Origin of the sequence: Cereibacter sediminicola (assembly GCF_007668225.1) — a bacterium.
In the GTDB taxonomy this organism is placed as follows: domain Bacteria; phylum Pseudomonadota; class Alphaproteobacteria; order Rhodobacterales; family Rhodobacteraceae; genus Cereibacter_A; species Cereibacter_A azotoformans.
This window is the reverse complement of sequence record NZ_VDEK01000009.1, coordinates 1-108,495: the sequence shown is the minus strand read 5'-3', so window position 1 is coordinate 108,495 and position 108,495 is coordinate 1. Positions and strand designations below refer to the sequence as shown.

General features: G+C 68.6%; 117 protein-coding genes, 1 tRNA gene and 3 pseudogenes (1 of these 121 only partly in view). 56 read left to right on the top strand and 65 right to left on the bottom strand.

Going from position 1 to position 108,495, the window contains the following annotated elements; all coding sequences use genetic code 11:
• Positions 1–137, bottom strand: the start of a protein-coding gene (locus FG154_RS08690; protein WP_145106627.1) for a sugar ABC transporter substrate-binding protein. 886 nt of this gene lie to the left of the window's left edge; 137 of the gene's 1,023 nt are visible here — the first part of the coding sequence; its start codon is at positions 135–137; its stop codon lies beyond the left edge, outside the window.
• Positions 138–338: 201 nt separating this feature from the next.
• On the opposite strand from FG154_RS08690, the gene FG154_RS08685 reads away from it, so the two are divergent.
• The 7 genes from FG154_RS08685 to FG154_RS08655 all read left to right on the top strand — a co-directional run bounded on the left by FG154_RS08685 (position 339) and on the right by FG154_RS08655 (position 7,527).
• The gene (locus FG154_RS08685) at positions 339–1,562 is read left to right on the top strand and encodes an ROK family transcriptional regulator (RefSeq protein WP_145106625.1); all 1,224 of its coding nucleotides are present in this window, start codon (positions 339–341) and stop codon (positions 1,560–1,562) included.
• A gap of 126 nt (positions 1,563–1,688) precedes the next feature.
• Positions 1,689–4,538 carry a monovalent cation/H+ antiporter subunit A gene (locus FG154_RS08680; protein ID WP_145106623.1) on the top strand — a complete coding sequence of 950 codons (2,850 nt, stop codon included), beginning with the start codon at positions 1,689–1,691 and terminating at the stop codon, positions 4,536–4,538.
• On the top strand, positions 4,538–4,873 hold the full coding sequence (locus tag FG154_RS08675) for a Na+/H+ antiporter subunit C (protein ID WP_011907296.1): 336 nt from the start codon (positions 4,538–4,540) through the stop codon (positions 4,871–4,873). Before FG154_RS08680 ends, FG154_RS08675 begins: the two co-directional genes overlap by 1 nt.
• On the top strand, positions 4,870–6,381 hold the full coding sequence (locus tag FG154_RS08670) for a monovalent cation/H+ antiporter subunit D (protein WP_145106620.1): 1,512 nt from the start codon (positions 4,870–4,872) through the stop codon (positions 6,379–6,381). The genes FG154_RS08675 and FG154_RS08670 overlap by 4 nt, the downstream gene beginning before the upstream one ends.
• Positions 6,378–6,869, top strand: a complete 492-nt coding sequence (locus FG154_RS08665) for a Na+/H+ antiporter subunit E (protein WP_145106618.1) — start codon at positions 6,378–6,380, stop codon at positions 6,867–6,869. Before FG154_RS08670 ends, FG154_RS08665 begins: the two co-directional genes overlap by 4 nt.
• Complete coding sequence (locus FG154_RS08660) at positions 6,866–7,135, top strand: K+/H+ antiporter subunit F (RefSeq protein ID WP_145106616.1); 270 nt, start codon at positions 6,866–6,868, stop codon at positions 7,133–7,135. Before FG154_RS08665 ends, FG154_RS08660 begins: the two co-directional genes overlap by 4 nt.
• Before the next feature lie 5 nt (positions 7,136–7,140).
• On the top strand, positions 7,141–7,527 hold the full coding sequence (locus FG154_RS08655) for a Na+/H+ antiporter subunit G (RefSeq protein WP_145106614.1): 387 nt from the start codon (positions 7,141–7,143) through the stop codon (positions 7,525–7,527).
• A gap of 36 nt (positions 7,528–7,563) precedes the next feature.
• On the opposite strand, the gene FG154_RS08650 is transcribed toward FG154_RS08655, so the two are convergent.
• Positions 7,564–8,118, bottom strand: coding sequence for a YqgE/AlgH family protein (locus FG154_RS08650; RefSeq protein ID WP_145106611.1), 555 nt, complete (start codon positions 8,116–8,118; stop codon positions 7,564–7,566).
• 138 nt (positions 8,119–8,256) lie between these two features.
• On the opposite strand from FG154_RS08650, the gene FG154_RS08645 reads away from it, so the two are divergent.
• A complete protein-coding gene (locus tag FG154_RS08645; RefSeq protein WP_145106609.1) occupies positions 8,257–9,054 on the top strand; it encodes a protein-disulfide reductase DsbD domain-containing protein in 798 nt (265 codons plus the stop codon).
• Between the two features lie 104 nt (positions 9,055–9,158).
• Here FG154_RS08645 and FG154_RS08640 read toward each other — a convergent pair whose 3' ends face one another.
• Entirely contained in the window at positions 9,159–9,938 is a 780-nt protein-coding gene (locus FG154_RS08640) for a uracil-DNA glycosylase (RefSeq protein ID WP_145106607.1), read from the bottom strand.
• Positions 9,939–10,073: 135 nt separating this feature from the next.
• Between FG154_RS08640 and FG154_RS08635 the strand changes: the two genes are divergently transcribed.
• From FG154_RS08635 to FG154_RS08620, 4 genes are all read left to right on the top strand, one after another.
• Positions 10,074–11,036, top strand: a complete 963-nt coding sequence (locus tag FG154_RS08635; RefSeq protein WP_145106605.1) for an aspartate carbamoyltransferase catalytic subunit — start codon at positions 10,074–10,076, stop codon at positions 11,034–11,036.
• The gene (gene pyrC / locus FG154_RS08630) at positions 11,033–12,307 is read left to right on the top strand and encodes a dihydroorotase (RefSeq protein WP_145106603.1); all 1,275 of its coding nucleotides are present in this window, start codon (positions 11,033–11,035) and stop codon (positions 12,305–12,307) included. Before FG154_RS08635 ends, pyrC begins: the two co-directional genes overlap by 4 nt.
• Positions 12,308–12,460: 153 nt before the next feature.
• Positions 12,461–13,093: a glycerol-3-phosphate 1-O-acyltransferase PlsY gene (gene plsY / locus FG154_RS08625; RefSeq protein WP_145106600.1), complete on the top strand. Its 633-nt coding sequence runs from the start codon at positions 12,461–12,463 to the stop codon at positions 13,091–13,093.
• Between the two features lie 23 nt (positions 13,094–13,116).
• Entirely contained in the window at positions 13,117–13,896 is a 780-nt protein-coding gene (locus tag FG154_RS08620) for an alpha/beta hydrolase (protein ID WP_145106676.1), read from the top strand.
• Positions 13,897–13,909: 13 nt separating this feature from the next.
• Here FG154_RS08620 and FG154_RS08615 read toward each other — a convergent pair whose 3' ends face one another.
• From FG154_RS08615 to ubiA, 3 genes are all read right to left on the bottom strand, one after another.
• Complete coding sequence (locus tag FG154_RS08615; protein ID WP_101340110.1) at positions 13,910–14,233, bottom strand: hypothetical protein; 324 nt, start codon at positions 14,231–14,233, stop codon at positions 13,910–13,912.
• 51 nt (positions 14,234–14,284) lie between these two features.
• Positions 14,285–16,213, bottom strand: coding sequence for an OmpA family protein (locus tag FG154_RS08610; protein WP_145106598.1), 1,929 nt, complete (start codon positions 16,211–16,213; stop codon positions 14,285–14,287).
• Between the two features lie 67 nt (positions 16,214–16,280).
• On the bottom strand, positions 16,281–17,273 hold the full coding sequence (gene ubiA / locus FG154_RS08605) for a 4-hydroxybenzoate octaprenyltransferase (RefSeq protein ID WP_145106596.1): 993 nt from the start codon (positions 17,271–17,273) through the stop codon (positions 16,281–16,283).
• Positions 17,274–17,284: 11 nt separating this feature from the next.
• Between ubiA and FG154_RS08600 the strand changes: the two genes are divergently transcribed.
• From FG154_RS08600 to FG154_RS08575, 6 genes are all read left to right on the top strand, one after another.
• On the top strand, positions 17,285–18,058 hold the full coding sequence (locus tag FG154_RS08600) for a 16S rRNA (uracil(1498)-N(3))-methyltransferase (RefSeq protein WP_145106594.1): 774 nt from the start codon (positions 17,285–17,287) through the stop codon (positions 18,056–18,058).
• Positions 18,055–18,621, top strand: a complete 567-nt coding sequence (locus FG154_RS08595; RefSeq protein WP_145106592.1) for a hypothetical protein — start codon at positions 18,055–18,057, stop codon at positions 18,619–18,621. Before FG154_RS08600 ends, FG154_RS08595 begins: the two co-directional genes overlap by 4 nt.
• 52 nt (positions 18,622–18,673) lie before the next feature.
• Entirely contained in the window at positions 18,674–20,038 is a 1,365-nt protein-coding gene (locus FG154_RS08590) for a glutamate--cysteine ligase (RefSeq protein ID WP_145106589.1), read from the top strand.
• Between the two features lie 132 nt (positions 20,039–20,170).
• Positions 20,171–21,649 carry an NAD-dependent succinate-semialdehyde dehydrogenase gene (locus tag FG154_RS08585; RefSeq protein ID WP_145106587.1) on the top strand — a complete coding sequence of 493 codons (1,479 nt, stop codon included), beginning with the start codon at positions 20,171–20,173 and terminating at the stop codon, positions 21,647–21,649.
• 142 nt (positions 21,650–21,791) lie between these two features.
• Positions 21,792–22,331 carry an RNA polymerase sigma factor gene (locus tag FG154_RS08580; RefSeq protein WP_145106585.1) on the top strand — a complete coding sequence of 180 codons (540 nt, stop codon included), beginning with the start codon at positions 21,792–21,794 and terminating at the stop codon, positions 22,329–22,331.
• Positions 22,328–24,202 carry a vWA domain-containing protein gene (locus tag FG154_RS08575; RefSeq protein WP_145106583.1) on the top strand — a complete coding sequence of 625 codons (1,875 nt, stop codon included), beginning with the start codon at positions 22,328–22,330 and terminating at the stop codon, positions 24,200–24,202. Before FG154_RS08580 ends, FG154_RS08575 begins: the two co-directional genes overlap by 4 nt.
• A gap of 89 nt (positions 24,203–24,291) precedes the next feature.
• On the opposite strand, the gene FG154_RS08570 is transcribed toward FG154_RS08575, so the two are convergent.
• From FG154_RS08570 to FG154_RS08550, 5 genes are all read right to left on the bottom strand, one after another.
• Positions 24,292–24,768 (bottom strand): Hsp20 family protein, encoded by a 477-nt coding sequence (locus FG154_RS08570; protein ID WP_145106581.1) that lies wholly within the window; start codon positions 24,766–24,768, stop codon positions 24,292–24,294.
• Positions 24,769–24,926: 158 nt separating this feature from the next.
• On the bottom strand, positions 24,927–25,736 hold the full coding sequence (locus tag FG154_RS08565; protein WP_145106578.1) for a trypsin-like serine peptidase: 810 nt from the start codon (positions 25,734–25,736) through the stop codon (positions 24,927–24,929).
• 51 nt (positions 25,737–25,787) lie between these two features.
• Positions 25,788–27,089: a glycolate oxidase subunit GlcF gene (gene glcF / locus FG154_RS08560; protein WP_145106576.1), complete on the bottom strand. Its 1,302-nt coding sequence runs from the start codon at positions 27,087–27,089 to the stop codon at positions 25,788–25,790.
• 12 nt (positions 27,090–27,101) lie between these two features.
• Positions 27,102–28,178, bottom strand: a complete 1,077-nt coding sequence (locus tag FG154_RS08555) for an FAD-binding protein (protein WP_145106574.1) — start codon at positions 28,176–28,178, stop codon at positions 27,102–27,104.
• A gap of 64 nt (positions 28,179–28,242) precedes the next feature.
• Positions 28,243–29,676, bottom strand: a complete 1,434-nt coding sequence (locus tag FG154_RS08550; protein WP_145106572.1) for an FAD-linked oxidase C-terminal domain-containing protein — start codon at positions 29,674–29,676, stop codon at positions 28,243–28,245.
• An 81-nt stretch (positions 29,677–29,757) separates the two neighbouring features.
• Here FG154_RS08550 and FG154_RS08545 point away from each other — a divergent pair, with 81 nt between their 5' ends.
• A complete protein-coding gene (locus tag FG154_RS08545) occupies positions 29,758–30,510 on the top strand; it encodes a DUF599 domain-containing protein (RefSeq protein WP_145106673.1) in 753 nt (250 codons plus the stop codon).
• A gap of 20 nt (positions 30,511–30,530) precedes the next feature.
• On the opposite strand, the gene FG154_RS08540 is transcribed toward FG154_RS08545, so the two are convergent.
• The 4 genes from FG154_RS08540 to FG154_RS08525 are packed head-to-tail and all read right to left on the bottom strand — an operon-like array spanning position 30,531 to position 37,244.
• Positions 30,531–32,597, bottom strand: coding sequence for a DUF7408 domain-containing protein (locus tag FG154_RS08540; RefSeq protein WP_145106569.1), 2,067 nt, complete (start codon positions 32,595–32,597; stop codon positions 30,531–30,533).
• Positions 32,594–35,359 (bottom strand): DUF4159 domain-containing protein, encoded by a 2,766-nt coding sequence (locus FG154_RS08535; protein WP_145106567.1) that lies wholly within the window; start codon positions 35,357–35,359, stop codon positions 32,594–32,596. Before FG154_RS08535 ends, FG154_RS08540 begins: the two co-directional genes overlap by 4 nt.
• Entirely contained in the window at positions 35,359–36,231 is an 873-nt protein-coding gene (locus FG154_RS08530; RefSeq protein WP_145106565.1) for a DUF58 domain-containing protein, read from the bottom strand. Before FG154_RS08530 ends, FG154_RS08535 begins: the two co-directional genes overlap by 1 nt.
• Complete coding sequence (locus FG154_RS08525) at positions 36,228–37,244, bottom strand: AAA family ATPase (protein ID WP_145106562.1); 1,017 nt, start codon at positions 37,242–37,244, stop codon at positions 36,228–36,230. The genes FG154_RS08530 and FG154_RS08525 overlap by 4 nt, the downstream gene beginning before the upstream one ends.
• Before the next feature lie 82 nt (positions 37,245–37,326).
• Here FG154_RS08525 and FG154_RS08520 point away from each other — a divergent pair, with 82 nt between their 5' ends.
• From FG154_RS08520 to polA, 4 genes are all read left to right on the top strand, one after another.
• Positions 37,327–37,890 carry a DUF1285 domain-containing protein gene (locus tag FG154_RS08520; protein ID WP_145106560.1) on the top strand — a complete coding sequence of 188 codons (564 nt, stop codon included), beginning with the start codon at positions 37,327–37,329 and terminating at the stop codon, positions 37,888–37,890.
• Positions 37,887–38,111: a DUF2798 domain-containing protein gene (locus FG154_RS08515; RefSeq protein ID WP_145106558.1), complete on the top strand. Its 225-nt coding sequence runs from the start codon at positions 37,887–37,889 to the stop codon at positions 38,109–38,111. The genes FG154_RS08520 and FG154_RS08515 overlap by 4 nt, the downstream gene beginning before the upstream one ends.
• Positions 38,112–38,180: 69 nt before the next feature.
• A complete protein-coding gene (locus FG154_RS08510) occupies positions 38,181–38,360 on the top strand; it encodes a zinc-finger domain-containing protein (RefSeq protein WP_145106556.1) in 180 nt (59 codons plus the stop codon).
• Between the two features lie 47 nt (positions 38,361–38,407).
• Positions 38,408–41,221 (top strand): DNA polymerase I, encoded by a 2,814-nt coding sequence (gene polA / locus FG154_RS08505; protein ID WP_145106554.1) that lies wholly within the window; start codon positions 38,408–38,410, stop codon positions 41,219–41,221.
• 69 nt (positions 41,222–41,290) lie between these two features.
• Here the strand turns inward: polA and FG154_RS08500 are convergent, their stop codons facing one another.
• The 3 genes from FG154_RS08500 to nth form a co-directional block, all read right to left on the bottom strand.
• Positions 41,291–41,674, bottom strand: coding sequence for an HIT domain-containing protein (locus FG154_RS08500; RefSeq protein WP_145106552.1), 384 nt, complete (start codon positions 41,672–41,674; stop codon positions 41,291–41,293).
• 367 nt (positions 41,675–42,041) lie between these two features.
• Complete coding sequence (locus FG154_RS08495) at positions 42,042–43,034, bottom strand: adenosine kinase (protein WP_145106550.1); 993 nt, start codon at positions 43,032–43,034, stop codon at positions 42,042–42,044.
• Entirely contained in the window at positions 43,031–43,675 is a 645-nt protein-coding gene (gene nth / locus FG154_RS08490; protein WP_145106548.1) for an endonuclease III, read from the bottom strand. Before nth ends, FG154_RS08495 begins: the two co-directional genes overlap by 4 nt.
• A 112-nt stretch (positions 43,676–43,787) precedes the next feature.
• On the opposite strand from nth, the gene FG154_RS08485 reads away from it, so the two are divergent.
• The 3 genes from FG154_RS08485 to FG154_RS08475 all read left to right on the top strand — a co-directional run bounded on the left by FG154_RS08485 (position 43,788) and on the right by FG154_RS08475 (position 46,307).
• The gene (locus FG154_RS08485; protein ID WP_145106546.1) at positions 43,788–44,636 is read left to right on the top strand and encodes a methylated-DNA--[protein]-cysteine S-methyltransferase; all 849 of its coding nucleotides are present in this window, start codon (positions 43,788–43,790) and stop codon (positions 44,634–44,636) included.
• 114 nt (positions 44,637–44,750) lie between these two features.
• Positions 44,751–45,437 (top strand): YiaD family glycine zipper/OmpA-like lipoprotein, encoded by a 687-nt coding sequence (locus tag FG154_RS08480; protein ID WP_145106545.1) that lies wholly within the window; start codon positions 44,751–44,753, stop codon positions 45,435–45,437.
• Between the two features lie 102 nt (positions 45,438–45,539).
• A complete protein-coding gene (locus FG154_RS08475) occupies positions 45,540–46,307 on the top strand; it encodes a FadR/GntR family transcriptional regulator (protein WP_145106543.1) in 768 nt (255 codons plus the stop codon).
• Between the two features lie 110 nt (positions 46,308–46,417).
• On the opposite strand, the gene FG154_RS08470 is transcribed toward FG154_RS08475, so the two are convergent.
• From FG154_RS08470 to FG154_RS08450, 5 genes are all read right to left on the bottom strand, one after another.
• Complete coding sequence (locus FG154_RS08470) at positions 46,418–46,972, bottom strand: F0F1 ATP synthase subunit B (RefSeq protein WP_145106671.1); 555 nt, start codon at positions 46,970–46,972, stop codon at positions 46,418–46,420.
• 5 nt (positions 46,973–46,977) lie between these two features.
• On the bottom strand, positions 46,978–47,520 hold the full coding sequence (locus FG154_RS08465; protein WP_145106541.1) for a F0F1 ATP synthase subunit B': 543 nt from the start codon (positions 47,518–47,520) through the stop codon (positions 46,978–46,980).
• A 69-nt stretch (positions 47,521–47,589) separates the two neighbouring features.
• Positions 47,590–47,826 (bottom strand): F0F1 ATP synthase subunit C, encoded by a 237-nt coding sequence (locus FG154_RS08460; protein WP_002721372.1) that lies wholly within the window; start codon positions 47,824–47,826, stop codon positions 47,590–47,592.
• A 51-nt stretch (positions 47,827–47,877) separates the two neighbouring features.
• Complete coding sequence (locus FG154_RS08455) at positions 47,878–48,663, bottom strand: F0F1 ATP synthase subunit A (protein ID WP_145106539.1); 786 nt, start codon at positions 48,661–48,663, stop codon at positions 47,878–47,880.
• A gap of 3 nt (positions 48,664–48,666) precedes the next feature.
• Entirely contained in the window at positions 48,667–49,002 is a 336-nt protein-coding gene (locus FG154_RS08450; RefSeq protein WP_145106537.1) for an AtpZ/AtpI family protein, read from the bottom strand.
• A gap of 207 nt (positions 49,003–49,209) precedes the next feature.
• Here FG154_RS08450 and FG154_RS08445 point away from each other — a divergent pair, with 207 nt between their 5' ends.
• Positions 49,210–49,563 (top strand): ArsR/SmtB family transcription factor, encoded by a 354-nt coding sequence (locus tag FG154_RS08445; protein WP_145106535.1) that lies wholly within the window; start codon positions 49,210–49,212, stop codon positions 49,561–49,563.
• A gap of 5 nt (positions 49,564–49,568) precedes the next feature.
• Here the strand turns inward: FG154_RS08445 and FG154_RS08440 are convergent, their stop codons facing one another.
• The 13 genes from FG154_RS08440 to FG154_RS08380 form a co-directional block, all read right to left on the bottom strand.
• Complete coding sequence (locus FG154_RS08440; RefSeq protein ID WP_145106533.1) at positions 49,569–50,378, bottom strand: division plane positioning ATPase MipZ; 810 nt, start codon at positions 50,376–50,378, stop codon at positions 49,569–49,571.
• A 258-nt stretch (positions 50,379–50,636) separates the two neighbouring features.
• Positions 50,637–50,858 carry a 50S ribosomal protein L31 gene (gene rpmE / locus FG154_RS08435; protein ID WP_011907252.1) on the bottom strand — a complete coding sequence of 74 codons (222 nt, stop codon included), beginning with the start codon at positions 50,856–50,858 and terminating at the stop codon, positions 50,637–50,639.
• Positions 50,859–50,870: 12 nt separating this feature from the next.
• On the bottom strand, positions 50,871–51,245 hold the full coding sequence (rplS, locus tag FG154_RS08430; RefSeq protein ID WP_145106532.1) for a 50S ribosomal protein L19: 375 nt from the start codon (positions 51,243–51,245) through the stop codon (positions 50,871–50,873).
• 48 nt (positions 51,246–51,293) lie between these two features.
• A complete protein-coding gene (gene trmD / locus FG154_RS08425) occupies positions 51,294–52,130 on the bottom strand; it encodes a tRNA (guanosine(37)-N1)-methyltransferase TrmD (RefSeq protein ID WP_145106530.1) in 837 nt (278 codons plus the stop codon).
• Between the two features lie 57 nt (positions 52,131–52,187).
• Positions 52,188–53,039 carry a hypothetical protein gene (locus FG154_RS08420; RefSeq protein WP_145106527.1) on the bottom strand — a complete coding sequence of 284 codons (852 nt, stop codon included), beginning with the start codon at positions 53,037–53,039 and terminating at the stop codon, positions 52,188–52,190.
• 95 nt (positions 53,040–53,134) lie between these two features.
• Complete coding sequence (gene rimM, locus FG154_RS08415) at positions 53,135–53,644, bottom strand: ribosome maturation factor RimM (RefSeq protein WP_145106525.1); 510 nt, start codon at positions 53,642–53,644, stop codon at positions 53,135–53,137.
• A gap of 97 nt (positions 53,645–53,741) precedes the next feature.
• Entirely contained in the window at positions 53,742–54,092 is a 351-nt protein-coding gene (gene rpsP / locus FG154_RS08410) for a 30S ribosomal protein S16 (protein ID WP_011907248.1), read from the bottom strand.
• Between the two features lie 40 nt (positions 54,093–54,132).
• The gene (locus tag FG154_RS08405; protein ID WP_011907247.1) at positions 54,133–54,429 is read right to left on the bottom strand and encodes a chorismate mutase; all 297 of its coding nucleotides are present in this window, start codon (positions 54,427–54,429) and stop codon (positions 54,133–54,135) included.
• Between the two features lie 38 nt (positions 54,430–54,467).
• On the bottom strand, positions 54,468–55,028 hold the full coding sequence (locus FG154_RS08400) for a GNAT family N-acetyltransferase (RefSeq protein ID WP_145106523.1): 561 nt from the start codon (positions 55,026–55,028) through the stop codon (positions 54,468–54,470).
• Positions 55,025–55,555 (bottom strand): GNAT family N-acetyltransferase, encoded by a 531-nt coding sequence (locus FG154_RS08395; protein WP_145106521.1) that lies wholly within the window; start codon positions 55,553–55,555, stop codon positions 55,025–55,027. Before FG154_RS08395 ends, FG154_RS08400 begins: the two co-directional genes overlap by 4 nt.
• Positions 55,552–56,088: a GNAT family N-acetyltransferase gene (locus FG154_RS08390; protein ID WP_145106518.1), complete on the bottom strand. Its 537-nt coding sequence runs from the start codon at positions 56,086–56,088 to the stop codon at positions 55,552–55,554. The genes FG154_RS08395 and FG154_RS08390 overlap by 4 nt, the downstream gene beginning before the upstream one ends.
• Before the next feature lie 76 nt (positions 56,089–56,164).
• Positions 56,165–57,670 carry a signal recognition particle protein gene (gene ffh / locus FG154_RS08385; protein ID WP_145106516.1) on the bottom strand — a complete coding sequence of 502 codons (1,506 nt, stop codon included), beginning with the start codon at positions 57,668–57,670 and terminating at the stop codon, positions 56,165–56,167.
• Positions 57,671–57,990: 320 nt separating this feature from the next.
• Positions 57,991–59,214, bottom strand: coding sequence for a glycosyltransferase (locus FG154_RS08380; protein ID WP_145106514.1), 1,224 nt, complete (start codon positions 59,212–59,214; stop codon positions 57,991–57,993).
• Between the two features lie 220 nt (positions 59,215–59,434).
• Here FG154_RS08380 and FG154_RS08375 point away from each other — a divergent pair, with 220 nt between their 5' ends.
• Positions 59,435–59,641: a hypothetical protein gene (locus FG154_RS08375; RefSeq protein WP_145106512.1), complete on the top strand. Its 207-nt coding sequence runs from the start codon at positions 59,435–59,437 to the stop codon at positions 59,639–59,641.
• Between the two features lie 4 nt (positions 59,642–59,645).
• Here the strand turns inward: FG154_RS08375 and FG154_RS08370 are convergent, their stop codons facing one another.
• From FG154_RS08370 to FG154_RS08345, 6 genes are all read right to left on the bottom strand, one after another.
• Positions 59,646–59,867: a formate dehydrogenase subunit delta gene (locus FG154_RS08370; RefSeq protein WP_145106510.1), complete on the bottom strand. Its 222-nt coding sequence runs from the start codon at positions 59,865–59,867 to the stop codon at positions 59,646–59,648.
• A complete protein-coding gene (gene fdhD / locus FG154_RS08365; protein WP_145106507.1) occupies positions 59,857–60,672 on the bottom strand; it encodes a formate dehydrogenase accessory sulfurtransferase FdhD in 816 nt (271 codons plus the stop codon). The genes FG154_RS08370 and fdhD overlap by 11 nt, the downstream gene beginning before the upstream one ends.
• Positions 60,669–63,551, bottom strand: coding sequence for a formate dehydrogenase subunit alpha (fdhF, locus tag FG154_RS08360; RefSeq protein WP_145106505.1), 2,883 nt, complete (start codon positions 63,549–63,551; stop codon positions 60,669–60,671). The genes fdhD and fdhF overlap by 4 nt, the downstream gene beginning before the upstream one ends.
• On the bottom strand, positions 63,548–65,077 hold the full coding sequence (locus tag FG154_RS08355) for a formate dehydrogenase beta subunit (protein ID WP_145106503.1): 1,530 nt from the start codon (positions 65,075–65,077) through the stop codon (positions 63,548–63,550). The genes fdhF and FG154_RS08355 overlap by 4 nt, the downstream gene beginning before the upstream one ends.
• The gene (locus FG154_RS08350; protein ID WP_145106501.1) at positions 65,074–65,547 is read right to left on the bottom strand and encodes a formate dehydrogenase subunit gamma; all 474 of its coding nucleotides are present in this window, start codon (positions 65,545–65,547) and stop codon (positions 65,074–65,076) included. The genes FG154_RS08355 and FG154_RS08350 overlap by 4 nt, the downstream gene beginning before the upstream one ends.
• Before the next feature lie 92 nt (positions 65,548–65,639).
• The gene (locus tag FG154_RS08345; RefSeq protein WP_145106498.1) at positions 65,640–66,524 is read right to left on the bottom strand and encodes a LysR family transcriptional regulator; all 885 of its coding nucleotides are present in this window, start codon (positions 66,522–66,524) and stop codon (positions 65,640–65,642) included.
• Between the two features lie 122 nt (positions 66,525–66,646).
• Here FG154_RS08345 and FG154_RS08340 point away from each other — a divergent pair, with 122 nt between their 5' ends.
• The 7 genes from FG154_RS08340 (at position 66,647) to FG154_RS08305 (ending at position 72,009) form a co-directional block, all read left to right on the top strand.
• Positions 66,647–67,444 (top strand): S49 family peptidase, encoded by a 798-nt coding sequence (locus FG154_RS08340; RefSeq protein ID WP_145106496.1) that lies wholly within the window; start codon positions 66,647–66,649, stop codon positions 67,442–67,444.
• Positions 67,444–67,626 (top strand): hypothetical protein, encoded by a 183-nt coding sequence (locus FG154_RS08335; protein ID WP_145106494.1) that lies wholly within the window; start codon positions 67,444–67,446, stop codon positions 67,624–67,626. The genes FG154_RS08340 and FG154_RS08335 overlap by 1 nt, the downstream gene beginning before the upstream one ends.
• A complete protein-coding gene (locus FG154_RS08330; protein WP_145106491.1) occupies positions 67,626–68,399 on the top strand; it encodes an SDR family oxidoreductase in 774 nt (257 codons plus the stop codon). Before FG154_RS08335 ends, FG154_RS08330 begins: the two co-directional genes overlap by 1 nt.
• Before the next feature lie 304 nt (positions 68,400–68,703).
• Positions 68,704–70,575, top strand: a complete 1,872-nt coding sequence (gene uvrC, locus FG154_RS08320; RefSeq protein ID WP_145106489.1) for an excinuclease ABC subunit UvrC — start codon at positions 68,704–68,706, stop codon at positions 70,573–70,575.
• Between the two features lie 81 nt (positions 70,576–70,656).
• Positions 70,657–71,322 (top strand): CDP-diacylglycerol--glycerol-3-phosphate 3-phosphatidyltransferase, encoded by a 666-nt coding sequence (pgsA, locus tag FG154_RS08315; RefSeq protein ID WP_145106487.1) that lies wholly within the window; start codon positions 70,657–70,659, stop codon positions 71,320–71,322.
• Positions 71,319–71,567, top strand: coding sequence for a molybdopterin converting factor subunit 1 (gene moaD, locus FG154_RS08310; protein WP_145106485.1), 249 nt, complete (start codon positions 71,319–71,321; stop codon positions 71,565–71,567). Before pgsA ends, moaD begins: the two co-directional genes overlap by 4 nt.
• Position 71,568: 1 nt before the next feature.
• Complete coding sequence (locus tag FG154_RS08305; protein WP_145106483.1) at positions 71,569–72,009, top strand: molybdenum cofactor biosynthesis protein MoaE; 441 nt, start codon at positions 71,569–71,571, stop codon at positions 72,007–72,009.
• A gap of 119 nt (positions 72,010–72,128) precedes the next feature.
• Here the strand turns inward: FG154_RS08305 and FG154_RS08300 are convergent, their stop codons facing one another.
• The 3 genes from FG154_RS08300 to argB are packed head-to-tail and all read right to left on the bottom strand — an operon-like array spanning position 72,129 to position 74,154.
• Positions 72,129–72,635 carry a SixA phosphatase family protein gene (locus tag FG154_RS08300; protein WP_145106480.1) on the bottom strand — a complete coding sequence of 169 codons (507 nt, stop codon included), beginning with the start codon at positions 72,633–72,635 and terminating at the stop codon, positions 72,129–72,131.
• Positions 72,632–73,276: a ferredoxin gene (locus FG154_RS08295; RefSeq protein WP_145106478.1), complete on the bottom strand. Its 645-nt coding sequence runs from the start codon at positions 73,274–73,276 to the stop codon at positions 72,632–72,634. The genes FG154_RS08300 and FG154_RS08295 overlap by 4 nt, the downstream gene beginning before the upstream one ends.
• Positions 73,276–74,154 (bottom strand): acetylglutamate kinase, encoded by an 879-nt coding sequence (gene argB, locus FG154_RS08290; RefSeq protein WP_145106476.1) that lies wholly within the window; start codon positions 74,152–74,154, stop codon positions 73,276–73,278. The genes FG154_RS08295 and argB overlap by 1 nt, the downstream gene beginning before the upstream one ends.
• A 130-nt stretch (positions 74,155–74,284) precedes the next feature.
• Between argB and FG154_RS08285 the strand changes: the two genes are divergently transcribed.
• Entirely contained in the window at positions 74,285–75,016 is a 732-nt protein-coding gene (locus FG154_RS08285; protein ID WP_145106474.1) for an SDR family oxidoreductase, read from the top strand.
• A 3-nt stretch (positions 75,017–75,019) separates the two neighbouring features.
• Here the strand turns inward: FG154_RS08285 and yihA are convergent, their stop codons facing one another.
• The 8 genes from yihA to rpmH form a co-directional block, all read right to left on the bottom strand.
• Positions 75,020–75,673 (bottom strand): ribosome biogenesis GTP-binding protein YihA/YsxC, encoded by a 654-nt coding sequence (gene yihA / locus FG154_RS08280; protein ID WP_145106472.1) that lies wholly within the window; start codon positions 75,671–75,673, stop codon positions 75,020–75,022.
• Positions 75,670–76,413, bottom strand: a complete 744-nt coding sequence (locus FG154_RS08275) for an MOSC domain-containing protein (protein WP_145106469.1) — start codon at positions 76,411–76,413, stop codon at positions 75,670–75,672. Before FG154_RS08275 ends, yihA begins: the two co-directional genes overlap by 4 nt.
• On the bottom strand, positions 76,410–78,284 hold the full coding sequence (yidC, locus tag FG154_RS08270; protein ID WP_145106467.1) for a membrane protein insertase YidC: 1,875 nt from the start codon (positions 78,282–78,284) through the stop codon (positions 76,410–76,412). Before yidC ends, FG154_RS08275 begins: the two co-directional genes overlap by 4 nt.
• A gap of 128 nt (positions 78,285–78,412) precedes the next feature.
• On the bottom strand, positions 78,413–79,927 hold the full coding sequence (locus tag FG154_RS08265) for a putative bifunctional diguanylate cyclase/phosphodiesterase (protein WP_145106668.1): 1,515 nt from the start codon (positions 79,925–79,927) through the stop codon (positions 78,413–78,415).
• 73 nt (positions 79,928–80,000) lie between these two features.
• Positions 80,001–80,876 carry a tRNA 2-thiocytidine(32) synthetase TtcA gene (ttcA, locus tag FG154_RS08260; RefSeq protein WP_145106464.1) on the bottom strand — a complete coding sequence of 292 codons (876 nt, stop codon included), beginning with the start codon at positions 80,874–80,876 and terminating at the stop codon, positions 80,001–80,003.
• Positions 80,877–80,902: 26 nt separating this feature from the next.
• The gene (gene yidD / locus FG154_RS08255; protein WP_145106462.1) at positions 80,903–81,157 is read right to left on the bottom strand and encodes a membrane protein insertion efficiency factor YidD; all 255 of its coding nucleotides are present in this window, start codon (positions 81,155–81,157) and stop codon (positions 80,903–80,905) included.
• A complete protein-coding gene (rnpA, locus tag FG154_RS08250; protein WP_145106460.1) occupies positions 81,154–81,567 on the bottom strand; it encodes a ribonuclease P protein component in 414 nt (137 codons plus the stop codon). Before rnpA ends, yidD begins: the two co-directional genes overlap by 4 nt.
• A gap of 22 nt (positions 81,568–81,589) precedes the next feature.
• On the bottom strand, positions 81,590–81,724 hold the full coding sequence (gene rpmH, locus FG154_RS08245; RefSeq protein ID WP_002721419.1) for a 50S ribosomal protein L34: 135 nt from the start codon (positions 81,722–81,724) through the stop codon (positions 81,590–81,592).
• Between the two features lie 240 nt (positions 81,725–81,964).
• On the opposite strand from rpmH, the gene FG154_RS08240 reads away from it, so the two are divergent.
• The 3 genes from FG154_RS08240 to FG154_RS08230 are packed head-to-tail and all read left to right on the top strand — an operon-like array spanning position 81,965 to position 85,499.
• Positions 81,965–82,633 carry a TVP38/TMEM64 family protein gene (locus tag FG154_RS08240; RefSeq protein WP_145106666.1) on the top strand — a complete coding sequence of 223 codons (669 nt, stop codon included), beginning with the start codon at positions 81,965–81,967 and terminating at the stop codon, positions 82,631–82,633.
• The gene (locus FG154_RS08235) at positions 82,633–84,045 is read left to right on the top strand and encodes a dihydrolipoyl dehydrogenase family protein (RefSeq protein WP_145106458.1); all 1,413 of its coding nucleotides are present in this window, start codon (positions 82,633–82,635) and stop codon (positions 84,043–84,045) included. Before FG154_RS08240 ends, FG154_RS08235 begins: the two co-directional genes overlap by 1 nt.
• Positions 84,046–84,101: 56 nt before the next feature.
• The gene (locus FG154_RS08230) at positions 84,102–85,499 is read left to right on the top strand and encodes a sensor histidine kinase (RefSeq protein ID WP_145106455.1); all 1,398 of its coding nucleotides are present in this window, start codon (positions 84,102–84,104) and stop codon (positions 85,497–85,499) included.
• Between the two features lie 59 nt (positions 85,500–85,558).
• Here FG154_RS08230 and lpdA read toward each other — a convergent pair whose 3' ends face one another.
• The 7 genes from lpdA to mdh form a co-directional block, all read right to left on the bottom strand.
• Positions 85,559–86,947 (bottom strand): dihydrolipoyl dehydrogenase, encoded by a 1,389-nt coding sequence (gene lpdA, locus FG154_RS08225; RefSeq protein ID WP_145106453.1) that lies wholly within the window; start codon positions 86,945–86,947, stop codon positions 85,559–85,561.
• Between the two features lie 113 nt (positions 86,948–87,060).
• Positions 87,061–87,456, bottom strand: a complete 396-nt coding sequence (locus FG154_RS08220) for an MAPEG family protein (RefSeq protein WP_145106451.1) — start codon at positions 87,454–87,456, stop codon at positions 87,061–87,063.
• A gap of 54 nt (positions 87,457–87,510) precedes the next feature.
• Positions 87,511–89,031: a 2-oxoglutarate dehydrogenase complex dihydrolipoyllysine-residue succinyltransferase gene (gene odhB, locus FG154_RS08215; RefSeq protein ID WP_145106449.1), complete on the bottom strand. Its 1,521-nt coding sequence runs from the start codon at positions 89,029–89,031 to the stop codon at positions 87,511–87,513.
• A gap of 2 nt (positions 89,032–89,033) precedes the next feature.
• On the bottom strand, positions 89,034–91,997 hold the full coding sequence (locus tag FG154_RS08210) for a 2-oxoglutarate dehydrogenase E1 component (protein ID WP_186312316.1): 2,964 nt from the start codon (positions 91,995–91,997) through the stop codon (positions 89,034–89,036).
• 55 nt (positions 91,998–92,052) lie between these two features.
• Positions 92,053–92,937: a succinate--CoA ligase subunit alpha gene (sucD, locus tag FG154_RS08205; RefSeq protein ID WP_145106443.1), complete on the bottom strand. Its 885-nt coding sequence runs from the start codon at positions 92,935–92,937 to the stop codon at positions 92,053–92,055.
• 4 nt (positions 92,938–92,941) lie between these two features.
• Positions 92,942–94,135: an ADP-forming succinate--CoA ligase subunit beta gene (gene sucC / locus FG154_RS08200; RefSeq protein ID WP_145106441.1), complete on the bottom strand. Its 1,194-nt coding sequence runs from the start codon at positions 94,133–94,135 to the stop codon at positions 92,942–92,944.
• A gap of 230 nt (positions 94,136–94,365) precedes the next feature.
• Positions 94,366–95,328 (bottom strand): malate dehydrogenase, encoded by a 963-nt coding sequence (mdh, locus tag FG154_RS08195; protein ID WP_145106439.1) that lies wholly within the window; start codon positions 95,326–95,328, stop codon positions 94,366–94,368.
• 202 nt (positions 95,329–95,530) lie between these two features.
• Between mdh and FG154_RS08190 the strand changes: the two are divergent.
• From FG154_RS08190 to FG154_RS08140, 11 genes and pseudogenes are all read left to right on the top strand, one after another.
• A pseudogene (locus FG154_RS08190) lies at positions 95,531–96,265 on the top strand (sulfite exporter TauE/SafE family protein); the annotation flags it as partial.
• A gap of 89 nt (positions 96,266–96,354) precedes the next feature.
• Positions 96,355–97,212 (top strand): (3S)-malyl-CoA thioesterase, encoded by an 858-nt coding sequence (locus FG154_RS08185; RefSeq protein ID WP_145106436.1) that lies wholly within the window; start codon positions 96,355–96,357, stop codon positions 97,210–97,212.
• A gap of 8 nt (positions 97,213–97,220) precedes the next feature.
• Positions 97,221–97,775, top strand: a complete 555-nt coding sequence (locus FG154_RS08180) for an NnrU family protein (protein ID WP_145106434.1) — start codon at positions 97,221–97,223, stop codon at positions 97,773–97,775.
• On the top strand, positions 97,772–97,975 hold the full coding sequence (locus FG154_RS08175) for a DUF1737 domain-containing protein (protein WP_145106432.1): 204 nt from the start codon (positions 97,772–97,774) through the stop codon (positions 97,973–97,975). Before FG154_RS08180 ends, FG154_RS08175 begins: the two co-directional genes overlap by 4 nt.
• Entirely contained in the window at positions 97,976–99,007 is a 1,032-nt protein-coding gene (locus tag FG154_RS08170) for a MaoC family dehydratase (RefSeq protein WP_145106429.1), read from the top strand.
• 214 nt (positions 99,008–99,221) lie between these two features.
• Entirely contained in the window at positions 99,222–99,605 is a 384-nt protein-coding gene (gene sdhC, locus FG154_RS08165) for a succinate dehydrogenase, cytochrome b556 subunit (RefSeq protein WP_145106427.1), read from the top strand.
• An 11-nt stretch (positions 99,606–99,616) separates the two neighbouring features.
• Positions 99,617–99,988: a succinate dehydrogenase, hydrophobic membrane anchor protein gene (locus FG154_RS08160; RefSeq protein WP_145106425.1), complete on the top strand. Its 372-nt coding sequence runs from the start codon at positions 99,617–99,619 to the stop codon at positions 99,986–99,988.
• An 11-nt stretch (positions 99,989–99,999) separates the two neighbouring features.
• The gene (gene sdhA / locus FG154_RS08155) at positions 100,000–101,802 is read left to right on the top strand and encodes a succinate dehydrogenase flavoprotein subunit (RefSeq protein ID WP_145106423.1); all 1,803 of its coding nucleotides are present in this window, start codon (positions 100,000–100,002) and stop codon (positions 101,800–101,802) included.
• Positions 101,802–102,122, top strand: a complete 321-nt coding sequence (locus tag FG154_RS08150; protein WP_145106420.1) for a hypothetical protein — start codon at positions 101,802–101,804, stop codon at positions 102,120–102,122. Before sdhA ends, FG154_RS08150 begins: the two co-directional genes overlap by 1 nt.
• Positions 102,123–102,125: 3 nt before the next feature.
• Positions 102,126–102,398, top strand: coding sequence for a hypothetical protein (locus FG154_RS08145; RefSeq protein ID WP_145106417.1), 273 nt, complete (start codon positions 102,126–102,128; stop codon positions 102,396–102,398).
• Positions 102,399–102,416: 18 nt separating this feature from the next.
• Positions 102,417–103,193, top strand: a complete 777-nt coding sequence (locus tag FG154_RS08140) for a succinate dehydrogenase iron-sulfur subunit (RefSeq protein WP_145106415.1) — start codon at positions 102,417–102,419, stop codon at positions 103,191–103,193.
• 51 nt (positions 103,194–103,244) lie between these two features.
• Here the strand turns inward: FG154_RS08140 and FG154_RS08135 are convergent, their stop codons facing one another.
• The 3 genes from FG154_RS08135 to FG154_RS08125 form a co-directional block, all read right to left on the bottom strand.
• Positions 103,245–103,547: a hypothetical protein gene (locus FG154_RS08135; protein ID WP_246100173.1), complete on the bottom strand. Its 303-nt coding sequence runs from the start codon at positions 103,545–103,547 to the stop codon at positions 103,245–103,247.
• Positions 103,548–103,701: 154 nt separating this feature from the next.
• Positions 103,702–104,352, bottom strand: coding sequence for a GntR family transcriptional regulator (locus tag FG154_RS08130; RefSeq protein ID WP_011907161.1), 651 nt, complete (start codon positions 104,350–104,352; stop codon positions 103,702–103,704).
• Positions 104,353–104,384: 32 nt separating this feature from the next.
• The gene (locus FG154_RS08125; RefSeq protein WP_145106411.1) at positions 104,385–105,071 is read right to left on the bottom strand and encodes a M48 family metallopeptidase; all 687 of its coding nucleotides are present in this window, start codon (positions 105,069–105,071) and stop codon (positions 104,385–104,387) included.
• 157 nt (positions 105,072–105,228) lie between these two features.
• On the opposite strand from FG154_RS08125, the gene FG154_RS08120 reads away from it, so the two are divergent.
• Together FG154_RS08120 and FG154_RS08115 are read left to right on the top strand one after the other, a co-directional pair.
• Positions 105,229–105,564: a TIGR02300 family protein gene (locus FG154_RS08120; RefSeq protein ID WP_145106409.1), complete on the top strand. Its 336-nt coding sequence runs from the start codon at positions 105,229–105,231 to the stop codon at positions 105,562–105,564.
• 118 nt (positions 105,565–105,682) lie between these two features.
• Positions 105,683–105,758 (top strand) — tRNA-Ala (locus FG154_RS08115).
• A gap of 70 nt (positions 105,759–105,828) precedes the next feature.
• On the opposite strand, the pseudogene FG154_RS08110 reads toward FG154_RS08115, so the two are convergent.
• Positions 105,829–106,447, bottom strand: a pseudogene (locus FG154_RS08110) (integrase core domain-containing protein); the annotation flags it as partial.
• An 84-nt stretch (positions 106,448–106,531) separates the two neighbouring features.
• Here FG154_RS08110 and FG154_RS08105 point away from each other — a divergent pair.
• The 4 genes and pseudogenes from FG154_RS08105 to FG154_RS08090 form a co-directional block, all read left to right on the top strand.
• Positions 106,532–106,834 (top strand): annotated as a pseudogene (locus FG154_RS08105) (IS110 family transposase); the annotation flags it as partial.
• Positions 106,835–106,971: 137 nt separating this feature from the next.
• Complete coding sequence (locus FG154_RS08100) at positions 106,972–107,238, top strand: DUF2190 family protein (RefSeq protein WP_342779059.1); 267 nt, start codon at positions 106,972–106,974, stop codon at positions 107,236–107,238.
• Positions 107,239–107,445: 207 nt separating this feature from the next.
• A complete protein-coding gene (locus FG154_RS08095) occupies positions 107,446–107,703 on the top strand; it encodes a type II toxin-antitoxin system Phd/YefM family antitoxin (RefSeq protein ID WP_145106406.1) in 258 nt (85 codons plus the stop codon).
• Complete coding sequence (locus FG154_RS08090; protein ID WP_145106404.1) at positions 107,700–108,101, top strand: type II toxin-antitoxin system VapC family toxin; 402 nt, start codon at positions 107,700–107,702, stop codon at positions 108,099–108,101. Before FG154_RS08095 ends, FG154_RS08090 begins: the two co-directional genes overlap by 4 nt.
• On the opposite strand, the gene FG154_RS08085 is transcribed toward FG154_RS08090, so the two are convergent.
• Positions 108,098–108,418, bottom strand: coding sequence for a DUF6998 domain-containing protein (locus FG154_RS08085; protein ID WP_145106402.1), 321 nt, complete (start codon positions 108,416–108,418; stop codon positions 108,098–108,100). The genes FG154_RS08090 and FG154_RS08085 overlap by 4 nt on opposite strands.
• Between the last annotated feature and the right edge of the window lie 77 nt (positions 108,419–108,495).

Genomic DNA, 108,495 nt, shown 5'->3' with positions numbered 1-108,495 from the left:
TCCTTCATCTTCACGAAGAACGGGTTGGTGTCGGTCTTGGTGATCAGGCAGGCGCCGACCTCCTGGGCCAGGGCCGGAGCGGCCGACAGGGCAAGCGCCCCCGCACACCCCATCAGGGCGATCTTGAGTCGTGTCACGATGTCTCCTCCCACTGGCGGGCCTCTCCCTGCCCGCCGATCTTGCGCTGCGCAGGCACCCGCCCGCCGCGACGCCTTTCATGGAAGCCGATTCCCGGCGCTGCGTCAATAAATAAATCACTCTGATTTAGTATTGACAGCCGAGGCCGCCGGGGGCCCAATGACAGGTGGAGGCCCGCGGTGCCGGGCAGGGAGATGACCGTGAGACAGGGACAGGAGACGGCGGAGCGCCCGGCCGCAGCCGAACCGGGGCTGCGCGGCTCGAACCAGAGCGGGATGCGCGCCCGCAACGAGCGCCTCGTGCTCTCGCTCGTGCGGCGCGAGGGGGCGCTGGCCAAGTCGGACATCGCACGGATGACGGGGCTGTCGGCCCAGACGGTCTCTGTCATCATGCGCGAGCTTGAGCGCGACGGCCTCCTGTGCCGGGGAGAGCCGATCCGCGGCCGCATCGGCCAGCCCTCGGTTCCCATGTCGCTCGCGGCCGAGGGCGCCTACTTTCTCGGCCTCAAGATCGGGCGGCGGTCGGCGGAACTGGTGCTGATCGACTTCCTCGGCCGGCCGGTCGCGGCGCGGCGCCGGATCTATTCCTATCCGACGCCGGATGTGGTGGTGGGCTTCACCGCCGAGGCGCTGCCCCTGCTGACCGGAAGCCTGCCACCCGAGGGGCGGGCGCGCGTGGGCGGCATGGGCATCGCCATGCCCTTCCAGCTCTGGAACTGGGTGCAATATGTGGGCGCCCCCCAGTCCGAGATGGACGCATGGCGTGAGCGCGACATCCAGGCCGAACTGGCCGCCCTCACCGGGCTGCCGGTCCATGTGCGCAACGATGCCACGGCCGCCTGCGGGGCCGAACTGGTCTTCGGCACCGGCGAGCGTCCGAAGGACTTCCTCTATTTCTACTTTGCCTATTTCATCGGCGGCGGGCTGGTCCTGAACGGGCATCTCTATGCCGGCCGCACCGGCAACGCGGCCGGCGTCGGGCCGATGCCGGTGCCGGACCGCTCGGGCCGGATGCGTCGGCTGCTGAACGTGGCCTCCATGTCCGTCCTTGCCGAGGCGATGGAACATGCGGGCGAAGACCCGGCCGCCCTTTGGGAGAACCCCGACCGCTGGGAGGTGAGCGCGCCCGTCCTGTCCGACTGGCTCGACGGCGCGGCGGCGGGGCTTGCCTCGGCGATTCTCTCGGCCTCGGCCCTGGTCGAGATGGAGACGGTGATGATTGACGGCTGGATGCCGCCGGAGATCCGGGCCGAGATGGTGCGCCGGACCCACGCCGCGCTGCACCGGCTGGACCTGTCGGGAATCGAGCCCCCGCAGATCCGTGAGGGCACCGTCGGAGCCCAGGCGCGGGCCCTCGGGGCGGCCGCCATCCCGCTCTCGCAGCGTTACCTTGTCGAGGCCTGGGGCGCGGCCGCCGAAGGCTGAGGATTTCGGTCCGTCCGCAGTTGACTTGTGAAGGCCAGAACACCAGTTTGGCCCGAACCGAACCCGAATGTGAAAGAAATTCATGAGAGCGCGACGTTTCGCATCTGGAATGGAGGCGCCGGCGGCATGTCCCTCGCGCTGATAGCCGCCCTCCCGTTCCTCGGGGCCCTGCTGCCGGGCCTCATGATCCGATCCAGCCGCACAGCCTGCGCCTTCGTCACGGGCAGCGTCACGGCCCTCGCCCTGCTGATGCTGGGGCTGCATGCCCCGGCCGTTCTGCGCGGCGAGACCGTGCAGACGCGCATCGAGTGGATGCCCGGGCTGGGTCTGAACGCCAACTTCTTCCTCGACGGGCTCGGCCTCCTGTTTGCGGGGCTGATCCTCGGGATCGGCCTGCTGATCATCCTCTACGCCCGCTTCTACCTGTCGAAGCAGGACTCGATGGGGCAGTTCTACAGCTACCTCCTGCTCTTCCAGGGGGCGATGGTGGGGATTGTCCTGTCGGACAATATCCTGCTCCTGCTGGTCTTCTGGGAGCTGACCTCGCTCTCCTCCTTCCTGCTCATCGGCTACTGGAAGCACCTGCCCGCCGGACGCCAGGGCGCGCGTATGGCGCTGGCGGTCACCGGCATGGGCGGGCTCGCGATGATCGCGGGGATGCTGATCCTCGGCCAGATCGCGGGAAGCTACGATCTGACCGTGATCCTTCAGGCGCGCGAGGCGATCCAGGCCTCGGAATGGTATCTGCCGGCGCTGGTGCTGATCCTGATCGGCTGCTTCACCAAGTCGGCTCAGTTCCCGTTCCATTTCTGGCTGCCGCACGCGATGGCGGCGCCGACGCCGGTCTCGGCCTACCTCCATTCGGCGACGATGGTGAAGGCGGGCCTCTTCCTCATGGCGCGGATGTGGCCGGCGCTGGCCGGAACGCCCGAGTGGTTCTACCTGGTGGCGACCACCGGCCTCGTGACCATGGTCGTGGCCGCCAAGATCGCGCTCTTCAAGGACGACCTCAAGGCGCTGCTGGCCTTCTCGACCGTCTCGCACCTTGGCCTCGTGACGATGCTGCTGGGCTTCGGCACCCAGTCCGCCGCCATTGCCGCGATCTTCCACATCATCAACCACGCCACCTTCAAGGCCGCCCTCTTCATGACCGCGGGCATCGTGGACCACGAGACCCACACCCGCGACCTCAAGCGCCTCGGCGGCCTGCGCAAGCTGATGCCGATCACCTTCACCATCGGCACCCTCGCCGCGCTGTCGATGGCGGGCATCCCGCCGCTGAACGGCTTCCTCTCCAAGGAGATGATGCTGGAAGAGGCCACCCATACGGCCTGGGCCGGGCAGGCGTGGCTGATGCCGGCCTTCGCGACGCTGGGTGCGGTCTTCTCTGTGGCCTATTCGCTGCGGTTCGTGGCGCACACGTTCCTCGGGCCGGTGCGCAACGATTATCCGCACAATACGCACGATCCGGGCTTTGGCTTGTGGGCGGCCCCGGCCTTCCTCGCGCTGCTCGTGGTGGCGATCGGGATTGCGCCGATGCCGGTTGCAGGCTGGCTCGTCGATGCCGCGGCGGGCGCCACGACCGGCGAGGCCCTCCATGCCCACATCTACCACTGGCACGGACTGACGCCGGCGCTCTGGATGTCGATCGCGGCCGTCGGCGGCGGCCTCGTGCTGCTCGGCCTTCACGCGGCGCTGATGCGCGGCTGGCTTGCCACGCCGCGGCCCGAGGCCAAGCGGATCTTCGACGGCATCGTGGAACCGCTGGCGGACTTCTCGCGCAGGTTCTCGGCAGGGCTGCACGACGGGGCGCTGAGCCGCTACTTCGCCATCGCCACCTTCGCCATGGTCGCCGCCGGAGGCTACGCCTTCTTCTCGGGGGGCCATACGCCCGGCACGCGAGAGCTGACGCCGGTCCATGTCGTGCCGGTCATCGGCTGGCTTCTGCTGATCGTGTCGACCTGCACGCTGGTGATCGTCCATCACAACCGCATCCTCGCGCTGGTCGTGCTGGGGGTGGTCGGCCTCGTCGTCTCGATGGGCTTTGCCTATCTCTCGGCGCCGGACCTCGCGCTGACGCAGATCCTCGTCGAGGTGGCGACGGTGATGCTCCTCCTGCTCGCGCTGAATTTCCTGCCCAAGCGGACACCGATGGAGAGCAAGGCCCCGCGCCGCATCCGCGACGCCATCCTGTCGGGCGCCGCGGGACTGGGCGTCGGCAGCCTGATCTACATGATGATGACGCGCGACTTCGCCTTCCCGAGCATCGCCGGCTATCACCTCGAGAATGCCAAGACCGGAGGCGGCGGAACGAACGTCGTCAACGTCATCCTCGTGGACTTCCGCGGATATGACACGTTCGGCGAGATCACCGTTCTGGGCATCGCGGCTCTGGTTATCTTTGCCGTGACCGAGACGATCCTGCGGCCGGGCCCAGCCAACAACCGGCTGCTCTCCTGGGCGCAGGAGCATCGCCACGCGGGCGATCGCCATCCGCTGATGCTGGTGGTGGCGACGCGGATGATGCTGCCTGTGGCGATCGTGGTCGGGGTCTACATCTTCCTGCGCGGCCACAACCTGCCCGGCGGGGGCTTCATCGCCGGTCTGGTCGTCGCCATCGCGGCGCTGATGCAATACATGGCCTCGGGCTTTGGCTGGACGGCGGCCCGCAAGCGGGTCGAGTATCATGCGCTGATCGCCATGGGCGTGCTGATCGCGGGCGCGGCCGGCGTCGGCGCCTGGTTCGCCGGGCGGCCGTTCCTGACCTCGGACTACGGCTATGTCCACCTGCCCCCGCTCGAAGAGTTCGAACTGGCGACCGCAATGGTCTTCGACACCGGCGTGTTCCTCGCGGTTCTGGGGGCTGTGCTGCTGGCGCTTGCCTCGATCTCCCGCATCGCCGTGCGTGCGGGAGAGGAGGTCTCGTCCACCCCTTACGACATCGACCTGCCGCGCGACGGCTTCGGAGACCGCTGATGGAGATCCTCGTCGCTTCCGCCGTGGGCACGCTGACCGCCGCAGGCATCTACCTGATCCTGCGCATGCGCACCTTTCCCGTGATCGTGGGCCTCGCCCTCCTGAGCTATGCCGTGAACGTGTTCATCTTCGCCTCGGGGCGTCTGGCCGTGGGCCTGCCGCCCGTCCTGTCCTACACCGCCGAGGGCTACACCGACCCGCTGACCCAGGCGCTGGTTCTGACGGCGATCGTGATCTCGTTCGGCATGACGGCCGTCATCGTGATGGTGGCTCTCGGCGCCTTCCTTGAGGCCGGCACCGACCGGATGGACAGCGACGACGAGGCCGGACGATGAACCACTGGATCATTGCCCCGGTCGTGCTTCCGGCGGTGCTTGCGCCGCTGATCGTGCTGTTCATGCGCCATGACCTCGTGTTGCAGCGGGTCTTCTCGCTGGCGGGCACCATCGCCCTTTGCGGCGTGTCCGGGGTGCTGCTGGTCAGCGCCTCGACCAACCCGCCCGAGGCCTATTTCCTCGGCAACTGGCCCGCGCCCTTCGGGATCGCGCTGGTCCTCGACCGGCTGGCCGCGATCATGGTGGCCCTGACGGCGTTCCTTGCGCTGATGGTGCAGCTTTATGCCATCGGCACCGGCTGGGACCGGCGCGGCCAGCATTTCCACGCCCTCTACCAGTTCCAGCTCATGGGGATCTGCGGCGCCTTCCTGACGGGGGACGCCTTCAACCTCTTCGTCTTCTTCGAGGTGCTGCTGATCGCGAGCTACGGCCTGATGATCCACGGCGGCGGGCGGGCGCGCCTGCGCTCGGGCGTGCAGTATGTGGCTTACAACCTGATGGGTTCGACCCTGTTCCTGTTCGCGCTGGCCACGATCTATTCGGTCGCGGGCACGCTCAACCTGGCCGATCTGGCCGAGCGGGTGGCGGCCATGCCCGAGGCCGAGACGGCGATCCTGCGCGTCGCGGGCGTGCTGCTGCTGATCGTCTTTGCCATCAAGGGCGCGCTGGTGCCGTTCCAGTTCTGGCTGCCCGGCACCTATGCCGCGGCGCCGGGCCCGGTGGCGGCGCTCTTCGCGGTGATGACCAAGGTCGGCGCCTATGCCGTGATCCGCGTCTTCAACCTGATCTTCCCGCCCGACACCCCGGCCACCGGCGGCTTCTTCGCCGAGCTTCTGCTGCCCGCGGCGCTCGTGACGCTCGCCATCGGCGCGATGGGCGTGCTGGGGGCCGCCAGCATCGGGCGGCTCGTGGCCTTCGGCGCGATCGCCTCGATGGGCACGCTGTTCACCGCCGTCTCGGGCTTCACCCCCGCGAGCACCTCGGCCGCGCTGTTCTACCTTCTCCATTCGACGCTTGCGACGGCGGCGCTGTTCCTCGTGGCCGATCTGGTGCTGGCGCGGCGCGGCAGCGAGGATCTGACCCAGCGTCAGCCCCCCGTGGCGCAGGAGGGGCTGATCGCGGCGCTCTTCTTCGTGGGGGCGATCGCGCTGGCGGGGATGCCCCCGCTGTCGGGTTTCCTCGGCAAGCTGCTGATCCTTGACGCGCTGCGCGGACCGGGCATGGCCCTGATCTGGGGCACGGTGCTCGTCACTTCGCTCCTGATGATCGTGGGCTTTGCCCGCGCGGGCAGCCTCCTCTTCTGGAAGTCGCACGAGACGCTGGCCGAGCCAGAGCCCCACCGCCCCGACATTCTCGCCTTCGTCGCGGTGGGCGGACTGGTGGCCGGGCTGGTGGCGCTGACCCTCGCCGCAGGCCCGGTATCGGCCACGCTCGGCTCCATTGCCGATGAACTGGCAGAGCGGACACCCTACATTGCCTCCAACCGCCTGACGGAGCCCGCCCGATGATCCGAAGGCTCTTTCCCCACCCTTGGCTGAGCGCCACGCTGATCGTCACCTGGATGCTGCTCGTCAACCAGCCGGCGCTCGGCAGCCTCGTGTTTGCGGTCATCCTGGGGATCGTGATCCCGCTGCTGGTCGCGCCCTACTGGCCGGGACAGACCCAGCTCCGCAGTCCGCTGCGGCTTGCCGCCTATGTGCTGCTGGTGATCGGTGATATCGTCAGGGCCAACGTGGCGGTGGCCAAGATCGTGCTCTTCTACCGCACCGACGACATCCACTCTGCCTGGATCGCCGTCCCGATCGAGCTCACCTCGCCCGAGGCGATCTCGATGCTGGCCGGCACCATCACGCTGACGCCGGGCACGGTCGTCACCGACGTCTCGGCCTGCGGCCGCGTGCTGCTCGTCCATTGCCTCCACGCGCCCGACCCGGATGCGGTGCGCGACGAGATCAAGGCCCGCTACGAAGCCCGCCTCAAGAGGATCTTCGCATGATCGCACTTGCCCTGACCTACGCGCTCGGCTGCTTCGGCGTGGCGCTTCTGTTCAACCTCGCTCGGCTCCTGCAGGGGCCGACGATTGCCGACCGCATCCTCGCGCTCGACACGATGGTGATCAACATGATCGCGCTGATCGTGCTCTTCGGCATCCGCGGCACGGGCACGATGACCTTCGAGGCGGCCCTGCTGTTCGCCATGACCGGCTTCGTCTCGACCGTGGCCTATGCCAAGTTCGTCCTGCGCGGCAACATCATCGAGTGATGGCAATGGATCTGGCCCTGGAAATCCTCGTCTCCGCCCTTCTCGTCGTCGCCGGCACCTTCGGGCTGGTCGGCAGCTTCGGCCTGCTGCGCCTGCGCGACGCGGTGCAGCGCCTCCATGCGCCGACGAAGGCCACAACCGTCGGTGTCGGTGCGGCGCTCATCGCCTCGATCGTGGATCTCTACCACTTTCGCGCCACCCTGACGTGGCAGGAGCTGCTGGTCGCGGCCTTCCTGTTCATCACGGCGCCCATCACGGCCCTGTTCCTCGGCAAGATCCACATGCACCACTCGATCCCGCGAAGCGCCCTGCCCAACACCGGGACGGATCGTGACTGGGCCACGTTCGACCCCACCTTCAAGGGGCCGGAACCGAAGTTTCCCGGAGAGTGATCCGCGGCTCCCGGTCGCCGGCGACCGGGGCGGCCGTCAGGCGTGACCGGCGGTCGAGGACAGGGTCAGCGGATCGATGCCCATGTGGCGCAGCATCCCGCTCCACTTTCCCGTATCGTCGTCCGAGAAGACCAGTTCTGCCGGGGCCTCGGCCGTCAGCCAGTCGTTGCGCTGCACCTCGGCCTCGAGCTGTCCCGGCCCCCAGCCCGAATAGCCGAGCGCCATGAGGGCCGAGCTCGGCCCCTGCCCACGGGCCAGCGCCTCGAGGATATCGACGGTCGCCGTCATGCCGAACTTGCCCGAGACGAGCATCGTGGCGCCCGCGCTCATGTAGTCGGGGGTATGGAGCACGAATCCCCTCCCCCGCTCCATCGGCCCGCCGAGATGCACCCGGATGTCGCGTCCGTTGGGCGCGCGCGGAATGTTGAGCTGCTCGAGCATGCCCGCAAAGCTCAGGTCGTTCACGGGCTTGTTGATGACAAGCCCCATCGCGCCATCCGTGGAATGGGCGCAGATCAGCACGAGGCTGCGCTCGAACCGCGGGTCGGCCATGCTGGGCATGGCGATGAGCAGGTTGCCAGAAAGATCCATGAGCGTTTCCTTTTCCCGACTATGGGGCGGCGGACGCATCGGCTCAAGGGGGTCGCGGCGGCACAGGTGCCCGGTCACGCGGTCGTTTGGCGGGATTGTGACTTCCCAATCGCGGCCTGCTGCGGAATTGTGCGGCTCATGCTGATACGCTCGCTTCTCGCCTCATGCCTCGTCCTGTCGGCCCTCCCCGCGGCCGCGACTCCGCCCGACCAGATCTTCAGGGCTGAGCTTCTGCCCGGCTGGCGCGAAGGCGGCCGCCACATCGCCGCCTTCCGGCTGCGGCTGGCGCCCGAGTGGAAGACCTACTGGCGCAGCCCCGGCGAGGCGGGCATCCCTCCCGAATTCGACTGGAGCGGCTCGGAGAATGTGGCGCGCGTGCACATGCACTGGCCGGTGCCGCGCGTCTTCAACCTGAACGGTATGCAGACGATCGGCTACCGGGATGAACTCGTGCTGCCCTTCGAGATCGAGACCCGCGACCCGACGCGACCCGTGCATCTGAAGGCGCGGGTGGATCTCGGCGTCTGCCGCGACATCTGCGTGCCGGCCGAGTTCGAGCTGCAGGCCGAGCTTCCGCCGGCCGGCGCACCGGACTCCGTCATCTCCACCGCGATGCGATCCCGGCCCGAATCGGGCCGCGAAGCCGGTGTCGGCCGCATCGCCTGCCGGGTCGAGCCGATCAGCGACGGGTTGCGCCTCACGGCCGAGCTCGATCTGCCTGCGATGGGCGCCTCCGAGGTGGTCGTGCTCGAACCCGGAACATCGGCGATCTGGACCTCCGAGGCGGTGACCTCGCGGCAGGGCGCGCGCCTCACCGCCGTCTCCGATCTGGTCGGGCCCGGCGGGGCGCCCTTCGCCCTCGACCGCTCCGCCCTGACGGTAACCGTGCTGGGCGACCGCCGCGCGGTCGAGATCCGGGGCTGCCCGGCGCCCTGAGGCGGGCGCGCCGCGCCTGCGGCCGCCGGGGCGGGGGCTCGATGCCCCCGTCCCGGCGCCCCCCCGCTCCGGTCGCTTCCCGGCACGGGGCGATCCGAGCCCGGTCAGGCCGACAGCCGCGCCTTCAGCTCCAGCAGGTCCGCCCAGGCCTCGCGCTTGGCCTCGGGATTGCGCAAGAGGTAGGCCGGATGGCACATCGGCATCACCGGCCGCCCCCAGGCCTCGGCCCAGCGCCCCCGCAGCCGGGTGATTCCCGTCCGCCCCAGCACCGCCGAACAGGCCGTGTTGCCCATCACCACGATCAGGTCCGGCGCCGCCAGCTCCACATGCCGCTCGAGGAACGGCGTCATCATCGCCACCTCCTCGGCCGAGGGATCGCGGTTCTGCGGCGGCCGCCAGGGCATGACGTTGGTGATGTAGAGGGCCCCCGCCGGGTCCGGGCTCGTGCGGGCGATGCCGATCGCCGCGAACATCCGGTCCAGCAGCTGCCCCGCCCGCCCCACGAAAGGCCGGCCCGCCGCATCCTCCTCGCGCCCCGGAGCCTCGCCGATCAGCATCACGCGCGCCGAGGCGTTCCCGTCGCAGAAGACCGTGTTCCGCGCCCCCCGCTTGAGGTCGCAATGCTCGTAGGCGGCCATCGCGTCGCGCAGCGATCCGAGGTCAGTCGCGGCGGCGGCCGCCCGGCGCGCCTCCTCAACCGGGTCGGCCGCCGCGGCCGGATCGAGCGCGGCCGTCGCCGCCGCCACCGCGGCGGCCTTCGGCACCGGCTGCGCCGCCTCCAGCTCGTAGCGGTTCACCGGCGCATCGCAGATCGCCTCGGTCGCGCCAAGATCCACCTGCCAGGCCAGCGCCGCCAGCGCCGCGTTCCAGTCGAGCCCGTCCATCGCCCCTCCGACTCAAGGCAGAGACCCTAGGCCGCGCCCGCCCCTCCGGCAACCGCCTTGCCCCGCACGAGCGGCCTTCCTATAAGCGGCCCGAGCCGAGCCCGCGCCCTGCCTGAGCCCTCGACGGAGACGCCCATGACCTTCCGTGCCCGCCACCTTCTCGGCATCGAGCAACTGGCCCCAGACGAGATCCGATCCGTCCTCGACCTTGCCGACAGCTACGTGGACCTGAACCGCCGCACGATGAAGCAGTCGGACGCGCTGGCGGGGATGACCCAGATCAACATGTTCTTCGAGAATTCCACCCGCACCCAGTCGAGCTTCGAGCTGGCGGGCAAGCGGCTCGGGGCCGACGTGATGAACATGGCCGTGGCGCAAAGCTCGGTGAAGAAGGGCGAGACGCTGCTCGACACCGCCATGACGCTGAACGCGATGCATCCCGATCTCCTCGTGGTGCGCCACCCGGCCTCCGGGGCGGTCAACCTCCTGGCCTCCAAGGTGAACTGCGCGGTTCTGAACGCAGGCGACGGGCGGCACGAACATCCGACGCAGGCGCTGCTCGATGCGCTCACCATCCGCCGCGCCAAGGGCCGCATCCAGCGCTTGACCGTGGCCATCTGCGGCGACATCGCCCACAGCCGCGTGGCGCGCTCGAACCTGATCCTGCTCGGCAAGATGGAGAACCGGGTGCGGCTGATCGCGCCCCCCACCCTGATGCCGCCGGGCGTGGGAGAGTTCGGCTGCGAGCTTTACGACGACATGAAGAAGGGCCTCGAGGGGGCCGACGTGGTGATGATGCTGCGCCTTCAGAAAGAGCGGATGGACGGCGCCTTCATCCCCTCCGAGCGCGAATATTACCACCGCTTCGGGCTCGACGCCGACAAGCTCGCCTTCGCGAAGGAGGATGCGATCGTCATGCATCCGGGCCCGATGAACCGCGGCGTCGAGATCGACGGCACGCTCGCCGACGACATCAACCGCTCGGTCATCCAGGATCAGGTCGAGATGGGGGTGGCGGTGCGCATGGCCTGCATGGATCTTCTGGCGCGGAACCTGCGCGCCGAACGGGGCCGCGCCGCGGTGGGGGTGATGGTATGAGCCTGTTCCTGACCAACGCCCGCCTGATCGACCCCGAGGCCGGCACCGAGACCGAGGGCGACCTGCTGATCGAGGGCGGCCTCATCGCCGCAGTGGGCGCGCTCGAGCCGCCACCCGGCGCCGAGGTGATCGACTGCAACGGCAAATGCCTCGCCCCCGGCATCGTCGATCTCGGCGTGAAGGTGGGCGAACCCGGCGAGCGTCACCGCGAAAGCTTTCGCTCGGCGGGCCTCGCCGCGGCGGCGGGCGGCGTCACCACGATCATCGCCCGCCCCGACACGATGCCCGCCATCGACACGCCCGAAGTGCTGGAGTTCGTCACCCGCCGCGCCGCCGAGGCGAGCCCGGTCCGCATCCGCCACATGGCGGCGCTGACCAAGGGCCGCGAGGGGCGCGAGATGGTCGAGCTGGGCTTCCTGCTCGACACGGGCGCCGTGGCCTTCACCGACTGCGACCATGTGATCGAGACCACCAAGGTCGCGGCGCGCTGCATGACCTATGCCCGCAGCCTCGGCGCGCTCGTGATCGGCCATCCGCAGGACCCGGGCCTTTCGGCGGGCGCCTCGGCCACCAACGGCAAGTTCGCCAGCCTGCGCGGCATCCCCGCCGTTCACCCGATGGCCGAGCGCATGGGCTTCGACCGCGACATGGCGCTGGTCGAGATGTCGGGCGTGCGCTACCACGCCGACCAGATCACCACCGCCCGCACCCTGCCCGCGCTCGAGCGGGCCAAGCGCAACGGTCTTGATGTGACGGCCGGCATCGGCATCCACCACCTGACGCTGAACGAGTTCGACGTCGGCGACTACCGCACCTTCTTCAAGCTGAAACCGCCGCTGCGCTCGGAAGAGGACCGGCTTGCGATGGTCGAGGCGGTGGGCTCGGGGCTGATCGACATCATCTCCTCGATGCACACGCCGCAGGACGAGGAGTCGAAGCGCCTGCCCTTCGAGGAAGCCGCCTGGGGCGCCGTGGCGCTCGAGACCTTCCTGCCCGCGGCCCTCCGGCTCTACCATGCGGGCCTCCTGACCCTGCCGCAGCTCTTCCGGGCCATGGCGCTCAACCCCGCACGGCGGCTCGGCCTGCCGCAGGGGCGGCTCTCCGAGGGGGCGCCGGCCGATCTCGTGCTGTTCGACCCCGACGCGCCCTTCGTGCTCGACCGCTTCACCCTGCGCTCGAAATCGAAGAACACGCCCTTCGACGGGCAGCGGATGGAGGGGCGCGTGCTGGCGACCTTCGTCGGCGGCCGGCAGGTCTTTGCCGTCGAGTGACGATGTGCGCCCCTGTCATTCACGCTTCGCGAACGGCAGGCACGTCTTCAGGCGGCCCCTGCGGCGGCGCGCCCTCTTCCCTCGGGCGCACCGGCGGGACCAGACCGGAGCAGATCCGTCCCGGCATTCGGGACCAGAGCGGGAGAGACTGACATGCCGGCCATCGAGAGCGGCCTTCTGGCGCTGATCCTGACGGGGGTGCTGGGCTACCTGCTCGGCTCGATCCCCTTCGGCATCGTCATCACCCGTGCCCTGGGGCTGGGCGACCTGCGCAAGATCGGCTCGGGCAACATCGGCGCCACGAACGTGCTGCGCACCGGGAACAGGCCGGCGGCGCTGGCGACGCTGCTGCTCGATTCGGGCAAGGGCGCCATCGCCGTCCTCATCGCCCGCGCGGCGGTGGGCGAGGATGCGGCGCAGCTTGCGGCCTTCACCTCGTTCCTGGGGCACCTCTATCCGGTCTGGCTCGGCTTCCAGGGCGGCAAGGGGGTGGCCACCTTCCTCGGCACGCTGCTTGCGCTTGCCTGGCCGGTGGGGCTGGCCTGCTGCCTCACCTGGCTCGCCACGGCCGCGGTGAGCCGCATCTCGTCGCTGTCGGCTTTGGTGGCGGCGGCGAGCGGCGTGGTCTGGATGCTGCTGCTCGGCCAGGGGCAGATGGCGGCGCTCGGGCTGGTGCTGGCGGTGCTGATCTTCGTCCGGCACCACGAGAACATCCGGCGCATCGCCAACGGGACCGAGCCGAGAATCGGCAAGAAGGCCAGCCGGGACCAAGGCGCAGGTCAGTGACGCACGATCCCGACGACGCGGACATGGCCTATGCCAACGGGGCCTTCATCCCGGACGCAGAGGCCTATCCCCCGCGCTGGGACGCCACCGCCGCCGCCTTCCGCACGAGCCTCGGCGAGTGCGCCCGCCTTGACCTCCCCTATGGCCCGGACCCGCGCCACCGCCTGGATCTCTTCCTTCCCGACGGGCCGGTCCGTGGCCTCGTGGTCTTCCTCCATGGCGGCTACTGGATGGCCTTCGGCCGCGAGAACTGGTCTCATCTGGCCACGGGCCCACTTGCACGGGGCTTCGCCGTCGCAATGCCGTCCTACCGGCTGGCCCCCGCGGCCCGCATCCGGGAGATGGTCGAGGATGCCGCGAAGGCCGTGGGCCACGCCGCCGCACGGGTGCCGGGGCCCGTCGCGGTGACGGGCCATTCGGCCGGAGGCCATCTGGCCGCCCGGCTGGCCTGCGCGAACGCTCCGCTGCCGGCCGCGGTGGCGGAACGGCTGGTCCGCAGCGTCCCGATCTCTCCGCTGGCCGAACTGGGGCCGCTGATGCGCACGCGGATGAACGAGACCCTCGGGCTTGATCCGCAGGAGGCCGCGGCCGAAAGCCCGGCCCGCTTGGCACGGCGCGCCTCGACCGAGGTCATCGTCCATGTGGGCGGCCAGGAACGTCCCGCCTTTCTCTGGCAGGCCCGCCTCCTGTCCGAGGCCTGGTCCTGCCCGTGGCATGTCGCGCCGGGCTGCCACCATTTCGACGTCATCGACGCGCTGGCCGACCCGTCCTCGCGCCTCGTGGCCGACCTGACCGGGAGCTGACCCTCCGGCCGCGTCAGCCTGCGCTGATCCGTTCGATATAGGCGCGCATCTGCTCGGCTTCGGCGCGGGCCTCGCGCAGGCCGTCCATCGCGGCGCGCAGCTCGGCCTCGGTCTGCGCCAGCTGGGCGCCCAGCTCGGCCTCGCGGCTTTCCAGATAGAGCACGGCCTGATCGCGCTGTTCCTCGGCCTCGTGCAGATGCTGCGCGAGCCGGTCCACCTCGGACATGTCGCCCGTCACGCGCGAGAAGCGGCTGACGAGCCAGTGGGCAAGCCATCCCATGCCAAAGGCGAGGAACAGGATGACGGCGGTCGCGATGATGAATTCTGTTCGGTTCATGCTCTTCTCGGTCGCTCGAGCCACCCGCGTCGGGCAGCGGCAGCCCCGCCCTCAGCCGTCCTGCGGGCGGCGCTTGGGGCGGAGCGTCATCTCGGCCGGGGCCGCCGAAGGCCCCTCGGATGCCTCCGCCGTTTCCTCCACGACCGGGGCCGCCTCGTCAACCGGATTGCCGTCCTCGCCCAGCAACGTGAACTCGATCCGGCGGTTGGCCTCGCGCCCCGCCTCGTCGCGGTTGTCGGCGATCGGGCGCTCTTCGCCGTAGCCCACGGCCTTCATGCGTCCCACATCCACGCGGCGTCCCTGAAGCGCCATCATCACCGCCTCGGCCCGCGCCTGGCTAAGGGCCTTGTTTCCGCTCTCGCTGCCCTGGCTGTCGGTGTGCCCCGAGATCTCGAGCGGCATTCCCTTGCAGTCCCTGAACACCTCGGCCAACCCGTCGAGCGTGCCACGCGCGCTCTGGTCGATCTCGGCCGATCCGGGTTCGAAGGTGATCTTCTGCCCGGCCAGGACACGACGGATGCGGGTCATGCATTCCTGCGGCGTGGGCAGCGCGGCCTCGGGATCGAACTTTTCATCATAGACGACGTCCACCTTGAAGCTGCGCCCCTGCCCCAGCCGTGCCGACAGAACCTGCGAGATCCGCGCGCTCGCCTGTTTCGAGCCGGTGACGCCGTTCACCTCGACCGTGTCGGCCCGCACCAGCAGTTCGCCATGCTGAAGCTGCGCCAGAGACTCGAGCCCGGCGAGGACGCGCACGGGCCAGCCTTCGGGCAGCTCGCCGTCGAGCCGCGTGGTGCTGCGCACCTTCGAGGCGCCGAACTGCGCACGGGCAAAGCTGTCCACCGCCTTGCGGGTCAGCTCGTCCGTGACGCGGCCGGCCAGCTCCACCCGCCCCGCTTCGGACAGGGTGGCGCGGAACTCGGCCGGCCCCTCCGGCACCGCTTGCGGGGCTGGCGGCAGCGTCGCCTGAAGCGAGAAGACCGGCGGCAGCGCGGCCTCGAGCGCGCCCACCGCGCGGTCGAAGGTGGCGCGCAGGGTGCCCGGCTTGCCCTCGAGGGTCACATCGGCGTCCGAGAAGGTCACGCTGCCCGCCCCCAGTTCGGCCACGGCGCGCAGGCCCGCCTCGGCGGCCTCGGCCCAGCGGGGCGACGGCACGCCGAGGCCGATGGTGCAGGTCGTCTCGCCCGCCACACCCGCGGCACGCCCGGCGGCCAGGATACGGTCGCGCGCGCGGGCCGTGTCGGCGGAACAGGCGTCGAACCGCGCCCCCTCCTCGTCCATGACGAAGCGCAGGGTGAAGGGCGTCAGGACCGGGCGCGGCGCGCTGATGTTCATCACCAGCTCCAGCCCCTCGGGCGCAAGGCGCAGGATCTGCCCTTCGAGCCTGCGCTTTTCCTGCTCGCTGTTCGAGATGGCGGTAATCGACACGCGATCCGCCGAGACCGAAATCTTGGATTGCGGCAGCAGGCGCAGCGTCTTGAGGCCGAAGTCAACGGCGGCCGACCAGCCTTCGGGCGCGGGGAAGTCGGCGGTCTCGAGCATGTCGGCCACCTGCAAGCCGGTCGCGAGGCCCCGCGCGGCTTCGGCAAGATCCTCGGTCCCGGCGGTCTCGGGCAGGAGGCCGATCAGCGACACGCCATCGTCGTTGCGCAGCATCTCGACCGAGAAGCGCGGCGCCTCGATCTCGCGCACGGGCGTCACCTCGAGCGCATCGCGCAGGCGGGCCGCATCGACCACGCTTCCGGCGACATTGACGGCGCGGAAGCGGGCGGCCTCGTTCGGGGCCGTTCCGGTCAGCCAGACCTGCAATCCGTCGGCCCGGACATCGACGAAGGTGAGGCCCGCCGTGGTCAGGCGCGACCGGACCGCCTCGGCCGAGCGGTCCTCGATCATGGTCGCGGCCCATGAGGCACCCACCACGGCCAGCGCCGCGGCCGTGGCGAAGGCGGCAGATGCGAGGAGGCTCGATCTCAGGGGCATGGCAGGGAATCTCCCGTCGGACAGGCGTCGGTCGCCCGTGCTTAGGCCCTGCGCCGCGGCCCTTCAATCAAAGGAGCGCCGCCACGGCAAGAAACAGCGCAGGGATCAGGCCCGCATCGCGGTTCGAGCGGAAGAGCCGGAGGCAGCGCCCCGTGTCCTCGGTGTCGAGCTGCGCCAGTTGCCAGGTCATGTGCGCTCCGAAGCCCCAGACGCCCGCCAGCGCGATCATCAGTTGCAGGATCGAGCCCTGCGGCAGCACCGCGAGCAGGACGGCCAGCGTCATCAGCAGGGTCGCGATCACCATGAAGGCCACGAGCCACTTGCCCGTGTTCTGCCCGAAGAGACGGGCGGTGGAGCGGACCCCGATCAGCGCATCGTCCTCCTTGTCCTGGTGGGCGTAGATCGTGTCGTAGAAGAGCGTCCAGGCGATGCCGGCCCCATAGAGAGCGACGGGCGGCCAGCCAAGGCTGCCCGTGTGCGCGGCCCAGAGCAGGAGCGCCCCCCAGTTGAAGGCCAGCCCGAGGAAGGCCTGCGGCCACCAGGTGAAGCGCTTGGCAAAGGGGTAGATGGCGACCAGCGCCAGCGAGGCGATGCCGAGCAGGATTGCCGCCGCGTTGAAGCTGAACAGGATGAGCGAGGCCACCAGCGCCTGCACCACCATCCAGACCACCGCGCCCTTGGTGCTCACCTGTCCCGACGGGATCGGGCGCGAGCGGGTGCGCGCCACCGCGGCGTCGAAGTCGCGGTCGGTGATGTCGTTCCAGGTGCAGCCCGCCCCGCGCATGAGGAAGGCGCCGACCGCGCTGCCGATCACGAGCCACAGGTCGAGCGGGCGGTAGCCGTCGGGATCGGCCAGCGCCGCCAGCGCCACGGCCCAGAGGCAGGGGATCAGCAGCAGCCAGGTTCCGATCGGACGGTCGGCCCGCGACAGCCGCAGATAGGGCCGCGTGACGCCCGGCGCGTGCCGGTCAACCCAGTTGTCCGGCGGCGCGTCGGCCACCTTTCCCTGCGACGCTGCCACCGACGTGGGAGCCTCTGGCGCTTGGCTCGGCTGCTGCATAAGGTGCCCCCATGTCGGATGCGAAAGTCAGGCTCTATGTAGATCAGCCCCTCGGACCCGGGCAACCCGTTCGTCTGACGCAGGATCAGGCGCATTACCTCTTCGGGGTGATGCGACTGGCGCGCGGCGCCGCGGTGCTGCTGTTCAACGGGCGGGATGGCGAATGGCGCGCCGAGGTGACAGAGGCGGGCAAGCGCGGCGGCACGCTCACCTGCGCGGCGCAGACGGCCCCGCTGCGTCGGCCGCCGGACCTCTGGCTGATGTTCGCGCCGATCAAGAAGGCCCGCACCGATTTCATCGTCGAGAAGGCGGCCGAAATGGGCGCCGCCCGCATCCTGCCCGTGCAGACGCGCTTCACCAACTCCGAGCGCATCCGGCAGGATCGCCTTCAGGCCCACGCGGTCGAGGCGGCCGAGCAGTGCGGCGGCACCTATGTCCCCGAGGTGGCCGAACTGGCCGCCCTCGACCGGCTCCTGTCCCACTGGCCCGCCGATCGGCGGATCATGTGGTGCGACGAGAACCTTCTCGGCGCGCGGGCGGGGTTGCTCGAAGGGGCGGGCGAGATCGAGGCCCGCGGCTTCGAGGAGGCGCCCAGCCAGCCCTCGCCGGGCCCCTGGGCCATCCTCATCGGCCCGGAGGGCGGCTTTTCCGAGGACGAGCAGGCGCGCCTTCGCCGGATGCCGCAGGTCGTGCCGGTCAGCCTCGGCCCGCGCATCCTGCGCGCCGACACGGCCGCGGTGGCGGCGCTGACGCTCTGGCAGTCCGTGCTGGGGGACTGGGTGTGAGTTTCCTTCGCCCGGAGGTGCAGGCGCTCCTCCTGCGCTGGCGCGAACCGGCGGCCGCGGCGGGCGGCATGGCCGTGGCCCTCTGGATCGCCTCGTTCGGCGGCTGGTTCTTCGTGCCCTTGGGCGCGCTCGGCTTCGCGGCCTCGGTGGCCTGGGGCATCATCGCGCTTCGGCGCATGCGGTTCCGGCAGGCGGCCGGCGCGCCGGGCCTTGTCGAGCTGGACGAGGGCCAGATCGGCTACCTCGGGCCGGAGTGGGGCGGGTTCGTGGCGCTGGACGATCTCGAGGAGCTGCGGCTGGTCACGATCCGCGGCGCGCGGCACTGGCGTCTGGCCCAGTCGGACGGGCAGGTGCTGGCCATCCCGGTCGGCGCCGAGGGGGCCGAGCGGCTCTTCGATGCCTTCGCCACGCTGCCGGGCCTCGAGATGCGGGTGCTTCTGGCCGCGCTCGACACGCCGCCCCCGGTCGCGCCGACCGGCGCGAATGTCATCAGTCTTTCGTCGCAGGCCCCCACGATGGGGCGCGTGATCTGGCGCAGGCCCGCCCGCGCGGTCTTGACTTGACTGCGACGAAGCGACAGGTCTTGCGTCCCGAATGAACGATCGGAGCGCGTGCATGTCCATTCCCCAGTCCGGCGGCGGGCCGATCGAGAATTTCGAGCAGCTGGCGGCCTATATGGAGGCGGGCTGCAAGCCCGCGTCCGACTGGCGCATCGGGACGGAGCACGAGAAGTTCGGCTATCTGACCTCCAGCCTCGGGCCGCTGCCCTACGAGGGCGAGGCCTCGGTCCGTGCCGTGCTGGAAGGGCTGCGCGACCGCTTCGGCTGGACGCCGGTCATGGAGAAGGACGCCATCATCGGCCTGTCGCGAGAGGGCGCCAACATCTCGCTCGAGCCGGGCGGGCAGCTTGAGCTGTCGGGCGCACCGCTGGCCACCGTGCACGAGACCCGAGCGGAGCTGGAAAGCCACCTGCGCGAGGTGGCCGAGGTGGCCGAGCCTCTGGGCGTGCGTTTCCTCGGTGTCGGGGCCGCGCCGATCTGGACGCACGACGAGATGCCGGTGATGCCGAAGGGCCGCTACCGGCTGATGACCGATTACATGGGGCGCGTGGGCACCCACGGCACCCAGATGATGTATCGCACCTGCACTGTTCAGGTGAATCTCGACTATGCGTCCGAAGCCGACATGGTGAAGAAGCTGCGCGTGGCGCTGGCGTTGCAGCCGGTGGCCACCGCGCTCTTTGCCTCGTCGCCCTTTTTCGAGGGCCGGGTGAACGGACACAAGAGCTGGCGCTCGCGCATCTGGCGCAGCCTTGATGCTTCGCGGACGGGAATGCTGCCCTTCGTCTTCGAGGAGGGGATGGGCTTCCAGCGGTATGTCGACTGGGTGCTCGATGTGCCGATGTATTTCGTCTACCGCGATGGCCACTACATCGACGCCCTCGGCCAGTCGTTCCGCGACTTCCTGAAGGGCGAGCTTCCGGCGCTGCCGGGCGAGAAGCCCACCCTGTCGGACTGGGCCGACCACATGACCACGGTCTTCCCCGAGGCGCGGGTCAAGAAATACATCGAGATGCGGGGCGCCGACGCCGGTCCGCTGTCGCATCTGGTGGCGCTGCCGGCCTTCTGGGTCGGGCTGATGTATGACGGCTCGGCGCTCGATGCCGCCTGGGATCTCGCCCGGGGCTGGAGCGCCGAGACGCGCGAGGGGTTGCGGGTCGCGGCCTCGGTGGACGGGCTGCAGGGCGAGGCGGGCGGCGTGCGCCTGCTCGATGTCGCCCGCGAGGCGGTTGCTCTTGCGCAGGGTGGGCTTCGCGCACGGGCGCTGGCGGGCGAGGGCATGGCGGACGAGGCCGGCCATCTCGAGGTGCTGGCCGAGGCCGCCGCCTCGGGCCGTGTGGTGGCCGACGATCTGCTGTCGCGGTTCCATGGCGCGTGGGAAGGCGACCTGCGCCGGATCTACCCCGAGTTCAGCTACTGACACGGCCCTTCGCGGCGCGGTCTTTCTCTGCCCCGTGACTGGACATGTCCGGCCCTGCGTGGTCAGCATGAGAAACGTGCCCCGCCCCGTCATTCCGTGCGGCGGCAAATCCAATGCCCCGGGAGGACTCTCATGCTCGACTCCGTCACCGACCTGCGTTCCATTCTCAAGGACCCGTCGCTGCTCGAAACCCGCGCCTTCGTGGCGGGCGAGTGGGTGGCGGCCGATGACGGTGCAACCTTCGAGGTGACGAACCCCGCCCGCGGCGACGTGATCTGCACCGTCCCGGACCTCGGCCGGGCCGAGACCGCGCGCGCCATCGCCGCCGCGGCCGAGGCGATGAAGGACTGGGCCGCCCGCACCGGCAAGGAACGCGCGCAGGTGATGCGCACGTGGTTCGACCTGATGATGGCCAACCAGGACGACCTCGGCGCGATCCTTACGGCCGAGATGGGCAAGCCGCTGTCCGAGGCCAAGGGCGAGATCGCCTATGGCGCCTCGTTCATCGAATGGTTCGGCGAAGAGGCCAAGCGCGTCTATGGCGAGACCATCCCCGGCCACATGCGCGACAAGCGCATCACGGTCCTCAAGCAGCCGATCGGCATCGTGGGCTCGATCACGCCCTGGAACTTCCCGAACGCGATGATCACCCGCAAATGCGGCCCGGCGCTGGCGGCGGGCTGCGGCTTCGTCGCCCGCCCCGCCGCCGAAACGCCGCTGTCGGCGTTGGCGCTGGCGGTGCTGGGCGAGCGCGCGGGGCTGCCCAAGGGCATCCTGTCGGTCATCACCTCGCAGAAATCCTCGGACATCGGCAAGGAGTTCTGCGAGAATCCGGCGGTGCGCAAGCTGACCTTCACCGGCTCGACCGAGGTCGGGCGCGTCCTGCTCAGGCAGGCGGCGGATCAGGTGATGAAATGCTCGATGGAGCTGGGCGGCAACGCGCCCTTCATCGTCTTCGACGACGCCGATCTCGACGCGGCGGTGCAGGGCGCCATGGCGTCCAAGTTCCGCAACAACGGCCAGACCTGCGTCTGCGCGAACCGCATCTATGTGCAGGCCGGCGTCCATGACGCCTTCGCCGAAAAGCTCGCGGCCGCCGTGAAGAAGCTGCGCGTCGGCGACGGGCTCGTGGAGGGGACCGAGGCCGGCCCGCTCATCAACGAGAAGGCGGTCGAGAAGGTCGAGGAACATATCCGCGACGTGCTCGACGGCGGCGGCGAGGTGTTGACCGGCGGCAATCGGCACGAGCTGGGCGGCACCTTCTTCGAGCCGACCGTCGTGACCGGCGTGACGCAGGAGATGAAGGTCTCGACCGAGGAAACCTTCGGGCCGCTCGCACCGCTCTTCCGCTTCGAGACCGAGGAGGAGGTGATCGGCTACGCCAACGACACGATCTTCGGCCTCGCCTCCTACTTCTACGCCCGCGACGTGGGCCGCATCACGCGCGTCCAGGAGGCGCTGGAATATGGCATCGTCGGTGTCAACACCGGCATCATCTCGACCGAGGTCGCGCCCTTCGGCGGGGTGAAGCAATCCGGCCTCGGCCGCGAGGGTTCGCGGCACGGCATCGAGGATTATCTCGAGATGAAATACGTCTGCCTCTCGATCTGAGGCAGGCGCCCCCATGGCCGGCCCGGTCCCTCGCAAGGGCGCCGGGCGGGCGCCGCGACATCGACAGCCGCCGGAGGGGCGGGATCTGTCCAGCCACGGGCGGCATCCTCTGGCGGCAATCAATCGGAGCGACCGTCCCGCGATGGAGCAGACCGACGAATGGCTGGCCGAAGCCGCCGCGGCAGGAGACCGCGAGGCGTTCTCGCGGCTGGTCGAACGGCATTACGACCGGATCTTCGGCCTGAGCTGGCGGTTGACCGGCAGCCGCACCGAGGCCGAGGATCTGGCGCAGGACATCTGCGCCGCCCTGCCGATGAAACTGCGCGGCTGGCGCGGCGAGGCGCGCTTCACCACCTGGCTTTACCGCGTGGTGGTGAATGCCGCGCACGACCTGCGCCGCCGGCAGAGCGCAAGCACCCGCGCCTCGCTTGGCTGGGGCGACTGGGAACTGGCGCGGCAGGATGCGATGGGCGAGGCGCGCGCGGCGCAGGAGTGGCTGGCCAACGCCATGACCACGCTGCCCGTCGAGTTGCGCGACACGGTCGCACTGGTGCTGGGCGAAGAGATGACACAGGCCGAGGCGGCCGCCGTTCTGGGACTGGCCGAGGGCACGGTCGCCTGGCGCATGTCGGAAGTGAAGAAGCGCTTGAGGGCCATGGTCCTCGGGGAGGCCCGCGCATGAGCGACGACCCGCACCACGACGATCTCGAAGACCTTCGCCGGGCGCTCGGGCGGCCGGCGGCACCCGCGCCGGACCCCGAGGCACGCGCACGGGCGGTGGCGCTGGCCCTGGAAAATTTCGACCGGTTCCAAGGACGGGCGGCCGGGCTGCGTCAGGGGAAGGACCGCCCGAGAGGGGCGGGGTTCCGCAACGGAGTGCGCCGCATGTCGAGTTCCCTCTTCTCACGCCCCCTGCTCGCCGCCTCGGGGTCGCTGGCCGCGCTTGGCCTCGTGCTGGTCGTGGTGATGCCCACGGCCCGGCTGGGCCAGCTGCCCTCACCCGCGCCCGAGTCGCTGACGGGTGAGTTCAAGGCCGCCCCCGGCGCGGCGCCAGAGGCTGCGGATCAGGCCGCCCCCCGAACGCTTGCGACCGAGGGGGCGACCCCGATCCTGAGGCGGATGGCCGAGGCGCCCGCCGTCCCGCCGGTCCGAGGCGACAGCGAGGCGTTCTCGAACGCGCCCGACAATCCGCTGCAGGTGACGGCCGAAGCGCCCGTCTCGACCTTCTCCATCGACGTCGATACCGCGAGCTATGCCATCATCCGCTCAAGCCTGCGCGCGGGCCGGCTTCCCCCGCACGAGGCGGTGCGGATCGAGGAGATGATCAACTACTTTCCCTACGATTATCCCGCCCCCGAAAGCGGGGCCGCGCCGTTCCGCCCGACCCTCGCGGTCACGCCCACGCCCTGGAACCCGGACACGCGCCTCGTGCATGTGGCGCTGCAGGGGCGGATGCCCGCCATCGCCGACCGGCCTCCGCTGAACCTCGTGTTCCTGATCGACACCTCGGGCTCGATGCAGGATCCGGCCAAGCTGCCGCTGCTGAAACAGTCGTTCGGCCTGATGCTCGGCCGCCTGCGCCCCGAGGATCAGGTGGCCATCATCACCTACGCGGGCTCGGCCGGAGAGGTGCTCGCCCCCACGGCCGCGAACGAGCGCACGAACATCCTCTCGGCGCTTGACCGGCTCGACTCGGGCGGCTCGACCGCCGGGGAAGAGGGGCTGCGGCTGGCGTACCGGACAGCGGCCGGCATGGCGGAGGCGGGCGAGGTGACGCGCGTGGTGCTTGCGACCGACGGCGACTTCAACCTCGGGATCAGCGACCCGGACGAGCTTGCCCGTCTGGTGGCGCAAGAGCGGGCCAGCGGGGTCTATCTCTCGGTCCTGGGCTTCGGCCGTGGCAACCTCGACGACGCGACGATGCAGGCGCTGGCGCAGAACGGCAACGGGCAGGCGGCCTATATCGACAGTCTGAACGAGGCGCAGAAGGTTCTCGTGGACCAGCTGTCCGGCGCGCTCTTCCCCATCGCGGAAGATGTGAAGGTGCAGGTGGAATGGAATCCGGCGCGGGTCGCGGAATACCGGCTGATCGGCTACGAGACGCGGGCCCTCCGGCACGAGGATTTCGCGAACGATCGGGTGGACGCGGGCGAGATCGGCGCCGGACATTCCGTGACCGCGATCTACGAGATCACGCCCGTCGGCAGCCCCGCTCAACTGACCGAGCCGTTGCGCTACGGCGAGACGCCCGCCGCCGGCACGCACGGGGATGAACTCGGCTTCCTGCGCCTGCGCTACAAGGCGCCGGGTGAGAGCGCCTCGGCCCTGATCGAGACGCCGATCCCGGATGCGCTGACCGAGGCCAATGACGACGTGCGCTTTTCCACCGCCATTGCCGGTTTCGGCGAGCTTTTGCGCGGGTCGGACAAGCTCGGCTCCTGGGGATGGGACGAGGCCATCGCGCTCGCCGAAGGGGCCCGAGGAACGGATGCCTTCGGCTACCGGGTGGAGGTCGTCCAGCTCATGCGCCTCGCGCAGAGCCTGAGCCGATAGCCAGGGCCTGCATTTCGCGCTTCGTGAATGGCAGGCGGACAGGCAAGGGGCGCGCCTCGCAGCGCGCCCCCGCAGACAACAGCGGCGGATCAGGCCTCGGCCGGTTCCTTCACCGCCTCGATCGTCCGGGCCGAGGCCGCGTCACCGCGCACGATCTCGATCCGGCGCGGCTTCAGCGCCTCGGGCGTCTCGCGCACGAGGTCGATATGAAGCATCCCATGCTCCTGGCTCGCGCCCGTCACGCGCACATGATCGGCAAGGGCAAAGCGGCGCTCGAAGGCGCGGGTGGCGATGCCACGGTGCAGGTAGGTCCGCTCGGATTCGTCCCCGGCCTTGCGCGCGCCGACATGGAGCGTGTTCTCCTTGACCTCGACGGCCAGTTCCTCGGGCGCAAAGCCCGCCACGGCGATCGAGATGCGGTAGGCGTTCTCGGCGGTCTTCTCGATGTTGTAAGGCGGATAGGTCGGCTGGGCGACCTCGCTGGTCATCACGCGATCCATGAGATCGGCAATCCGGTCGAAGCCGACGGTGGCGCGGTAGAGCGGCGAGAAGTCATAGGTACGCATGTTCATCCTCCTGGAAGCGATGCTGGTCGGCCCTCCCACCGGGGGACGGGCCCAGAAGCGCCGAGCCCGTCATGGCACTCGGCAGGGGGAATCTGGGAAGGTCGCGCCTGCATTTCAAGAGGTTCGCGGGCCGAACCGGACGCTGCGGCGGCCGGGCCTCAGGGCGTTTCGGGTCGCAAGAACTTGGCGCCGCCCGATCCCGCGCGCTCCATCCGCACCAGCGGCTGCACCCGGCGGATCAGGCCGTCACCCCGGTCGAACTCGGCCAGCACATCCTCGAGCGGGTCCTCGATGTCGGTTCCAAGCGCGATGGGCCGCCCGTGCAGCTCGGCCTTGGCGGACACGACCGAGACCAGCCGCGGCGCCCCCTCGCGCATGGTGAAGACCGGCGCGCCGGACGCGCCGAAATCGACCGAACAGGACAGGACGAGCGTGCCCGGCATCCGGCCGATCACGCCGCAGATCTCCTGCAGCGAGGGCGCCTCGGCCCGGCCCTGCGCATAGGAGACCACCCCCACCCGATCGCCCGAGAGCGTGCCGCGATCGATCCCGAAGGGCTGGACGGACGGCAACCGGATCGGCTGGTCCAGCTCGAGCACGGCCAGGTCGAAGGCCACGCGATCCACCGGGTCGTCGCCGGAGTAGGCATAGTCGGGATGCACCACCGCGCGCCGCACATGCCGGTATGCAGCCGCGCGCCCGTTCCGCCATCCGGCGAGAAACTCGACCCGGCCCGGATCGATCCGGCTGCCGCTGTCCTTCTCGAAGAGGCAATGGGCCGCCGTCAGCACCAGATCGGGCCGGATCAGCACCCCGGTGCAGAAGCCGCGGTCTCCCAGCAGAAGCTTGCCGACCGCGTTCCAGCCGCGGCTGTCGTCCCCCGTCTCGAGGCTGCGGAGCCGCGCCTCATCCGCCATCGCCGGCAGGGCGAGGCCAAGGGCCAGAGTGAGAATCGCGATCAGTCGCATGGCCGCTCCGGTAGCCGCTGACCAAGGGGCTAAGCCTGCGATATGGCCATTTCAAGGCGGATCGTTGCCGAGGTCGAGCCTCCGGGGCTTTGGCCCACCCGTCGCCCAGTCCAGTAGCTCGACCGTATGGACGACAGGCACCCCGGTGCCCGAGCCGATCTGCATGATGCAGCCGATGTTGCCCGCCGACACCACGTCGGGCCGGCGCGCCTCGATCGTCGCGACCTTGCGGGCCTTCAGCTCGGCCGAGATCTCGGGATGCAGCAGGTTGTAGGTCCCGGCCGAGCCACAGCAGAGATGCGGATCGGCCGGCTCGGTAACCTCGAACCCTGCGCGGATCAGCAGGTCCTTCGGGGTCTGCCGGATGCGCTGGCCATGCTGGAGCGAACAGGCCGAGTGGTAGGCCACCCGCACGCCCTTGGGCGCCCCTTCGGGCAGGCCCAGCCGCTCGAGCAGTTCGGTGACATCCAGGGCCAGTGCCGACACCTCGGCCGCATCCGCCGCCAGGGGATCGTTTCGGAAGATGTGCCCGTAATCCTTGATCGTGGTGCCGCAGCCGCTCGTGTTGATCACGACCGCATCCAGACCACGCGCCCGCTTCTCGGCCATCCAGGCGCGGATGTTGCTGGCGGCGAGCGCATGGCTTTGTTCCGCGCGCCCCATGTGATGGGTCAGCGCCCCGCAGCAGCCCATGCCCTTCGGGATCACCACCTCGCAGCCCAGCCGCCGCAGAAGCCGGATGGTCGCGTCGTTGATGTCGGTGTCGAGCGCCCGCTGCGCGCACCCCGTGAGCAGCGCGACCCGCATCCGCTTCGGGCCCGTCGCCTCGAACACCTGCGGCCGGTCGTTGGGCGAGGCCTTCGGGATGTGGTGCGGCGCCAGCGCCAGCATCGCCTTCAGCCGCGCGTCGGGCATCAACCGGGCAAAGGGCCGGCCAAGCTGCGCCAGCCGCAGCGCCAGCCGGAACCGCCCCGGATAGGGCAGAAGCTGCGCCACGGTCCAGCGCATCAGCCGCTCGAACAGCGGGTGGCGGTAGGTCTTCTCGATATGGTCGCGGGCGTGATCGACAAGGTGCATGTAATGCACCCCCGAGGGACAGGTCGTCATGCAGGCAAGGCAGCCAAGGCAGCGGTCGATGTGCTTGACGGTCTTCGCATCGGCCGGGCGCCCCGCCTCGAGCATGTCCTTGATCAGGTAGATCCGGCCGCGCGGGCTGTCGAGTTCGTCGCCCAGCACCTGGTAGGTGGGACAGGTCGCCGTGCAGAAGCCACAGTGGACGCAGCTCCGCAGGATCTCGTTCGCGCGCGCGACGCCGGGATCCTTCAGCTGCTCGTCGGAGAAGTTCGTCTGCAAGTGGTTCTCCCGTCAGGCCATGAGACCGGGGTTGAAGAGACCGCGCGGATCGAATCGCGCGCGCAGTCCGGCGACGATGGCCGCAAGCGGCAGCGGCTCGGGCTGGAAGACCGCCACCGGCGCCGAGCCCCGGATCAGGGTCGCATGACCGGCGAAGGGCGCGATCCGTGCTCGCAGGTCGGTGCCCGGCTCGCAGAGCAGCCAGACGAGTCCGCCGCCCCAGTCGAAGAGCGCCTCGCCCCCCGCCCGCGCGGCCACGGCCGGCGCGTCCGACGGCTTGAGCGACAGCCGCCAGACATCGCCTTCGCGCCCGTGAAAGGGCGCCACGTCGCGGATCGCCTCCCACGGGCTCTCCACCTCCTCCGCCGCGCCGAAGGGCGCCAGCAGCGTGCGCAACCGCGTCACCCGGTAGCGCACCGAGGACTCGAACCCCTCCACACGCAGGAACGTCCCCCGCCCCGGCCAATGCGCGGCGGCCGACGGATCGAAGGGCGAGCCCAGCGCCGCCGCCATCGCCGCAACCGCCCGGTCGGGTGCAAGATCCGCCAGGGCCAGCGTGACGGTCGTCTCCGGCATCGGCAGCAGCTTGAAGGCGACCTCGGTCAGAACCCCCAGCGTGCCATGACTGCCGGCCAGCAGCTTCACGAGATCGTAGCCGGTGACATTCTTCATCACCCGCCCGCCGTTCTTCACCACCTGCCCCGCCCCGTCGACGAACCGCACGCCGATCAGGCTGTCGCGGCAGGCGCCCGATTGGATGCGCCGCGGCCCCGAGGCATTGGCCGCAACCACCCCTCCCAGCGTCGAGGCACCCTCACGTCCCAGAAGACCACGCATGTCGGGAACCTCGAAGGGCAGCCGCTGCCCCTCGCCCGCAAGCAGCGCCTCGATCTCCGCTACCCGGCTACCGGCCCCCGCCACCAGGGTCAGCGCACCCGGCTCATAGAGCCGCACCCCCGCAAGCCCCACCGTCTCCAGCGGATCGCCCGCCGCGTGCCCGATCGCGCGCGTGCCGCCGCCCCGGATGCGCAGCGGGCCAGCGGCACCCTGCACGATCTCCGCCAGTTCCTGCTCGGTCGAAGGCCGCATCCTGCCCCTTTCATTCTCGTTCAAATATCCTGCGGGGGTCCGGGGGCGCAAAGCCCCCGGCGCCTCAGCCCGCACGCCGCACGCCGCTCGCCTCCAGCGGAAAGACCTTGGCCGGATTGAGCAGCCACCGCGGATCGAACACGTCCTTCACCCGCATCTGCGCCTCCAGATCCACGGGCGAGAACTGCACCGACATCAGGTCCCGCTTCTCGACCCCCACCCCATGTTCCCCGGTCAGGCAGCCGCCCACCTCGACACAGAGCTTCAGGATCTCGGCGCCGAGCCCTTCGCAGCGTTCCAGATCCCCCGGCCTGTTAGCGTCGAACAGGATCAGCGGATGCATGTTGCCATCGCCCGCGTGAAAGACATTGGCCACCTCGAGCCCCGCCTCGGCCGCAAGCTCGCCGATCCGCCGCAGCACCCGCGGCAGTTCCGTCACCGGGATCGTGCCGTCGAGGCACATGTAGTCGTTGATCTGCCCCATCGCCCCGAAGGCCGATTTCCGCCCCAGCCAGATCCGCCGGCTCTCCTCGTCCGAGCGGCTCTCGCGCAGTTCCACCGGATCGTGCCGCCGCGCGATCCCGACGATCCGGGCCAGCTGGTCGTCGATCTCGGCGGGCGAGCCTTCGACCTCGACGATCAGCAGCGCCTCGCAGTCGGGATAGCCGGCATGGGCGAAGGCCTCGGTCGCCCGGATGCAGGGCCGGTCCATGAACTCGATCGCCACCGGCAGGATGCCCGCGCGGATGATGTCCGACACGCAGGCCCCCGCCACCTCGTTCGAGGCAAAGCCCATCAGAACCGGCCGCGCGCCCTCGGGCTTCGGCAGGATGCGCAGCGTGGCCTCGGTCACTACGCCCAGCTGGCCTTCCGAGCCGCAGATCACCCCCAGCAGGTCGAGCCCCGGCGCATCGAGATGCGCGCCCCCGATCTCGACCACCGTGCCGTCCATCAGCACCAGCGTCACGCCCAGCAGGTTGTTCGTCGTGACGCCATATTTCAGGCAATGCGCCCCGCCCGAGTTCATGGCGATGTTGCCCGCGATGGCGCAGGCCAGCTGGCTCGACGGGTCGGGCGCGTAGAAGAAGCCGTCCGCCTCGACCGCCCCCGTGACCGAAAGGTTGGTCCGTCCCGCCTGGACCCGGATGAAGCGGTTGGCATAGTCCGTCTCGAGCACGCGGTTCAGCCGCGCCACCCCCAGGATCACGCAATCGGCCGTGGGCAGCGCGCCGCCCGCGAGCGACGTGCCCGAGCCGCGCGGCACCACGGGAACCCCTTCCTCGTGACAGACCCGCAGGACTGCCGCCACCTCATCGGTCGAGCGCGGCAGGACGGCGGCGAGCGGAGGGCAGCGATAGGCCGTCAGCGCGTCGCATTCATAGGCGCGGGTCTCAGCCTCATCATGCACCACGGCATCCTCGGGCAGCACGGCCAGCAGGCGCTCGACGATGCGGGACTTGCGGGCCAGAACGCCCGCGTCCGGTGGCGGCATGTGCATGGCGACCCTCCCTGGCGTGGTCAGCTTTTATAACCAATTTTGCCTCATGGCAACAGCGCGCGCTTGGCTTATGGTGCCGTGATGCTGATCGACCTGCCCGCCGCGCTGATGCCGCTCGACCTCCTGGCCGTCGCCCTCCTGCTCCTCGCCTGGGCGGGCACGGGCTACCTGTGCGAGAACCCGCCCTCCGGTCGCCCCTCGGTGTCGGTGCTGATGAAGGACCATCGCCGCACCTGGATGCGCGAAATGGTCAGCCGCTCGCCGCGGATCTTCGACGCCAGCGTGATCGACAGCCTGCGGCGCGGGACCGCCTTCTTTGCCTCGGGCTCGATGATCGCCATCGGCGGCGGCATGGCGCTGATCGGCAACCGCGACCGGCTCGAGACGCTGGTCGAGGATCTGACGCTGGCCACCGATGCGGTGCGGCTCGAGCTGCGTGTGATCCTCGTGCTCTTCATCGTGGCCAATGCCTTCCTGAAGTTCGTCTGGGCGCATCGGGTCTTCGGCTATTGCGCGATCCTGATGGCGGCGGTGCCGAACGATCCCGAGGACGCGCGCGCCTATCCGCTGGCGGCCCAGGCGGCCGAGGTCAACATCAACGCGGCGCGCAACTTCAACAGCGGCCTTCGGGCGGTGTTCTTCGCGCTGGCGGCGATCGGCTGGCTGCTGGGCCCCGTGGCGCTCATCCTGACGACCGTTGCCACCAGCTTTGCAATCCTGCGGGCCGAGTTCCTGTCCGGCACCCGTGCGGCCATCCTCGACCCCAGCGGGCTCGATCCGCGCCTGCTCTATCCGCCCGGCTTCGGCCCGCGCCCGCCGGACCTCCGGGACTGATCCCGCCCGAGGGCGCCCGGTCAGGCCCTGCGGCCAAAGCGGCCCTCGCGCAGCCAGGCACCAAGGGCCAGGCTCGCGGCGAGCAGCAGGTAGAGCCAGCCCGGCAGCAGCGCCGCCACCCGCACATCCTGCGTGACATGGGCGCCGCGCGGGGTGATCCCGATCCAGCCCCGGCCCGCCGCCACCCGCCCCTCGCGGACCGCGCGGATGTCCGGCGCCCCCTCCTCAAGCCGGAGCGTGCCGCCATTCGTCGGCCCGATCACCGGCGCGAGCCTGTCGCCGCTGGCAATCGTTTCCTCGAACTCGCGCGGGGCCGAGGGGCCGACGGCGATCACCGCCCTCTCCTCGCCCTGGGCCAGCCGATAGACCCCCATCTCGGGCGCGTCCCATGCGACGCTCCAGCGGCCGGGCGCCGTCTCCTGCATGGAAAGCGTCGTCTCCGTGCCCTCGGGGCCGGTGATCGTCACCTCGCCCGGGTCTTCACCGATGGTGCGGCGCGTGATGGTCATCCGCGCCCCCTCGGCCGCGGCGATCAGCGCCTCTTCCTCGAGATCGGGCTCCTTCATCATCCAGTGGGCCAGCCGCCGCAACAGCTCGAGCTGCGGCCCGCCCCCCTCGAAGCCCCGCCCCCAGAGCCAGATCTGATCCGAGGCGAGCACGGCGATCCGGCCCTCGCCCACACGGTCAAGCACGAGGAGCGGCCGGTCGCCCGCCCCATTCATCACCACCTGCCCCGAGGTGGCCGACAGTTCGATCTGGCGGAACCAGCGGCCCCAGCCCTCCTCGGGCGCCTGCGCCTCGAGGCCCTGCGTCACCGGATGCTTGCGGCCGACGTCGGTCAGGGTCGGGCGAAAGCCGCCCTCGGTCACGCGGCTGGTGGCCTGCACCGGCATCACGTCGGCCAGCGGCGAGCGCCAGAGACTGTCGGCCGAGCCGAACTCGGGCCCCGCGGCCACCAGGACCGTGCCCCCCTTGCGGACATAGTCGCGCACATTCTCGAGGTAGGAGGTCGGCAGGATCCCCCGCAGCCGGTAGCGGTCGAAGATGATGAGGTCGAACTCCTCGATCTTCTCGACGAACAGCTCGCGGGTGGGGAAGGCGATCAGCGACAGCTCCGAGACCGGGATGCCGTCCTGCTTCTCGGGCGGGCGCAGGATGGTGAAATGCACCAGATCCACCGAAGCGTCCGACTTCAGCAGGTTGCGCCAGACCCGCTCGCCCGCGTGCGGCTCGCCCGAGACGAGCAGCACCCGAAGGCGGTCGCGCACCCCGTTGATCTGGACCACCGCGGAATTGTTGCGGTCTGTCAACTCGTCCGGCGAGGCCGCCACCTGGAACTGGAGGACGTTCATGCCCCCGTGCGGCAGCGTCACGGGCAGTTCCAGATCCTCGCCCACCGGCACGCGCACCGTCTGCGGCTCGCCTCCGTCGATCGAGATGGTGAGGTCGGCCGAGGTTCCGGCCGAGGCGGGCACCCGCCCCTGATCCTCGATCCGCAGCACGAGCGAGACCGGCTCGCCCAGGATCGCGAAGGCCGGCGCGTTGCGGATCACCAGCCGGCGGTCCCAGTCCTCCTCGTGGCCGGTCAGCAGCACATGGAGCGGCGCGGGCATCTGCGGCGCAAGCTCGAGGTCATGCACCTGCCCGTCGGTGATGAGGATGGCCCCCGCGACGCGCGCCCGCGGCTCTTCGGCCAGCGCCTCGGCAAGGGCGGTCATCACGAGCGAACCCTCGTCGCCTTCGCCGTCGCCCACCCGCACCACGTGCAGTTCGGTGTCGGGCAGGGCCCGGATCTCGGCCTCGACCGCCGCCAGCGCCGCCGCACTCTGGGCCTCGCGGTCGCCGATCCGCTGGCTTGCGCTTTCGTCCACCACCGCGATCACGATGTCCGAGAGCGGCGCGCGATCCTCTTCCTGAAGCGCGGGATTGGCCAGGGCCACCAGCAGCACGCCGAGCGCCAGCCCGCGCAGCCACCAGCCCGAGAGATTGCGCCAGAGTGCGAGCGCCACCATGACGGCCCCGAGGGCGGCCAGGGTCCAGATGACGGCCCAGGGCAGGATCGGGTCGAAGACGACGCTTCCGGTCATTGGCCAAGCCTTTCCAGCAGCGCCGGCACATGAACCTGGTCGGACTTGTAGTTGCCCGTCAGCACATGCATCACGAGGTTGATCCCGAAGCGCCAGGCGATCTCGCGCTGCCGATCGCCCGCATAGCCGCGGCCCACGGGCAGAAGCTCCATCCCGCGCTCGTCCACCGCCCAGGCCGAGGCCCAGTCATTGCCGCCGATCACCACCGGCGTCACGCCGTCGTTGAGGTTGCGGAAGGGCATCCCCTCAGCCTGCTGGGCATCGGGCGGCGCGGCCTCGACCCAGACGGGCGCGTTCTGGTAGCGGCCGGGGAAGTCCTGCAGCAGGTAGAAGGTGCGGGTCAGGACATGATCCTGCGGGATGGTCTCGAGCGGCGGAATGTCGAGCGGGGCCGCCAGCTGCTGCAGACGCCGCGCCTCGGGGGTGGAGCCGCCGCCCACGCCCGCGTCGCGCGTGTCGAAGAGGATCATCCCGCCGGTGCGCAGATAGGCATTAAGGCGGCTGTAGGCCTCGGCCGAGGGCATGGGCTGACTCGCCGTCACGGGCCAGTAGAGAAAGGGGAAGAAGGCCAGCTCGTCCCGCTCGATGTCGAGACCCATCGGCGCGCCGGGCTCGACCGAGGTGCGTTCGCGCAAGCGCAGGCCGAGGCCGCGGAGGCCCGCCTCGGCCACGCGGTTCACCTGCGCATCGTCGGTCTGGACAAAGGCGAGGTGAACCTCGGCCGTGGCCTCGACGGCGAACGTGTCGTCGGGCGCATCGGAATCGGCCTGCGCCCGCGCCTCGCCCGCGCCGAGCGCGAGGCAGGCCAGCAGCGCCGCGCCCCGCACCGCGCCCACGCCCGACCCGAGCCGGCCCGAGACGAACAGCGCCGCCAGCACGTCGATCAGCAGAAGCCCCAGCGCCCCGGCGAGGAACGCGCCCTTCAGGGCCTGTTCCTCGGTCGCCTCGAGCCCCTCGACGGGAATCCGGTCGGGCCAGGTCGCGGCCACCAGCTCGGTCTCGGGCCCGACCGCGTTCAGCGCCACCCGCCGGTCCGAGCCCGCATAGAGGCCGGGCGGCAGCGCGGGCCCCGGCGTGCCCTCGGCGAGACGCTCGCCCGGCACGCCCGCCACCTCGCCCGCGTCGCGCGGCGTGCCGAACCCGTCGAGCACCACCTCGGGCACCCAGACCTGCCCCGCCAGATCGGCCGCATCCGGCGCGGTGGGGCGGGTCGAGACGGCCAGCCGTTCGAGCATCTGCACGAAAAGGCCCGAGAGCGGCAGGCTCGACCATTCGGCATTGGCCGTGACATGGACCAGCACCACCTGCCCCTGCCCCACCGCCTTGCGCGTCACGAGGGGCGTCCCATCGGCCAGCGAGGCGATGGTGCGCTGGCCCAGCTCGGGATCGGGTTGCGCCAGCACCTGCGCCGTGACCGCCACTTCGGGCGGGATCGGCAGGCCGTGGAAGGGCGAGCCTTCGGGGAAGGGCGCCAGCGTCTTGGGCTCGCCCCAGCTCATCGCGCCGCCGACCGTGCGGCCGCCCTCACGCAGACGCACCGGCAGCAGGGGATCTTCGGCCATCCGGCTCACGTCCGACGAGGCCAGTTGCGGGCCGGCAAAGCGCAGCAGCAACCCGCCGCTGTCGAGCCAGTCGAGGATGGCATCCTGCTCGGATTGCGTGAGGCGCGCGACATCGGCCAGCACCACCACGTCCGGGCTGGCCAGCAGCACATCCTGGAGCGAGCCGTCGATCAGGTCGGCCACCGGCTCCAGCGCCTGCCGCAGATAGTGGGTGGGCGACAGAAGCTGCAGCTGCTCGCGCCCCGCGCGGCCCGCGATCAGCGCCACCTTGCGCCGCTTGAGGCTGTCGTCGGTCAGGCTGACGGCGCCCGCCGACCGCACGCCCGCAATCTCGAAGCGCGAGATGCGGTTGCGCAACTCGGGCGGGAGCGAGAGCGCGGCACCGGCCTCGTCCGAACCGGCACCGAGCTCGACCGTGGCGCGGGCCAGCTCGCGCTCGATCCCGGCGGGGTCGAGGCCGCGGGCCAGCACCTCGACCGTCACCGCGTCGGCCGCCGGTTCGCGCAGCGCCGTCAGCTGCACGGCCCCGTCGGCAAATCCCGCGGGGCGCAGGGCGAGGACAGGGCGCGGGCTCTGGAACAGGGTCACCTGCCCGCGGGACTCGAGCGCCGCCAGCAGCGTCTCGCGCCCCGGATGATCCAGCCCGTCCGAGAGCCAGAAGCTCTGGAACCGGCCCTCGGGCAGCGCCTCGGCCCAGGGGTTGAGGTCGGGTGTCCAGGGATGCGGGGCCAGGGCCGCCAGCCGGCCCTCCCATGCGCCCGCGCTCTGGAAGGCGGGGGACTCGGGCCGGTCGGTCAGACGCACCACCGCCACGGGGCGGCCGTCGCGGCCAGCCTCTTCCACCAGCGCCGAGGCGCGTTCGATCCGCCGCGGCCAGTCGCGCGCGTCGGCCCAGCTGCCATCCATGAGGATCAGGAGCGGCCCCGTTCCGGGCTCGCGCACCTGCGGATTGAGGACCGGGCCCGCGAAGGCCACGATGGCCGCCGCCACGGCAAGCATCCGCAGCAAGAGAAGCCACCAGGGGGTCTTGTCGGTCTCGGTCTCGTCGTCGGTGAGGCCGAGCAGCAGCGCCACCCCCGGAAAGCGCCGCCGGATCGGCGCAGGCGGCACGGCGCGCAGCAGCAGCCACAGCACCGGCAGCAGCACGAGCCCCAGCAGGATCCAGGGCGCGGTGAAACCGACGGGGCCCAGGATCCACATCAGGAGGTGCGCTCCAGCGCGCGATAAAGCCAGAGCAGTGCGGGCAGCGCCCCCTGCCCGGTGTGGTGGCAGTGATAGTGCCAGCCGGAGGCGCGGGCGAGCGTCGCGAGACGATCCTTGCGCTGCGCCAGCCGCTCGAGATACCGGGTGCGCAGGTCGCCCGCGCGCAGCGTCTCGTGGCGCAGGCTGCCGCCCATCGACTCGAAGATCGTGCGCCCGTCAAAGGGAAAGGCCTCTTCGGCGGGGTCCAGGACCTGCAGAAGCGCGCCGCGGACGTCACGATCCGCCGCCCGCTCCATCGCGCGCTCGATGGCCTCCATGTCGCCCAGGAAGTCCGAGATGAACACCATCCGCCCGTGCGCCACGAGCCCCGAGAGGTCGGGTCTTCCGTAGTCCGAGGCGCCTTCGCCCGCCAGCGCGTCGGCAAGACGCAGGATCTGCGACCGGCCCGAGCGGGGACGCGCGATCTCGCCGGCCAGCCCCACCCGCTCGCCACCGCGCAGCAGCAGCACGGCCAGCGCCAGCGCCACCAGCCGGGCGCGGTCGGATTTCGGCTCGCGCGCACGGTCGCCCGAGAAGGACATCGAGCGCGACCCGTCGACCCAGAAGAGCACGGTCTGCGCCGCCTGCCATTCACGCTCGCGCACGAAATGGCTGTCCGAGCGGGCCGAGCGGCGCCAGTCGATCATGCGGGCGCTGTCCCCCTCGTGGGCGGGGCGGTACTGCCAGAACTCGTCGCCCATGCCCGCCCGCCGCCGCCCGTGCTCGCCAAGGATCACGGTCGCGGCGAGATGCTCGGCCGAGGCCAGAAGGGGCGGCAGGGCCTGCCCCAGAGCCTCGGCCCGCGGGCGGAGGGCGAGGATGTCGCTCACTGGGCCGCCCAGTCGGCCGAGCCGTCGCCCATCTGCCGCGTGACGACGCGATCGATCACGCCGGCAAGGCTTTCGCCGCGCGCCCGGGCCGCGAAGTTCAGCTGCATCCGGTGGCTGAGGACAGGCCGGGCCAGCGCCGCCACATCCTCGACCGAGGGCGCCAGCCGCCCCGAGAGCAGCGCCCGCGCCCGCACCGTCAGCATCAGCGCCTGCGCCGCGCGCGGCCCCGGCCCCCACGAGAGCACCTCGGCCAGCCCCGCGCCCTCGGGCTCGCCGGGGCGGCAGGCGCGGACCAGATCGAGGATCGCCTCGACCACCGCATCGCCCACCGGCATCCGCCGCAGAAGGCCCTGCGCCGCGATCAGCTCTTCGCCGGTAAAGACCTGATGCACCTGCGCATCCTCGGCGCCGGTGGTGGCGATCAGGATCTCGCGCTCGGTCTCGCGGTCGGGATAGTCCACGTCGACCTGCACGAGGAAACGGTCAAGCTGCGCCTCGGGCAGGGGATAGGTGCCCTCCTGCTCGATCGGGTTCTGGGTCGCGAGCACATGGAACGGCCGGCCGAGCGGGCGGTGCTTGCCGGCAATCGTCACCTCGCGCTCCTGCATCGCCTGCAGAAGCGCCGACTGGGTGCGGGGGCTGGCGCGGTTGATCTCGTCGGCCAGCAGCAACTGGCAGAAGATCGGCCCCTCGATGAAGCGGAAGGCGCGCGCGCCGTCGGCGGCCATGTCGAGCACTTCCGATCCGAGAATGTCGGCCGGCATCAGGTCGGGCGTGAACTGGATGCGGTTGCCCTTCAGCCCCATGACCGTGGACAGCGTGTCCACCAGCCGCGTCTTGCCCAGCCCCGGCAGGCCCACCAGCAGCGCATGGCCCCCGCAGAGCATCGCGCCCAGCACAAGCTCCACCACCCGCTCCTGGCCGATGAAGCGGCGGGAAATGCTGGCCTTTGCCTCGGCCAGCTTCGCCTCAAGCGCTTCGATCTCGGCAACCAGTGCAGCGGCGTCGGCCATGACAACTCTCCCGGGGGCGTTATATGAGCATCTGACCAAACTATGACGTGCGGCACAAATGGCAAAAAGCGGGAAGGCACAAATGATCGTGAAACCTTCGGCCGAGGGCGTGATGGCCCAGGCCGCGGCCGCCGCGAAGAAGGGGCCCGCGCCGGTCCATCTGTGGAATCCGCCCTTCTGCGGCGATCTCGACATCCGCATCGCGCGGGACGGGACGTGGTTCTATCAGGGCACGCCGATCGGCCGGCCCGAGATGGTGCGGCTCTTCTCGTCGATCCTGAAGCTCGAGGACGGGAAGTATTTCCTCGTCACCCCGGTCGAGAAGGTGGGGATCGCCGTCGATGACGCGCCCTTCGTCGCCGTGGATTTCGAGACGACCGGAGAAGGCCCCAACCAGACGGTGACCTTCACCACACAGGTCGGCGACGAGGTGACGGCCGGCCCTGACCATCCAATCCGCGTCACGCGGGCCGAGGATGGCGAGCCCTCGCCCTATGTCATGGTGCGCGCGGGGCTCGAGGCGCTGATCGACCGCAAGTCCTTCTACCGGCTGGTCGAGATCGGCGTCCATCACGAGGGCTGGTTCGGCCTGTGGTCGGGCGGCGCCTTCTTCCCCATCATCCCCTCGGACGAGCTGCCCGCATGATCCCCGCCCGCTTTGCGCCCGTCCTGTTCGGCTTCATCCTGTCGGGCCTGATGTCGGCCATCGTCTCGGGGGTGGCGACGCTGAAGGCCGTGGGCCTGCCGCCGGGCTTCGCGCTGCAATGGCTGGGGGCCTGGCTGACCTCCTGGAGCATCGCCTTCCCCTCGGTCCTTGTGGTGGCGCCGGTGGCGCGTCGGGCGGTCGATCGCCTCGTGCGTCACTGAGGGGCCTTGCCCGCGCGGCCCCGGTCGCTATCATGCGCCGCCAGCCGCAAATCCAAGGAGCCCGCCCGCATGCCCATCGACGCCCCCGAGACAGTCGTCGTTTCGACCTGGAAGGTCGCCTGCGACGGAGGCGAGGGTGCACTCGGCCATCCGCGCGTCTGGCTGACGATCCCGCACGAAACCGGCTTCGTCGAATGCGGCTATTGCGACCGCCGCTTCGTGCATGAAAGCTTCGCGCAGGCGAGGTGACCGAAGGGCCCTTCTCGGGGCAACCGATTCATTCCGGGGAGGGCGCCATGACGTTCGGCAAGGGCCACCATCTGCATCTCATCGACGGGTCGGCCTTCATCTTCCGCGCCTATCATGCGCTGCCGCCGCTGACGCGGAAATCCGACGGCCTGCCGGTGGGCGCGGTCGCGGGCTTCTGCAACATGCTGTTCCGCTATGTCGAGAACAACAAGGGCCCCGACGCGCCGACCCATGTCGCGGTGATCTTCGACCATTCCTCGAAGACCTTCCGCAACGAGATCTACCCGCTCTACAAGGCACAGCGCCCCGAGCCGCCCGAGGATCTGCGCCCGCAGTTTCCGCTGACGCGCGAGGCGACGCGGGCCTTCAACATCCCCTGCATCGAGACCGAGGGCTTCGAGGCCGACGACATCATCGCGGCCTTGGCCTGCCGCGCGCGGGAGGCGGGAGGCACCTGCACGATCCTGTCCTCGGACAAGGATCTGATGCAGCTGGTGGGTGACGGGGTCGAGATGCTCGACCCGATGAAGAACAAACGCATCGGCCGCGACGAGGTGATCGAGAAGTTCGGCGTCCCGCCCGAGCGGGTGGTGGACGTGCAGGCGCTGGCGGGCGATTCCGTGGACAACGTGCCGGGCGCGCCGGGCATCGGGATCAAGACCGCGGCGCTTCTGATCCAGGAATATGGCGACCTCGAAGGCCTGCTCGCGCGGGCGGGCGAGATCAAGCAGCCCAAGCGCCGCGCCGCCATCGAGGACAATGCCGAGCAGATCCGCATCTCGAAGCGGCTGGTGGAACTGGATTGCAACACGCCGCTCGACGTCACGCTCGACGAGCTTGAGGTGCGCCTGCCGGTGGCGGACGATCTTCTGGGCTTCCTCAACCGGATGGAGTTCCGCACGCTGACGACCCGTGTGGCCGCGAGCCTGAAGGTCGAGCCGCCCCCTGCCCCCACCGCCTTCGTGGTCCAGAACGAGAGCGTGCCCGAGATCGTCGAGCAGGTCGAGGCGGCGCTGCCCTTCGACACCGCGGCCTACGCCTGCGTGCGCGATGCCGAGGCGCTGGCCGCTTGGATCGCGCGCATCCGCGAGCGCGGCCATGTCGCCATCGACACCGAGACCACCAGCCTTGACGAGATGCGGGCCGAACTGGTGGGCATCTCGCTCTGCGTCGAGGCGGGCTCGGCCTGCTACATCCCGCTCGGCCACCGCGCGGGCGGAGGGGATCTGTTCGGCAGCTCGGATCTCGTGGCCGACCAGATCCCGCTCGATCTGGCGCTCTCGATGCTGAAGCCGGTGCTGGAGGATGAGGCGATCCTCAAGATCGGCCAGAACATGAAGTATGACGCCAAGATCTTCGCGCGTCACGGCATCCGGGTGGCGCCGATCGACGACACGATGCTGATGTCCTACGCCATGCACGCGGGCCGTCACGGGCATGGCATGGACGAGCTGTGCGACACCTACCTCGGCCACAAGCCCATCGCGATCAAGACGCTGCTGGGATCCGGCAAGAGCCAGATCACCTTCGACCGGGTGCCGGTGGATCAGGCGGTCTGCTACGCCGCCGAGGATGCCGATGTGACGCTGCGGCTGTGGCGGCTGTTCAAGCCGCAACTCCACCGCGCGCGGGTGACGACGGTCTACGAGACGCTGGAACGCCCGCTTGTCCCGGTGCTGGCCGAGATGGAGATGGCGGGCGTTCAGGTTGACCGCGATACGCTCTCACGCATGTCCAACGCCTTCGCGCAGAAGATGGCCGGGCTCGAGGCCGAGATCCACCAGCTGGCGGGCGGCCCGTTCAACGTGGGCAGCCCCAAGCAACTGGGCGAGATCCTGTTCGAGAAGATGGGCCTGCCGGGCGGCACCCGCGGCAAGAACGGCGCCTGGGGCACCGGCGCCGACGTGCTCGAGGATCTGGCCGCCGAGGGGCACGACCTGCCGGCGCGGGTGCTCGACTGGCGCCAGCTCTCCAAGCTGAAATCGACCTATACCGACGCGCTGCAGGAGCACATCCACCCCGACACGGGGCGCGTCCACACCTCCTATTCCATTGCGGGGGCGAACACCGGCCGCCTCGCCTCGACCGATCCGAACCTGCAGAACATCCCCGTCCGCACCGAGGAAGGCCGCCGCATCCGCGAGGCCTTCGTCGCGCCGAAAGGCAAACTGCTGGTCAGCCTCGACTATTCCCAGATCGAGCTGCGGATTCTTGCCCATATCGCCGACATCCCCGCGCTGAAGCAGGCCTTCCGCGAGGGCCACGACATCCACGCCATGACCGCCTCCGAGATGTTCAACGTGCCGCTCGAGGGCATGGACCCGATGGTGCGCCGCCAGGCCAAGGCGATCAACTTCGGCGTGATCTATGGCATCTCGGGCTTCGGCCTCGCGCGGAACCTGCGCATCCCGCGCGCCGATGCCCAGGGCTTCATCGACCGCTATTTCGAGCGCTTCCCCGGCATCCGCGCCTACATGGACGAGACGATCGCCTTCGCGAAGGCGAACGGCCATGTGGAAACCCTGTTCGGTCGCAAGATCCACACGCCCGAGATCAATGCCAAGGGGCCGGGCGCAGGCTTTGCCCGGCGCGCCGCGATCAATGCGCCCATTCAGGGCACCGCAGCCGACGTGATCCGCCGGGCGATGATCCGAATGCCCAGGGCCATCGCGGGGATGCCCGCCACCATGTTGCTGCAGGTCCATGACGAACTGCTGTTCGAGGTGGAGGAAGAGGCGGTGGATGCGGTGATCGAGCGCGTGCGCGAGGTCATGGAAAGCGCGGCCGAGCCGGCCGTCAAGCTCACCGTTCCGCTGACGGTGGATGCGGGCCGCGGACCGAACTGGGCCGCGGCGCACTGAATCTCGGAGCACTGAGCCGCGGCGCACTGGGCCTTGGGGGGCCGAAGCTGCCGCCCCCCAAGCGCAGCATCAGTCGCGGCGTGACAGCATCGGGCCAAGCGGGCGGCCGGCGAGGATGTGCATGTGATAGTGCGGCACCTCCTGAACGGCATCGAGACCGGCATTCGAGACCGTGCGGAATCCGTTGCCGCCATCGGCGGGGCTGATCCCGAGCATGGCGCAGACCTGCGCCGCCGTGCGGTGGAAGTCCACGATCTCATCGGCGCTGGCTTCGGAGGCGAAATGGTCGAAGCAGACATAGGCGCCCTTGGGAATCACCAGCACATGCTGCGGCGTCTGGGGCCGGATATCGCGGAACGCGAGCGTATGTTCGGTTTCAAGAACCGTGTCGTTCGGAATCTCGCCACGCAGGATGCGCGCGAAGATGTTCTGGGGGTCGTAGTGATGGGGCATGTTTCAATCCAGGAACAGGTAGTCGGTGGCAACGGTTTCCTGCGCCAGAGCCTCCGAGATCGCGAGGAACTCCGCAAGGGGGCGCGTGTTCATTGGCCGCGCCCTCGTCCAGCCGGACGGCGCCAATTGCGAAACCGTCGCCTGCCCTGCAGCCACGCCCTGTTCCGAAGCCCGAGGAGTCGCCCCCAGAACCCACACCGCAACCGGCCGCGATGCCAGCGCCACGATCAGCCAAAAGGCGGGATCGACCCGACTCAGGCCCATGCCCGACCGGGAGACGCACTTTGCCCCGTCCGCGGCAGCGGCGCGCGCCGATGGCCCCGGCGGGGCCTGAGGCGCGCGCCTCCGCCCCTGCCGGTGACGCCGTTCAGAGCGCCCCGTGCGTGCGGAACAGCGCGCGCAGGTCCGCCTCCGGCCGTGCGCCGATGTGCGAGATGACCTCGGACGCCGCGATGCAGCCCATGCGGCCCGCCGTCTCGTGGCCATGACCGTTCACCAGCCCCCAGAGGAACGCGCCCGCAAACAGATCGCCCGCCCCGGTCGCATCCACGATCCGGGTGGGAATGGCCGGCACATGCCAGTCCTGGCCATCGGCGAGGATATGGGCGCCCTTCTCGCTCTCGGTGCAGGCGACGATTGCCACCTCGGCGGCGGCGGCCTTCAGCGCGGCGCCGAAATCGTCAGTCTGATACATCGACAGGATCTCGGCCCTGTTGGCGAACAGCAGGTCCACATCCTCGCGGATCATCCGGCGAAAGGCGTCGCGGTGACGCTCGACGCAGAACGGGTCTGACAGGGTCAGCGACACCCGCCCTCCCGCGCCCCGGCAGGCGGCGATGGCCTTGGCGAAGGCCGCATGGCTGTCCGGCCCGTCAAAGCGGTAACCCTCGAGGTAGATCCATTCGGTCGAGGCCATCTGTGCCGCGTCGATGTCCGACGGCGTCAGGAACTCCGACCAGCCGAGATAGGTGTTCATCGACCGTTCGCCGTCCGGCGTCACCAGCACGATGCAGCGGCCGGTCTCCTGCTCGGACGCCTTCGGCGCAAGCGGCGTCTCATAGACCGCGCCCTGGGCGCGCAGATCGTGGGCGAAGATCGCGCCAAGCTGGTCATCGCAGACCTTGCCGACATAGGCCGTGCGCCCGCCAAGCTGGGCCACGCCCGCAATCGTGTTCGCGGCCGACCCGCCCGAGATCTCCTGCGCGGGCCCGATCCGGCCGTAAAGGTCCACCGCGCGCCCCATGTCGATGAGCTGCATGATCCCCTTGCCGATGCCATTGGCCGCAAGAAAGTCCTCGTCGCAATGGGCGAGCACATCGACCATCGCATTGCCGATACCAACGATCTGGAACTGTTTCATGCCGTCTTTTCCTCGTAAGGGCAGAGATCGCGGATCGGGCAGATGCCGCATTTCGGTTTGCGCGCGACGCAGATGTAGCGGCCGTGCAGGATGAGCCAGTGGTGCGCGTGAAGCGCGAAGGGTGCGGGCACATGATCCTCGAGCGCACGCTCGACCGCCTCGACATCGCGGCCGGGGGCGATGCCGGTGCGGTTGGCCACGCGGAAGATGTGCGTATCCACCGCCATCGCCGGCTGGTGGAACCACATGTTCAGCACCACATTCGCCGTCTTCCGCCCCACCCCCGGCAGCGATTGCAGCGCAGCCCGCGACGCGGGCACCTCGCCGTCGTAGTGATCGACCAGCAGGTGGCTCAGCGCGATGACATTCCTGGCCTTGTTGCGGTAGAGGCCGATGGTGCGGATATGCTCGGTCAGCCCCTCCTCGCCCAGCTCCAGCATCTGGGCAGGCGTCGTCACCCGGGCAAAGAGCGCGCGCGTGGCCTTGTTCACCCCGGCATCCGTCGCCTGCGCCGACAGCGCCACAGCCACGAGCAGCGTGTAGGCGTTCACATGTTCAAGCTCGCCCTTCGGCTCCGGCTCCAGCGCATGGAGGCGGGTGAAGATCTCGTGGATCGTGCTGTAATCGAGTTGGCGCGCCATTGCCGCAACCTATGCCCGAGGCCGCGGGGCGGGGCAAGCGAAGCCGCAGGTTTCGGGTCGCGGCGGCCCGTCGCGGCCGCTAGGGTCGGCACAGCAGATCCGAGGAGCCGCCATGACCGACAGCCTCGCCCCCGAGCGCCCCGCCTATCATTACGCCGTCATCGCCCGCGCGCTCGCCGAGATCGACGCGGGCGGCCCCGGCCTCTCGCTCGAGGATCTGGCGGGCCGGATCGGCCTCAGCCCGGCGCATTTCCAGCGCATCTTCTCGCAATGGGTCGGCGTGTCGCCCAAACGCTACCAGCAGTATCTGACGCTGGACCATGCGCGCCGGCTTCTGGCCGAGCGGTTTACCGTGCTCGACACGGCCCTGGCCACGGGCCTGTCCGGGGCGGGCCGGCTCCATGACCTGTTCCTGCGCTGGGAGGCGATGAGCCCGGGCGACTTCGCCCGCGCCGGCGCGGGCCTCGAGATCCGCTGGGGCGTCTTTCCCTCCCCCTTCGGCGAGGCACTGGTCATGGCCACGCCCCGCGGCATCTGCGGCCTCGCCTTCTGCGCCGAGACGGGCCGCGAGGCCGCCATGGCCGACCTCACCGGCCGCTGGCCCGCGGCGCGGTTCGTCGAGGCCCCCGCGGAGGTGGCGCCCATGGCCGAGGCGGCCCTTGCGGGCGGGGCGGCCGACCTGCACCTGATCGGGGCGCCGTTCCGGATCAAGGTCTGGGAGGCGTTGCTGCGCATCCCCTCGGGCCATGTCACGACCTATTCCGAGATCGCCCAGGCCATCGGCCATCCGGCCGCGGTGCGCGCTGTCGGCACGGCCGTGGGGCGCAATCCTGTCTCGTTCCTCATTCCGTGCCACCGCGCCCTGCGCAAGTCCGGGGCTCTGGGCGGCTATCACTGGGGCCTGCCGGTCAAACGCGCCATGCTGGCCTGGGAAGCCGCGCGGGCGGACGCAATCGCGTGATCTCGGCAGCTTTTCGCCATGCTGCCGCAGGGAACCCTCTCCCTCGCCTGTCGCTTGTGCGATATGCAGGGGCGCACCCATCTCCGGGAGCCAAGGACAAATCGTGAGGCGGCAATGAAGATCGTGAAATCCCCCTTTGTGCTGATGACGGCCGGCGTCGTGCTTCTGGCCGGCTGCGACCCCTACGCCAGCGGCGGCAATCCCGGCATGGGCGCGCCCGGCAGCTACACCCGTGAGAACCCCCGCGCGTCGGCCGGCATCGCCACCGGGGCGATCCTCGGTGGCCTCGTCGGGGCCTCGGCCAGCGACAACAAGCTCGAGAAGGCCGTGGTCGGCGCGACAGTGGGCGGCATCCTGGGCGGCGCCGTGGGCTCGGCGCTCGACCGTCAGGCCGCGGACCTGCGCAACTCGATCGGCAACAACCAGGTGAGCGTGACCAACACCGGCTCGGAGCTGGTCGTGACCATGCCGCAGGACATCCTCTTCGCCACCGACAGCGCGAACCTCCGGCCCGACCTGCAGCGCGATCTCGGCGCGGTGGCGCAGAACCTGCTGCGCTACCCGAACTCCACGATCATGGTGGTGGGCCACACCGACAGCACCGGCTCGGCGGCCTACAACCAGGACCTGTCCATGCGCCGGGCCCAGTCCGTCGCGGGCGTCCTGATCGGCAACGGCGTGCCCTCCTACCGGGTCGCAGCCCTCGGCCGCGGCGAGGATCAGCCCATCGCCTCGAACCTGACGCCCGAGGGCCGCGCCCAGAACCGGCGCGTGGACATCATCATCCGCCCGACCAACTGACGGACGGCGGGCCTTCGGGCCCGCCCCCCTTCTGGGGACGCCTTTCCCGTTGAGCTTCTGCCCCTGCGGTCATAGATTCAGACCGGTTCGAGGGGAGCTTTGATGCCATTCCAGAAGATCCAGTCCGAAAAGCTGTCGCAGAGCGTGATGCGACAGATCGAGCTTCTTATCCTGCGCGGCATTCTCCGGCCCGGAGAGCGGCTGCCCTCGGAGCGGGATCTCTCCGAGCGGCTGGGCGTCTCGCGCCCCTCCCTGCGCGACGCGATCGCCGAACTGCAGGAGCGGGGGCTGCTGGTCAGTCGCCCCGGCTCGGGCATCTTCGTCGCCGAGGTGCTGGGATCGGCCTTCGCCCCCGCGCTGGTCGAGCTGTTCGCCAGCCATGAAGAGGCCGTGTTCGACTATATCGACTTTCGCCGCGATCTCGAGAGCCTCTCGGCCGAGCGCGCGGCGAGCCGGGCCTCCGACACCGACCTGCAGGTGATCGACACGATCTTCCGCAAGATGGAGGCCGCGCATCTGAAGCGCGATCCCTCGGACGAGGCGGCGCTCGATGCGCAGTTCCACATGGCCATCATCGAGGCGAGCCACAATGTCGTCATGCTGCACATGATGCGCTCGATGTTCGACCTGCTGCGGAGCGGGGTGTTCTACAATCGCCAGATGATGTTCCGGCAGCGCACGACGCGCGAGTCGCTGCTCGACCAGCACCGGCGCATCAACGCGGCCCTCCAGGCGCGCGATCCGCAAGAGGCGCGGGCGGCGGTGGAACTGCACCTCGGCTATGTCGAGAAGGCCGTGACCGAAGGGCTCCGCGCCGACCGGCACGAGGCGGTGGCCCGGCAGCGGCTCGAGCACGAGAAGAACCGCTAGCGCGGACGCCCCTCGCAGGCAGGCCAAGGGCGTCGCATACGGGATGAGACCGGCACATGACAAAGGCCCGGTCCTCGCGGACCGGGCCTTGCCTTTGATCTGTCAGCCGCTCAGTGGAAGCGGGCTTCCACTTCCTTGATCGACTCGTCGATCGAGGCCGAGGTCGCCGCCGGCGTCATCTGGCGGGCCAGCACGTCCGACGCCGCGGCCACGGCGACCGAGATCGCCTGCTCGCGGATCGCCCGCACCGCACCGGCCTCCGCCGAAGCGATCTGGTCCTCGGCCGCGGCAAGACGCCGGGCGATCGAGGCCTTGAGGTCGGCCTTGGCCTGCTCGGCCGCGGCCTGCGCCTCATCGCGCGCCGAAGCGACGATACGGGCCGCCTGCTCCTGCACTTCCTTCTGCTTGCGGTCGTAGGAGGCGAGGATGGTCCGCGCTTCCTCACGCAGGGCGCGGGCCTCTTCCAGCTCGCTGCGGATCTGCAGGGCGCGCCTGTCCAGCATCCCGAGGATGCGGCCCGGCACCCTGGCATAGACCAGGATCCCCATGAAGATGAGGAAGGCGAGCGTCACGATGAAGTTCGTGTTCGACAGCGAGAAGAACGGCCCCGTGGCCGCCATCGCCGGCGAAGCGGCAAGCGCCGCGAGGATCGAGAGCTTCTTCATCCCGCTCACCCCTTCATCCGGGCCGAGACGGCCGCATCGACACTGGCCGCGTCGGACTTGCCGCCCAGAGCCGCAACAAGCGCCTCGGCCGTATCCTTCGCCACCTCGGTCACGCTTTGCAGCGCGCCCGCGCGGATCTCGGAAATGCGAGACTCGGACTCGGCCGATTTCGCGGAAATTTCGGCATCGGCCTTCGCCGTGGCCTCGGCCAGTTCGGCCTGGATGGCCGCCCGGGTCTCGGCAATGATGGCCTGAGCTTCGGCACGGGCCTTCGCCAGCGCCTCGTTATAGGCTTTTTCGGCCAGAACGGCCTTCTGCTTCAGCTCTTCGGCCGCGGCCAGATCGTTGGTGATCGTGCCACGACGTTCGGCGAGAACGGCCCCGATCCGGGGCAGAGCCACCCGCGTCAGCAGGAAGTAGATCGCGACCAGTGTGACCAGAAGCCAGAAGATCTGGTTCGGCCAGTAGTCGAAGTTGAGCTGCGGCATGCCAACGGCTTGCCCAGCGTGGCCGGCCGCACCCGCCGCTTCATGCACTTCGGTTTCCATCTCGTTCTCCTGCAGCCCCGATGCTCCGGCCGGAGGGGCGCGAGGCCCGCCCGGCCGGGTTCGCCGTCATCAGACGGCGAACATCAGCAGGAGCGCGATCAGGAACGAGAAGATGCCGAGGGCTTCCGCGAAGGCGATGCCGACGAAGAGGTTCGCCATCTGGCCCGGAGCGGCCGACGGGTTGCGGAGGGCGCCGGCGAGGAAGTTGCCAGCGACGTGGCCCACGCCGATACCAGCACCGCCGAGGCCGATGGTGGCCAGGCCCGCGCCGATGAATTTGCCCATTTCTGCGATATCGCCTTCCATAGCATTCAGCTCCTTGGTGGAATGGTCAATTGAGGGTTTTCGGGTCCGACCTCAGTGGTGGGCGTCGCCCACCGCGTCACGAAGATAGACGCAGGTCAGGATGGTGAAGACGTAGGCCTGCACGACGGCGACCAGCAACTCGAGCGCATAGATCGCGGTCACGGCGCCGACGACAACCGGCGAGACCACCGCGATCGAGGCAAAGCCCGCGATCACCTTGATCACCGCGTGGCCGGCCATCATGTTGCCGGCAAGTCGGATCGAGTGGCTGACGGGGCGCACGAAGTAGGAGATCACCTCGATCACGGCCAGGACCGGACGGATGGCCAGCGGCGCCGAGGTCACCCAGAACATCTTGAGAAAGCCGGGGCCGTTCTTCATGAAGCCGAGCGCGGTCACGCCGACGAAGACCATGAGCGCGAGTGGCACGGTCACGGCCATGTGGCTCGTGGTGGTGAAGGAGAGGGGCAGCAGGCCCAGCACGTTCCCGCAGAGTACGAAGAGGAACAGCGTCATCACATAGGGGAAGTATTTCACCCCCTCGTGGCCGGTCACTTCCTCGACCATGTTGTGGATGAAGCCATAGAGCAGTTCCGCGACCGACTGGCTGCGCGAGGGCACGATCGCCCGCCGCCGGGTGCCGAGCACGAGGATCGCCGCGATCACCAGCACCGCGATCGCCATCCACATGGTGACATTGGTGATGTCATACCAGTGGATGTTGGTGGTGCACTCGTTCATCGGCGAGGTGCTCTCCGTGTGGCAGAAGAGCTTCCTCACGATGAACTGGTCCATCGGGTGAATGGCCAACCCGGTGTGCTCGACTTCCGTTTCCACGCGTCAATCCCCTCTTGCAGACGTGTCTGCCGTCCTGTCCCGATCCGACACCTGAAGCTGCTGCGCGGTCCGCAGCATTGTCTTCACCCCGGCGACGAACCCCAGCAGGGCGAAGATCATCAGGAAGATGGGCATCGTGCCGAACATCCAGTCCAGCCCGTAGCCGATCGCCAGACCCAGCACCATGCCGGAAACCAGTTCGATCACCATCCGCCAGGCAACTTCACCCTGCGAAAATCCCTTGCCTGCCGTCGAACGCCCGTTCCTGCGGCCCGTGCTCGCCTTCGCGATCCGCTCTTCCAGCGCCCGCAGCCGGTCGGGATCGGGCTCTTCCGCCATCCTGAGCGTCCCTTCAACAGTCCCGGCCTTCCTAAGCAGGGGTCGGCACCGAGTCAAGCCGCCATTTCCCAACGCCTTCCCATTGAAACTCAAAGATTTTCCCAACATCCCGATCGCGCACGGGCGGCGGTTTGGGCGCTAACGGACACCCCGCCCACATTCAACCTCGAGGTTGACGATGCCGCGGCGGCGCGTCACACCAAGGCCATGACCGGCGCGCTCGACATCATCTTCTCGGCCCTGGCCGACCCGACGCGGCGGGCCATCCTGACCATGCTGCTCGAGGACGACATGGCCGTGACCGACGTCGCGCACCCGTTCGACATGTCGCTCGCCGCCATCTCGAAACATCTTCAGGTGCTGGCCGAGGCGGGCCTCATCACGCAGGAAAAGCGCGGTCGGGTCAAATGGTGCAAGCTGGAACCCGACGCGCTCAAGGCGGCCTCCGTCTGGATGCAGGGCTTTGGCCAGTTCGAGCCGGTGAACCTCGACGCGTTCGAGCGGTTTCTGGCGCGCGAACTGGACGAGCGCCACGAGCCCCCGGACGCCCCCCTGCCCTGAGCCATTCAGAAGTCGGGCTTCACACCGGGCAACTTCAGTTCGATCAGCAGGTCGCGCACCTCCTGCCGCGCCGCGACGTTCGAGAGGCTGAGCTGCTCCACCCCGGTGTCGCGGAGGTCGAGAAGCGTCAGGCCGCGCGGAAAAAGCTCGCGGAAGATCACCCGCTCGGAAAAGCCCGCCGCGACGCGGAAGCCGATCCGGCGCGACAGATCCTCGAGTGCGGCGCCAACCTTCTTCTTGTTGTGCATCTGCTGGGCCCCGAGGCGGTTGCGCAGCACGATCCAGTCGATCGGCTTGAGCCCGGCCTGCGCGCGGAACTGCCGCGCGCTCCAGACCATCTCGGCGTAGATCGAGGGCCCCTTGACCTTGCCGCTCTCGGGATCAAGGCGGGCGAGCAGGTCGAAATCGACGAAACTGTCGTTCAGCGGGGTCACCAGCGTGTCCGCGAGCGAGTGGGCCACCTGGCTCAGCCGCGTGTGCGAGCCGGGGCAGTCGATCAGGATGAAGTCCGAGACCGGGCCGAGATCGGCCATGCCCTTGGCAAGCCGCACGTCGAGCGGGTTCTCTCCCTCGGGCACCTCGCCCTCCTCGACGTCGGGCAGGAGCCGGTAGTCGGGCATCGGCAGGGCAAGCCCGGAGCTGGCTGCAAAGGCCTGCCGGTTCTCGACGTAGCGGCCGAAGCTACGCTGGCGCAGATCAAGGTCGAGCGCGCCCACGCGGAAGCCGAGCCGCACAAGCGCGGTCGCCACATGCATGCAGGTCGTGGATTTGCCCGAGCCGCCCTTCTCGTTGCCCACCACGATGATATGCGCCACGGGAAGCCCTCTTTACTTGCCCCTCCGTCCGCGACTAGCCGCTGTCTCTCATCGGCGCAAGGGCACGGGGGGCCGCGGCCCCATTCCCGCGGGCAGGCATGGCGCGAAGAGCGCAGCCGACGAGGCGACGGGCGCGGGACCGCCATCAGGCGCGGATCGACGCGGGCCGGTGGTTCGGCGGCGACCGCGTGCCGAAGGCTCCGCTCCAAAGGAAAAGGGCGCACCCGAGGCGCGCCCTTCGCAGAAGTGGATCCGGGCTCAGAAGCCGAGGCCGGCGTACTTGTTCTTGAACTTCGACACGCGGCCCCCGGTGTCCATCAGCTTGGCGGTGCCGCCGGTCCAAGCGGGATGGGCGAGCGGGTCGATCTCGAGCGCCATCTGTTCGCCTTCCTTGCCCCAGGTCGAGCGGACCTGGAACACGGTGCCGTCCGTCATCTTGACGTCGATCATGTGGTAGTCGGGGTGGATGCCCTTTTTCATCGGCGCCGCTCCTTACTCGGATTTTTCTTTGTAGTTCGTCACTTCCGCGATCCGGGCCGACTTGCCGCGGCGCGAGCGGAGGTAGTAGAGCTTCGCCCGGCGGACGCGGCCGCGACGGACAACCTCGATCGAGTCGATGTTGGTCGAGTAGAGCGGGAAGACGCGCTCGACGCCTTCGCCGAACGAGATCTTGCGCACGGTGAACGAGGCCGAGATCGTGTTGCCGCCCTTGCGGCCGATCACGACGCCTTCGTAGTTCTGCACGCGCGAGCGGGTGCCTTCGGTCACCTTGTAGCCGACGCGGACGGTGTCGCCGGCCTTGAAATCCGGGATGGTCTTGCCGAGGGCGGCGATCTGCTCGGCCTCGATCTGCGCGATCAGGTTCATCGCAAGTCCTTTCCTTTGCTCGCGGTTTCCCCGCGAAGTGATGCCGCCTCAGAGCTCTCGGTCTTCGTCCGGGTCCCTACCCTGCGCCGCAAGGTAAGCCCGCCAGAGATCAGGCCTGCGTTCCTTCGTCAGCCTTTCGGCCTCGGCCTTCCGCCAGCGGGAGATGTTCGCATGATGGCCGGAAAGAAGAATCTCCGGGATCGCGCGATCCTGCCAGACGGTCGGCCTCGTGTACTGCGGAAATTCAAGAAGTCCCTCCGAAAAGGATTCCTCTTCGGTGGAGACATGATTCCCGAGCACGCGCGGTATAAGCCGCACGGTGGCGTCGATCAAGGCCTGAGCCGCGATCTCGCCCCCCGTCAGGACGAAATCCCCGAGGCTCACTTCCTCGACCGCGTAGGCATCGAGGACGCGCTGGTCCACCCCCTCGAAACGGCCGCACAGAAGCGTCAGCCCCTCGGCCTGTGCCCAGGCGCGCGCCATGGCCTGACTGAAGGGACGGCCGCGCGGCGACAGATAGACGACGGGCCAGCGCGACCGCTCGGGCGGGGTTCCCACGGCCGCGGCATCGAGCGCGCGGGCCACGATATCGGCCCGCAGCACCATGCCCGCGCCCCCGCCCGCGGGATTATCGTCCACGTTGCGGTGCTTCCCCTCGCCAAAGGTGCGCAGGTCGATCGTCTCGAGCGCCCACAGACCCATGTCCAGCGCCTTGCCGGTCAGCGACAGGCCCAGCGTGCCGGGAAAGGCCTCGGGAAACAGGGTCACGACGCGCGCCTGCCACGCGCCCTTCAACGTCGGAGGCCCGCCCAGCTCGCGCGGCTGCAACGAGGGGCGGATGGCAAGTCGGCCATGGGAACGGGGAACGTCGGGTCTGTCGCTCATGGCCGTGGTATGGGCGAAGCCGGCCTTGCGGGCAAGGGCGGAAGCCCGCCCTCTGCGTCAGGCGGCCCGGCGCCGGCCGATCCGGTCCAGCGCCGTCGCACGGGAGGCCGCGGCCCGCAAATCCGCGATCGAGGGACAGTCGCCCTCGGCCTGCGGGCGCTGCTCCAGCAGGTCGCGCAGCCGCAAGGTCAGCAGGTGGAGGAGGCTCCGGTCGTCCCCCGCCACGCGCAGGGCGCGCACGGGCTCGGCCCGATGCTGGCAGGTGTCGGCAGTGGCCACCGAGGTGGCCTGCAGGATCAGCGCCCGGCGCGCGGCACGGGCCGGCCCGTCGGCCGCCCCTATCCCCCTGTCGAGCGCATCGAGCAAGGCGGCACTCGTCAGCGCGGGCGCCAGCGCCACGAGCCGCCGCATCAGCTCGACCTCGCCGGTGTCGTCCGGCAACCGCAGGAAGGGCGCCACGAGCCGGTCCGCACGCTGCCCCTCCAGCTCGACCGCCAGCTCTTCCGGCACCTCCTCGAGGTAGCCGCGGGCGAAGGCCAGCCGCTCGGGATCGAGAGCCAGCCGCGACAGCGGGATAGACACCAGCGCCAGCGCGAGCGGCAGGGATACCGGGATGGTCACGTCGGGCAGAAAGCTCCCGATGCCGCGGCCGATGGCGTGGAGCAGCACGACGAGGAAGGTCTGCATGGCCACCGTGGCAGCGACCCGGACGACCGAACCCGGCCCTCGCCAGCCGGCCCGATTGCGCGGCCACTGCGCGGGGCGCATCACCATCGTCCAGAGGAGGAAGAGGGCCACGAAAGCCGGGACGACGGGCCAGGGATGCCGGCCGACACCGGCAAACAGGGGCCCGAGGTAGAGAAGCGCCGTGAACAGCAGCGAAAGACGGAGTTGAAGCCCGAGCGGCATGGGATCACCTTTTGCGGTCCGGCGGACAGCATCCCGGGCAAAAATGGTGAAGGTTTGGCAACCGCGGGCTGATTGCGCGGCGCCCGAGGCGGCCCTTATTCGAGACCTTCGGGCGGGTCGGCCACGATCCGTCCGGCGGACAGATCCACCGTCGGCACCACGGCACGGGTGAAGGGCAGCAGCAGCGCCTCGCGCCGGCCCGCCCCCGTCACCTCGAGGATGTCGCCCGCGCCATGATTGTGCACCGCATGGACACGTCCGAGCAGGGCGCCGCCGGTGTCGCGCACCTCGAGCCCGATCAGGTCGGCATGATAGAACTCGTCATCCCCAAGCGAGGGAAGCCGGTCCCGATCGGCATAAAGCTGCACGCCGCGGAGCGCATCGGCCTCTTCCTTGGTGGCCACCCCGGTGAGGCGCGCTCCCAGGGCCCCGGCGACCGGGCGGGTGAGGGTGATGCGAAAGCTGCGGCTGCCGTCTTCGGTGAAGAGCGGGCCGTAGGAGGCGATGTCGGACGGCTCGGCGCAGAAGGATTTCAGCCGCACCTCGCCCTTCACGCCGAAGGCTCCGGCGATGGCACCCACACAAAGGCGGTCGGTCCTGGTCATGTTCGGCCCCGGATGCAACGATGCCGCGACGGGCCGGGCCTTCACGCCCGAACCCGTCGCGGGAAGGTGGCGGCCCGCGCAGGGGCCGCCTGCCCGATCACTCGGCCGAAGCCGCGGCGCGCTCGGCCTTCTTCTTGGCCAGTTCGGCCATGCGCTTGCCCGGCACGGCGGCCTTGGGGTTGTTGCGCACGGCCTTTTCCTTCAGGCCGGCGGCCTCGAGGAAGCGGGCGACGCGGTCGGTCGGCTGGGCGCCCTGCGAGAGCCAGTACTGAACGCGCTCGACGTTCATCTTGATGCGGTCCTCGCTGTCCTTGGCGAGCAGCGGGTTGTAGGTGCCGAGCTTCTCGAGGAAGCGGCCGTCGCGCGGCATGCGGCTGTCGGACGCGACGATCGAATAGTGCGGACGCTTCTTCGAACCGCCACGGGCGAGACGGATTTTCATAGCCATGAGTCTTCTCCTGTCTTGGCTTTTGCCGGGCAGAACCCGGTCATTTCTGCAGTTTCTCGTGATGCCTGATGACTTCGGAAATGATGAAGTTCAGGAATTTCCTTGCAAACTCCGGGTCGAGGTCGGCCTCTTTCGAGAGCCATTCCAGCCGCTCGATCTGGCGCGCCTCGCGCGCGGGATCCGAGGGCGGAAGATCGTGCTCGGCCTTGAGCCGGCCGACCGCCTGGGTCTGCTTGAACCGCTCGGCGAGCGTATAGACGAGGATCGCGTCCAGCCGGTCGATGCTGTCGCGATGTTCGCGCAACAGCGCCTGGGCGCGGGCAGCAGCGTCGGTCATGGGAACGGGACCCTCTGGATTGTCGGAACAGGGGACACTCATACAGGCAACTCCGGCACGGGGTGACGGTACACGAGCACGCCATCCAGCGTGCCGGGATCGGGACGGGCGCCAAGCCTCTCGGCCAGCCGGCGCGACCGGAAATTCTCGGGTGCGATGCAGGAGACCAGCCCCGGCAGCCCCAGGGCGCGGAACGCATGGGCGCGCGCGGCCTCGGCCGCTTCCTGCGCGTAGCCCTGCCCCTCGGCCTCGGCGGTGAAGAGGAAGCCGAGTTCCGGCTCGGGGTCGCCCGGCTCCATCCCGATCAGGACGAAGCCCAGAAGCCCGCCCCGCCCCTCGACCGACCAGAGCCCGTGGCCGCGCAGCAGCCAGGTGGCCACCATGCGGCAGAAATCGTCCCAAGCCTCGGCCGGGTCCATCGGGCCGCCGACGTGGAGCCCGCGGTCCGAGCTCATGATCTCGGCATAGGTGCCGAAGTCGTCGAGCCGGGGCGCGCGCAGCCGCAGCCGCGCCGTCCGCAGTTCCGGCAGGGCCGCCGCGATGCCCGCGGCCTGAATCGCCGCCTCGCGGGTCAGGGGATGGGTCCAGGGCTGCCTCATCCGCGCGCCTCCGAGCCCGGATGCCGGAACACCAGAGCGGGGCCGTCGCCGGGGAAGGATGCGCCCTCGTCACGCACAGCGCCCAGCCGCTCGGCCAGGGCAAGCGAGCGGACATTGTGCGGATGGATGTAGCTCACCGCCGTCTTCCAGCCGAGGTTCTGAAAGGCATGGCGGCGCGCGGCCTCGGCCGCCTCGCGGGCGTAGCCCTGCCCCTCGCCCGCCTCGGAAAAGACCGACCAACCGATCTCCTGCTCGGGCCAGCCTTCGGGATACCAGGGCCCCGCCATGCCCAGCGCCTCGTCGCTGCCGCGCAGGGTAAAGATGAACATGCCGTAGCCGCGCAGCACCCAGTGGCCGACCATGTGGCCGAAGGCGCGCCAGGCCTTGTCCCGCGTGAGCGTGCCGCCGATGAAGCGGACCCGGTCGGACGTGAGGAAGCCTGCGACCGGCTCCCAGTCGCGCGCGGCGGGCATCCGCAGCGTCAGCCGCTCGGTCGTGATGGCGGGGCTGCCGGTGACGGCGATCATGCGTAGGCCTCCATCCCGCCATCCTCTTCGACCGGATGGCGGTAGATGTGGATGAGGCGCCCGCCCTCCTCCATGACCCGCTCGAGCGTGGCGCCGAGGCGCCGGACGAGCGAGAGGCTGCGAAGGTTCTCGGCATCGATCATGGTGATGAGAGGCCCCATCCCCATCTTGCCCTGCATGTGGTCCCGCACCGCCAGGGCCGCCTCATAGGCATAGCCCTTGCCCTCGTGCCCCTCATAGAGGTGCCAGCCCAGCTCGGGCTCGGGCCAGCCGATGTGATTGATGACGCCGACGCGGCCGACGAAGGCGCCCCCGCGGGTGTCCACCGACCACATGCCGTAGCCGCGCAGGGCCCAGTGGCCGATCCCGGCCAGGAAGATCCGCCAGGTGCCGAAACTGTCCTGCCGCCCACCGATGAAGCGCGTGCGGTCGCTGGCGCCAAAGGCGATCATGGCGGGCAGATCGCTTTCGCGCGGTCCGCGCAGGACGAGCCTTTCGGTCTCGATCACCGGGATGGGGAAAGGAAGGCTCATGCGCGCACCCACGGCCCATGCGCCGACACCCGCGAGCAGGCGGGATCGGTCGCAAAAGCGGACTGCGCGCGAGCCATCATTTCTTCTTGCCCATCCCGAGGCCCGAGAGGCCCGGCGGAAGCTTCATCCCGCCCGGCATCCCCGGAAAACCACCCATGCCGCCGGGCATCCGGCCCTTCATGGCGGCGGCCGCGGCCTGCATCTCTTCGGGGCTGATGTTGGACATGTCGGGCGCACCGCCCTTGCCCATCATCTGCTTGAGGGCCTGCTTCATCATGCCCCCCTTGCCCATCTTCTTCATCATGTCGGCCATCTGCCGGTGCTGCTTGAGCAGGCGGTTCAGCTCCTGCACCTCGAGACCCGCGCCGGCCGCGATCCGCTTCTTGCGGCTGGCCTGCAGAAGGTCGGGGTTGGCCCGCTCCTTCCTGGTCATCGAGTTGATGAGCGCCACCTGCCGGCGGATGAACCTGTCGTCGAAGCCCGCCTCCTCGGCCGCCTTCGACATCTTGCCCATGCCGGGCATCATGCCCATCATGCCCTGGATGCCGCCCATCTTGAGCATCTGTTCCAGCTGCATCTTCAGGTCGTTCATGTTGAAGAGGCCCTTCTGGAACCGCTTCATCATCTTGGCGGCCTGCTCGGCCTCGAACGTCTCCTGCGCCTTCTCGACGAGGGCCACGATGTCGCCCATGCCGAGGATGCGGCCGGCGATCCGCTCGGGCTCGAAGGTCTCGATGGCGTCCATCTTCTCGCCCAGACCCACGAAGCGGATCGGCTTGCCGGTGACGGCGCGCATCGAGAGCGCCGCACCGCCGCGGCCGTCGCCGTCCATCCGGGTCAGCACCACGCCCGAGATGCCGACCTTGCCGTCGAACTCGGCCGCGACATTCACCGCGTCCTGCCCGGTCAGGCCATCGACCACCAGCAGTGTCTCGCGCGGCTGGGCGAGGTCGCGGACGGCCTGAACCTCGTCCATCAGCACTTCGTCGATGTGCAGACGGCCGGCGGTGTCCAGCATGATGACGTCATAGCCGCCCATCGACCCCTGGGTCTTGGCGCGCTTGGCGATCTGCACCGCGGTCTCGCCCTTGACGATCGGCAGCGTGTCCACCCCGATCTGGACGCCGAGGATCTGCAGCTGCTCCATCGCCGCCGGGCGGTTGGTGTCGAGCGAGGCCATCAGCACCCGCTTGCCCTGCTTCTCGCTGAGCCGCTTGGCGAGTTTCGCCGTCGTCGTCGTCTTGCCCGAGCCCTGCAGGCCCACCATCAGGATCGTCGCCGGCGGGTTGTCGATCTTCAGCGCATCCGCCGGCCCGTCGCCGCGCAGCACGGTGACCAGCTCGTCATGGACGATCTTCACGACCTGCTGGCCCGGCGTCACCGACTTGGTGACGCCCTGCCCGGTCGCCTTCTCCTGCACCCGCTTGACGAAATCGCGCGCCACGGGCAGCGAAACGTCGGCCTCGAGCAGCGCGACGCGCACCTCGCGCAGCGCGGTCGCCACGTCGTCCTCGGTCAGCGCCCCCTGCTTGGTGAGCCGCTCGAACACGCCGCCAAGGCGTTCGGACAGACTTTCGAACATCGCGGTCTCCCCCGACCTGTTGAACTCTGCCCCGACCTAGGACGGGACGGCCAAAATAACAACGGCACCCATGGGCGCATCGCGCTGATGGGTGGCGATCCCGGACAAGCACCGGGACCGGAGGCTCCAACGGAACTCCGGAAATCCCTGCGGCGATACGCCTGCCGGCGCAGAGAGTCAACCCCGCCTGGCCGGAACGGCACACCACCAGCACCCGGCGCAACATCCGCATTCCAGCGCGAGGCGCCGAGGTGCAAGGCCCGCCCGTTCAGGGTCTTCAGCCTGCTCCCGGAATCAGGCGGGCCGCCCGTTCGGGCCCATCAGCCCCCATCGGCGACCTGCCCCGCTTGGTGCGTGAAGGAGATCAGCTGCGCCAGCCTCGTGGCCTCGCGGTTGATGTCGTGCCGCTCCAGCACGCGGAGGCGCGCGAGGCGGCCCATCTCCTCCAGGTTATCGAGCGATGTCCCGGCGAGGCGCTCGATCGCACGGGCGAGCGCCCTCGCATCGCCGGCGGGCACGAGATGGCCCGTCTCCTCGGGCAGCACCAGCTCGGGGATGCCCGCCACCATCGTGCCGATCACCGGACGGCCGGCGGCCATCGCCTCCATCACGACCATCGGCAAACCCTCGGCAAAGGAGGGCAGGATCAGCGCCTGCGCCGCGGCCAGCTCTTGACGGACCCGGCTCTCGTCGGTCCAGCCGGTAAGGGTGACACGGCGCGCAAGCCCCAGCTCGGCGATCATCGCCTCGATCAGGCCGCGCAGCGGGCCGTCTCCCACCAGCGTGAGATGCAGGTCGGGAAGCTGCGGAGCGGCCAGCGCGATGGCCTCGATCAGGAGCGCGAAGCCCTTCTGCTCGGTGATCCGGCCGACCGCGACGAGGCGCGGCCCGTTCGCCGGCAGGGGCAGGCTCTCGGGGAAGGCTTCGGGCTCGATCCCGCAATGGACGACATGGATGCGACGCCAGTCGGCCGGTTCGGCCCACCTGTAGAGCTGGCTGCGCCCGTAGGAACTGACGGCGACCGTGAAGGCCGCGCGTTGCATCTTGATCGTCAGGTTGAGGGCGACGGGCGAGTCGAACTCGTCGGGGCCATGAACGGTGAAGCTGAAGCGGGGACCGCCAAGGGCCTCGCACAGCATGGCAATGCTGGCAGCGGCACCGCCGAAATGGGCGTGGACATGGGTGATGCCGAGCATCCGGGCCCGCTGCGCAAGATGGGCGGCAAAGACGAGAAACACGGCATGGCGGAGCCGGCCGCCCTGCGAGCCGCAGCGCGCCGCGAGCCGTATCCCGCCCCAGCCGTCCCGCGGGTGCCGGACGAGCCAGCCCAGCGCCGAAAGGAGGAGGCGAAAGGGCGGCTCGCGCAGCAGATGTTCCGTGGCGTCGTCCTCATCGAAATCGGCCGGATCCGCCAGGGCCGCACGTTCGCTTCGCACCGCGAAGCGGTGGATCCGGTGGCCCGCCCTTTCCAGCGCGCGGATCTCGCGGCGGATGAAGCTGTAGGAGGCGCGGGGATAGGTATTGACGAGATAGCCAAGGCGCATTTCTGGAAAACCGGCGAAAGAATGATCCCTGATTAGGCCGCTGCCGGGCCTCTGCCTAGTCCCGCGGCCGAGTGACGCTGCGGGAGGCGCCGTCGGCGGGATCATCCGAAAGAAGAGGTCTTGCCACGATTGCGCCGCAAACCTTCCGCCAATTTGCGCAGATTGGCCCTCAGCTTCAGCCCAACGACCAGCATTCCCTTTACCAGCAGAGGATTTGCCGATGGCCTTTGGAATCGTCTTCTCCAGCCTCGTTTCGGGCCTGAGCCTCGCCGTCTGGGCGCTGTGGCAGGGCTATCCGATCCCTGCAGCCGTGCTTCTGCACATGATGGGTGGAACGCTCGGGGCCGTGCTGTTCCTCGGCATCGCCATGATGCGCCCCGCCGCGCGGCAGCCCTACCTGCGGGCAGAGGGCGGCGCGGCCAACTGAGGCTTCAGACCTCGGCGGGGCGGCGGATCTCGTGTGCGGCCTCGAGCACCAGAGGGTGCAGGCCCGCCCGCCCCTCGTCGATCAGCGCCAGCAATTGCCGGCGCATCCGCGGCTCCCAGAAATCGTTGATGTGGGCCGCGGTGCCTGCGACGGCTTCCGCGCGCGGCCGGGAGGCGAAGAAGGTGGCGATCTGATTCGCCATGTAGATCAGCTTGTCAGGCGACATGGGCGGCCTCATCGGGGGTGATGCGCTCGGGATGGGTGAAGACCTCGCAGCGGTCGCCGCGGGCCATGGCGACAAGGGTGAGGCCGGCCTCATCGGCCATCCGCACCGCATGCGCCGTCGGGGCCGAGACGGCGATCAGAACCGGCGCCCCGAGGCGGGCGCATTTCTGCACCATGTCGATCGAGACCCGCGACGTCAGCACCACGGCTCCGCGCCCGGTGGCGACGCCTTGGCGCAGCAGCGCCCCAGCCAGCTTGTCGAGCGCATTGTGCCGGCCCACGTCCTCGCGAACGGTAACCAACCCTTGTCCGGGCATCCAGAATCCCGCCGCGTGAACTGCGCGCGTCGCATCATGCAGCGGCTGGTGATCGACAAGCCCACCCACGGCGGACAGGCAGTCCCGCGCGCCAAGGCGGACAGAGCCCGTTACGAAGGTCGGCGGTCGCAGCGCCTCTTCAAGGCTGTCGATGCCGCAGAGGCCGCAGCCGACCGGGCCCGCCATCCGGCGGCGGCGCGCGGCGAGGCGCGCCTCGGCCTCCGCCATGAGCCAGATCTGCAGGTCGATCCCCCGCGGCGTCTCGACCGGGGTGATGCTCTCGATCTCCTCCGGCCGGGCAAACCCCTCGGTCAGGGCAAAACCCGTGGCGAAGTCCTCGAGGTCGGCAGGGCTGGCCATCATCACCGCCTGCGTCGTGCCGTTGAAGCTGAGCGCGACCGCCACCTCTTCGGGCAGGCAGCGGGCGCCCGGCTCGGCCCGCCCCGGCGAAAGGGCGAGCCGCGGCAGGATCTGGCGCGTCGCGGTCATTCGGCCGCCGGCAGGATGCGCCGGGCCAGTTCGGCCTGCAGGCGGTAATCCTCCTGCCAGTCCGAGGGACCGTTCGAGGGCGAGACCTGCACCGCCGTCACCTTGTATTCCGGGCAGTTGGTCGCCCAATCCGAAAAGTCGGTGGTGATGACGTTGGCCTGCGTCGCCGGGTGGTGGAAGGTCGTATAGACCACCCCCGGAGAGACCCGGTCGGTGAGTTTCGCGCGCAGCGTCGTCTCGCCCGCGCGCGAGGCAAGCCGCACCCAGTCCTCGTCCTTGACCCCCCGCACTTCGGCGTCGTGGGGATGGATCTCCAGCACATCCTCGGGGTGCCAGATGCTGTTCGCCGTCCGCCGCGTCTGCGCCCCCACGTTGTATTGCGAGAGGATCCGCCCGGTGGTCAGCAGCAGCGGGAAACGCGGCCCGGTCCGTTCATCCGTTGCCACATATTCGGTGCGGATGAACCGTCCGCGGCCGCGCACGAAACCTTCAACATGCATGAGAGGCGTGCCCAGCGGGTGCTCTTCGTTGCAGGGCCACTGGATCGAGCCCGCCTCTTCCAGCCGTTCGTAGGAGACCCCGGCGAAGGAGGGCGTGGTGGCCGCGATCTCTTCCATGATCTGACTTGGGTGCGTGTAGCCCCAGCCCGCGCCGAGCGCGTTGGCCAGCATCTGCGTCACTTCCCAGTCGGCGAAGCCGTTCTTCGGCGCCATGACCTTGCGCACGCGGTTGATGCGCCGCTCGGCGTTGGTGAAGGTGCCGTCCTTTTCCAGGAAGGACGAACCCGGCAGGAAGACATGGGCGTAGTTGGCGGTCTCGTTCAGGAAGAGGTCATGGACGATCACACACTCCATCGCCGCAAGGCCCGCCGCGACATGGCGGGTGTCGGGGTCCGATTGCAGGATGTCCTCGCCCTGGCAATAGAGGCCCTTGAAGGTGCCCTCGACCGCCGCGTCGAGCATGTTGGGGATGCGCAGGCCCGGCTCGGGGTCGATCTCGACGCCCCAGAGCCGCTCGAACACCTCGCGCGCGGCGTCGATCTTCACATGGCGGTAGCCCGGAAGTTCGTGCGGGAACGAGCCCATGTCGCAGGAGCCCTGCACGTTGTTCTGGCCCCGCAGCGGGTTCACCCCCACGCCCGGCCGCCCGATGTTGCCGGTGAGCATGGCGAGGTTCGCGATGCCGATGACGGTGGTCGAGCCCTGGCTGTGCTCGGTCACGCCCAGACCGTAGTAGATCGCGGCGTTGCCGCCCGTGGCATAAAGCCGGGCGGCGGCACGCAGCTCGGCCGCGGGCACGCCCGTCAGCGCCTCGACAGCTTCGGGCGAATGGCGGGGATCGGCGGCGAACTCGGCAAAATCCTGGAACTCGTCCCAGTCGCAGCGTTCGCGGATGAATGTCTCATCCGCCAGCCCCTCGGTCACGATCACATGGGCCAACGCCGTGACCACGGCCACGTTGGTGCCCGGCCTCAGCGCCAGATGATGGGCCGCCGCCACATGCGGGGTCCTGACGAGATCAATGCGCCGCGGGTCGATGACGATCAGCTTCGCGCCCTGACGCAACCGTTTCTTCAGGCGGCTGGCGAAGACCGGGTGGCCGTCGGTCGGGTTCGCGCCGATCACCATGACGACATCCGAGGCTTCGACCGAGTCGAAGTCCTGCGTGCCGGCCGAGGTGCCGAAGGTCTGGCCAAGCCCGTAGCCCGTGGGCGAATGGCAGACACGGGCGCAGGTGTCGGTGTTGTTGTTGCGGAAGACCGCACGGGTCAGCTTCTGGACGAGGTAGGTCTCCTCGTTCGTGCAGCGCGACGAGGTGATGACGCCGACCGACTGGCGACCGTGCTTCTGCTGGATCGCGGTCAGGCGACGTGCGGCAAAGCCCAGCGCCTCGTCCCAGCTGACCTCCTGCCACGGGTCGTGGATCGACTCGCGCACCATCGGCTTCAGGATCCGGTCCTTGTGCGCCGCATAGCCGTAGGCGAAACGGCCCTTGACGCAGGAATGGCCGTGGTTGGCCTTGCCACCCTTGTAGGGGACCATCCGAACCAGCTCGTCCCCGCGCATCTCGGCCTTGAATGAGCAGCCCACGCCGCAATAGGCGCAGGTGGTCACGACCGCGCGCTCGGGCGTGCCGATCTCGATCATCGACTTCTCCTGCAGGGTGGCGGTCGGGCAGGCCTGCACGCAGGCGCCGCAGCTCACGCAGTCCGACGTCAGGAAACTGTCGCTCGCCATGCCGGCCGAGACGCGGCTGTCGAAGCCCCGGCCCTCGATGGTCAGGGCGAAGGTGCCCTGCACCTCCTCGCAGGCCCGCACGCAACGCAAGCAGACGATGCATTTCGACGGGTCATAGGTGAAATAGGGGTTCGACTCGTCCTTGGCCATCCATTGCGGATTGAGGTCGCCGCCGGCGTTGCGCGGGGTAAAGTGGTTTTCCACCGCCTCGTAGCGCACGTCGCGCAGACCCACCGCGCCCGCCATGTCTTGCAACTCGCAATCGCCGTTGGCGGCGCAGGTCAGGCAGTCGAGCGGGTGGTCCGAGATGTAAAGCTCCATCACGCCGCGGCGGAGTTGCTTCAGCCTGGGCGTCTGGGTGCGCACCTTCATGCCCGCCGTGACGGGCGTGGTGCAGGAGGCGGGCGTGCCCGCGCGCCCCTCGATCTCAACAAGGCACAGCCGGCAGGAGCCGAAGGCGTCGAGGCTGTCGGTCGCGCAGAGCTTCGGCACCGAGATGCCCGCCTCGGCCGCGGCCCGCATCACCGAGGTGCCCGCAGGCACCGTCACCGGAAAGCCGTCGATCTCGAGCGTCACGGTCTCGGTCGAGCGCGAGGCGGGTGTGCCGAAGTCGCGGTCGTCGGGAAGGATGAAGTCTTTCATTCGGCTGCCTCCTTCATCGGGGCGAAATCGTCCGGGAAGTGGGTGAGCGCGCTCATCACCGGATAAGGGGTGAAACCGCCCAGCGCGCAAAGCGATCCCGATTTCATCGTGGCGCACAGATCCGTGAGAAGCGGGATCGCCGCCGCGTCGCCGCGGGCGATCCGGTCCACCGTCTCCATGCCGCGCACCGCGCCGATCCGGCAGGGGGTGCATTTCCCGCAGCTCTCGGTGGCGCAGAACTCCATCGCAAAGCGGGCCTGCTTCAGCATGTCGGCCGTATCGTCAAAGACGACGATGCCGGCGTGCCCCACAAGGCCCTCGGCGCCCGCGAACTCCTCGTAGCAGAAGGGCGTGTCGAAGAGCGCGCGCGGGAAATAGGCCCCCAGAGGCCCGCCCACCTGCACCGCCTTGACCGGCCGCCCCGAGGCGGTGCCGCCCGCAATGTCATCGACGATCTGGCCGAGGCTCATGCCGAAGGCGATCTCGAACAGGCCACCGCGCCGCACATTGCCCGCGATCTGCAAGGGTATAGTGCCGCGCGACCGGCCGAGGCCGAAGTCGCGGTAGTAGGCCGCGCCCTTCTGGAAGATCACCGGGATCGAGGCGAGCGAGATCACGTTGTTGACCACCGTCGGCTTGCCGAGGAAACCCTCGAGCGCCGGAAGCGGCGGCTTGGCGCGCACCACGCCGCGCTTGCCCTCGAGCGAGTTCAGCAGCGACGTCTCTTCGCCGCAGACATAGGCCCCGGCGCCGACGCGGATCTCCATGTCGAAGGCGCGCCCCGAGCCCATGACCGACGGGCCGAGCAGCCCGTGGCCGCGGGCGATGCGGACAGCCTCGATCATCACCTCGACCGCGTCGGGATATTCCGACCGCATGTAGACATAGCCGCGCGTGGCGCCGGTCGCGATGCCGGCGATGGTCATGCCCTCGATCAGGGTGAAGGGGTCGCCCTCCATGATCATCCGGTCGGCGAAGGTGCCGCTGTCGCCCTCGTCCGCGTTGCAGACGATGTATTTCTGATCCGCCGGCGCCTCGGCCACGGTGCGCCACTTGATCCCGGTGGGAAACCCGGCCCCGCCCCGCCCGCGCAGCCCCGAATCGATCACTTCCTGCAGGATCGCGTCACGGCTCATGCCGATCGCGCGGTGGAGCCCCTCGAACCCGCCGTGCGCCTCGTATTCCTCGAGGCAGAGCGGATCGGTGATCCCGCAGCGCGCAAAGGTCAGGCGGGTCTGCATCATCAGCCAGGGCAGTTCCTCGGTCAGGCCGAGCGCCAGCGGATGCCGCGTCCAGTCGGCATCGAACAGGGCCGGCACGTCCTCCGGGGTGACAGGCCCGAAGGCCATGCGCCCGGCCTCGGTCTGGATCTCGACCAGCGGCTCGAGCCAGACCATCCCGCGCGATCCGTTGCGCACCAGCGTGAGCGGCAGGCCCCGCTGCCCGGCTTCGGCCTCGATGGCCGCTGCGACCGCGTCGGCGCCCACCGCCTTCGCCGCCGCATCGCGGGGAACGTAGATCTTCATGCCCGCACCTCCTCGAGGATCCGGTCGAGCCGGGCATCATCCACCCGTCCCACGACGCGCCCATCGACCAGCGCGGCCGGCGCGCAGGCGCAGAGGCCGAGGCAGAAGACGGGCTCGAGCGTCACGCCCCCATCAACCGTCGTCTGGTGCCAGCCGATGCCCAGCCGCGCCTGCGCCTCCTCGGCCAGCCGGTCGGCGCCCATGGCCTGACAGGCCTCGGCCCGGCACAGCTTGAGAACATGCCGGCCATGCGGACGGGTGCGGAAATCGTGGTAGAAGCTCATCACCCCATGCACTTCCGCGCGCGAGAGGTTCAGGCGTTCGGCGATCCGAGGCAGCGATTCGAGCGGGACATGGCCGAACGCCTCCTGCACGGCGTGGAGGATCGGCAGGAGCGGCCCCTCATGCCCCTCATGCGCATCAAGAATTTCGTCAACGCGCGCGCGAACCTCCGCTTCGTCCAGACGCATGCGGCCCCTCCCCTCCCTGGATGAGCGACAAAAATACGCAGCCTGATAGACACATCAATATCAAGGATCCGTGGATCCATTGATGCAGTCTATCAACCCCCGGCCAGTCGGCGGGCGGCGTCGATCAGCGCGGCAAGGATGGGGGTGTGCGGCTCGCGGTGGGGCGCGATGATGCCGACCTGATGCTCGACCTCGGGCTGCGCGATCGGGATGGCGCGCAGCCGACCGTCGGCGGCGAAGAGGTCGGCCAGCTGTTTCGGCAGGATGCTGGCCCAGCGCCCGGTCATCACATGCGAGATCAGCGCGAGGGGCGAGTTCGACTCGACCGAAGACGTGGCCGGAGCGCCGGTGCCCGCGAGATGCTGGTTCACGATGCGCCGGTTCTGCATGTCGGCGGTCAGCAGGCAGAGCGGCAGGCGCGCGACATCGTCCCAGCCGATGCTGTCGCCCGCAGGCAACGGGAAGTCGGGGGTGCAGACGAGGCGGTAGCTCTCGGCATAGAGGGGTATCTGCGTGACCCGGCCCAGGGGCTCATTGTCGAGATAGGTGATGCCCGCATCGAACTCGAGGCTCTCGATCCCCGCAAGGATCTCGGACGAGGTGCGCGACAGGATGCGGACATGCACACCGGGATGGCGCTCGAGGAAGGGCGCGGTGAGGTCGGCGACCATCGGCACGGCGGTCGGGATCACGCCGATCCGCAGGTTGCCCGACAGGCCCGACCGCACCGCGCGCATCTCGTCGCGCAAGGCCCGCACGTCGCCCACGATCCGGCGCGCCCAGTCCAGCACGCGCGCCCCTTCGGGCGTCAGGCCCTGAAAGCGCGAGCCGCGAAAGACCAGTTGCACCCCCAGCTGGTCCTCGAGCTGACGGATCGCCGAGGACAGCGTGGGCTGCGTGACCCGGCAAGCCTCGGCCGCGCGCCCGAAGTGCCGCTCACGCGCGAGGGCGATGAACATCTCCAGCTTGTCGATCACGCGCTCTTCTCCCCCCGGCCTCGCCTGCCGGATCGCCGTCCGGTCGATCCGCCGGCAAGATTTGCCGGAAGTGCTGCGGCTCTCTTCTTGTTCCGCGCCGGGCCTCGGCCTACATCGGGCGGATGAAACAGTATATACCGTTCATCAGGAAGGACCCGGTTGTCCCGGTGATCCGGCTTCAGGGTGTGATCGCGACGGGCCCGCGCGGCGGCCTGTCCGATCAGGGCCTTGCCTCCTTGATCGAGAAGGCCTTCCGGCGCGGCAAGCCGGCAGGCGTGGCGCTGGTCATCAACTCGCCCGGCGGCTCGCCGGTTCAGTCGAGCCTCATCGCCGCCCGCATCCGCCGCCTTGCCGAAGAGCATGAGGTGCGCGTGCATGCCTTCGTCGAGGATGTGGCGGCCTCGGGCGGCTACTGGCTGGCCTGCGCGGGCGACGAGATCTGGGTGGACGAAAGCTCGATCGTCGGCTCGATCGGGGTGATCTTCGCCAGCTTCGGCTTCCACGACTTCATGACGCGGAACGGGATCGAGCGGCGCGTCCACACGGCCGGGCGCTCCAAATCGCTGGCCGACCCGTTCCTGCCGGAAAAGGCCGAGGACATCGAGCGGCTGAAGGCCCTGCAGGAGCCGATCCATCGCGCCTTCATCGACCATGTGAAGCGCAACCGCGGGGCGCGGCTGGACGAGTCGGCGGATCTCTTCAACGCCGACATCTGGACGGGCCAGCAGGCGGTGCGGCTGGGTCTGGCCGATGGCGTGGCCCATCTCGTGCCCAAGATGCAGGAGATCTACGGCGAGAAGGTGCGGCTCGTGCCCTATGGCCAGCGGCGGCCGCTGCTGCAGCGGCTGGGGATGAACCTCTTCGGGCATGTCCTGTCCGAGATCGAGGACCGCAGTCTCTGGGCGCGATACGGTCTCTGATGCTGGTCAAGATCGTCACCCTCTTCCTGATCGGGATGGCGGCCGTCGCGCTGATCGGCCGCTTCCGCTTTCCCCGGATCGGCCGGAAGAGCGCCCGTGTCGCGCCACCCACGATCTGCGGCCATTGCGGGCGCTACATCCTTGGCAAGGAGGAGTGTTCCTGCCGAAAGGGTCGGGGCTGATGCGGGCGCTTGTGACGGGCGCCGCCCGGCGACTCGGGCGCGAGATGGCACTCTGGCTCGCGGCGCGCGGCCATGATGTTGCGGTGCATTACTCGGGATCGGCCGACGAGGCGGAAGAGGTCGTGTGCGAGATCCGGGCGCGAGGCCGGCGGGGGGCCTGCCTGCAGGCCGATCTTCTGGTCGAGGCCCAGACAGCGAGCCTCGTTCCGCGGGCGGCCGAGGCACTGGGCGGGCCGCTCGACCTGCTGATCAACAACGCCTCGATCTTCGAGCGCGACACGATCGGGGGCGCGACGCGCGAGAGCTGGGACCGGCACATGGAGTCGAACCTGCGGGCGCCCTTCGTGCTGATCCAGCAATTCGCCGCGCAGGCCCCCGATCCGGTCAAGGATTCTCAAGGTGAGCCTCTTTCGCAGGCGCTGGTTGTCAACATGATCGACCAGCGCGTGCTGCATCCGACGCCCGACTTCGCAACCTACACGCTAGCGAAGGTCGGGCTCTGGACCCTCACCCGCCTTGCCGCGCAGGAACTGGCGCCCCGCGTGCGGGTCAATGGCATCGGCCCGGGGCCCACGCTTCAGGGCGCCCACCAGAGCGCCGCCGACTTTGCGGCCGAGCGCGCAAGCACCGTTCTTGGCCGGGGGGCGAATCCCTCGGATATCACCGCCGCGCTTGGATTTCTCCTCGATGCCCCTGCCGTGACGGGCCAGATGATCTGCATTGATGCCGGTCAACACCTCGGCCCGAAGGGGGCTTGCACCCCTGGGGACTAGGCGCTCTCTCCGAAGTTGTCCACTTCATGCATTTTCATGTATTGGCCATGTGAAAATCCCTGAGCTTTCATGACTTTGTGATGACGAGATAAAAATTATCGCGTTGTATCAGAGCCTTGAGAACCCGCACAATTTTTGCGCAAATGGGCGAAACTGCCACGAGACAAGGGAAAATCCGCGCTGCCAAGAGGTTTCCCTCAGACTTATCCACAGAAACGGTGGACAGCTTTTCTCTTGTGGCCGGGTCGCTATCGTTGCAGCGGTCGGCAGGAATCGTGAACGCGTGACAAGGACGGAGTCGGACGTGCAGGATGACGATACGGAAGGCCACACCGTGCCGACCGGACATGCGGTGATCCAGGGCTACCTGCGGACGCTGGACGGCTCGCCCGGCGTCTACCGGATGCTCGATGCGCAGAGCCAGGTCCTCTATGTAGGCAAGGCCCGCAACCTTCGGGCGAGAGTGTCGAACTACGCCCGTCCCTCGGGACATTCGGGCCGGATCGCCCGGATGATCCGTGAGACCGCGAGCATGATGTTCCTCACAACGAGGACGGAGACCGAGGCCCTCCTCCTCGAGCAGAACCTCATCAAGCAGCTCAAGCCGCGCTACAACGTGCTGTTGCGCGACGACAAGAGCTTTCCGAACATCCTGATCGCCAAGGACCACGCCTTTCCGATGCTCAAGAAGCACCGGGGCAAGAAGTCCGAGAAGGGCAGCTACTTCGGCCCCTTCGCAAGCGCCGGGGCCGTCAACCGCACCTTGAACCAGCTTCAGCGGGTGTTCCTGCTGCGCACCTGCTCGGACGCGACCTTCGACAGCCGCACGCGGCCCTGCCTCCTCTACCAGATCAAGCGCTGCTCGGCGCCCTGCGTGGGCCGGATCACGCCCGAGGACTATGCCGGGATGATCGGCGACGCCGAGCGGTTCCTGCAGGGGCGGACGACGAAGGTGCAGTCCAACCTCGCCGAACAGATGCGCGCGGCTTCGGAGGCGATGGAGTTCGAGCGGGCGGCGGCGCTGCGCGACCGGATCAAGGCGCTGACCCAGGTGCAGTCCTCGCAAGGCATCAACCCGCGGGGCGTGGCCGAGGCGGATGTGATCGCCGTCCACCTCGAGGGCGGGCAGGCCTGCGTGCAGGTCTTCTTCATCCGCGCCAACCAGAGCTGGGGCAACCGCGACTTCTACCCCCGCACCGGCGCGGGGGCGGAAGAGCCCGAGATCCTCGAGGCCTTCCTCGCGCAGTTCTACGACGACAAGGAGCCGCCGCGGATGATCCTCCTCTCGCATCCGGTGGACAACCCCGACCTGGTGGCGCAGCTTCTGTCGCAGCGTGCCGGGCGCAAGGTGACGCTGGGCGTGCCGCAGCGGGGCGAAAAGGCCGAGCTGGTCGAGAATGCGGCCCGCAACGCGCGCGAAAGCCTCGCGCGGCGGATGGCCGAGAGCGCCACGCAGAACAAGCTGCTGGCGGGGCTGGCCGAGGCCTTCGACCTCGATGCCCCGCCGTGCCGGATCGAGGTCTATGACAACTCGCACATCCAGGGCACCAACGCCGTCGGCGGCATGATCGTGGCCGGACCCGAGGGCTTCCTGAAAAGCCAGTATCGCAAGTTCAACATCCGCGGCGCGGCCGGCGCGCAGGGCGACGACTTCGGCATGATGAAGGAAGTGCTGACCCGCCGGTTCGAGCGCCTGCTGAAGGAAGACCCCGAGCGCAAGTCCGACTCCTGGCCCGACCTTCTGCTGATCGACGGCGGCGCGGGGCAGGTTTCGGCCGTGCAGGAGATCCTGCAGGAGCTGGGCGTGGACGACATCCCCTTCATCGGCGTGGCCAAGGGCATCGACCGCGACGCCGGCAAGGAAGAGTTTCACCGCCCCGGGGAGCCTCCCTTCGCGTTGCGGATGAACGATCCGGTCCTGTATTTCGTCCAGCGCCTGCGGGACGAGGCGCACCGCTGGGCGATCGGCGCGCATCGCGCGAAACGGGCCAAGGCCGTCAGCGCGACACCGCTCGACGAGATCCCCGGCGTGGGCGCGGCGCGCAAACGCGCGCTCCTGGCGCATTTCGGCTCGGCCAAGGCGGTCTCGCGGGCCGGTTTGCCGGATCTCTGCGCGGTCGAGGGGATTTCGGAGACCCTTGCCCAGACCATCCATGACCATTTTCATGGGGCCTGAGGCGCTTTCGGGGGCACATGAGGCGGGGCGCCACTGCCCAAGCCTCTTCCCCCCGCGGCGGCGAATGGCTAGACCTGCGGCATGAACTGGTCGATCCCGAATATCCTTACCGTTCTGCGCCTGCTGGCCGCGCCCGGCGTGGCGGTGATGTTCCTCTATTTTCATCGCCCCTGGGCTGACTGGTTCGCGCTGGCCCTCTTCATCCTGGCGGCGGTGACCGACTTCTTCGACGGCTACCTCGCCCGGCTCTGGAAACAGGAATCGAAGTTCGGCGCCATGCTCGATCCGATCGCCGACAAGGCGATGGTGGTCATCGCGCTGGTGATCATCACCGGCTATTCCGGCATGAACCCCTGGCTGATCCTGCCCGTCACCGTGATCCTCTTCCGCGAGGTCTTCGTGTCGGGCCTGCGAGAGTTTCTGGGCGCGAAGGCGAGCCTTCTCAAGGTGACGAACCTCGCCAAGTGGAAGACGACGGCGCAGATGGTGGCCATCGCGATCCTGTTCCTCGGAACGGGGCTCGAGCATCTCGAAGGCATCGCCCGCCGCGGCATGACGTGGGAGCAATATGCCCAGGCGGTCAGCGCGGGACTGGCCGATCCGATCCGCAGCTGCGGGATGCGCGGCTGCTCGTCCTACGCGACCTGGGTGGGGCTCGGACTGATCTGGCTGGCGGCAGCCCTTACCTTTGTCACCGGATGGGACTATTTCAGGAAGGCGCTGCCCTACCTGAAGGACGAGAAATGATCGACCTGCTCTATTTCGCCTGGGTCCGCGAGCGGATCGGGCTGCCGCGCGAGCGGCTGGCGACCGAGGCCGCCACCGTGGCCGAGCTGGTCGAAGAGCTGCGCGCGCGCGAGGACCGCTATGCGCTGGCCTTTGCCGATCTCTCGAGCCTGCGGGTGGCCCTCGACCAGGAGCTTGCGGATTTCGACGCGCCGCTGGCCGGGGTGCGTGAGGTGGCCTTCTTCCCGCCCATGACGGGGGGCTGAGGTGCGGGTGCTCGTCCAGGGCGCGTCGTTCGACTTCGGCGCCGAGGCCGCGGCCTTTTCCGCGGCCGCCGGAGGCGCCGGGGCCGTGGTGACCTTCACCGGCCTCGTGCGCGACCTGTCAGGCCGGTTGCAGGCGATGGAGATCGAGCATTATCCCGGCATGACCGAGCGGGCGATCGCGGCCATCGCCTCGGAGGCGGTGGAGCGGTGGCACCTCGTCGATGCGCTGGTGATACATCGGCACGGGCGTCTCGGGCCGGGCGAGCCGATCATGATGGTGGCAACCGCTGCCGCCCACCGGGCAGAGGCGTTCGCGGCCGCCGAGTTCCTGATGGACTACCTCAAGTCGCGCGCGCCCTTCTGGAAGAAGGAAGTGACGGCCGACAGCGCCGACTGGGTGGCGGCGAAGGACGCGGACGAGGCGGCGCTGCGGCGCTGGTAGTGCTCCGGCCGGCTGGCGGCGCGGCCGGCTTCCGGCGTGGTCCGGGGGCTGTCTGCCCCCGGCCGCCCCTGCGGGGCGGCTCCCCCGAGGATATTTGGACAGAGTGAAAGGGCGGGCGCTCAGCCCACCAGTTCGCGCGGCACGATGAAATCGGCGGGCTCGGCCATGCCGTAGCCTGCGTCGGCCCAGGCGATGTCGCCGAAATCGGCCACGAGCGTGGCGCCGGTCGGATATTTCTGGAACTCGGTGCTGAGGGGCGGATGCTTGACCAGCCGGTGCGCAAACTCCGCGATGCCGGGGTTGTGGCCGAGGATACAGACCGTGTCGGCGGTCGCATGGCGCAGGACGGCGAGCATGACGTCCGAGCCGGCATGGTAGAGAGCGGGTTTCAGCACCGGCGCGGGCGCGTTCGGCAGGAAGGGGGCGATGCCGTCCCATGTGGCGCGGGTGCGCAGCGCGTCCGAGCAGAGCACCTCGCCCGGCAGGTAGCCGCGGGAGGCAAGCCACTGGCCGAGGTCGCGCGCCGCGCCCTCGCCCCTGGGATTGAGCGGACGGTCGTGGTCCGGGATCAGCGGATCGTCCCAGGCCGATTTCGCATGGCGGATCAGGATCAGGCGCTTGGTCATCGGTGGAACTGCCTCATGTGGTAGGCGGATTGCGTCTCCATCCTTGCATGGGCTTGCGAGCGGGGGCAAGCGCGGCGAACCGCGCAGCCGCGCTCGAGGCACGGGGCGCCCTCGGGACGGTCGAGGAAGGCATGGCAGGCCGGCACGTCGTAGCCCTCGGCCCCGAGCGCCCCGGCGGGGCAGGCCGAGAGGCAGGGCTGGTTGGCGCAACTGGCGCAGGGAGAGACCCCGGCCGTGGGCTCCAGCCGTTCACGAAGCGCGAGCGCACCGCGGCAGGAGAAGAAGAGCCCGGCCTCGTCATGGACGATCAGCCGCACCGGCGAGGCAAAGGCGCGCCCGGTGCGCAGGGCCCATGCGTAGAAGGGCCACCAGGGCGGTCCTCCGAAGGGAAAGAGCGCGGTCGCGCCCAACTCGGCGGCCAGGGCGGTGATCGTGCGGGCCGACCAGCGGTCCATCGGGTCGGGGCGGCCGTCCAGCCACTCGGGCTGTGCGGTCATGTGGGCCCAGAAGCCCGGCTCGCGCGGGCCGAGGAGGATCAGGCTGCCAGTGCCCTCGGGCAGGCCGTCGCCGGGCTCTGCCGCAAATCCGCCCAGGATCGCGAGGGCATGGTCGGCGGCCCGCGCCCCGATCCGCGCCAGCATCAGCGGATGCGCGGCTTGATCCGCGGCTCGGTCGAGCGGATGATCGTGCCCGCCCCCTCGTCGGTGAAGATCTCGATCAGGCAGGCGTTGGGGATGCGCCCGTCGAGGATCACCACGGCGCGCACGCCCGCGTCGAGGGCCGCAAGCGCGGTCTCGGTCTTGGGGATCATGCCGCCCGAAATCGTGCCGTTCGCCACCATCTCGCGCACCTGGCTCGGGGTGAGCTGGCTCAGCACCTGGCCGCTGGCGTCCTTCACGCCGGCCACATCGGTCAGAAGGAGCAGCCGGTCGGCCTGAAGCGCGCCGGCGATGGCGCCCGCGGCCGTGTCGCCGTTGACGTTGAAGGTCTCGTTGTCGGCCATGCCGGTCGCCACGGGGGCCACCACCGGGATGATCCCGGCATTGTAGAGGTCGCGCAGGACCTGCACGTTCATCTCGACCGGCTTGCCCACGAAGCCCAGATCGGGGTCGTCGGCCACGCAGACCATCAGGTCGTCGTCCTTGCCCGAGATGCCCACGGCGCGCCCGCCCTGGTCGTTGATCGCCTGCACGATCCGCTTGTTCACGAGACCCGAGAGCACCATCTCGACCACCTCGACGGTGGCCTTGTCGGTGACCCGCTTGCCGCGCACGAACTCCGACTTGATGCCGAGCTTGCCCAGAAGCTCGTTGATCATGGGGCCTCCGCCGTGGACGACGACGGGGTTCACCCCCACCTGCCGCATCAGCACGATGTCGCGTGCAAATTCGGCCATCGCGGCCTCGTCGCCCATGGCGTTGCCGCCGAACTTCACCACCACGACAGCGCCCGCATAGCGTTGCAGATAGGGCAGGGCCTCCGACAGGGTGCGGGCGGTGGCGACAGGGTCTCGCGTCATGGCGGATGCCTCATCCTCGGGCGGTTGTGGGGATTGCGGACGTGGTAACGGCTTTGCGCGACACTGCCAAGCGGCGGCGCCTTGCAAAAGCGCCCCGCTCGCGTAGCTTCGCCGAAAAGGGGACCGGGCAATGGGCGAACAGAAGACGATGGTGCTGACCGGCGCCAGCCGCGGCATTGGACATGCGACGGTAAAGCGATTCTCGCGCGAGGGATGGCGGGTGCTGACCTGCTCGCGCCAGCCGTTCGATCCGCGCTGCCCCTGGCCGGGGGGCGAGGAGAATCACATCCGGGTCGATCTTGCGAGCCCCGAGATGACCATTGCGGCGATCGAGGCGATCAAGGGCAAGATCGACGGCAAGCTTCATGCGCTGGTGAACAACGCGGGCGTTTCGCCCAAGGGGCCGAAGGGCGAGCGGCTGAGCACGATCACCACCGACCTGCGCACCTGGGGGCAGGTGTTCCACGTCAACTTCTTCGCCTGTGTCGTGCTCGCGCGTGGGCTGCAGGCCGAGTTGACAGCCGGCAAGGGGTCGATCGTCAACGTGACCTCGATCGCCGGCAGCCGGGTGCATCCGTTCGCGGGGGCGGCCTACGCCACCTCGAAGGCGGCGCTTGCGGCGCTGACGCGCGAGATGGCGCATGATTTCGGCCCGCTGGGCGTGCGGGTGAACGCCATCGCACCGGGCGAGGTCGAGACCTCGATCCTTTCGCCCGGAACCGACAAGATCGTCGAGAAGCTGCCGCTCCAGCGGCTTGGCCAGCCGAGCGAGGTGGCGGACCTGATCTGGTTCCTCTGCTCGGACCAGTCGAGCTACATCTCGGGCGCCGAGATCGAGGTCAACGGCGCCCAGCACGTCTGAGGGTCAGGTCAGCGTGGCGATGATCGCCCGCAGGGTATCGATCCCGAGGCCCTTTTCGGAACTGGTCATCACCAGCTCGGGGTAGGCGGCGGGGTGCTTCTTCAGCGCGCCCCGCACCTGCCCGAGCACCGCCTCGCGTTCGGCCTGGCTGACCTTGTCGGCCTTGGTCATCACCACCTGGAAGGTCACGGCCGAGCGGTCGAGAAGGTTCAGGATCTCTTCATCGACAGACTTGATCCCGTGGCGCGTGTCGATCAGCACGAAGGCGCGACGCAGCGTCTGGCGGCCGGCGAGGTAGCCCTTGAGCAGCCGCTGCCAGCGTTCGACGATCGGCTTTGGGGCTTCGGCATAGCCGTAGCCCGGCAGGTCCACGAGGTAGCGGCTGGGGCCGAGCGCGAAATAGTTGATCTCCTGCGTCCGGCCCGGCGTGTTCGAGGCGCGCGCCAGCGCCTTGCGTCCGGTCAGCGCGTTGATCAGGCTCGACTTGCCGACGTTCGAGCGGCCCGCGAAGCAGACCTCGATCCGATCGGCGGGCGGCAGGGCTTCCATCGTGGTCACGCCCTTGACGAAGTCGCAGGGGCCCGCGAAGAGCAGCCGGCCCGCCTCGCGGCTCGCCTCGTCGGGCTCGGGGGTGAGGGGGAAAGGCAGGTACGTCACGATCTCACCTCGTCGCCGATGGTCAGGGGGCCGCCCTCGAGGACGGTTGCGTAGATGCCGAAGTCGCGGTGGCCGTAGTGCGCCTGAAGCGCGCCGAGCGTGTCGGCATCGACCACGCCGGTCTCGGGGTCGGCCATGGTGGCGCGGCAGCGGGTGATCCGCTCCTCGACGCGCAGGAGGGCGGCGCCCACGCGGATCTCACGCCCGATCAGGTCGAACTCGGCCCAGGGCTTCCATCCCTCGACCCAGAGGTTGCCGCGCCAGCGATGGATCGACAGGGGCTGGCCCATCCGGGCGGACAGCTCTTCCAGGCTCGAGAGCGAGAGGATCGAGATCGAGGGAAAGTCGCTGTCGGTCATGCCTCGGTCGGCTGAGACGACACGCGCGGGCCGAGGGCGGCCTTCGGGCATCAGCGGGGCCACCCAGTCGAGGAAGCCGGGCGTCGCCTGCGGATCGTCGGGCCGGAAGGCGAAGGGGCCGAGGTCAGGGTGCGAGAGCCGGACGGTGGCCGTGGCCTCGTCCAGCGCGGCGGTGATGGCCATCAGACCGGGCGCCTTCGCGCCGCGGGTGAAGTTCTGGCAGGCCGACCATCCGTCGGACAGGCGCGCCGCCTCGTGTGCGACCGCCCAGTGACGGTCCCACGGCAGGCAGGCGCCCGGCGAAAGCAGAACGGACGCGAGTTCCTCGCGTCCGTGGGCCTTGATCGGGTGACGGCAGATGTGGCGAAGCCGCGCCGTCATGGTTTCCGCTTCTTCGCCGCGGGCGGACGGCTGTCGTTCGCAGCCTTGCCGGCGCCCTGCGCGGCCGACTTGCGGCTGAAACCGGCCTTGATGTTGCCGAACAGGTCCGGGTGGTGGCCGTGGCTGCGCATGATCACATACTGCTGCGAGAAGGTGATCACGTTGTTGACGATCCAGTAAAGCACCAGGCCCGAGGCGAAGTGGCCGAGCATGAACATGAACACCCACGGCATCCAGGCAAAGATCATCGCCTGCGCCTTGTCGGTGGGTGCGGGGTTCAGCTTCTGCTGAAGCCACATCGAGATCCCGAGCAGGATCGGCAGGATCCCGATGAAGATCAGCGCCATGGTCGAGCCGGGCGCCGGCGCCGCCCAGGGGGCCAGGCCGAAGAAGTTGAAGATCGAGGACGGGTCGGGCGCCGACAGGTCCTTGAGCCAGCCGAAGAAGGGCGCGTGGCGCAGTTCGATCGTGACGAAGATCACCTTGTAGAGCGAGAAGAATATCGGGATCTGGATCAGGATCGGCAGGCAGCCCGCGGCGGGGTTGACCTGCTTTTCCTTGTAGAGCCGCATCATCTCGCGCTGCATGAGCATCTTGTCCTCGCCCGCGCGCTCGCGGAGCGCCTCGAGCTCGGGCTGCAGCTCCTTCATCCGCGCCATCGAGACGTAGGACTTGTAGGCCAGCGGCAGGACGAGCGCCTTGAGCAGGAAGGTCAGGGCGATGATGGCCAGACCCATGTTGCCGATCATCTGGTTCAGCCAGTGCAGCACCGCAAAGATCGGCTTGGTCAGGAAGAAGAACCAGCCCCAGTCGATCGAGTCGATGAAGCCCGGGATCGGCTCGGCGCCCTCGGTCGGCTCGATCGCGCCTTCGTTCTGGTAGGCGCGGATGGCTTCCCATTCCTTGGCGCCGGCAAAGAGGCGCGAGCTGACTTCCGCCGTGCCGCCGGGTGCCACGGTGACCAGCTGCTCACGGGTTTCGGCCTGGTAGATGTCGGCGCCCGGAACGTACTTGGTCACGCTGCTGAAGGGCTGGCCCTGCTGCGGGATCAGCGTCGTCATCCAGTACTTGTCGGTGAAGCCGATCCAGCCGTCCTGCTGCGCCTCGACCACCTCGGCCAGCGCCCCTTCGCGCGCAACCTGCGGCAACTCGGCGATGTCGTCGTACTTGGTCTCGGTGAGCTTGCCGTCGGCGCGGCCCACGGCACCCTCGTGCAGCACGAAGAAATTCTGCAGGTTCAGCGGCTTGCCGTGGCGCGCGACGATCCCGTAGGGCGCGAGGCGGACAGCCTCGCCCGTCCTGTTCTCGACCGTCTGCGAGATGGTGAACATGTAGTGGTCATCGACCGAGATCGTCCGCGTGAACACGAGACCCTGGCCATTGTCCCACTCCAGCGTGACCGGCTGGTCCACGCCGAGGGTCGAGCCGCCGACTTGGGTCCAGGTCGTGTTGGCGCCGGGCACATCCTCGTAGTCGAGCGCACCCGCCGGGGTCCAGCCGTAGAGCGCATAGTAGGCGTTCGGTTCGCCCACCGGCGAGAGCAGGCGGACGATCTGCGAGCCGGGGTCCAGCGTCTCGTGGTACGACTTGAGCGAAAGGTCGTCGAGCCGCCCGCCCAGCATCGAGATCGAGCCCTGCAGCCGCGGCGTGTCGATCGCGACACGCCGCGTCTCGGGCAGTTCCGCGTCGGGCGGCACCGCGGTCATGGGCGCATCCGGCGTGGCCGAAGGAGCCAGCGCCGTTTCCTGCGTCGCGACGGTGGGCTCGTCCTGCGTCACCGCCTCGGGAGGCGGGAACAGGAAGAACCAGACCATGATCACGAGGAAGCTGAGTCCGGTCGCCAGGATGAGGTTCTTGTTCTGATCGTCCATGAAAGACACGCGGTTCCTGTTCAGGGGTGCGGTCGTTCAACAGAAGGGGGCTGCAAAGGTCAAGCAGTTTTCCCCTCGCGGCCGCGGTGGATCGCCTCGCCCCTGGCTGGCTGTCCGCATGCGAAACCTCACGATCCGGCCCGCGCACCGGGGCGGAAAAGCTCCTTTCGGGCGAGCAGCCAATCGCTTGCCCCCGCGAGGGGCATGGGCTGCGCGATCCCGTAGCCCTGCAGATGGCCGCAGCCGAGGCGGGTGAGGGTGGCCAGTTCTCCGGGCGTTTCCACACCTTCGGCCAGCGTCTCCAGCCCGAGTTGCGTGGCCATGGAAATGATCGCGGCGAGCATCGTGCGCTGGTTGCTGTCGGTATCGGCGCGGGTCACGAAGCTTCGGTCGATCTTGAGCCGGCGGAGGGCGAACCGTCGGATGGTGGTGATCGAGGCGTGCCCGGTCCCGAAATCGTCGAGATCGATGCCGCAGCCGAGGGTCGCGAGGCCCGCGATGTTGTGAACGACCACATCGCTTGCGCCTTCGGCCACCACGGTCTCGAGGATCTCGACCGACAGCCGCGACGGGAGCAGGTCGAATCGGTCGATCTCCCACTTCAGCCGCTCGACGAGCCGCGGATTGCGCAGTTCGGAGGCGGAGAAGTTCACGGCCACGCTCGGCACCTGCAGACCGTCGCGGTCCCACTGGCGAAGCGCCGAGAAGGCCTGAAACAGCATGACCTCGCCCAGACGCTCGGACAGGCCCGCCTCCTCGACGGCGGGAAGGAACTCGCCCGGCAGGATCAGTCCCCGCTCGGGGTGCTGCCAGCGCGCCAGCACCTCGAAACCGCCGATGCCGCCATCGGCCGCGCGGATCTGGGGCTGGAACCATGCCCGGATCTGGCCGCCGTCGAGCGCGGCTTCGAGCACCTCACGAAAGGCGTCACGGTCCGCGCGCTTGCGGGCCATTCCCGGTGCGAAGGCCCGCACGGCGCCGGGGCCGTTGCGCACGGCTTCGTCGGCCGCAACCTGTGCGGCGTCGAGAAGCGCCTTGCCCGAAGCGGTCTCCGTCTGCCCGGGCAGGGAAAAGCCGATCGAACAGGTCACATAGAGCCGCGATCCATCGATGCTGATCGGCGCCGCCAGTGCCGACTGGAGCCGGCTTGCCAGCCGCACCAGCGTCTCGAGATCCAGCCGCCGCACGGGATAGAGCGCGACGGCAAGCCCGCCGCCCTCGAGCCGGGCCACCACATCGCCCTCACGAAGCGCGCCGCAGAGACGCTCGGCGCTGCGGGCGAGCATCTCGGACTGCACGGCGCGTCCATGACGGTCGAGTAGTTTCTCCATCCCGTCGAACTGCAGCACGAGACAGGCCGTCGTCCGGCCGGTCGAGGCGCGTTCGCCCAATACACGGTCGAGGGCGGCGACGACATGCGGACGCAACGCCAGCCCCTCGCCCGCGGAGGGGCCACGGTCGCGGAACGTGCCGCCCGCCGCGTAGAGAAGCGGCAGGCCGAGGGCCATGAGCACCAGGGACCGTTCGCCCCCCAGCCAGTAGGCCAGAAGCGTCAGGGCGGGGAGGAAGGCAAGAAGCTCGGGCCGGCGGAGCAGGTTTCCGATGCGGACGAACGCCGCGGACGATCCGCCCATGACCTGCATTTGCATTCCCCTTCCGTGGCAGCGGGCCGAAGGCCCCGACTGCGCACCATAGGAGACGAGTCTCAGCGGGAGGTTAATCCTCGCCCCGAAGTTGGGGCGGCTCCGCCCCGATTGTGGCCGACGCCGTGCCCGTCGCGAGCCCCGCGAAGTCGAACAGGCCCGGATCGAGCAGATGCGAGGGACGCGCGTTCATCAGGGCGCGGAACATCACCTGCCGCCGCCCGGGGCTACGCGCCTCCCACCCGTCGAGGATCTGCTTGACCTGCTGGCGCTGAAGCCCCTCCTGCGAGCCGCATAGATCGCAGGGGATGATCGGATAGTTCATCGAGCGGGCAAACTTCTCGCAGTCGGCCTCGGCGACGAAGGCGAGCGGACGGTAGACGAACAGGTCGCCGTCCTCGTTGACCAGCTTGGGCGGCATGGTGGCCAGCCGCCCGCCGTGGAAGAGGTTCATGAAGAAGGTCTCGAGGATGTCGTCGCGGTGGTGGCCAAGCACCACGGCCGAGCAGCCTTCCTCGCGCGCGATGCGGTAGAGGTTGCCGCGCCGGAGCCGCGAGCAGAGCGAGCAATAGGTGCGCCCCTGCGGGATCTTGTCCACGACGATGGAATAGGTGTCCTGATATTCGATGCGGTGGGGGACTCCCATCCGGCTCAGGAACTCGGGCAGGACGGTGGCGGGAAAGCCCGGCTGGCCCTGGTCGAGGTTGCAGGCCAGCAGGTCCACCGGCAGCAGGCCGCGCCATTTCAGTTCGTGGAGAACGGCGAGCAGCGTGTAGCTGTCCTTTCCGCCCGACAGGCAGACGAGCCAGCGCGTGCCGCGTTCGACCATGCCGTAGGTCTCGATCGCCTCGCGGACCTCGCGCACGATGCGCTTGCGCAGTTTGCGGAACTCGGTCGTCTGCGGGGCTCCGGCGAGCAGCGGATGGATCTCGTCCTGATCGTCGAGCATGGGGGTCTCCGGCGGGATGGGGGCGCTCAGCCGCGGGGGCGACGATCGTGTTCGGGATCGGCGCCCGGCACGGGATCGTAGCCCGATCCGCCCCAGGGATGACAGCTCAGAATGCGGCGGGCGGCGAGCCAGCCGCCCTTCACCGCCCCGTGCCGCTCGAGCGCCTCGAGCGCATAGACCGAGCAGGTGGGCTGGTAGCGGCAGCCGTGGCCGACCCAAGGGCTGAGGAGGAGGCGGTAGGCCCGCACCGGCAGCGCAAGGATCTGCGCAAGGGGGCTCATCCCCGCTCGCCGTGGATCTGGCGCAGCGCCCGTTCGAGATCGGCGAGCAGCGCGGCATAGGAACGCTCGATCGTAGCCCCCGGGCGGCCGACGAGGACGTAATCCCAGCCCGGATGCCCCCTCGTCGTCAGCAGCTCGCGCGCCAGCGCGCGGAGCCGCCGCTTGGCGCGGTTGCGCATGACGGCGTTGCCCACTTTCTTCGAGCAGGTGAAGCCCACGCGGATGCCGCCGTCCGCCTCGCGGCGCCGGGCCTGCAGCAGGAAGCCGGGCGTTCCCTGACGTCGCGCCTGTGCGGCACGCAGGAAATCGGCGCGCTTTCTGAGGATCTCGGGGGCAGGATGTGGCGACGCCGCCGGACATCCGGCGGGCGCGGCATCGCTGCACGTCCCTCCGGCCTCCGGCGGCGTCATGTCACTGGGCCCGGGCGGTCGCTCAGGCCGAGAGCTTCTTGCGGCCCTTGGCGCGGCGGGCGTTCAGCACGAGGCGGCCGCCCTTGGTGGCCATACGCGCGCGGAAGCCGTGGCGACGCGCACGGACCAGGTTCGACGGTTGAAAAGTGCGCTTCATCGCGGATCTCCTAGGTATGCAGCCGGAACCCCCGCGGATTCGCAGGCCACGTTCCTTTGAAGCCCGCCTCTTAGTGGCGACGCGGGCGCAAGTCAATTCGTCCGCTTCAAGAAAATCGGGCTCGGGCCGCGGTGACACTGGCCGCCGGCCCCCGTCGGCCCCATCTTGTGGGCGACCCGTCAGGAGCCGCCCTTGTCCCTCAGCCGATCCCCCGCCCTTGCCCGCCGCCTGCCCATCCTGATGATCCTCGTCGTAGCCGCCGGAGGCGCGATCCTGCTGCATGACCGGCTGTCGTTCGAGGCTCTGGCGCAGCACCGCGAGACGCTGCTGGCCTTCCGCGACGACCACCATGCGGCGGCGGTCCTGACCTTCATGGCGGCCTACATGGCCATCGTCATGTTCAGCCTGCCGGGGGCGCTGATCTGCACGCTGACCGGAGGTTTCCTGTTCGGCCTCTTTCCCGGGGTGCTCTACAATGTCGCGGCGGCCTCGGCCGGAGCGGTGCTTCTGTTCCTCGCCGCGCGCGCGGGTCTCGGCGCGAGCGTCGCGGCACGGATCGCCGCGCAGGGCGGGGCGGTGGCGCGGCTTCAGGCGGGGCTGAAGGACAGCGAATGGTCGGTGCTGTTCCTCATGCGGCTGGTGCCTGTCGTGCCCTTCTTCGTGGCCAACCTGCTGCCCGCCTTCCTGAACGTGCCGCTGCACCGCTTTGCCATATCGACCGTGCTGGGCATCCTGCCGGGGGCGCTGGTCTATACGTCGGTCGGCACCGGCCTCGGGGCGGTTCTGGCGCGCGGAGAAGCGCCGGATCTGGGCATCATCTTCACACCGCAGGTGCTTGGGCCGCTTCTGGGCCTTGCCGCACTCTCGGCGCTGCCTATCGTGCTCAGACTGGCAGCGAAGGGGCGGTGATGGAGCGGATCGAGACGGATCTCTGCGTGATCGGCGCGGGCTCGGGCGGGTTGTCGGTGGCGGCCGGGGCGGCGCAGATGGGCGCGCGGGTCGTGCTGGTCGAGGCGGGCGAGATGGGGGGCGACTGCCTGAACGCGGGCTGCGTGCCCTCGAAGGCGCTGCTGGCCGCGGGCAAGGCCGCGCAGGCGATGCGGACCGCCGGGCCCCTCGGCATCCGCCCGGTCGAGCCCGAGATCGATTTTGCCGCCGTGAAGGATCATGTGGCCCGCACGATCGCCGCCATCGCGCCTCACGACAGCCAGGAGCGGTTCGAGAGGCTGGGGGTGCGCGTCCTGCGCGACTGGGGCCGGTTCATCTCGCCCTCCGAGTTGCGCGTGGGCGAGCGGATCGTCACGGCGCGGCGCTTCGTGATCGCCACCGGCTCACGCCCCGTCGCGCCATCCCTTCCGGGCATCGACCGGGTGGAGGTGCTGACGAACGAGACGATTTTCGCGCTTCGTGAACGGCCGGAGCATCTTGTCATCATCGGCGGCGGCCCGGTGGGCATCGAGATGGCACAGGCGCATCGCCGCCTCGGGGTCCGGGTGGCGGTGATCGCGGGGCACAAGGCGTTGCCCAAGGACGACCCGGAGCTGTCCGCCATCGTCCTCGGGCGGCTGCGGGCCGAGGGTGTCGAGATCCTTGAGGGTGCCCCGGCCTCGGCGGTCGATCCCTGCCCGGAAGGGATTGCGGTGACGGCCGGAGACCGGCGGATCGTGGGCTCTCACCTGCTGGTGGCGGCCGGACGTCGGCCGGCGCTGGAAAGGCTCGATCCGGCCGCGGCGGGGGTCGAGGTGACCGAGAAGGGCGTGAAGGTCGGCCCCGACCTGCGGACGTCGAACCGGCGCATCTATGCGGTGGGGGATGCCGCGGGCGGGCCGCAGTTCACCCATCTGGCCGGATACCATGCTTCGGTCGTGATCCGCTCGATCCTGTTCGGGCTGCCCTCGAAAGCGACGGCGCTGATCCCGCATGTCACCTACACCGAGCCCGAGCTGGCGCAGATCGGGCTGACCGAGGCCGAGGCGCGCGAACGGCATGGGTCGCGGCTCGAGGTGCTGCGCGTGCCCGTCTCGGGCAGCGACCGGGCCCAGGCCGAGGGCGCGACCGAAGGGCTCGTGAAGCTGATGGTGGCGCGCGGGCGCCCGGTGGGGGTGTCGATCGCGGCTCCGCACGCAGGTGAGATGATCGGCCTCTGGGCCATGGCGCTGGCCTCGGGGGCGAAGCTCTCGACGGTTGCGGGCGTGGTGCTGCCCTACCCCACCCTCAATGAACTGTCCAAGCGGGCGGCAGGAGCCTATTTTTCCCCCAGGCTGTTTGATAGTCGGTTGGTCGGGACGGCGGTGCGCACCCTGCAGCGCCTCCTGCCTTGACGGACCCAGGATCCGGCGGGCGCGTTGGCAGCAGGTAGAGTCGGAAGGACGGGATTTTGCGGCGGTTCCTGAACACGCTCTCGGGGCGGTTCCTGATGCTCACCGCTGCCTTCGTCATGCTGGCAGAGGTGCTGATTCTCGTGCCCTCGGTGGCGCGCTTCCGCGAAGGCTACCTGCTCTTGCGCCTTGAGAAGGCGCAGATCGCCTCGCTTGCGCTGCTGGCGGCCGACGAGATGATAACGCCCGAGCTGGAAGCCGAACTGCTGGCGAACGCGGGGGTCTACAACGTCGTGCTGCGGCGCGACGAGATCCGGCAACTCGTGCTGTCGTCGCCCATCCCGGTGCCGGTCGAGGCGACCTACGACCTGCGCTTCGCCGGGCCGCTGGGGATGATCCGCGACACGTTCATGGATCTTCTGGATCGGGAGGGCGTGATCCGGGTGATCGGCGAGCCCGTGGAAAGCGGCGGGCAGCAGATCGAGGTCGCGCTCGAGCGGGGCCCGATGCGCACGGCGATGCTGGAACATGGCGCGCGCGTGCTGGTCTTTTCGGCACTGATCTCGATGGTGACGGCGCTTCTGCCGTTCCTCGCGGTGCGGCGGCTTCTGGTGCTGCCGATCCGGCGCGTGGTGACGCACATGACCGCCTATGCCGAGGCGCCCGAGGATGCGCGCCGGGTCATCACGCCCACCGCCAGCATCCGCGAGCTGCGCGAGGCGGAAGAGGCGCTGCAGATGATGCAGACCCAGCTGATCGGGGCGCTGCGCCAGAAGGAGCGCCTTGCCCAGCTTGGCGGGGCGGTCGCCAAGATCAGCCACGACCTGCGCAACATCCTGACGACGGCGCAGCTCTTTGCCGACCGGCTCTCGTCCTCGGACGATCCGGCGGTGGCGCGGGCGGCGCCCAAGCTGCTGGGCTCGATCCGCCGCGCGGTGTCGCTGTGCGAAGCGACGCTGACCTTCGGCCGGGCCGAAGAGCCACCGCCGCAGATCACCCGCATCCCGTTGCGCCGCCTGATGGAGGAGGTGGCCGAGGCCGAATCGCTCGGCGGCGGCGATGTCGGCTTCCTGATCGATGTTCCGCCGAACATGGTGATCCGGGCCGATGGCGAGCAGCTCTACCGGGTTCTGGGCAACCTCGTGCGCAACGCCCGGCAGGCGATCGAGACGACGGGCCAGCAGGGCACGATCGAGCTTTCGGCCGGCGAAGGCGAGGAGGAATGGTGGATCCGGGTCGGAGATACCGGGCCCGGCCTGCCACCCAAGGCGCGCGAGCACCTGTTCACGGCCTTTCAGGGCGGGGCACGCAAGGGCGGCTCGGGCCTCGGGCTTGCGATCTCGTCGGAACTGGTGAGGGGGCATGGCGGGCGGCTGGACCTGCTCCGCAGCGATGCGGAGGGAACCGAGTTCATCATCCGCCTGCCCAAGGGGCTCGGTCTCGGCGACCTGACCTGAGACCGCAATCGGAAGCCCGGAGGGGCCGCATGGCCCCTCCCGACGATCACTCAGGCCGATCAGGCGTGGATCGCGCCGTCGCCGCAAGCCAGGGCCGCCTCGCGGACGGCCTCGGACCAGGTCGGGTGGGCGTGGCATGTCAGCGCAAGATCCTGCGACGAGGCGCCGAACTCCATCGCCACGCAGACCTCGTGGATCAGGTCGCCCGCGGCCGGGCCGATGATGTGGCAGCCGAGGATGCGGTCGGTCTCCTTGTCGGCCAGCAGCTTCACAAAGCCCTCGGCCTGGAAGACCGCCTTGGCGCGCGCGTTGCCCATGAAGGGGAACTTGCCGACCTTGTAGGCGCGGCCCGCCTCCTTCAGCATCTCCTCGGTCTGGCCGACGCTCGCGACCTCGGGGGTGGTGTAGATCACGCCCGGGATCACGCCGTAGTTCACATGGCCATGCTTGCCGGCGAGGATCTCGGCCACCGCCATGCCCTCATCCTCGGCCTTGTGGGCCAGCATGGCTCCCGGCACGCAGTCGCCGATGGCGTAGAGGCCCAGAACGTTGGTGCGGAAATGGTCGTCGATCTTGACCATGCCACGCGGCAGCATCTCGACGCCGAGCGCCTCGAGCCCCAGCCCCTCGGTGAAGGGTTTGCGCCCGGTGGCGACGAGCACCGTGTCGGCGGTGAGGCTCGCGTCCTTGCCGTCCTTGTTGGCCTTCCAGGTCACCGTGGCCTTGCCGTCCTGCACCGTGACGCCCTGCACCGCAGCGCCGAGCACGAACTCGAGCCCCTGCTTGGCGAGGATGCGCTGGAAGGCCTTGATGACTTCGCCATCCGCGCCGGGAATGACCTTGTCCATGTATTCGACGACCGTCACCTTGGCACCAAGCCGGGCATAGACCGAGCCGAGTTCCAGCCCGATCACCCCCGCGCCGATCACCACCATCGTCTCGGGGATCCTGTCGAGGCTGAGGGCGCCGGTCGAGGTGACGACGATCTTCTCGTCCACCCCGACACCCGGCAGGCTTGCAGGCTCGGAGCCGGTGGCGATCACGATGGACTTCGCCTCGTGGATCTCGTCGCCGACCTTCACCTTGCCCGGCTCGGGGATCGAGCCCCAGCCCTTGAGCCAAGTGATCTTGTTCTTCTTGAACAGGAACTCGATGCCCTTGGTGTTGCCGTCCACCACATCCTGCTTGTAGGCCTGCATCTTCGGCCAGTCCACGGTGGGATGGCCGCCCATCAGGCCCATCTTCTCGAAGTTCTCGTGGACTTCGTGCAGGTTGTGGGTGGCGTGCAGCAGCGCCTTCGAGGGGATGCAGCCCACGTTGAGGCAGGTGCCGCCCAGCGTGTCGCGGCCCTCGACCACGGCGGTCTTCAGCCCGAGCTGCGCGCAGCGGATGGCGGAGACATAGCCGCCGGGGCCCGCGCCGATGATGATGACGTCGTAAGTTGCCATTGTGGCCTCCGGGTTGCGAGCGCCCTGCGGGTCCGCGAGGGGAGAGGCGGGGGGCTGTCTGCCCCCCGTGCCCCCCGAGGATATTTGGACAGAGTGAAGGGGCGCGGAAAGGGTCAGACGAGCGCGGCGAGGAGCATCGCCACGGTGGCGGTGAAGCCTGTGGCCCAGATGGCCGAGCGCCAGGGGCGCCAGCCGAGCACATAGGCCGGGATGTAGAGGATGCGGGCGGCGAGGTAGATCCAGGCCATCGCGGCGGTGAAGCCGGTGGACTGGCCGCCGAGCGTGACGACGACCACCGCGAGCGTGAAGAGGATCAGCCCCTCGAAATGGTTGTTCAGGGCGCGCTGAAGCCTGCCCGGCACGGTGGAGAGCGGCTGGTTCGGCGGCTCGTCCCGCGGGCCGGTCGTCCATTTGTAGCCGAGCTCCATGTTGGCGAGGAGCGCGAAGGGAAGGAAAGTCAGGGCCTGCAGGAGGCCGGCCAGGCAGAGAACGGTGAGTTCGGCGGTCATCATGGTCCCCGGAGACGGGAGGGCCCCGGGACGGTCCCGGGGCCCACGCGGGTATCAGAGGTCGAGCAGCAGGCGGCGCGGATCTTCCAGCGCCTCCTTGACGCGGACGAGGAAGGTCACCGCGCCCTTGCCATCGACGATACGGTGGTCGTAGCTGAGCGCGAGATACATCATCGGGCGGATGACGATCTGGCCCTTTTCCACCACCGGCCGGTCCTGGATCTTGTGCATGCCGAGGATGCCCGACTGCGGCGGGTTCAGGATCGGCGAGGACATGAGCGAGCCATAGACGCCGCCGTTCGAGATGGTGAAGCTGCCGCCCTGCATCTCGGCCATCGACAGCTTGCCGTCGCGCGCCCGCAGGCCCAGTTCCGCGATCTTCTTCTCGATCTGGGCAAAGCCCATCTGGTCGGCGTCGCGCACCACCGGCACCACGAGGCCCGAGGGCGTGCCCACCGCCACGCCCATGTGGACGTAGTTCTTGTAGACGATGTCGGTGCCGTCGATCTCGGCGTTGACCTCGGGCACTTCCTTGAGCGCGTGGCAGCAGGCTTTCACGAAGAAGGACATGAAGCCCATCTTCGTGCCGTGCTTCTTCTCGAACTGGTCCTTGTATTCGTTGCGCAGCGCCATGACGCCCGACATGTCCACCTCGTTGTAGGTGGTCAGCATGGCGGCGGTGTTCTGCGCCTCCTTCAGGCGGCGGGCGATGGTCTGGCGCAGGCGGGTCATCTTGACGCGCTCTTCGCGGGCCGCATCATCGGCCGGGACCGGCTGGCGCGGCAGCGAAGGTTGCGGCGCGGGCGCCGGGGCCTGAGCCTGCGAGGCACCCGCGACCGCACGGGCCACATCGTCCTTCATGATCCGGCCATCCCGGCCGGTGCCCTGCACCGCATCGGGCGAAAGGCCGGCCTCGGCCATCGCCTTCTTGGCGGCCGGAGCATCCTCGACGTCCTTCTTCGCGGCCTTGGCGGGGGCGGCCTCGGCCTTTGGTGCCTCGGCCTTCGGCGCGGCGGCCACGCCCTTGCCGTCGGACGAGATCAGCGCGAGGCGCGAGCCCGCGGCGACGGTCGTGCCCTCGGTCACGAGGATCTCGGCCAGCACGCCCGCGGCGGGCGCCGGCACCTCGACCGACACCTTGTCGGTCTCGAGCTCGCAGAGCATCTCGTCCTGCGCCACCGTGTCGCCCGGCTTCTTGAACCAGGTGGACACGGTCGCCTCGGACACCGATTCGCCAAGGGCAGGCACCATCACGTCGATCATCTTGCTCTCTCCCGCGCCGGCCTGTGCCTCGGCGCCCCCATGAGTCCTTGCCGGGGCCGGTTCGTCGCCGGCCTCCGCTGCTCCGATCTGCGCCAGAAGGGCCGAAACCGCAACCGTCGTCCCCTCGGGGGCGACGATCTCGGTCAGGCGACCCGCGACGGGCGCGTGAACCTCGACCGTCACCTTGTCGGTCTCCAGCTCGCAGAGCATCTCGTCGGCGGCCACACGGTCGCCCGGCTTCTTGAACCAGGTGGCGACCGTCGCCTCCGAGACGCTTTCTCCCAGCGTCGGAACCCTTACTTCCGTTCCCATCCTCAGCTCCCGATCGTCAGCGCGTCGTTCACCAGCGCCTCCTGCTCGGCCTTGTGGCGGCTGGCCAGGCCCGTGGCGGGCGAAGCCGAGGCCGCGCGGCCGGCATAGTGGGCGCGGTGGTGCCTGGCGCCGATCCGCGTCAGCACCCATTCGAGGTTCGGCTCGACAAAGGTCCAGCCGCCCTGGTTCTTCGGCTCTTCCTGGCACCAGACGATGTCAGCCTCCTTGAAGCGGCCCAGCTCCTTCACGAGGCTCAGCGCCGGGAAGGGGTAGAACTGCTCGAGCCGCAGGAGGTAGATGTCGTCGATGCCCCGCTTGTCGCGCTCGGCCAGCAGGTCGTAATAGACCTTGCCCGAGCAGATCACCACGCGCCGGATCTCGGCGTCGGGCTTCAGGACCGTCTCGGAGTGGCCCTTCTGCGCGTCGTCCCACAGCACCCGGTGGAAGCCCGATCCGGTGGTGAAATCCTCGGCGTTCGAGACGCAGAGCGGATGGCGCAGAAGCGACTTCGGCGTCATCAGGATCAGCGGCTTGCGGAAGTTGCGGTGAATTTGCCGGCGCAGGATGTGGAAGTAGTTCGCCGGCGTCGAGCAGTTTGCCACGATCCAGTTGTCGTTGGCCGACATCTGAAGGAAGCGTTCAAGGCGCGCCGAGGAATGCTCGGGGCCCTGCCCCTCGAAGCCGTGCGGCAACAGCACCACAAGGCCCGACATGCGCAGCCACTTCGACTCGCCCGAGTTGATGAACTGGTCGAACATGATCTGGGCGCCGTTGGCGAAGTCGCCGAACTGGGCCTCCCACATCACCAGCGCGTTGGGCTCGGCCAGCGAATAGCCATACTCGAAGCCGAGCACGGCATATTCCGACAGCATCGAGTCGATCACCTCATACCGCGCCTGGCCCGAACGGATGTTGTTCAGCGGGTAGTAGCGTTCCTCGGTCGACTGGTTGATGAAGGCCGAGTGCCGCTGGCTGAAGGTGCCGCGGGTGCAGTCCTGCCCCGAGAGGCGCACCGGGTAACCTTCAACCACGAACGAACCGAAGGCCAGCGCCTCGCCCGTCGCCCAGTCGAAGCCCTTCCCGGTCTCGAACATCTGCTTCTTGGCCTCGAGCTGGCGGCCGACCGTCTTGTGCAGGTCGAACCCTTCGGGCACGCGCGTCAGCGCCTGACCGATCTCCTGCAGCGTCTCGGTCGAGATCGAGGTGCGGCCCGGCTGGTATTCGTCGCCATGCCGGTCGATGTGCTTCCAGCGGCCGTCCAGCCAGTCGGCCTTGTTCGGCTTGAAGTCCTTGCCGGCCTCGAACTCCTCGTTGAGGCGGGCCTGAAAGGCGGCCTTCATGTCCTCGATCTCGCCCTCGGGGATGAGGCCGTCCTGCACCAGACGCTCGGTATAAAGCTGGAGCGTCGTCTTGTGCTTCTTGATCGAGGTGTACATCGCCGGGTTGGTGAACATGGGCTCGTCGCCCTCGTTGTGACCGAAGCGGCGGTAGCAGAAGATGTCGATGACGACATCCTTGTGGAACTTCTGCCGGAACTCGGTCGCCACCTTCGCCGCATGAACCACGGCTTCGGGATCGTCGCCGTTGACGTGGAAGATCGGCGCCTCGACCATCAGCGCGATGTCGGTGGGGTAGGGCGACGAGCGCGAGAAGGACGGCGCGGTGGTGAAACCGATCTGGTTGTTCACGACGATATGAATCGTGCCGCCGGTGCGGTGCCCGACAAGACCCGACAGGCCGAAGCATTCGGCCACGACGCCTTGCCCGGCAAAGGCCGCGTCGCCGTGCAGCAGGATCGGCAGGACCGTGTGGCGCGTCTTGTCGCCCGCCTGCTCCTGCTTGGCGCGGACCTTGCCCAGAACGACCGGGTTCACCGCCTCGAGGTGGCTGGGGTTCGCGGTCAGCGACAGGTGAACGGTGTTGCCGTCGAACTCGCGGTCGGACGAGGCGCCGAGGTGGTATTTCACGTCGCCCGAACCATCGACATCCTCGGGCTTGAAGCTGCCGCCCTGGAATTCGTTGAAGATGGCGCGGTAGGGCTTGGCCATCACGTTGGCCAGGACCGAGAGGCGGCCGCGGTGCGGCATGCCGATCACGATCTCTTTGACGCCCAGCGCGCCGCCGCGCTTGATGATCTGCTCCATCGCGGGGATCAGGCTTTCGCCACCGTCCAGGCCGAACCGCTTGGTGCCCATGTACTTCACATGGAGGAACTTCTCGAAGCCCTCGGCCTCGACCATCTTGTTGAGGATCGCGCGGCGGCCCTCACGGGTGAAGTGGATCTCCTTGCCGTAGCCCTCGATCCGCTCCTTGAGCCAAGCCGCCTGTTCAGGATCGGAAATATGCATGTACTGCAGAGCGAAAGTGCCGCAGTAGGTGCGCTTGACCATGTCCACGATCTGTCGCATCGAAGCGACCTGAAGACCGAGCACGTTGTCGATGAAGATCGGCCGGTCCATGTCCGCTTCGGTGAAGCCGTAGGACTTGGGATCGAGTTCGGGGTGGTTCGAGGTGTTGCGCATCCCGAGCGGATCGAGATCGGCGGCCAGATGCCCGCGGATCCGGTAGGCCCGGATGATCATCAGCGCCCGGATCGAGTCGAGAACGGCGCGTTGCACCTGCGCGTCGGACAGGCTTACGCCCTTCTCGGCGGCCTTGGCGGCGATCTTCTGACCGGCGGTGCGGGCTTCCTTCGGCGCGGCTGCGGGCCATTCGCCGGTAAGCGCCGCGGTCAGATCGTCGGCCGGCGTGGGGGGCCAGTCCGTGCGCGCCCAGCTGGGCCCGTGCGCCTGACGCTTGGCGTCGAGTTCGCTGTCGCCCAGCGAACGGAACAACTCCGCCCAGCCTGCATCCACCGATGCGGGATCTTCGGCATAACGTGCCTGCAACTGGTCAATATACTCGGCATTCTGCCCCTGGAGGAAACTCGAGGCGTGGAACTGCGCGTTCGGAGACTGTTCCGTCATGGCTGCACCTGACATCTGAATGGGTCCGCACCAACATGGCGCGGACCCGAAGGTATTATTTGCCGAGCGCCTGCATCACGGCCTCGCCCAGATGGGCCGGGCTGTCGGCCACGACGATGCCCGCGCTCTTCATCGCTTCGATCTTGGATTCCGCGTCGCCCTTGCCGCCCGAGACGATGGCACCCGCGTGGCCCATCCGGCGGCCCGGAGGGGCCGTGCGGCCGGCGATAAAGCCCGCCGTGGGCTTCCAGCGGCCACGCTTCTTCTCGTCGGCGAGGAACTGCGCCGCTTCCTCTTCGGCCGAGCCACCGATCTCGCCGATCATGATGATCGAGGTGGTTTCCGGGTCCGCGAGGAACATCTCGAGCACGTCAATGTGCTCGGTGCCCTTGATCGGGTCACCGCCGATGCCCACGGCCGAAGACTGGCCGAGCCCGAGATCCGTCGTCTGTTTCACGGCCTCATAGGTAAGCGTCCCCGAGCGCGAGACAACACCGACCGAGCCGCGCTTGTGGATGTGGCCCGGCATGATGCCGATCTTGCAGGCGCCGGGGGTGATGACGCCGGGGCAGTTCGGCCCGATCAGGCGCGACTTCGACCCTTCGAGCGCGCGCTTGACCTTCATCATGTCGAGCACCGGGATGCCCTCGGTGATGCAGACGATCAGCTCCATCTCGGCGTCGATCGCCTCGAGGATCGAGTCGGCCGCGAAGGGCGGCGGCACATAGATCACGCTGGCGTTGGCGCCGGTGACGTCGCGCGCCTCGAAGACCGAGTTGAAGACCGGCAGGCCCAGATGCTCGGTGCCGCCCTTTCCGGGGGTCACGCCGCCGACCATCTGCGTGCCGTAGGCGATCGCCTGCTCGGTGTGGAAGGTGCCCTGGCTGCCGGTGATGCCCTGGCAGATGACTTTGGTGTTTTCGTTGACGAGAACGGCCATCGGATTACCCCTTCACCGCTTTGACGATCTTCTGAGCGGCGTCCGACAGATTGTCGCCCGCAATGACATTCAGGCCGGAGTTCGCGATGATCTCCTTGCCCTTCTCGACGTTGGTGCCCTCAAGGCGCACGACCAGCGGAACCTGCAGGCCCACTTCCTTCACGGCGGCGATGATGCCTTCCGCGATGATGTCGCAGCGCATGATGCCGCCGAAGATGTTGACCAGAATGCCCTTCACGTTCGGGTCCGAGGTGATGATCTTGAAGGCTTCCGTCACCTTCTCCTTCGTGGCGCCGCCGCCCACGTCGAGGAAGTTCGCAGGCTCCGCGCCGTAGAGCTTGATGATGTCCATCGTGGCCATCGCGAGGCCCGCGCCGTTCACCATGCAGCCGATCTCGCCGTCGAGCGCGATGTAGTTCAGGTCGAACTTCGAGGCGGCGAGTTCCTTCGGGTCTTCCTCGGTCTCGTCGCGCAGCGCCATGATGTCGGGCTGGCGGTAGAGGGCGTTGTTGTCGAAGCCCACTTTGGCGTCGAGCACCTTCAGGTTGCCGTCGGTCATCACGATCAGCGGGTTGATCTCGAGCATCTCCATGTCCTTCTCGACGAAGGCGCGGTAGAGGTTCTTGACCAGCGCGACGCACTGCTTGACCTGCGCGCCTTCCAGCCCGAGGGCGAAGGCCACGCGGCGGCCGTGGAAGTCCGACAGGCCCGAGGCCGGATCGACCGAGAAGGACACGATCTTCTCGGGCGTCGAGGCGGCCACTTCCTCGATGTCCATCCCGCCTTCGGTCGAGACCACGAACGAGATGCGCGAGGTGCCGCGGTCCACCAGCAGCGCGAGATAGAGTTCGCGCGCGATGTCCGAGCCTTCCTCGATGTAGATGCGGTTGACCTGCTTGCCCGAGGCGCCGGTCTGGTGCGTGACCAGCGTGCGGCCGAGCATCTGCCTGGCCAGTTCGGCGGCCTCGCCCACCGACTTCGCCAGACGGACGCCGCCCTTCTCGCCGGCCTCCGGCTCCTTGAACTTGCCCTTGCCGCGGCCGCCGGCGTGGATCTGCGCCTTGACGACCCAGAGCGGCCCGCCAAGCTCGCCCGCGGCGGACTTGGCTTCGTCGGCTTTCAGGACGACCCGGCCGTCGGACACCGGCGCGCCGTAGCTGCGCAGGAGCGCCTTCGCCTGGTATTCATGGATGTTCATTGAACTGTCCCATCGCTGATGATTTGCGGCGTGATGCCACAGAAACGAGCGTGTTCAAAACGGGTTTTGCGCTACCAAGGGGTTTTCCGCGCAAAAAGAAAGCTTTGTGATCACAGGCCGGAAAGGCGTGATCACAAGGCTCGGGGATGCTGCCCCGCGGCATCTGGCGCGACATGAAAAAGGGCGCGCCAGCGGTCTGGCGCGCCCCATGCGTTGTGCTTTGCGGCGACTCAGGCCAGCGACGGCTCGATGCCCTTGCAGGCCGCGACAAGGCCCTTCACCGCATCGACCGACTTGTCGAACATCGCCTGCTCGTCCGCGTTCAGCTTGATGTCCACAACCTTCTCGATGCCGCCCGCACCGATGATGGTGGGCACACCGACATACATGCCGTTCAGGCCAAAGGCGCCATCGACCCAGGCCGCGCAGGGCAGCAGGCGCTTCTGGTCCTTGAGGTAGGCTTCCGCCATCTCGATCGCCGAGGTCGCCGGCGCGTAGTAGGCCGAGCCGGTCTTCAGCAGGCCCACGATCTCGGCGCCGCCGTCGCGGGTGCGCTGCACGATCTGGTCGAGCTTCTCCTGCGAGGTCCAGCCCATCTGCACGAGGTCGGGCAGCGGGATGCCGGCCACGGTCGAGTAGCGGACGAGCGGCACCATCGTGTCGCCGTGGCCGCCCAGCACGAAGGCCGTCACGTCGCGCATCGAGACGTTGAACTCGACCGACAGGAAGTGGCGGAAGCGCGCCGAGTCGAGCACGCCGGCCATGCCGACCACCTTCTCCGGCGGCAGGCCCGAGAACTGCTGCAGCGCCCAGACCATCGCGTCGAGCGGGTTGGTGATGCAGATCACGAAGGCGTTCGGCGCGTGGGCCTTGATGCCCTCGCCGACCGACTTCATGACCTTGAGGTTGATGCCGATCAGGTCGTCGCGGCTCATGCCCGGCTTGCGCGGTACGCCGGCGGTGACGATGCAGACGTCGGCGCCCGCGATGTCCTCGTAGCTGTTGGCGCCCTTCATCACGGCGTCGAAGCCTTCCGACGGGCCCGACTGCGCGATGTCCAGAGCCTTGCCCTGAGGGGTGCCCTCGGCGATGTCGAACAGGACGACGTCGCCCAGTTCCTTGATCGCGGCGAGATGAGCGAGCGTGCCGCCGATCTGCCCCGCACCGATCAGCGCAATCTTGGGTCTGGCCATGAGTGGATCTCCCGTGAGGAATTGTCGCGGCGATGGGTAGACCTTCACATTCTTGCGCGCAAGCCTCGTGCAGCGGCGCGGAAGCCCCTTCGGCTGTTTCTCCGCAGATGTTTGCGCTAAAGCAGCCCCCGGGCTCCGGCGCGGCGGCGGGATGCGGTATCCAGTCGCATACCGGAGCGGCCGGGATGATTCGGAGAGGTGAATGGAGGGCTTCGGCTTCTGGGCTCTGGCGGTGACCGCCTCGGTTCTCGTGGGCATGAGCAAGGGCGGCCTGCCGGTGGTGGGGATCATGAGCGTGCCGCTGCTGGCGCTGGTGATCTCGCCCGTGACGGCGGCGGGGCTTCTGCTGCCGATCTATGTCGTCTCGGACATGTTCGGGCTTTATGCCTACCGGCACGAGTTCGACGCGCGGGTGCTGAAGATCCTGATCCCCGGCGCCACGGTGGGCGTCGTGATCGGCTGGCTTACGGCAAGCGTCGTGCCCGAGACGGTTGTCGGAGGGCTCGTGGGCCTCATTGGCGCGGCCTTCGCGACGAACCTGCTGCTCCGCCGCACCGATCCGCCGGCCAAGGTGGCCAGGGTCACGCCCGGCCTCGTCTGGGGCACGGCAACCGGCTTCACGAGTTTCGTGAGCCACGCGGGCGCGCCGCCCTATCAGGTCTATGTCCTGCCGCTGAAGATGCCCAAGACGGTCTTTGCCGGCACCTCCACGATCCTCTTTGCCTACATCAACGCCATCAAGCTGATCCCCTATGCGGCGCTCGGTCAGCTTTCGGTGGCGAACCTGCGGGTGGCGGCGTGGCTCATGCTGCCCGCGGCGCTCTCGGTCTTCGTGGGATACCGGCTGGTGCGGATCGTGCCTCAGGCGCTCTTCTTCCGCATTGTGATCTGGGCGCTGCTCCTGATTTCCCTGCGGCTGATCTGGCAGGCCGTCGCCCGATTTCTGCGTCGCGGCAAAAGAGGTCTTGCCGGATATGCCGCAAATGTGCTCCCAAGCGAAAGATTGTTGCTTGAAGGAGAATCGTCATGGCGCATCAGGCTCATCCCTTCCGCTCCGTGCTCTATATCCCCGGCTCGAAGGAGCGGGCGCTGGAGAAGGCGCAGGGCCTTGCCGCCGACGCGATCATCTTCGACCTCGAGGATGCCGTGGCGCATGACGAGAAGATCCACGCGCGCGACCTGCTGAAGAAGACGCTGGAGACCGCCGACTATGGCCGGCGCATCCGCATCGTGCGGGTGAACGGAATGGATACGGAATGGGGCCGCGACGACGTGGCGGCCTTTGCGGGCTCGAAGGCGGACGTGATCCTGATCCCCAAGGTCTCGTCGGCGGCGGATGTGCAGGCGGTGGCCGACCTCATCCCCGACGTGCCGCTCTGGGCGATGATGGAGACGGCGCTGGGGATGCTGAACGCGGCCGAGATCGCCGCCCATCCGCGCCTGACCGGCATGGTGATGGGCACGAACGACCTCGCCAAGGAACTGACCAGCCGCTTCCGGCCCGACCGCCTCGCGCTGCAGACCGGCCTCGGCCTCTGCCTGCTGGCCGCGCGCGCGCATGGGCTGACCATCGTCGATGGCGTCTACAACGCCTTCAAGGACGAGGACGGCCTGCGCGCGGAATGCGAGCAGGGCCGCGACATGGGCTTTGACGGCAAGACGCTGATCCATCCCGCGCAGCTCGAGATTGCCAACGAGGTCTTCTCGCCGTCGTCGGCCGAGATCGAGCTGGCCAACCGCCAGATCGCCGCCTTCGAAGAGGCAGAACGCCACGGGCAAGGCGTCGCCGTGGTGGATGGCAAGATCGTCGAGAACCTGCATATCGTGACGGCGCGGCAGACTCTGGCCAAGGCCGAGGCGATTGCCGCGTTCAGGGCAAGCTGAGGGACGATATGCTTCTGTTGATTTGCGGGGTCGCGCTGTGGTCGGCGGCCCATCTGTTCAAGCGCGTGGCGCCGGGGCTGCGCGCGCCGCTGGGCAATGCCGGCAAGGGCGTTGCCGCGCTTCTGCTGGTCGCGTCGGTGGTGATGATGGTGGTGGGCTACCGTCAGGCCGACTTCATCTCGATCTACACGCCCCTGCCGGGCATGGGCCACGCCAACAACCTGCTGATGCTGTTCGCGCTGATCATCTTCGGCGCCGGCATGGCCAAGGGCTGGCTCTGGACGAAGATCCGCCACCCGATGCTCTATGGCTTCGCGCTCTGGGCCTTCGCCCACCTGCTGGTGAACGGCGACGTGGCCTCGCTGATCCTGTTCGGCGGCCTCGGCGCCTGGGCGGTGGCCGAGGTGGTGCTGATCAACAAGCAGACCGACTGGGTGCGCCCCGTCTCGGGCGGGCCGAAACGCGATCTGGCGCTTATCGGCGTCGTTCTGGTGATGTACGGGCTGATCGCCCTCGTCCATATCTGGACGGGCCACAACCCCTTTGCCGGAACCTACGCATGAAACTCTACCGCTTCCTGACCGAAGACGACACCTCGGCCTTCTGCCACAAGGTGACCGCGGCCCTGAACAAGGGCTGGCACCTGCATGGCGCGCCCACCTATGCCTTTGATGCGGCGAGGGGCGTGATGCGCTGCGGTCAGGCGGTGGTGAAGGATGTTCCGGGCACCTACACGCCCGAGACCAAGCTGGGAGACCACTGAATGAAGACCAACGCGGGCCGTTTCTTCGAGGATTACCGTCTGGGCGAGACCATTGCCCATGCCGTGCCGCGCACCGTCTCGGGCGGTGAGCGGGCGCTCTATCACGCGCTTTATCCGGCGCGTCATGCGCTTTGCTCCTCGGACGAATTTGCCCGCGCCTGCGGCCTTCCCGCCGCGCCGGTCGATGATCTGGTGGCCTTCCATCTGGTGTTCGGCAAGACGGTGCCCGACATCAGCCTGAACGCCGTGGCGAACCTCGGCTATGCCGAGGGGCGCTGGCTGAAGCCGGTCTTTCCGGGCGACACCTTGCGCTCGGAAAGCACCGTCATCGGGCTGAAGGAGAACTCGAACGGCAAGTCCGGCGTGGTCTATGTCCGCACCCGCGGCCTGAACCAGCACGGGTACACCGTGCTGGAGTATGTCCGCTGGGTGATGGTAAGAAAGCGCGACGAGGCGGCGCCGGCGCCCGAAGCCAGCGTCCCGACCCTCTCCCAGGCGGTTCCGGCGGCGGACCTTGTGGTGCCGGAGGGGCTGGACTTCTCGCGCTACGATTTCACTCTTGCGGGCGAGCCGCACCGCTGGGGCGACTACGCCATCGGCGAGACGATCGACCATGTGGACGGCGTGACGATCGAAGAGAGCGAGCACATGCTCGCCACCCGGCTCTGGCAGAACACGGCCAAGGTCCATTTCGACGCCACCAACCGCCCCGACGGCCTGCGGCTGATCTACGGCGGCCATGTGATCTCGATGGCGCGTGCGCTCTCGTTCAACGGGCTCGCCAATGCGCAGATGATCGTGGCGCTGAACGCGGGCGCCCATGCCAACCCCTGCTTCGCCGGCGACACGGTGCGGGCCTGGTCAGAAGTTCTGGACAAGGCCGAGACCTCCGCCCCCGGAGTGGGTGCGCTGAGACTGCGACTCGTGGCGGTCAAACATGGGGCAGAGCCCTTCAGGCTTCGGGATGAGGCCGGCAAATACCAGCCCGGCGTTCTGCTTGATCTCGACTACTGGGCGCTCGTCCCCTGCTGAGCGCCACCGGGCGGAGGTGCCCGGAATGATTGCGCAAACATGTGATCACGCCCCCGTTTTTTGTGATCACATGGTGGTTTTTTTTTGATGCGAGCCTGATTTTGAAGCACGGGGGAAGCACCGCCCCCGTGACTCGGACGAAAAAACCGCTATTGAGTGACACCAGCGAGACAGCCGCCCCTTCCGGCGGGGCCGGCCAGCGAAAGGCAACGACATGGCTGAAACGAAGCGGGTCGAGCGGCCCCTTTCCCCCCATCTCCAGATCTACCGGGTGCAGCTGACCTCCACGACCTCGATCTTCACCCGCATCACCGGGAACGGTCTGATCGTCGGCACGATGCTGGTGACCTGGTGGCTGCTGGCCGCCGCCCTCGGCCCCGAGCAGTTCGCCACCGCCGACGCGGTGCTGACCTCGTGGTTCGGAGACATCGTTCTGCTGCTGTCGGTCTGGGCACTGTGGTATCACTACCTTGCGGGGCTACGGCACCTCTACTGGGACACCGGCAAGGGGCTCGAGATCGCCACCGCCGAGAAGCTCGGCTGGGCCTGCATCGGCGGCTCGCTGATCCTGACCCTGCTCACCGTCATCATCATCTGAAGGGGCACCCGATGCGTTTCATCACCGCCCGCAAGCGCGCCGAGGGCATGGGCGCCGCCCACCACGGCACCGACCGCCACTGGTACATGATCGTCTCGGCGGTGGGTCTCGCGGTCCTGATCCCGATCTTCGTCTATGTCGTCGGCAATGCCATCGGCGAAAGCCGTGAGCGCGTGCTCGAGATCTTCTCGCATCCGTTCAACGCGATCCTGTCGGGGCTGGTGCTGTTCTTCGGCATGCGCCACTTCGCCGAAGGCTCGACCATGATGATCGAGGACTACTGGCAGGGCGTGCCGCGCCGCCTGCTGGTGATCTGCGCGCAATCCTTCGCCTATGGCGTGGCGGCGATCGGGCTGTTCGCCCTCGCCAAGATCGCCCTCTGAGGACCTGACTGATGGCTGCTTACACGTACGAGACGCACGACTATGACGTCGTGGTGGTGGGCGCCGGTGGCGCCGGCCTCCGCGCGACGCTGGGGATGGCCGAGCAGGGCCTGCGCACGGCCTGCGTCACCAAGGTTTTCCCGACCCGCAGCCACACGGTGGCCGCGCAGGGCGGCATCGCCGCCAGCCTCGCCAACATGGGCCCGGACAACTGGCAGTGGCACATGTACGACACCGTGAAGGGGTCGGACTGGCTGGGCGACACCGACGCGATGGAATATCTCGCGCGGGAGGCCCCCAAGGCGGTCTATGAACTCGAGCACTACGGCGTGCCCTTCTCGCGCACCGAGGAAGGCAAGATCTACCAGCGCCCGTTCGGCGGCCACACGACCCAGTTCGGCGAAGGCCCGCCGGTGCAGCGCACCTGCGCCGCGGCGGACCGGACCGGCCACGCGATCCTGCACACGCTCTATGGCCAGTCGGTCAAGAACAACGCCGAGTTCTTCATCGAATATTTCGCGCTGGATCTCATCATCCAGGACGGCCGCTGCACCGGCGTCGTCGCCTGGCGGCTGGAAGACGGCACGATCCACGTCTTCAACGCCAAGCTCACGGTTCTGGCGACCGGCGGCTACGGCCGCGCCTATTTCTCGGCCACCTCCGCCCATACCTGCACCGGCGACGGCGGCGGGATGGTGGCGCGGGCCGGCCTGCCGCTGCAGGACATGGAGTTCGTGCAATTCCACCCGACCGGCATCTACGGCTCGGGCTGCCTGATCACCGAGGGCGCGCGCGGCGAGGGCGGCTACCTCACGAACTCGAACGGCGAGCGGTTCATGGAGCGTTACGCTCCGACCTACAAGGATCTGGCCAGCCGTGACGTGGTCAGCCGCTGCATGACGCTGGAGATCCGCGAAGGCCGCGGCGTGGGCGAGCATGGCGACCACATCCACCTGCACCTGAACCACCTTCCGCCCGAGACGCTGGCGCTGCGCCTGCCGGGCATCTCGGAGTCGGCGAAAATCTTCGCCGGGGTGGACGTTCACAAGGAACCGATCCCGGTGCTGCCGACCGTGCACTACAACATGGGCGGCATTCCCACGAACTACTGGGGCGAGGTGCTCGCCCCGACCGCGGACGATCCCGACCGGGTCTTCCCGGGCCTGATGGCGGTGGGTGAGGCCGGCTGCGCCTCGGTCCATGGTGCGAACCGGCTGGGCTCGAACTCGCTGATCGACCTCGTGGTGTTCGGCCGGGCCGCCGCGATCCGCGCGGGCCAGATCGTGAAACCGCACGAGTTCCACGCCGATGTGCCCAAGGCCCAGGTGGACGAGATCCTCGGCCGGTTCGACGATCTGCGCCACGCCAACGGCGCCATCCCGACCGCCGACCTGCGGCTCGAGATGCAGCGCACCATGCAGGCCGACGCCGCCGTGTTCCGCACCGACAAGACGCTGGCCGAAGGTGTCGAGAAGATGAAGGGGATCGCGGCCAAGGTCTCGGACCTCAAGGTCACCGACCGCAGCCTCATCTGGAACTCGGACCTGATGGAGACGCTCGAGCTGACCAACCTGATGCCGAACGCGCTGGCCACGATCGTGGCGGCCGAGGCGCGGAAGGAAAGCCGCGGGGCCCACGCCCACGAGGACTGGCCGAACCGCGACGACGAGAACTGGCGCGTCCACAGCCTCGCCACGGTGAAGGGCAACGAGGTCACGCTCGCCTCCCGGCCGGTCCATCTCGAGCCGCTGACCAAACAGTCCGAAGGCGGGATCGACCTGAAGAAGATCGCGCCCAAGGCGCGGGTCTATTGATGCGGGGCGCGGCTCTCGCCTCCTGCGCCCTCGCGCTCGCCGCCTGCAGCCCGCAGTCGGTGGCCGACAGCGTGGCGCGGCAGACCGCGCGGACCGTCGTGCTGCCGGTGGTGGAGCAATACATGCCCGGCCCCGCCGCGCAGGGGGTCACCACCTGCATCATCGACAATGCCTCGGCGCAGGAACTGAGCGCCCTGTCCCGCGACGTCGGCGTCCGCGCCGGCACGACGACAGTGCAGAACGTGGTGACGATCGCCACCCGGCCGGAAACGATCCGGTGCCTCCAGACGAGCGGCCTGCCGCTTCTGCCCGCGGTCTAGGCCATGCGAACGCCGCTGCTGCTCGTCCTTCTTCTCGCCGCCTGCGGACCCGTCACGGTCGAGCAGGCCGAGAGAGCCTGTGCCGAGCGTGCGCGCCTTGCCGAGGCCCCGCGCGGGTCGGTCGGGGTGGGCGCCGGCAGCGGCGGCATGGTCAGCAACATCGAGCTGACCGTGACCTCGGACTACCTCATGGGCCGGGACCCCTCGGCCATCTACGACGCCTGCGTCTATCAGAAATCCGGCCAGCCCCCGACGCGGCCGCTCTACTCCCGCTAAGACCGGAAGGGATGAACCATGGTCCAGCTCACGCTCCCCAAGAACTCCAAGGTCCGCACCGGCAAGACCTGGCCGAAGCCCGAGGGCAGGAACGTCCGCAAGTTCATGATCTATCGCTGGGATCCCGACACCGGCGAGAACCCGCGGGTGGACACCTACTTCCTCGACATGGACAAGTGCGGCCCGATGGTTCTGGACGCGCTGATCAAGATCAAGAACGAGGTTGATCCGACGCTGACCTTCCGCCGCTCGTGCCGCGAGGGGATCTGCGGCTCGTGCGCGATGAACATCGACGGGATCAACACGCTCGCCTGCATCTACGGCCTCGACGAGGTCAAGGGCGACGTGAAGATCTATCCCCTGCCGCACCTGCCGGTCATCAAGGACCTGATCCCCGACCTGTCGCTGTTCTACGCGCAGCATGCCTCGATCATGCCTTGGCTCGAGACCAAGACGGTCGAGCCCGCGAAAGAGTGGCGCCAGTCGGTCGAGGACCGGGCCAAGCTCGACGGGCTCTATGAATGTGTCATGTGCGCCTGCTGCTCGACCTCGTGCCCGAGCTACTGGTGGAACGGTGACCGTTACCTTGGGCCCGCGGCGCTGCTGCACGCCTACCGCTGGATCGTGGACAGCCGCGACGAAGCGACGCCCGAACGGCTCGACATGCTGGAAGACCCCTTCAAGCTCTACCGCTGCCACACCATCATGAACTGCGCAAAGACCTGCCCCAAGGGCCTCAACCCGGCCAAGGCGATCGCCGAGATCAAGAAGATGATGGTCGAGCGCGTCATCTGACATCCGCGGCGCCCGAGAGGGCGCCGTTCGCCTTTCCGGTGGCCCAGGTCGCTAGTGCAGCGTGTGTCGGGCCATCACTTCGTAGGTGGCGGCGTTCGGGCAGAAGCCGCAGTCGGCGGGCGCCAGCCGGTCGGCTTCGGCCAGACGGCACTGGCAGAGCCGCGTGCTGCCGCAGTGCCGGCACACCTCCAGCAGTTCCAGGTAATCGGCATAGGCGTGCTGGACTTCAACCGGGTCCAGTCCGAAGACCTGCGCCATCTGCAGCAGGCGGTCACCCACATGCTCGGGCATGCGCACGAACTGCTCCATCTGCCAGCGCGTGATGCCCAGATCCTCCAGATCGCGGTCAGTCATCGCGTGAACTTCCTGAAGCCGGTGCCAACGGTCGAAAAGAGCGCGAACTCGGTCCAGCATGGCTATTCCCCTTGGGTCTGATCCATTTCATCGACCCACGAGTATCCTTTTAACCGCGCGCAAAACATGATCCTGGTCAAATAATATGACCAGTTCAGCCGATGAGGTGTCGCAGCCCCTGCGTCACATCCATGCGGACGGCCAGTCGCAGCCCCGGCTCATCCCCCGCCCGCAGCGCGGCAAGGATGCTGCGATGATGCTGCGGAGGCTCGTTCCTCCGCAGCCGTCCATAGAGCGCGCGCATCGTCGGGCCGAGTTGCAGCCAGACGGTCTCGGCCATCGCGAGCATCGCAGGCGCCTGGGCCCGGAGGTAGAGCGTCCGGTGGAACTCGAGGTTGGTGCGGATGTAGGCCACGGCATCGCCCTTCACGACCGCCTCGGCATTGGCGGCGTTGATGGCGGCCAGCCGGTCGAGCAGCGCGAAATGGGCGCGCGGAAGGGCGCGCGCCGCGAGTTCCGGTTCGAGCAGGGCCCGGATCGCCGCCAGCTCTTCGATTCGCTCCGGGCTGGGGTCGGGCGTCGCCACCCGTCCTGACGATGAGAGCGACAGGGCACCTTCGGCCACGAGCCGCCGGACGGCCTCGCGCGCGGGGGTCATCGAGACCTCGAAACTGCGCGCGAGACCGCGCAGCGTGAGGGCCTGCCCGGGCGACAGCTCGCCATGCATCACCTGTGCCCTCAGGGCACGATAAAGCCGCTCATGGGCGGCGGCGGTCAGGTCTGAGGGGCGCGTCTGGGTCGGCATGTGCGCGAGCAAGCACTCCTGCCCGCCCGCGGTCAATCCCCGAAGCGGAAGCCGTGCAGCGCCTGCCCGTGCCGCCGCAGCCAGAGGCGGTGCGGCCCATAGTCGGGCATGAGCCGCGAGACCTCGGCCCAGAAGGCGGGCGAGTGATTCATCTGCGCCAGATGCGCCACCTCATGCGCCGACACATAGTCGAGAATCGGCGGCGGCGCGAGGATCAGCCGCCACGAGAACATCAGGCAGCCGTCATGCGTGCACGACCCCCAGCGCGACCGCGTGTCGCGCAAGGTGAGGCGCATGTAGGAGCGTCCGAGCATGCGGGCATGGCGGTCGCAGGTCGCCGCAAGCCGCTCGCGCGCCAGCGCCTTGAGGTAGGCCGCAAGCCGCACCGGCACCAGTCCGGGATCGCCGGGCACAAGGATCGAATCATCCTCGATGCGCACAGAGCGCCCCGTCCCGGAGCGGACCAGAAGCTGCCGCCCCTCGACCGGCAGAAGCGTCTCCAGCCCGACCGTCGCCGTCCGTGGCACGTCCAGCAGGGCGCGGCGGATCCAGCCCTCCTGATCGCGTGCAAAGGCCAGCGCCTCGGCCTCCCTCGCCCGTGCAGGAACGGTCAGGGTGACACGCCCGTCAAGCCGCGACACTCGCAGCGAAAAGCGCCGAGCCTGCGCCGAGCGGCGCAGCGTGACCTCGACCGGGGGGGAACCGGGCAGAACGGGCATCGAGATCTCCTTCCGGCGGTCAGACTACCGGGCCATCGGCGCAAGAAAAAGCGGGGAAAATTCGCCGGAACCTGCGGGTGGAAAGGCTTTGACAGTCCCGGGGGCTTGTGGCATGGCTCCCCAATTCTGCAGCAGACAGCCTTGCAAGGGGATCACCATGCCCAAGGAAGAATGGGGCACGAAGCGTGTCTGCCCGACGACGGGCAAGCGCTTCTACGACCTCAACCGCACACCCGTCGTCAGCCCCTACACCGGCGAGGTCGTGGATATCGAAAGCGCGCGCCGCAAGGCCGTGGCGGCCGTCATCTCGCGTGTCGCGCCCGAGAAGGACGACGAACTGCTCGTGGACGACATCGACGGCGATGATGACCTGCTCGACGCCGAAGCGACGGAAGACACGGATGTCGATGACGACCTGCTCGAGGATGATTCGGACGACAACGTGTCGCTCGACGAGCTGGCCGACGTGGCCGGCGACGACGAGGAAGGTTGAGAGCAGCGGAAGGCGATTTTTCCTCTTGCGCCTTCCGTCGTGAGACACTAGACAGCCCGAGCGAACCGGAAGCGGATCGCACAGCCCAAGCGGATCGGAAACGGTCCGCACCTCCGGTGGGGTCATAGCTCAGTTGGGAGAGCGCTTGAATGGCATTCAAGAGGTCGGCGGTTCGATCCCGCCTGGCTCCACCAAACCGCACCTAGCGTCGAAAAATCCGCTAACATCTTGAACGAAAAGGTGATTTTATCGGTTCGACAACCCTCAGTGCGGTTGTACCGCAAGCGCTCCACGAAAGCGAGTCTGAGCACCGTTCTCTTGAGTGCAAAACTCGCTTTTTGAATATGTTCCAAGGGTTTGAGAGGAAGGCGAGTGGGGCCGCGCGGTGTTGTAGTCGGTGACCCAGGCCGCAATGAGATCGCGGGCATGGGCGAGGTTGCGGAACAGCGTCTCGTTCAAGAACTCGTCCCGCATCCTACCGTTGAAGCTTTCGACAAAGCCGTTCTGCATCGGCTTTCCGGGCGCGATGTAATGCCATTCGACCTTATGCTCGGCGCACCACTTCAGGATCGCGTTTGAGGTCAGTTCCGTCCCATTGTCGCTGACGATCATCCCGGGCTTGCCGCGGCGTTCGATCAGCGCGGTCAGCTCCCGCGCCACGCGGCGGCCTGAGATGGAAGTGTCAGGGATCGCGGCGAGGCATTCGCGCGTGACGTCATCCACCACGTTCAGCACCCGGAAGCGCCGCCCCCAGGCGAACTGGTCATGCATGAAGTCGAGCGACCAGCGCGCATTGGCCCGCGCTTCGATCAGGATCGGGGGCCCTTGTGCCAATGGCCTTGCGGCGTGCTTTGCGCTTACGCACCGTTAACCCTTCTTCGCGGTTGGGGTGCGCTGATCGGGCTTTGCGCCAGACGGCGACGTTGGGACCCTGTCCTGCATCGCAACCGATCAAGGAGCTCATGCCATGGAGTTTTTCGTGGGTCTTGATGTGTCGCTCGACGAGACGCACATCTGCGTCGTCGACGAAGGCGGCCGCATCGTCAAGGAGACACGCGCTGCGAGCGAGCCGAAGGCGATTTCCAAGGCTATCCGGCACCAGGGCCGGCGCATCGAGCATGTCGGCCTCGAAGCCGGAAACCTTTCCCAGTGGCTCCACGAGGGGCTCGTCCGTGAGGGGTTCTCTGTCTCGGTGATGGAGGCGCGTCACGTCCGAGCGGCCTTCGCCGCGATGCGCGTCAAGACCGATCGCCATGAAGCCCGCGGCATCGCCCAGCTCGTGCGCCTCGGCTGGTTCAAGCGCGTACACGTGAAGTCTCTGACCGCCCAAGGAAATGAAGAACTTCATCGCCAATGGCGAAACCATCAACATCACCGCGGCGGCCGTCATCGCCTCCGGCCGGGGGGGTGCTGGTCGGCAGCATCTTCGGCGTGGCCGAGGGTGCCGCGGCAATCGGCGAAACCGCGGTCATCCGGCTTGTGGGCGTATTCTCGCTGCCGAAGGCGCCCTCGCAGGCCTGGACGGTCGGTCAGACGATCTATTGGGACGCGGCGAACAGCCGGACCACCAACGTTCTGACCGGCAACACCCGGATCGGCATCGCGACGCAGGCGGTGGCGGGCGGCGCGGGCGATACCACCGGTATCGTGCGCCTGAACGGGGGCGCGACCTGAGATGTCGGCCTTCGCCAACGCCACGGCCGCCCTCTTCCGCGATCCGAACCTCGCGCAGGATGCGCAGTGGCGATCCGGTGGACCTTGATGGGTTGGCGCGGGATGCGACGGCACGGCTGCCGGGAGCGATCCTGGGGACGTGGAAGGGGTGACGGCTTGATTTGGTCCATATGATAGTCCATATTATGGACATCACTGGAGGCCGCCATGCAGATTTCCATCACCGAGGCCAAGGGCCATCTGACCGAACTCGTGCGCCGCGCCGAGGCGGGAGATGAAGTTGTGCTGACACGGCATGGCAAAGCAGCCGTCAGGCTGGTTCCCGTCGTCCCTGCGGTGACACGCGATCGCCGCCGCGCGGTCATGGAAGCTGCCCAGCGCAGCGCCATGTCAAAGATCACGGCTGGGGCGAGTGCCGCCCGCAGCCAGGACTTCCTCTATGATGACGATGGCCTGCCGAAGTGATCGCGGTTGATACCTCGGTCTTGATGGCAATCCTTCTGGGTGAGCCCGACGCCGACATCGTGATGCAGGTTCTCGATGAAGCGGAAGCCCTGTGCATTTCGGCGGGAACGCTCGCCGAGGCCATGATCGTCGCCGATCGCCGCTCGGTGGGCGCCGAAATGCAGCAGCTGATCGAAGGACTGGGCATTGAAGTTGTCACCGTGACACAGTCAGGGGCCGATGCCGTAGCGGCCGCCTACCGGACCTGGGGAAAAGGCATCCATCCAGCTGGGCTGAATTTCGGAGATTGTTTTGCCTATGGGCTGGCGGCGGGACGAAACTGCCCTCTTCTTTTCGTCGGGGACGATTTCGGCAAGACCGATGTGAGGCTTGCCTCACCGCGCCGCGACGAACCCTAATCTGGCAACTGACGCCCAATCATCGGCAATCGGTCACCGTCGCTGAGCGCCTGGTTCAACGCAAAAAGCCGGGATCTGGAAACCAGGCGTTGGCCGGTCCACGATGCTGGCAACGTCGCGATCACCGGATGCTCGGGCCCGTTGTAGAAAACGGTGCCCTTGCAGCGGTCGAAATTGAGATCGAAGAAGAGGAGATGATCTGCCCGGGCTTCCACCGGGCGAAATGCTGGCCCCAGACCACGGCCAGTCGCCTTCACCTGCACCGTCTTTCCGCAAGGGCTGCGACCATCAATGCTTGGATGAGACTTGCTGCTCACCGTAAGCGGCGTCTCCGCCCCATTGTGAACTGGCCCCCGTTTCGACCGGACACTTGGGCATAACCATGGAGGCTCAG

Excerpts from the sequence above, each read along its gene's own strand:
- FG154_RS08680 (WP_145106623.1), top strand. The coding sequence starts at position 1,689 with ATGTCCCTCGCGCTGATAGCCGCCCTCCCGTTCCTCGGGGCCCTGCTG.
- FG154_RS08675 (WP_011907296.1), top strand. The coding sequence starts at position 4,538 with ATGGAGATCCTCGTCGCTTCCGCCGTGGGCACGCTGACCGCCGCAGGC.
- FG154_RS08670 (WP_145106620.1), top strand. The coding sequence starts at position 4,870 with ATGAACCACTGGATCATTGCCCCGGTCGTGCTTCCGGCGGTGCTTGCG.
- FG154_RS08665 (WP_145106618.1), top strand. The coding sequence starts at position 6,378 with ATGATCCGAAGGCTCTTTCCCCACCCTTGGCTGAGCGCCACGCTGATC.
- FG154_RS08660 (WP_145106616.1), top strand. The coding sequence starts at position 6,866 with ATGATCGCACTTGCCCTGACCTACGCGCTCGGCTGCTTCGGCGTGGCG.
- FG154_RS08655 (WP_145106614.1), top strand. The coding sequence starts at position 7,141 with ATGGATCTGGCCCTGGAAATCCTCGTCTCCGCCCTTCTCGTCGTCGCC.
- FG154_RS08650 (WP_145106611.1), bottom strand. The coding sequence starts at position 8,118 with ATGGATCTTTCTGGCAACCTGCTCATCGCCATGCCCAGCATGGCCGAC.
- FG154_RS08645 (WP_145106609.1), top strand. The coding sequence starts at position 8,257 with ATGCTGATACGCTCGCTTCTCGCCTCATGCCTCGTCCTGTCGGCCCTC.
- FG154_RS08640 (WP_145106607.1), bottom strand. The coding sequence starts at position 9,938 with ATGGACGGGCTCGACTGGAACGCGGCGCTGGCGGCGCTGGCCTGGCAG.
- FG154_RS08635 (WP_145106605.1), top strand. The coding sequence starts at position 10,074 with ATGACCTTCCGTGCCCGCCACCTTCTCGGCATCGAGCAACTGGCCCCA.
- pyrC (WP_145106603.1), top strand. The coding sequence starts at position 11,033 with ATGAGCCTGTTCCTGACCAACGCCCGCCTGATCGACCCCGAGGCCGGC.
- plsY (WP_145106600.1), top strand. The coding sequence starts at position 12,461 with ATGCCGGCCATCGAGAGCGGCCTTCTGGCGCTGATCCTGACGGGGGTG.
- FG154_RS08620 (WP_145106676.1), top strand. The coding sequence starts at position 13,117 with ATGGCCTATGCCAACGGGGCCTTCATCCCGGACGCAGAGGCCTATCCC.
- FG154_RS08615 (WP_101340110.1), bottom strand. The coding sequence starts at position 14,233 with ATGAACCGAACAGAATTCATCATCGCGACCGCCGTCATCCTGTTCCTC.
- FG154_RS08610 (WP_145106598.1), bottom strand. The coding sequence starts at position 16,213 with ATGCCCCTGAGATCGAGCCTCCTCGCATCTGCCGCCTTCGCCACGGCC.
- ubiA (WP_145106596.1), bottom strand. The coding sequence starts at position 17,273 with ATGCAGCAGCCGAGCCAAGCGCCAGAGGCTCCCACGTCGGTGGCAGCG.
- FG154_RS08600 (WP_145106594.1), top strand. The coding sequence starts at position 17,285 with ATGTCGGATGCGAAAGTCAGGCTCTATGTAGATCAGCCCCTCGGACCC.
- FG154_RS08590 (WP_145106589.1), top strand. The coding sequence starts at position 18,674 with ATGTCCATTCCCCAGTCCGGCGGCGGGCCGATCGAGAATTTCGAGCAG.
- FG154_RS08585 (WP_145106587.1), top strand. The coding sequence starts at position 20,171 with ATGCTCGACTCCGTCACCGACCTGCGTTCCATTCTCAAGGACCCGTCG.
- FG154_RS08580 (WP_145106585.1), top strand. The coding sequence starts at position 21,792 with ATGGAGCAGACCGACGAATGGCTGGCCGAAGCCGCCGCGGCAGGAGAC.
- FG154_RS08575 (WP_145106583.1), top strand. The coding sequence starts at position 22,328 with ATGAGCGACGACCCGCACCACGACGATCTCGAAGACCTTCGCCGGGCG.
- FG154_RS08570 (WP_145106581.1), bottom strand. The coding sequence starts at position 24,768 with ATGCGTACCTATGACTTCTCGCCGCTCTACCGCGCCACCGTCGGCTTC.
- FG154_RS08565 (WP_145106578.1), bottom strand. The coding sequence starts at position 25,736 with ATGCGACTGATCGCGATTCTCACTCTGGCCCTTGGCCTCGCCCTGCCG.
- FG154_RS08555 (WP_145106574.1), bottom strand. The coding sequence starts at position 28,178 with ATGCGGCCTTCGACCGAGCAGGAACTGGCGGAGATCGTGCAGGGTGCC.
- FG154_RS08550 (WP_145106572.1), bottom strand. The coding sequence starts at position 29,676 with ATGCACATGCCGCCACCGGACGCGGGCGTTCTGGCCCGCAAGTCCCGC.
- FG154_RS08545 (WP_145106673.1), top strand. The coding sequence starts at position 29,758 with ATGCTGATCGACCTGCCCGCCGCGCTGATGCCGCTCGACCTCCTGGCC.
- FG154_RS08540 (WP_145106569.1), bottom strand. The coding sequence starts at position 32,597 with ATGACCGGAAGCGTCGTCTTCGACCCGATCCTGCCCTGGGCCGTCATC.
- FG154_RS08535 (WP_145106567.1), bottom strand. The coding sequence starts at position 35,359 with ATGTGGATCCTGGGCCCCGTCGGTTTCACCGCGCCCTGGATCCTGCTG.
- FG154_RS08525 (WP_145106562.1), bottom strand. The coding sequence starts at position 37,244 with ATGGCCGACGCCGCTGCACTGGTTGCCGAGATCGAAGCGCTTGAGGCG.
- FG154_RS08520 (WP_145106560.1), top strand. The coding sequence starts at position 37,327 with ATGATCGTGAAACCTTCGGCCGAGGGCGTGATGGCCCAGGCCGCGGCC.
- FG154_RS08515 (WP_145106558.1), top strand. The coding sequence starts at position 37,887 with ATGATCCCCGCCCGCTTTGCGCCCGTCCTGTTCGGCTTCATCCTGTCG.
- FG154_RS08510 (WP_145106556.1), top strand. The coding sequence starts at position 38,181 with ATGCCCATCGACGCCCCCGAGACAGTCGTCGTTTCGACCTGGAAGGTC.
- polA (WP_145106554.1), top strand. The coding sequence starts at position 38,408 with ATGACGTTCGGCAAGGGCCACCATCTGCATCTCATCGACGGGTCGGCC.
- FG154_RS08500 (WP_145106552.1), bottom strand. The coding sequence starts at position 41,674 with ATGCCCCATCACTACGACCCCCAGAACATCTTCGCGCGCATCCTGCGT.
- FG154_RS08495 (WP_145106550.1), bottom strand. The coding sequence starts at position 43,034 with ATGAAACAGTTCCAGATCGTTGGTATCGGCAATGCGATGGTCGATGTG.
- nth (WP_145106548.1), bottom strand. The coding sequence starts at position 43,675 with ATGGCGCGCCAACTCGATTACAGCACGATCCACGAGATCTTCACCCGC.
- FG154_RS08485 (WP_145106546.1), top strand. The coding sequence starts at position 43,788 with ATGACCGACAGCCTCGCCCCCGAGCGCCCCGCCTATCATTACGCCGTC.
- FG154_RS08480 (WP_145106545.1), top strand. The coding sequence starts at position 44,751 with ATGAAGATCGTGAAATCCCCCTTTGTGCTGATGACGGCCGGCGTCGTG.
- FG154_RS08475 (WP_145106543.1), top strand. The coding sequence starts at position 45,540 with ATGCCATTCCAGAAGATCCAGTCCGAAAAGCTGTCGCAGAGCGTGATG.
- FG154_RS08470 (WP_145106671.1), bottom strand. The coding sequence starts at position 46,972 with ATGAAGAAGCTCTCGATCCTCGCGGCGCTTGCCGCTTCGCCGGCGATG.
- FG154_RS08465 (WP_145106541.1), bottom strand. The coding sequence starts at position 47,520 with ATGGAAACCGAAGTGCATGAAGCGGCGGGTGCGGCCGGCCACGCTGGG.
- FG154_RS08460 (WP_002721372.1), bottom strand. The coding sequence starts at position 47,826 with ATGGAAGGCGATATCGCAGAAATGGGCAAATTCATCGGCGCGGGCCTG.
- FG154_RS08450 (WP_145106537.1), bottom strand. The coding sequence starts at position 49,002 with ATGGCGGAAGAGCCCGATCCCGACCGGCTGCGGGCGCTGGAAGAGCGG.
- FG154_RS08445 (WP_145106535.1), top strand. The coding sequence starts at position 49,210 with ATGACCGGCGCGCTCGACATCATCTTCTCGGCCCTGGCCGACCCGACG.
- rpmE (WP_011907252.1), bottom strand. The coding sequence starts at position 50,858 with ATGAAAAAGGGCATCCACCCCGACTACCACATGATCGACGTCAAGATG.
- rplS (WP_145106532.1), bottom strand. The coding sequence starts at position 51,245 with ATGAACCTGATCGCGCAGATCGAGGCCGAGCAGATCGCCGCCCTCGGC.
- trmD (WP_145106530.1), bottom strand. The coding sequence starts at position 52,130 with ATGAGCGACAGACCCGACGTTCCCCGTTCCCATGGCCGACTTGCCATC.
- FG154_RS08420 (WP_145106527.1), bottom strand. The coding sequence starts at position 53,039 with ATGCCGCTCGGGCTTCAACTCCGTCTTTCGCTGCTGTTCACGGCGCTT.
- rimM (WP_145106525.1), bottom strand. The coding sequence starts at position 53,644 with ATGACCAGGACCGACCGCCTTTGTGTGGGTGCCATCGCCGGAGCCTTC.
- rpsP (WP_011907248.1), bottom strand. The coding sequence starts at position 54,092 with ATGGCTATGAAAATCCGTCTCGCCCGTGGCGGTTCGAAGAAGCGTCCG.
- FG154_RS08405 (WP_011907247.1), bottom strand. The coding sequence starts at position 54,429 with ATGACCGACGCTGCTGCCCGCGCCCAGGCGCTGTTGCGCGAACATCGC.
- FG154_RS08400 (WP_145106523.1), bottom strand. The coding sequence starts at position 55,028 with ATGAGGCAGCCCTGGACCCATCCCCTGACCCGCGAGGCGGCGATTCAG.
- FG154_RS08395 (WP_145106521.1), bottom strand. The coding sequence starts at position 55,555 with ATGATCGCCGTCACCGGCAGCCCCGCCATCACGACCGAGCGGCTGACG.
- FG154_RS08390 (WP_145106518.1), bottom strand. The coding sequence starts at position 56,088 with ATGAGCCTTCCTTTCCCCATCCCGGTGATCGAGACCGAAAGGCTCGTC.
- ffh (WP_145106516.1), bottom strand. The coding sequence starts at position 57,670 with ATGTTCGAAAGTCTGTCCGAACGCCTTGGCGGCGTGTTCGAGCGGCTC.
- FG154_RS08380 (WP_145106514.1), bottom strand. The coding sequence starts at position 59,214 with ATGCGCCTTGGCTATCTCGTCAATACCTATCCCCGCGCCTCCTACAGC.
- FG154_RS08375 (WP_145106512.1), top strand. The coding sequence starts at position 59,435 with ATGGCCTTTGGAATCGTCTTCTCCAGCCTCGTTTCGGGCCTGAGCCTC.
- FG154_RS08370 (WP_145106510.1), bottom strand. The coding sequence starts at position 59,867 with ATGTCGCCTGACAAGCTGATCTACATGGCGAATCAGATCGCCACCTTC.
- fdhD (WP_145106507.1), bottom strand. The coding sequence starts at position 60,672 with ATGACCGCGACGCGCCAGATCCTGCCGCGGCTCGCCCTTTCGCCGGGG.
- fdhF (WP_145106505.1), bottom strand. The coding sequence starts at position 63,551 with ATGAAAGACTTCATCCTTCCCGACGACCGCGACTTCGGCACACCCGCC.
- FG154_RS08355 (WP_145106503.1), bottom strand. The coding sequence starts at position 65,077 with ATGAAGATCTACGTTCCCCGCGATGCGGCGGCGAAGGCGGTGGGCGCC.
- FG154_RS08350 (WP_145106501.1), bottom strand. The coding sequence starts at position 65,547 with ATGCGTCTGGACGAAGCGGAGGTTCGCGCGCGCGTTGACGAAATTCTT.
- FG154_RS08340 (WP_145106496.1), top strand. The coding sequence starts at position 66,647 with ATGAAACAGTATATACCGTTCATCAGGAAGGACCCGGTTGTCCCGGTG.
- FG154_RS08335 (WP_145106494.1), top strand. The coding sequence starts at position 67,444 with ATGCTGGTCAAGATCGTCACCCTCTTCCTGATCGGGATGGCGGCCGTC.
- FG154_RS08330 (WP_145106491.1), top strand. The coding sequence starts at position 67,626 with ATGCGGGCGCTTGTGACGGGCGCCGCCCGGCGACTCGGGCGCGAGATG.
- pgsA (WP_145106487.1), top strand. The coding sequence starts at position 70,657 with ATGAACTGGTCGATCCCGAATATCCTTACCGTTCTGCGCCTGCTGGCC.
- moaD (WP_145106485.1), top strand. The coding sequence starts at position 71,319 with ATGATCGACCTGCTCTATTTCGCCTGGGTCCGCGAGCGGATCGGGCTG.
- FG154_RS08300 (WP_145106480.1), bottom strand. The coding sequence starts at position 72,635 with ATGACCAAGCGCCTGATCCTGATCCGCCATGCGAAATCGGCCTGGGAC.
- FG154_RS08295 (WP_145106478.1), bottom strand. The coding sequence starts at position 73,276 with ATGCTGGCGCGGATCGGGGCGCGGGCCGCCGACCATGCCCTCGCGATC.
- argB (WP_145106476.1), bottom strand. The coding sequence starts at position 74,154 with ATGACGCGAGACCCTGTCGCCACCGCCCGCACCCTGTCGGAGGCCCTG.
- FG154_RS08285 (WP_145106474.1), top strand. The coding sequence starts at position 74,285 with ATGGGCGAACAGAAGACGATGGTGCTGACCGGCGCCAGCCGCGGCATT.
- FG154_RS08275 (WP_145106469.1), bottom strand. The coding sequence starts at position 76,413 with ATGACGGCGCGGCTTCGCCACATCTGCCGTCACCCGATCAAGGCCCAC.
- yidC (WP_145106467.1), bottom strand. The coding sequence starts at position 78,284 with ATGGACGATCAGAACAAGAACCTCATCCTGGCGACCGGACTCAGCTTC.
- FG154_RS08265 (WP_145106668.1), bottom strand. The coding sequence starts at position 79,927 with ATGCAGGTCATGGGCGGATCGTCCGCGGCGTTCGTCCGCATCGGAAAC.
- ttcA (WP_145106464.1), bottom strand. The coding sequence starts at position 80,876 with ATGCTCGACGATCAGGACGAGATCCATCCGCTGCTCGCCGGAGCCCCG.
- yidD (WP_145106462.1), bottom strand. The coding sequence starts at position 81,157 with ATGAGCCCCCTTGCGCAGATCCTTGCGCTGCCGGTGCGGGCCTACCGC.
- rnpA (WP_145106460.1), bottom strand. The coding sequence starts at position 81,567 with ATGACGCCGCCGGAGGCCGGAGGGACGTGCAGCGATGCCGCGCCCGCC.
- rpmH (WP_002721419.1), bottom strand. The coding sequence starts at position 81,724 with ATGAAGCGCACTTTTCAACCGTCGAACCTGGTCCGTGCGCGTCGCCAC.
- FG154_RS08240 (WP_145106666.1), top strand. The coding sequence starts at position 81,965 with ATGATCCTCGTCGTAGCCGCCGGAGGCGCGATCCTGCTGCATGACCGG.
- FG154_RS08235 (WP_145106458.1), top strand. The coding sequence starts at position 82,633 with ATGGAGCGGATCGAGACGGATCTCTGCGTGATCGGCGCGGGCTCGGGC.
- lpdA (WP_145106453.1), bottom strand. The coding sequence starts at position 86,947 with ATGGCAACTTACGACGTCATCATCATCGGCGCGGGCCCCGGCGGCTAT.
- FG154_RS08220 (WP_145106451.1), bottom strand. The coding sequence starts at position 87,456 with ATGACCGCCGAACTCACCGTTCTCTGCCTGGCCGGCCTCCTGCAGGCC.
- odhB (WP_145106449.1), bottom strand. The coding sequence starts at position 89,031 with ATGGGAACGGAAGTAAGGGTTCCGACGCTGGGAGAAAGCGTCTCGGAG.
- FG154_RS08210 (WP_186312316.1), bottom strand. The coding sequence starts at position 91,997 with ATGACGGAACAGTCTCCGAACGCGCAGTTCCACGCCTCGAGTTTCCTC.
- sucD (WP_145106443.1), bottom strand. The coding sequence starts at position 92,937 with ATGGCCGTTCTCGTCAACGAAAACACCAAAGTCATCTGCCAGGGCATC.
- sucC (WP_145106441.1), bottom strand. The coding sequence starts at position 94,135 with ATGAACATCCATGAATACCAGGCGAAGGCGCTCCTGCGCAGCTACGGC.
- mdh (WP_145106439.1), bottom strand. The coding sequence starts at position 95,328 with ATGGCCAGACCCAAGATTGCGCTGATCGGTGCGGGGCAGATCGGCGGC.
- FG154_RS08185 (WP_145106436.1), top strand. The coding sequence starts at position 96,355 with ATGGCGCATCAGGCTCATCCCTTCCGCTCCGTGCTCTATATCCCCGGC.
- FG154_RS08180 (WP_145106434.1), top strand. The coding sequence starts at position 97,221 with ATGCTTCTGTTGATTTGCGGGGTCGCGCTGTGGTCGGCGGCCCATCTG.
- FG154_RS08175 (WP_145106432.1), top strand. The coding sequence starts at position 97,772 with ATGAAACTCTACCGCTTCCTGACCGAAGACGACACCTCGGCCTTCTGC.
- FG154_RS08170 (WP_145106429.1), top strand. The coding sequence starts at position 97,976 with ATGAAGACCAACGCGGGCCGTTTCTTCGAGGATTACCGTCTGGGCGAG.
- sdhC (WP_145106427.1), top strand. The coding sequence starts at position 99,222 with ATGGCTGAAACGAAGCGGGTCGAGCGGCCCCTTTCCCCCCATCTCCAG.
- FG154_RS08160 (WP_145106425.1), top strand. The coding sequence starts at position 99,617 with ATGCGTTTCATCACCGCCCGCAAGCGCGCCGAGGGCATGGGCGCCGCC.
- sdhA (WP_145106423.1), top strand. The coding sequence starts at position 100,000 with ATGGCTGCTTACACGTACGAGACGCACGACTATGACGTCGTGGTGGTG.
- FG154_RS08150 (WP_145106420.1), top strand. The coding sequence starts at position 101,802 with ATGCGGGGCGCGGCTCTCGCCTCCTGCGCCCTCGCGCTCGCCGCCTGC.
- FG154_RS08145 (WP_145106417.1), top strand. The coding sequence starts at position 102,126 with ATGCGAACGCCGCTGCTGCTCGTCCTTCTTCTCGCCGCCTGCGGACCC.
- FG154_RS08140 (WP_145106415.1), top strand. The coding sequence starts at position 102,417 with ATGGTCCAGCTCACGCTCCCCAAGAACTCCAAGGTCCGCACCGGCAAG.
- FG154_RS08135 (WP_246100173.1), bottom strand. The coding sequence starts at position 103,547 with ATGACTGACCGCGATCTGGAGGATCTGGGCATCACGCGCTGGCAGATG.
- FG154_RS08130 (WP_011907161.1), bottom strand. The coding sequence starts at position 104,352 with ATGCCGACCCAGACGCGCCCCTCAGACCTGACCGCCGCCGCCCATGAG.
- FG154_RS08125 (WP_145106411.1), bottom strand. The coding sequence starts at position 105,071 with ATGCCCGTTCTGCCCGGTTCCCCCCCGGTCGAGGTCACGCTGCGCCGC.
- FG154_RS08120 (WP_145106409.1), top strand. The coding sequence starts at position 105,229 with ATGCCCAAGGAAGAATGGGGCACGAAGCGTGTCTGCCCGACGACGGGC.
- FG154_RS08095 (WP_145106406.1), top strand. The coding sequence starts at position 107,446 with ATGCAGATTTCCATCACCGAGGCCAAGGGCCATCTGACCGAACTCGTG.